The organism is Alteromonas sp. 5NS40-0096 (genome assembly GCF_057544385.1).
In genome coordinates this window covers 922,744-1,038,086 of the sequence record NZ_BAAJLQ010000001.1, presented here as the reverse complement: position 1 = coordinate 1,038,086, position 115,343 = coordinate 922,744, and the positions used below count along the sequence as shown (strand labels likewise).

Here is a 115,343-nt window from a genome sequence, read left to right as displayed (position 1 = left end):
TTAACATGGACGTTAAACTGACTTTTTGCAAGGATTCTCCTGTGTTAAAAAACGCCTTAATAGGTCTATTTTCTTCGTTGTGTTTTATCGGTGCCTCCGAGGCTCAAACCGTTCGTGTGGCAACGTTCAATGTCAGCATGGAAGCGACAAACTATGTCAAAACCAATCCCTCACTCGATACGTTAAAGTCGGTGCTGAGCAATGGTGACAACCAGCAGGTCAAAAACATTGCTGAAATTATCCAGATTGTAAAACCCGACATTGTTCTGTTGAACGAATTTGACTATATCCCTGACCCAAATTTGGGCATCAATGCCTTTGTTAAGCATTATTTAAATGTCAGTCAAAATGGGAATCCGGCAATTGATTACCCTTATTTCTATATTGCTCCAGTCAACACAGGCGTTAGTTCGGGAGTGGATTTAGACAATGATGGCAATGCATCAGGGAAAGGTGCTGATGCCTATGGATTCGGCCTTTATCCCGGGCAATATGGAATGGCAGTGTTGTCTCGCTATCCGATTGATATCCAAAATGTACGCTCATTTCAGCAATTTAAGTGGAAAGACATGCCTAAACCATCGATACCACGCTATGCCGATGGTAAACCTTGGTATTCAAAGGCCGCATGGGACGTGTTTCGCTTAAGCTCAAAATCGCATTGGGATATTCCTGTTATGGTAGATGGCGAAGCAATTCATATTCTTGCAATGCATCCTACGCCGCCAGTTTTCGATGGCGAAGAGGACCGAAACGGCAAGCGAAATCAAGATGAAATCCGTATGTTCGCCGATTACATCGACGGCAATGGTGACGCGTATTTATATGATGACAATGGCAAAACCGGTAACTTACCTGCGAACTCTCGATTCGTGTTAGTGGGCGATTTTAATGCTGCGGATATTGGGCCAAGATACCGTCCCAATGCCATTGAGCTATTAACTAACAGTCCATTGGTCAACAATACCTTGATCCCCTTGAGCCCGGGCGGTGCGCAAAATGACGAAGCTGAATACAGTAATCGCTATACAGCATATTGGGGGGCAAGAGCTGACTACGTACTACCTAGTAAAGTGGGGTTAAAGCCTATTGATGGCGGCGTTTTTTGGCCGGCTAAGGAAGAGGCATTACATCGTTTAGTGGCGACCAGAGCGGATAGCTCTGATCACAGATTGGTGTGGTTGGATTTGGCAATAACGCCACTTGAGCCTTAGTGATACCTCTCGCTCAGCTATCAGGCTGAGCGAGTTGGTTTAGGCGCAGAAATAAGCGGTTACCCAACTGGCTGTTGAGCTCGTCGAAGAAAGCTTCTTTTTCAATGTTGAGTTCGTAAAAAATCACTTTTCGACCCGCTTCGAACTCTGACAAGCGAGCGGTAAAATCTTCTACCTGACTTTGCTTGTTTTCTTCATCTATGTCAGATTGCTTGATCAGTTCTATCGCTTTTGTCTGTAATTTAACGGCTTCATCAAAATTACCAGCTGTGGCATGGGCCGCAGCAAGAGTATCGATAAATGCAATAGTTTCAGCGTACTGAGGATCGTTGACCACGTCGGAAGCCAATTCCACTGCATAGGTTGGCTCAGTCAATGGGTTTTCATCTAAAGTCGCTAAGAACCAAGCCACGTTATTTGTACCTGTGGGGTAGTCGTTTTCTGCGCTATCTTGAAGGACTTTAAGTGCCCTTTGATAAGGTTGGCTACGATTGCTAAAGCCATTGATATAGAAAGAAGCCATTTCAAACTCATTTACCAATGACATGCCCGATTTGTAAGCGGTTTCCAATAGATAGACTGGGCTAGCCGTGGCTTTTTGTTCATGGTCTTTTCTGAAGTACATGACAGCTTGAAAAGCCTGGGCCGGAGCAAACCCATTGTTTGCGAGTGCTTTAATTCCTTTCTCTCCTCGGCTCACGTCTTCCTCATCTGTGCCCAAGCGATATAGAATAATTTGGCTTAGCAACTCGGCATGCATATCGTACCAACTGGCCAGTTTGAGATAATCAAACGTCTTTTGCCAATCCTTGCTTTCCGAGTCTCTGGAGAAGTGCCAAGCTAGAGCGTATTGCGCTTTAAGCCAGCCTTCTTCAGCGAGGCTCTCACAGCTTTCAACGGCATCTACAGCGTCTGGATTGTCCAATGATAAACAGGGAGTTAGTACCTCATTCCACGCGGTCTTATCCACCACCACTTCTTCTTGCTGGTCAGTTTTATTCTCTCTATTGTCGAGCAGATAACTAAAACCCAGGGTCAGAAGCACCATCAATCCAAAGCCCAGAGTAATATTGGCTAATAACCCTCTGTACTTTTTCCATCCAGTAAACTCTTCATTTTCAATATTCGATTCGGCATGGCCAAATGCCCTTAGCATGACTAGGCTTACGTCCTCACGCTCGTAATACTTAATCAAAGTGAGCTCGTTGGCCTTCCAATCTAAATGTTGTGCAAATTTTGCAGTAATGCCTTTTGGAATGAAGGCATTAGTCTCTGCGACGGATTGGTCGCGATAATGTGCAATGAAACTATCGAAGATGGGAAAAAACACTTGTTCTTTAAATGAGAAGCTCGCGCTTTCCAATTCGTGAAGTAAAGCAGACCAGGTGCTGAGATCTTTGCGTTTGAGTGGCGTTTCAATGGTGTCAGTAAAACGTTCAATAAACTGGCGTATCGCGAGTATTTGCGGATCGATAGGCGTTGCCTCAACTGCAGCCTCTTGAGAGGGCGAAGAGGGGAGGGCTTCTTCGACATCAACGGGTAACGCAACTTCATCGGCAATCTGTTCAGTTGATTCTTCTATCGGCTTGTCTACTGGCTCGCCAATTGGCTCGTCAACCGATTCGTCAATTGGCTCGTAATCCATACCCTCGTGATCATAATCAGCGTAGTCTAATGCCCAACGATAGGCTTCATTCAACGCTTGGAAACCTTGTGGATCATCCTCAGGGTGGTGAGACTTCAACGCCACGCTATAAGCGCGTTTTATTGCTCGTTTATCTGTAGTTGGGTCAATGCCCAGTAATGTCCAATATTGATTAGTCAATTAATTACTCTCATACTCTTTGATCACAGCAATAGTTTCCTTTTTGACTTGGTCGATGACGGCAAGGTCTTGGGTGTTCATTGCTTGTTCAAAATTCTTTAGAACGGCGGCTAGAAAATGGCGATGATCACCGAGAAACTCTTCGTACAGTCTTTCGAGTTTGGCGACAATCTGTCGGTTTTCCTCATTTTCTCGAGGGTGAATCTTTAGCGCGGCTAACTTTGCCATGCTGTCAGAGATTTCCTCATCCGTCAGACGGGAATTACCGCTGTTAATTATGGCTTTTTCCGTATGACCATTTTCGCCAACCTTCACGATGACCTCGAGAATACCATTGATATCATAGGTAAATCTAACATCAACAAACTGTTCGCCAGCTTTGGCCTTAGGAACAGGTACGGCGATTTCTCCAAGTTCTACGTTATTTTTCGTTAAACGGCTCTCTCCTTGGTAAACCGTGCAGACAACTTGCGTTTGGTTGTCTTTCAAAGTGTGAAGACGTTCTTCTCGACTAATGGGCACAGTCATATTGCGTTCAATTATTGGCAGAAAGTGTCCACCTTCATGTTGATTTCTGCCAGTCTCTACTGCTATGTCGACACCCAAGGTGTAGGGACACACATCGGTTAACACAATGTCATCAATGGCTTGATCGCGGTTTTTCAGAGCAACTTGCACGCCCGTACCGAGTGCCACGACTTGATCGGGGTCGATATGACTCATTGGCATGAGCCGGAACAATCGAGTCACCTCTGAGCGAATCCACGGCATTCGTGTTGCTCCCCCGACTAAGAATACGTTGTCGAGTTGTTCACTAGAAATACCCGAATCTCGCATCGCACGTTCAATCGGCCCAACGAAGCGTTTAATCAATGGTGCAATTTGCGCTTGAAACTCTGTTCTGCTGAGGGACCATTGAAACGATTTACCGAGTAAATCAATTGAAAATTCGGCTTCGTGTTGGCTGGAGAGTTGGTGCTTTAACTTATCGATATGTTTGGCGAGTTTGCCAAGTTCTGGACTGGATAACTTCTTCAATTTAATGCCAGTGTCGGCGATAAATTTGTCTCGGATTGCCAGCGAAAAGTCCTCTCCGCCAAGATAATTATCGCCCGCTGAGGCCCTCACTTCGACGACATTTTCGAAAATGTCTAAGATAGATATGTCGAGTGTTCCACCACCCATATCGACTACCATGAACATTTGCTCGTCAGATTTGTCCAGCACGCCATACGCGAGTGCTGCTGCAGTGGGTTCGTTGATCAAACGGCTCACTTTCAAGCCGGCCAATTGGCCGGCTTGTTTGGTTGCATTGCGTTGACTGTCACTGAAATAAGCCGGCACGCTAATAATTGCTTCGGTAACACTGTGCCCAAGGAATGCTTCTGCATCTGCTTTTAATTGCTTGAGCAAAAGTGCAGAAAGCTCAATGGCTGAGAATACTTTTTTACCCAGTTTATACTGATAGTTGCTGCCCATCGCCCGTTTAAAGCATGCCGCCGTTTGCTTGGGGTGTGATATCAAGCGATCCTTGGCAATTTGGCCAAACAACAATTCTTTTTGGTTTTCATCGTAGCTGACAACAGACGGTGTAATGACCTGACCCAGTGCATTAGGGATAAGCTCAGATCGTTCGCCGTTAAAATGGCAAACTAAACTATTTGTGGTGCCCAGATCGATTCCGATTACTGACATGGAAAAGTCCTTTTTCATATAGGTAGTGACGAACAACATCGTCGATATGCTGCGATACACCATGGTGTGACTGGCTCGCAAATTGATATACCTATCATATAAAGTCCAGCGTGACAGATAAAGCAGTTTAGGCCAGTGCAGGCTTACTTTGACACAACAAATGAACGTTGAACACTAAAATAGAGGCGAACTAACACCAACTGTTGGGGTCCAAAGAAGACGTTGTGAGCGTGTTAATAAAATGTAGTTCGTCGAAAATTCGAGTTGTTAGACCATAGACTAATCGTATTTTAATTAGATATTTATTATACTCTCAACATAATATACACGGATGTAACTTTTTTTTAACATTGGACGCGTTGGCCTAGCAAATGCTCGTTGTACATGATGTGAGCACCTGTTTTGTGAGTAGTAGCCTATGTTATCTGATAATAAAATACATGTGCGTGAGTTTTCAAAATCCGATTTGGGGCTTGCCCAAGTGGTTTCTGGTGTCAGTCCTAAAGTACTAAGGCGCGTTTTCATCGGTTGGTTGGCATTCGCCTTCGTTGTGTCGTTTATTGTGCTTGGCGCGCCGCAGTTATCTGATGCTTTCGTCGGCATGACATTTGCCGTTCTCGCTTTATTCACGTTTGCTATTTTTGGTCAAAGCCGAATCTCTGAGGGGTGGCCAACCATCATCATGGTTGAGGGCTGTGTCGGCGTAGTGCAAGACCCCCATCAACGTCAATTCATTATGATTCCATGTGAGCTTATTGTGGACACCACTGCTACGAAAACGCGCGAGCAGAGGAAGGTGGTTGAAATTCACGTAGATCAGAGCCGTATTAGTGAAGAAGAAAAGCAAATCATGCAGTCGGCGTTATGGCCACACGCAGACCGTGTTGTCGGCATGGTTCAGTATCGCACCCGCGCTTCTGTGGTAAAAGCGATTAAATCTATCTGTATGCCATCACAATCAATGGCGACGGCTTAGACCGTCAACATACAAGTCAACTCTTTATTCAATCACGCGGCTCACAGAGCCGCGTTTTACGATTTTATAAGCGAGCTTTGCCCGTTTGGTTCGTGGCTCACTCACCATAAATTCTAAAGCATGTACCGCCATTTCCTGTAACGGTTGGTAGACAGTGGTCAAGTTGGGCCACACTATCTGTGCGGTATTAATGTCGTCAAACCCCACGACGGATAAATCATTTGGAACCGTCAAACCTTGCCGATGTGCTTCTGCGATAACAGCAGCTGCCATATCATCATTACTTGCAAATATTGCGGTGGGGCGCGGCTTTGCACTTAACAGGCGCTCTGCTGCCATCAACGCCGATCGATAGCTAAAATCCCCTTCTTGGATGAGTTGGGCATGGTGGTCAATATTGGCTCGTTTTAGGGCTCGCTGGTATCCAGTGCTGCGCTGGTGTGACACTTTTTGCTTCAAGTCACCAGTTATCAAGCCTATGTGCTTATGCCCCATGGAAAGTAGGTGCTTGGTAAGTTCTTCGCTGGCTTTTTCATCATCAATGTGGAGTGAAAGAAACGGGTACGCTTGATCGAAATCTAGGTCGCAACCGATTAAGGCCGTTGGAAGCTTATATGCTTTTGCCACATCTATCACATCAGAAATCTCATGCATAGGTGGCAGGATAATGAGCCCCTGTACGCGAGCACACAACTTTTCCATTTGTGGCGCAAGCGGTTGATTGTGATCCAACTCCTCTATTACCAAGTGCAAACCCAATGAAGAGATTCGCGTCACACACCCGTAAATAAACTGCGATACATAAGCCGAACTCGATTGGAAGCAAACTACACCGATCAGCCCACTGTTACCTGAGGACAACCTTTGGGCTGCAATATTAGGCTGATAGCCAAGCGATTTCATTGCTCGCTCGACATTTTTTTTAGTTTTGGGCTTTACGCTCTCATGATGATTAATGACGCGAGATACTGTCATCATGGACACGCCGGCTTTTTTCGCAACATCCGCGATAGTGACTTTAGATTTCACGATACGACTCACTGATGAAAACATTCACATTAGCACACATCGTGAAGTATGAACTACCAACAAAAAAGCGACTGCTGGCGATGATTGCCGAAACACAGTGGAATTAATGAGACTGGCGATTGTCCCAATAGCATTGAGCAAGGAATGAACGCTAATGACGACTAGGAAACGCGACTTTGTTTTATATGGCGCAGTGTTATTCAGTATTACGATTGTATTACATGAACTCGGCCATGTGGTGGGTGGAAAAATTTGTGAAGCAGGTCAAATCTACATAACGATTTGGCCTGGTGTACAACTGTTTCCTTGGCAAGGGCATGGGGCCAATGTTATCGCCTGGGCGAGTGATGATCTTGCTGCGGTCACATTTTTGCACGCTAGGCAGGCGCTATTTGTGACTTTCCAAATGACGAACAATCCTTTCGATTTAGTGCCACGTGTTTATATCATTGATTCTAATCCCATTAATCCTGAAGCATTGAGCCCAATTGTGACACTGTTGGGTAGCGGCACTACCTATTTAGTGTCGGTATTGTGCTTATTCATACTGTATTTTAAGAAACCGAGTGGTTTGGGCTTCAAAGTCCTGATGTTCGGGGCGTTACTTTATTGGGACCTACTTTTATACTGCGTCATGCCCACTGTGTTTGGCTTACCCCACCTCATTCTGGTAGGAGGGGATACCCCAGAGCCTCTGATAAGCTTGGTACAAATCGGGATAGCGAAACCCATCGCTATAACCATGGTACTGTTATCCGGTGTATTGCAAACCCAAGTACTAATGAGCACAATCAAACCACACAAAGTCAAAGTGTAATGATGGACATCAGTTTGCTACCCCCGGCGATTTTATTGATTTCCCACTAATTGTCGCAAAAAGTCATCATGGTTGGGGATTTGCTCAACCTGCCTTTGAATATTCGATTCAATACTGCTGAGGTAACTGGTTAATTGCGGTAGCGTCATTTCGTCCACCACGCTGTGGTATTGTTTAGGGATTAGGCCTTGGCCAATCATGACTTGTAACCACGAATCAACAAACAACTCTTCGCTGCGTTGGATGAAACGGCCATTTTGTTCAAACAAAGCCAATCGATCTTTCAGTGTATCGGGAATGTCCATGTCTTTACAAAACTGCCAATAGGGTGAATCTTGGCGTGTGGTTTGTTTGTAGTGCAGGATGATGAAATCGCGAATCTGTTCATAATCAATCTTGCCGGACAAGTTGTATTCGTCGATATCAAACTGATTGATACTGTTCGAAGGGAATAGTTTTATCAGTCGCAAGATCCCCTGTTGAATAAGGTGTATTGCAGTGGACTCTAACGGTTCGATAAAGCCACCCGCTAACCCAATACCAATGACGTTTTTATTCCACAGTTGCTGGCGATAGCCAGTTTTGAAACGAATGGGACGAGGCTCAGTTATCCTTTCGCCTTCAACGCTGTTGACCAAAATTGAAGCAGCCTCATCGTCAGACATATGGGCGCTAGAATAGACAATGCCGTTACCCATTCTATTCTGCAAAGGAATTCGCCATTGCCAGCCCGCATGGTGGGCGATTGAGCGCGTATAAGGCGCGGTAGGTCGGGACTTTTCAGTTTGAAGCGCAATCGCGCTGTCATTTATCAGCCATTGAGCATAGTCAATAAACGGCGTATTTAGCGTTTCGCCCAACAGTAAACTGCGAAAGCCAGAGCAATCAATAAAAATATCTCCGTGCACAGCGTTCCCTGCGTCTAATGACACAGATTGAATAAAACCGGAAGTTTGGTCTTGAGTAACGCGGTTTACTTTGCCCTCAAGCCTTTTAACGCCCTGTTGTTCGGATTTTTGTCGCAATAGCGCTGCATATTTGCCAGCATCTAGGTGAAAGGCATAGTTGAGTTTTTGCGGCCCAATAGCAAATTTGTTTGCCAGAGCGGCTTTCGCTTCTATGTTGTAATCGCTGAACTGAGCACTGATGTTGTACTGTTTGCCCTTTGTCCAAAAGTCGTGAAAACCCGCCGCCCAAAAACTCTTTCCCGTTGTGCCAAAGGCATGAAAATACTGACTCTCTGTGGTTCGCCAGTTTTCAAAAAGAATCCCGAGTTTGAAACTACCCGATGTGCATCGAATAAACTCTGTTGGTGAAATACCGAGTAAACCGTTGAAGAATTGAAGGGTAGGGATGGTGGCTTCACCGACGCCAATGGTTCCTATGCTATCGGATTCGATTAATGTTATGTCCAGTGACGGCATTGACTTAGATAGTGCCGCCGCAGTCATCCAGCCAGCCGTGCCACCACCGACAATGACGACCTTATTAATTTTGGGCATAGCAGGTGCTCAGGGTTTGTTTCATTTTGATTAGTTTAGCAATGTTTGACAATGAAGAAATGGCGAAGTACGCACCGTGTAAATAACCCAGTTTTGCCATCTGTGAAAGCTGCTCAGGCGATAATTGGGTGAGCTTTTCTTCGTCGATGGTGTAAAACCCAGTCAGTTTAATGTTTTCTTCTTTACTTTGTTCAAATTCGATATTGAGCGGCACAAGTAAGCCGTGCTCGTGCAAATATTGCGTAAAAGCTTGGGTGATTGATTGTTCTTCCTGTAACCGATTCAAACACTCGGCGATGTTTAGCGTGTAATCGCTGGCCCCACCATGAGAAAGGAAAAGAGGCTCGCCCTCGTGAGACGATATCCTGGGGTCAGATTCATCAATACTCATGACAAAGTGCTCTTGGCCATCTGAAGTAAGTTGCCTGCCAATACTGAATGGCCCTTTTTTCATCAAAGCAGGCAAGTAGGCGTCATGCCATTGACCGCTGGATAAGAATAGATTTTCGTGCTTTTGAAACCCAAATAGTGCCATAGGGTGGAATTGTTGGCTTGCTGCTTCGGCATAAAACACTAGCGGGTAGTCTTGCTGTGCATTTCGCATCTCGCTGAGTGTTATCGACACGCACATTTGATTATCACCAAATTCTGCGCGTTTTTGGGTAATAACATGGAAATTAGCATGTTCGATGTTATTGAGAATTTTAATGTGTTGCATATTCATGGCCCTGATTCGTTAACATATTGAATCGGGAGTGGCGAAGCGCCACTCCCAAACAGGCAATTAGAAGTTGTAGCGAACGCCTAGCGCGTATCTAGCGCTTTGCTCGCCAGCGAAGATGACCATGCTATTACCTCTGGCATGGACTCTTCTGTCCTCTTCCGTCACGTTAATCCCCTCCAAGCTGACAATCAGGTTTTCTGTAACCTCGTAGTTAATACTGATATCTAGCTGTGAATAAGCCTCGGTATAGGCAGGCTCTTGTTGTCCATTGCCCCCTACAGTGCCGCTTAAGAACTCGTCGCGCCAGTTATAGGCAAGTCTAATTTGCAGGCCGTCCTTATCGTAAAATGCCACGAGGTTGGCGGAATCGCTTAGACCTAACAAAGCGAATTGGTCTTCACCGATAGTGCTGTTGTCATAACCGACATCGCCGTCAACCGTTGTATAGTTGGCGTTAAAGCCAAAGCCTGACTCTCCGAAAAGATGCTGCACAGCAAATTCGAAGCCGTCGATGGTGGCGTCTTCACTGTTTACAGGCACGGTTACAGTATGAACGAGAGGGTCGTAAACGCTCGTGTCCCCCAGAAGCTCACCATTTGCAGATAACCAACCTTGCGCAACATAGTAATCTCTGATTTCTTGCGCAGCGTTGCCGTCATTGACGACAGTAGCTTGCGCTTCAGCCAAGCGTGCCCCAGATGCGGGGTTAACCAATTGAGGATAGATGACCCGTTGCTCGACACTTGTACCGATAAAGTTTTCAACATCTTTGGTGTAATAACCAATCGATGCATAACTGCCTTCAGCGTAATAATACTCGAGTGACAAATCGATATTCTTCGACTCGAAGGGGTCGAGGCTTGGGTCACCCGCGGACGCGACACTCGCGTCAAATGTACGTGCTTGGCTACTTCCCGGTACCGCGCCGGCTTGTAAATCATCGTATTCAGGACGAGCTAATGTATGGCTGTAAGAGGCTCTAGCTACGATGTCGTCAGTTAAATCCACTTGGAAGTCAATGTTCGGTAAGAAACTGCTGTAATCACCGGTGCCATTAGCAAATACACCACCATCTTGGGTAAGTATCAGCTCATTTGGGGTGCGCCATTCTTGATCGACATAGTTGGGAATCAAAGAATTAGACGTTACGTCGGTAGACTCATGCCGCACGCCGACTTTCATCTTCGCTGGCATTTCACCGATATCGAACACTAAATTAGCTTGCACGTAAAAGGCTGTTTGCTCCTCTTCTAAGCGCAAATCGTTAGAAAATTCTGGGTTAGTACACAGCGTGCCTGTCGGGCAATTACCAAAAACGTTGCCTGGTAGGCTAGGATTATTGGCGTACAATGATGCTATATCACTGGTAAATTGGTTGAAGTCGACCCATACCATTTGTCCATTGATACCAATGTTATCTGGACCTGGGATATCGACAAGGTCAGCAATGGTAAAGGCACTGTCTGCAAAGTTGCCATCACCGTCACCAGCAGGAGCGTTCCAACCACCACCGGTAGTATGCCCAGTATAACCGAGTCCACCCCAGTCGCCGCCTTGATTGAGACTAAAGGCGGTACGGTTTTCCATCGTTAGACGGGAGGCACCAAAGTCTATGCTCGAGACTAGACCCGAGTCGAAGGTATAGCGACCATTTAACTGAAACTGGTCAATATCCGTCTTCATGTAACCATTTCTGAAACTATTTCCCGACGCGATAATAGCACTGGGATCTAAATCCTCATTGATATTGCCTACCATAACAGGGATATTCTGGGTGAAATCAACTACGGTTGACACGCGGCGGAAAGTGCCGGCGGTAACAATGTTGTTGCTGCCTCTGTGATCTTGAGGTTGAGCTTCAGCACTGGAACTGTGTGCATCAAATGTAATTTCTAGATTCTCTGTGGCTTGCCACTCGACGTTAAATCCAAAGGATTTGTTTTCGTTAGTGGTTCCCCAAGAACCAACACCATAGCCGTAGTCACAGCAGTCGGTGTTATTGAGTACAGCAGGGGACACCACGCCCGCAGCGTCAATTTCGGTAAATTGAGTACCCGCGTAGTTACCGCCACCAAACCAGGCTGAAAGCTCTTGGCGGTTTACATCTTGCTCAAACTCTGAATAGGTGTAGTCGAGGGTTGCTGTTAACGCTTTCGTCGGCGCGAATTGCAATGTGACTTGCGCATTTGTTCTCGTACGGCTGAAATCCTCAAAGACGTACATGAAGTTCTGTGGGGCCGCAAGAATAGCATTTTGGCTACCAACGTCTATCAATGGCGCACCTGCATTGTCCAAGACTTGACCGGTAACTTGGGAGGTATTCCAGCCGGAAGTGACTTGGCCAGATGCGGCGAAGTTATCTCGTGTCGAGCGGCTAGCTACAACGGAGATACCAACGGTATCGTCGGCGAAGGTTTTACTAAAAATACCAGAAATTTCTGGTGTTACACTGTCTCCAGTGCGCACATCATCGTTAATCGCCTTCACGCCAACACTCGCAACAGTGCCTGGATTATTGAGTGGCTTGTGGGTGGTGATATTGATCGTTGCGCCAATGCCGCCCGTTGTCACGTCGGCTCGACCTGTTTTATAAACTTCCACGCCAGTTACTGATTCTGATGCGAGATTAGCAAAGTTGAACGATCGATCCGTGTTGATTGCCGTTGCTGTCAGGTTAGCAGCGGGCATTTGCCTATTGTTTAGCGTAATTAAGTTGAATTGAGGACCCCAACCACGAACGGTGACTCTAGACCCTTCGTTGTTTTGGCGGTCAATTGAGACACCAGTAATACGTTGAAGTGATTCAGCAAGGTTGGTATCTGGGAATTTACCGATATCTTCTGCTGATATGGCATCTACGACACCGTCTGAGCTGCGTTTGATGTCCATTGCTTGAACGAGGCTGCGGCGAATGCCTGATACCTCAATCACTTCATATTCGCTGTCTTGAGCCGAGCTGTCAGTTTCCTGTGCGATAGCGCTAAAACTGATGCCGCTATAAACAGTGGCAATCGTTGCTGCAAGTAATGATGGCCTAAATGGCGTGTGCTTTTTCATTCTACCTTCTCCGGCTATCGTCTGACCAAGAGAGGTTCAGCGATAGTATTAGTTGTATGTGTCCCGTGAGTGTTCTTGTTAACGATTTGTTTCATGTGTATTTGCACATAGCTTATTGTGAAATAAATGTTAACGCTAACAAATTAGCAGATGGGAAATTGCACCTCAACATCATGTCTTTATGATTTTTTATTGCTTGGTTTACGTTTTATGGTTGTCACTTATTTGTTGGTTTTTATTGAGTGAAAGCATAAAAAATTAATTTAATCATGTGCTTATGTGTTTTGTTAGTGCTTGTGGTTAATGTCTGTGATTCATTTGGTGAATGTGACGCTTTATGTAATTTATGGTTAAACGTTAATCAATAAACGTAAATAAAAGTGCAAAAATTCATAAGTGTTTGAGCTTGATGTCAAAGGTAACCTGAGTGGCTCTTCTTAGAGAGCGAGAATACGATGTCGACATTAAACCTACTTAAATCTTTTACTACAGTCGTCGCTGATACTGGCGATTTTGAAGCGATTGCAAAGACGGCTCCAACCGATGCCACAACGAATCCCTCACTGGTATTGAAAGTGGCTCAACTTCCTCACTATGGAACACTGATCGACGAGGCAATAAACAAGGTAAACCGTGATCAGGTATTGATTGAAGACCAAGCGACAATGGCCGCATATTATTTATCAGTACTGGTTGGTGTGCAGTTGACGCAGTTAGTACCGGGGAGGGTGTCGACAGAAATCGATGCGAGGCTATCCTTTGATAAGGAAAAAATGATTGCAGAGGCAAAACGTATCATTGATTGGTACGACACGTTAGGTGTCAAAAAAGAGAGAGTATTGATTAAACTTGCTGCGACCTGGGAGGGTATTCAAGCGGCCAAGGTGTTGGAGCGTGAAGGTATACAGTGCAACCTCACTTTGATATTTAATTTAGCGCAGGCCAGAGCATGTGGTGAAGCTGGGGTTTTTCTTATTTCTCCTTTTGTCGGTCGGATATACGATTGGTATAAAAATCGAGGGTTGGCACCAGAGGCCGGCGCCGATGATTTTGGCGTGGCATCAGTGAAGCAGGTATTTTCCTATTTGAAGCAACATGGGTTTGACACCATAGTGATGGGAGCCAGTTTCCGCAGTATGGAACAAGTCATTGCATTGGCAGGCTGTGACAAACTAACGATTTCTCCAGATATACTGGATGAGATGGCTGAGGCGACCGTTGCCGTCGAACGTCACTTAGTGGCTCCTGAATCTGTGATGCCTAGAGAAAAACCGATGACTGAAGCTGAGTTCAGGTGGGCCTTGAATCTCGATCCTATGGCCAATGAGAAGTTGGCAGAAGGTATTGTTAAGTTTGCCAAAGACCAAGAAACGTTAGAGGCGCTAATACAAAAACGTATCCTTGGGAAATGATGGGGAGAAAAGTAATGGCAAGTATGCACATTGAAAAACTAGCCGAAGCATTTTGGAACCAGGGTTTTTTGGTTATTGAAGACTTTTTTGATGATGATCTTATGTCTCTTTGTCAATCAACCATCATGACCCATTTTGGACAAACCCCGAGCTTTACTCATGACGATGATTTTATTCGCAAATCTCAGGTAGAGGTCGTGCCTTGGTTTCCCCAGCGTGAAGGGGAGGCGCTGTTTGATGAAGTAGAAAACAATCACCAGTTAAAAGCGTTAACGCAAGCTATCTTAGGCGCAGGGTGGGGAAGCCAATACTGCATGGTGATGTTTTCTAAAAAAGGCACAAAAGGTCAAGCATGGCATCAAGACTGCCCGCCAGAAAATCACAATTGGTTTAACTTGAATCGCCTCGTGTATACCATGGATGTAAATGATGAGTTGGGTGGGCAAGTTTATATAAGACCGGGCACACATCGAGGTGGGGCACTAACTCCAGGGCCATTGTTTGAAGACTTTGATGATCAATTGGTATTGCGGCCTAAGCGCGGTACTTTAGTGTTATTGCATGGCCATTGTTGGCACCGAATAGGAGCGATAAAGGGAGACTATCGCGTATCGACTAACTTTAGAGCCGCGCCGCTAGGTGTGGCTGATGACATTACGGATATTTGTGTGTATCGCAACATGCGATATCAATTTTCTACCTCCACTGTGTTGGAAGAGTATTAGCGCGGTATGCGCAACTAAACATGATTGGCACGCCTATACTAAAAAGCCCTGCAGACAATAATTTGCAGGGCTTTTTTATAGTTCAAATTTTTCGCTTTAGTTACGCACTTCGTCAATCGCTCGTTGGAACGCCAGTGAGTCGGCGAATGTAACGATATCTGACTCAAGCTGACCATTTCGAATGCACTCACACGCATGGTCTATTTGGAATTCGAAACCACTGCCGAGCCTATGATCGACAAAATGCAGTTTAGGTTGCTCCAGCTCGTACAATTTGGCTTCTGTTGTGCGCCAAAAATCAGGAATCTCGATTGTCCCCTTAGTACCAATTAGGTAGGCGATATTCGGTAGCTTTGACCGGAACGATGTGTGTAACGACGCTGTTGAATCGGCGTATTGCCATTGCCAAACGACATCATCTTCTACGCCATTGGGGACGCGATGAATTTTTCTGCTAAAGCTTGAGGGTTGCTCTTTGTGAAACAACCAATTAAACGCAATTGGGTAAATCCCCATATCAAATACACAGCCCCCCGCCCAATCTGCGTTATATTCACGGCAATTGGGATCATATTCGATAGGATAGCCAAAATCACAACGCAAATTGACAAGCTCACCAATTTCACCACTTTCAACCCATTGCTTCGCTTGCACAATCGCGGGTAGGAAGTATGTCCACATCGCTTCCATCAAAAACACTTTGTGTTCTTGAGCTAGACCGATGAGGTATTCTAAATCGGCAACACTGGTTGTGATTGGCTTTTCGCACAACACGTGTTTTCCCGCGCGAATTGCCGCGGCTGCCTGCTCGGCGTGAAAAGTATGCGGCGAGGCGATGTAAATTGCATCGATTTGCGGATCATTGTAGAGCGCATCATAGCCCTCATAAGCATTCTCAATACCATACTTTTCAGCAAAGGCATCTGCGTCTTGTTGCTTTCTGGCGGCAATCCCGTGAATGTGGGTATTGCGGCAAAATGCGATGTCCCTGGCGAATGTATGAGTAATGCGGCCTGCTGTCACCACACCCCATTTAACGGTTTTAATCGTCATGTCTTTTCCTTCAGTTGGTTATCACCATAAACCAGTTCTTGTTCAATGTCTTCAAGCGATTTACCTTTTGTCTCAGGTACCATTTTTATCACAAATACCAACCCGATGAGCGCGAAAATGCCATACACGGCGAAGGTAAACGCCGCCCCCAAGTTAGCCAATTCCCAAGGGAATACGAGTTGTACGGTGAAACTGACAATACTGTTAACTACACCGACCACTGAAATTGCCAGGCCACGCAAATGGTTGGGGAAAATTTCTGAGAACATTACCCACATCACAGGGCCAAGAGAGACGGCAAAAGAGGCGACAAATAACAAGATACCAAAGAGTACTAAAAACGCATTCATTGATACTGCTTGTTGGATAATTGCGCCTTGGTTAGCTTGAAATGTCTCCTCGCCGAGTGCCGCTATTACCGCATTTTTAAAATCTACGTCGTTTTGGAAAGTTTGATCAACAAGGCCAATTAGAGGCTGGGAATCAAATGACGACGCCAACGCTGCAATACTGTCTTGGGTAAGCAGATAGGATGCTTGGTTGTATCCGTAGGTGCAAATCGCCATACTGACGATGACCCCTGTTAACCCCGCAATTAGCAAGGGTTTTCTTCCTAATCTATCGATTAGCACCATAGCGACTACGGTAAAGACCACGTTTGTAAGCCCTATCCAGATGGCTTGTGCGAATGCGGCGTTTGTGCCGACACCACTTTGTTCAAAAATACTCGGTGCATAGAAATAAATCACGTTTACGCCGGTTGCCTGTTGCGCGATACCCACTATCAAACCGATAAACAGTGCTTTGCGAACATTAGGTCCGAATATTTCGCCCACTCGCTCTAACACCGGCTTAAGTTTGTCATCTAATGTATCTTTAATTTCTTGGATATGCGCTGACAAAGTGGCTGCTTCGGCGTCGGGATAAAGGCGCTTAAGCACCATTTTTGCGTCGTCCTCTCTGTTTTGTACCACGAGCCAGCGAGGGCTTTTGGGTATCAAAAACAAGCACAGGAAATAAAGCAGAGCAGGAATGATTTCCACACCCAACATCCATCGCCATGTTTGGGTATCTAAGTGGATGTCGGCTACCCAGTCTAGCGATTGTTGGCTTAAATTCAGAATATAGTAGTTGGCAAAGTAAGCTGCGGAGAATCCCACCACAATATTGAGTTGATTTACCGATACCATTTTACCACGACTCTTTGCCGGGCTTATCTCCGCGATGTACATGGGCGCAATCATTAGAGAACAAAAAGCCAAGCCGCCAATAAAACGAGCCACGACTAGCGCATCGTATGTGGGGGCAAACGCGGAGGCTAGGGCACTGACGAGATATAAGGCCGCTATTATCATCAGGGTTGTACGCCGTCCAATTCGGTCACTAATATAACCAGCGGTTAAGGTGGAAATAATAGCACCGAGGGTGGGTGCGGCTACCACGAGCCCCTGATCTAACGGAGATAGTGCAAACTCGGTTGTGATTTGACCAATAGTGCCTGAAACGACAGACGCGTCGAATCCGAAAATAAAACCGCCGAGTGAAACGATAACGGTGTAAAAAATGATTGGGTTAAACTTCATTGACAGCACCTTTGATCCCGATTTTTGTTATTACTACCACCATTTACCTTGCACCCATTTTTGTTCATTGTGAATTTCATTCAGCCATTGCTGTTGTATTTCGGTGTTGGCTTGAACCCTTGAGTCGCCCCAAAAACCCTGAGGACACTCGGGGTCACCCGCGCGCTTATCCTCATCACAACGCCACAATGGCTGGCTTTCCCAATGTGTATTGATGTAAGCCAAAGCTTTGATGACATCTTTATTGTTTTCAATAAACTGGAATACAGGACTATACCATTTATTCCAGATTTCGAAAGCGCTTACATTTTGCTGTCGGTTGTGCGTGATAAAGGCTCGCTTTAAGGCACCAATTCGATATGCTTGGGGCGCAGCTTCGGCAATCATGACAAATTTATTGTGGTCGCGAGCGAATGTAACAAAGGCATCTTGTGCACGCGCAGGCGTATCCACTGGTGCTTGCTCCCACTGGTGAAGATCGCGGTAAAAGACCGAAAGCCCCATCCAGTCGACGATGTCATCACCAGGATACCAAGAGGAAAGGTGTGCAGGGTGTCGGTGGTCATAGTCGTTGACTCGTTGAGCGGCAATGGTAGGGTCCGGCCAGGTAGCTGAATGCCACACATTTAACACGTTCCAAGCACCAGCTGCTCGTATCTTGGTGGCTATTCGAGTGTAGGCTTGTTTGAACGTGTCTTTTTGATAGCAATTCCAAGGGCCATCAAATTCATAACCGATACGCAGGAAGACCGGGCGCGGTGCCATGGCTTTGAGTTGTTCAGCGAGGTAGTCAATCGATTTGTCATATTCACCGTTTGCGATACGTTGGCCATGGTGTACATCATTACAACTATCAAATGCCAAACCGATAGCAAGAGCCGCATCCGGTGCAGAATTTAAGGTGTTATGTATATTGACGTCACCAGAGCCCCAGTTTCCGGTTTCTCGCAAACCGAAAAACGTTTTATTTGGATCGGCCGACTTGATTTGAGTATATAACGTGACACCTTCCAAATCGTCTTGTGGAATGGCATGCTGGTACGCAGCAATGGTATCACTGTCTTGCCCCATAAAAAGTAACGTTTTGCCCTCGGGTACAACGACTTTAGACCCGTCAACTGCAGTTGTCACTACAGTCGTGTTTTTAACGGTACTCGGGGTTTGGAAACACCCGGATAATGTTAACAATAACGTAACACCAATAGTGGGCTTAGAAAGTAAAGATAATGATTTCAACATCGTATTATTCTCTTGTCGCGGTATATTATAGGTAACAGGAAAGTGTTTGCTATAAAAGCCTCGAGAGGCGTTTTACTAAAAATGGCAACCACAAAAAGAAAATAAAATAATTGTGAGAACAACCCAGATTTAAGACGCTTTAATCACGGAAATAGTCACGTAAAAAATTAACATGCAAACAACAAATAACCCAATATTGCCAGGTTTTCATCCCGATCCCTCTATCGTCAGAGTTGGCGAAGATTACTATGTCGCTACATCAACATTTGAGTGGTATCCAGGCGTGTGCATTTATCATTCAAAAGACTTAGTGAATTGGCAGCTCGTGGCTCGGCCTTTGGCAACAACAGCAATGTTAGATATGCGTGGTAATCCGGACTCTTGCGGTGTATGGGCGCCCTGTTTGACAGTGAAAGACAACCGCTTTTTTTTGGCCTTTACCAATACGCGAAGATTCGCAGGGGATTTTAAAGATACGCCCAACTTTTTTACTTCGGCTGACGATATTACGGGGCCATGGCAAGCGCCAATATACGTCAATAGTAGCGGGTTTGATCCCTCATTGTTTCACGATGATGATGGCAAAAGCTACTGGCTGAACATGGTTTGGAATCATCGCCCAGAAGGTGGGCGCAATAACTTTTCTCCCGCGCGCTTTTTTGGCGGGGTGGTGTGTCAAGAGATTGACTTGGAGACAGGCGCGCTGATAGGGGAAAATACGCTGATTTACAAAGGTTCTGAAATTGGATTAACCGAAGGGCCACATATACACAAAAAGAACGGATACTACTACCTCACGTTGGCGGAGGGGGGAACGGGAAAAGATCACGCAGTAACGATAGCGCGTTCAATATCGTTGCTTGGGCAATATGAGACATCGCCTACCCATCACCCCGTTGTCACCAGTGCCAATTCACCAAATACGACTTTGAAACGTGCGGGCCACGGAGATTGGTGTGATACACCCGATGGAAAAACCGTTCTGGTTCACCTTTGTAGCCGACCTTTGCCCTATCGCGGACGCTCGGTCTTGGGTAGAGAAACTGCTCTGCAGTTTTTATCCTGGACCGACGACGATTGGCCATGTTTGTCTCACGGTGGTAATCATCCTCAAGGTCATATCGATATACCCAGCGAACCACAAGCGGCGAACGAGTACGTCGATTTAACTCAGAGCGAACTGCCGGATACTTATCACAGTTTGCGCTATCCGTTACCCAAAGACGTTGCATATCGAGACGAAAACGGTTTCGTGTTGCATGGTCAAGAGAGTTTAGGCAGTTGGTTTGAGCAGTCACTGTTGGCGCGTCGCCAACAAGCTTTCACTTATACCTATGAAACGACACTCGATTTTGCGCCGACATCGTTTCAACAAATGGCGGGATTAACTTGTTATTACAACAGTAAAAAATACTTCTATCTCCATGTTACCTTTGATGAAGATAACGGCCGAGTATTGGATTTATCGATGTGCCTTAACAACTGGCACAGTCAGTACCCGATGACAGCCCCAATTGTGCTACCCGAAAAGGGCACCATTTCATTAAAAGCATCCGTGGTACATGACGCTGTGCGTTTTGCCTATCGCACTGAAGGGCAACCGTGGCAAGAGCTGGGACTGACACTTGACTACAGCGTATTATGTGATGAAGTTGGTGATGGCGGCGCCGATGCCAATTTTACTGGCAGTTTTGTCGGTATTTGTTGTCAAGATCTGACAGGTCAAAAACTACCCGCGGTGTTCTCCTCGGTAAACTATCAAGAAACACTGGATTGATGTGTTTCACAAGGTCCAGAAACAACAGAAATCCTGGGCCTTGTTATGCGAACAACAAAAGCGAACAGCTTGATAAGGGGTTAGTGTAACTGCTCGGTAAGAAATTCGATAAAGGCTCGAGTCTTGGCAGGCATTACCCTTCCACTTGGAATCAACGCGTTAATCGGTGCGCCGTCAGAGGCGAGATCCGGTAATACCTCTACTAGCTCGCCGTTGGTGAGTGGCAGTGTGACAGCTTTGTCATAAATTTGAGCAATACCCATTCCGGCAATGACCGCATCGATAAAAGAACGAGCATCATTAAATACCGCGAGCGGGGAAGGGGTCATTGTTTTTGTTGAGTTGTCAGCTAATTGAAAACGCCAATTTCTGATTTTTCCCGTATGCATGCGATACATTAGCGCGTCGTGGTTGGGTAGATCTTCCAACGCCTGTGGATTGCCTTTTTCTTCAAGATAAGCGGGAGAGGAGCAGAGTATTAGCCTAGTTTTGCCTAATGGTTTGGCGATAAAAGAGCTGTCATCAAGTTCGCCAATGCGTACTAGGATATCCCACTCTCCTTTGATTGCATCTTCAAAGCGGTCGGACAGTGAGACTTCAAGGGTAACTTTCGGGTTCGCCTGAGTAAATTCTCGCAAATGATGAATCAAGTTACGACCGATGCCAATTGGCAGGTTCACTTTCAGTTTGCCCGCAGGTTCCGCTTTTCTCGCATCGAGAATGAGTTTGGCCTCATTAATAGTGTCGATGGCTTTGCGCGCAGCATCATAAAATATCTGGCCTTCTTCCGTCAGCCTTACTGACCGAGTAGTGCGATTAAACAGAGTGAGCCCCATTTCCTGCTCTAGTCTTTTTATGGCTTTACCGGTTCCGGATTTGGTCGAGTTGAGAAACTCGGCCGCGGCAGTGAAGCTGCCTCGGTCGGCCACGGCCAAAAAAACACGAATTTCATTAAGCAGCGCTTGTTGGAACATTATTGTGTCCTTCAGAGATACAATGAGTTTCAATTTAGCATGTTTATCGTTTTAAGGTGAACAACTAATCTTGCCTCATGGTTTGCAGTCGAGCTGATAACCCGTCATTCAAAGGTGAACAGCGAAACCTAATTTACCGAACAAACATGTTCAACATTAATTTGCTATGAGGATTATCCCAATGTCATTACAAGATCAACTTGATGCGTTTAAAGCGCAGTTTAAACAGCAAGCGCCTGCCGCCGCTTTCGACGCATTTGCTCGCTCAACACAAGAGCTAATAGACAGCAATCAGGCCAACAATGCTCTTAAAGTAGGACAAAAAGCGCCCGACTTTTCACTTACCGATGCCAATGGAAACCTTGTTTCTTTGCAAGCGATGTTGGCAAAAGGCCCAGTGGTTGTCTCGTTTTACCGCGGTGTATGGTGCCCGTATTGCAATATCGAGTTACAGGCACTTGAAGCCGCATTACCAGAAATTAATGCTCGCGGTGCCAGCTTGGTAGCAATTTCGATGCAAGGTGCGGCGGACAGTCGCAAGTCACAGCGTGACAATAATCTGAGTTATCCCATTCTCACCGATACTGCAGGTGAAACGGCCCATCGCTTTGGAATTCGTTGGGCCGTACAAGATTATGTTATTGAGTTTAAAAAGATGTTTAACGTTGTATTACCTGACATCCATGGGGATGGTGAATGGAATCTACCTATGCCAGCTCGTTATGTTATCGATACCAATGGTGTGATTGCTTACGCTGAAGTGAACCCCGATTACACTCAGCGTCCTGAACCCAGTGACTTGTATCCTGTGCTGGATAGCTTGAGAGGCTAGGTCCCATTCAACATCGTTCGCGCCAGCATCAAAACTAGAGCTGGCGCTCGATTGCAGTGAAAGCAAATCATTAAATTTACGCTCTAATGAATGAAGGAGTGAAGTATTATGAAAAAACTGATTTTACCATTTATCTTGCTATCAATGGCAAGTGGCCTGAGTTCCGCATTCATGTTGTGGAACAGTAACTATCAGCTCATCTGGGCTGGCTCGTTTTTAGCAACATTTCCGCTGCCATTTTTACTCATGATCCTGTCAGGTGTGCTCGGTTTAGCCAGGACGTCAAGCCGGTTGCCGTTAGTGCAATTGAGCGGCATTCTTGGGGTTATATTGCTCGTTTATAGTGTTGCTACATCAAATGTTCCCTTGCATACCAGTGACTACGTAGCAGCGGGTCTGACGATATATGGCGTCGCATTTGTCCAATGGTACGTTTGGATATATTCCTCTTATGGGCGTCAATCTAGCCAGCAATTGGTAAAAGGGCAAACTCTACCAGAATCCGCGCTAAAAGACCTTGAAGGTAACTCACTTACTACGGCGTCTTTTACTGGTGCCAAAACACTTATCGTATTCTTCAGAGCAAATTGGTGCCCGTTTTGTATGAATCAACTGAAAGAAGTCTTGAAGTTACAAGATGAATTGAAGAGATTGGGTGTAGCGGTAAAATTTATCTCTAACCAAGGCGTATCTCACTCACAGAAATTAGCGAAAAAGTTAGCGCTGCCACCGCATTTTGCGATTCTTCAGGATGATGATTTGCTCACCGCTAAGGCTTTGGGTATTGCTGATATTGGCGGCTCGCCTGCGGGACTTGCAGGGTACCCTGAAGATACGGTTATGGCGACAGTAATAGCACTGAATGAAGCGGGCGAGGTCATATTTGGCGATGAAACCGATAACTACCGAGTTCGCCCTCACCCTGACACTTTTATGGATGTATTTGGCTAATACTTCGGGACAGTCTAACGAAATCGCTAGTTGTTTTAAGCTGCGAGTTAAAAAAAGGGCCTCAGTAGAGGCCCTTTTGCGGTGTGTGCATTGTACGTATTTTCGCGCTTGGTTAGCCGTAAATTACTCGGTTAACCTTGTTTTCGAGTAGCTCCTGTTGACCACTTTGGTGGGCGGGGTTTAGCGCATTGTCACTCGTATATGCAGCTAGCTTCTCTAGCGAAAATTCACCTGACAATACGTCGCGTCCAAATTCCGAACTCCAACCTTTATACCGATTAGCCACAGCTTCAGATAAGAAGTCTTTTTCGATAAGCGTTGCTGCGCGTTTCAGTGCCATAGCCAAGTGGTCCATGCCACCGATATGGCCGTAAAACAAGTCCGCGGGGTCATTGCTTTGGCGACGCAGCTTAGTATCAAAGTTGAAGCCTCCGGTTTTAAACCCACCGGCTTTAATGATGTCGTACATGACCAGTGATAATTCATCTACATTGATAGGGAATTGGTCCGTATCCCAGCCATTTTGAGGGTCGCCTCTGTTGGCGTCGACACTACCGAAAATACCGAGTGAAATAGCAGTTGCAACTTCATGTTGGAACGAGTGGCCTGCCAAAGTCGCGTGATTCACTTCGATGTTTACTGCAAATTCATTCTCTAAACCGTATTGCTTTAAAAAGCCGTAAACGGTAGCGGAATCATAATCATACTGGTGTTTCGTCGGTTCTTGTGGTTTCGGCTCAATCAATAAGGTCCCGTTGAACCCGATTTTATGTTTGTGTTCGACAACCATTTGCATGAAACGACCGAGCTGTTCGCGCTCTTGGCGTAAGTCGGTGTTGAGCAAGGTTTCGTATCCTTCTCGACCGCCCCACAGCACATAGTTTTCTCCACCCAAACGCTTGGTCGCATTCATCGCGTTGAACACTTGGGTTGCACCATAGGCGAACACTTCTGGGTTTGGACTGGTAGCCGCACCGCCCGCATAACGAGGGTTACTGAACAAATTGGCGGTACCCCACAGGAGCTTCACACCGGTTTCTTCCTGTTTTTGCTCGAGCACATCGGTCAGGCGGGCAAAATTCTCCGTATATTCTTTAATGCTATTGCCTTCGGGTGATACGTCTACATCGTGGAAACAGTAATAGGGGACACCCAGCTTCGCAAAAAATTCAAACGCCACATCGGCCTTTTGCACAGCCCGTTCCATGGCATCACCTGGTTGTAGCCAAGGGCGACCAAAAGTACCCTGGCCGAAGACGTCCGCCCCGTCCCAACAGAAGTTGTGCCAGTAGCAAGCCGCAAAACGCAAGTGCTCTTCCATGGTTTTGCCCAAGATTTCCTCTTTGGCATTATAGTGACGAAAAGCGAGTGGGTTTTCAGACGCTTCACCTTCGAATTTTATATTATCGATTGATTCAAAATATTGAGACACGATGACGTTCTCCTGTTCTATTACTGACTGTTTTTTCATTATTGGCGTTAATCTGGTAGCTCACAATTACGTTTTTTGCTTTCCAAATTGTGCAAATTCACGCCTTTTTGATTGTGTTAAAAATGGCGAAGAATGCGCGCTTTAATTGATTGTTCAGTGAGTCCAAACAGCGTGTAAAGCTCGTTAGCTGGAGCGGATTCTCCAAACTGGTCAATACCAAAAACCTCGCCGTCTATGCCCACATACTTGTACCAGCTCTGAGTTGCTCCGGCTTCGATCGCGAATCGCATACGACAGGCATTCGGTAACACCGATTGTTTGTAAGTATCACTTTGCTGATCAAATCGGGAATGACACGGCATCGAGACGACATTGACTCTCAGGCCTCGCTCTGCAGTGATGGCATCGGCGATAGCGACAGCGAGCGATACCTCTGAACCACTTGAGATCAGAATGATATCGGGCACAGTATTCCCACCTTGTAAAAGGTAACCGCCTTTTTCTATGTCACCGATTTGTGAGGCATTGCGGGACAGCGCAGGGAGCCCTTGACGGGACAAACACAAGGCACTGGGGCGCGAATCTTGTTCAATGGCACAGCACCATGCCACCGCGGTCTCTGTGGCGTCGCATGGCCGCCACGTATCTAGGTTGGGCGTTGCTCTTAGGTTCGCAATTTGTTCAATCGGTTGATGGGTTGGGCCATCTTCGCCCAAACCAATACTATCGTGTGTAAACACGTAGATTGCAGGTAGCTTCATCAAAGACGCCATGCGTACGGCGTTACGCGCGTATTCCATGAACATCAGAAACGTTGCTGTGAAACAACGAAAGCCACCATGGGCGAGGGCACCATTGGCAATCGCTGCCATGCCAAACTCTCTGACACCGTAGTGTAAATAGTGCCCGTTTTTCTCGTTACTGCTGTATGCTCTCGCGCTTTTCCACTTGGTTAAGTTTGAAGGGGCAAGGTCTGCTGAGCCTCCGAGCAATTCAGGTAGGTGCGGGACCAAAGCATTTATTGCATTCTCAGATGCCTTGCGGCTAGCAATTTTGCTGTTGTCGCTCGCTACAGTAGCAATAAAATCGGCCTTTATTTCTTGCCAGTTAGCCGGAAGCTCTCCGTTGTTACGGCGCAGTAGTTGCGAAGCAAGCTCAGGAAATTGGTGCTGATAATCAGAAAAACGGGCTTCCCAAGCCTGCTGTTGTGCTATACCTGCTTGCACCGCATTCCAATCGTCAGCGAGGCCATCTGGTAGGGCAAATGGTGTATTTTCGAATGCCAATGAGGCTTTGGTCTTGGCGATTTCTTCAGTGCCCAGTGGTGCGCCGTGGCAGTCATGACTCCCTGCTTTATTTGGCGAGCCCAGCCCAATTGTTGTCTTGCAACAAATCAATGTTGGCTTATTACTGGCTTTGGCTTGTTTGATAGCGTCGTCAATTTGTGAAGGACAATGACCATCAACATCGGGAATGACGTGCCATTGATAGCTTTCGAATCGCCGTTGAGTGTCGTCGGTAAACCAGTCTTGGACATCTCCGTCAATGGAAATGCCGTTGTCATCGTAAAAAACGATGAGTTTGTCGAGTGCCCATGTCCCGGCAAGCGATGCTACCTCATGAGAAATGCCTTCCATTAGACAGCCATCGCCAACAAAGCAATAGGTGTGATGATCGATGATGTCATGGCCCGGACGATTGAACTCGGCACTTAAAATACTCTCTGCGAGGGCGAAACCAACGGCATTGGCCAAACCTTGTCCAAGAGGCCCTGTTGTGGTTTCGACGCCGGGTGTATAGCCCAGTTCTGGATGGCCCGGCGTGTTAGAGTGCAATTGGCGAAATTGTTTTAGATCATCCAATGAGACGGCATACCCTGTTAAGTGCAACAAGCTATACAGCAACATTGAACCGTGACCATTGGAGAGCACAAAGCGATCTCGGTTGATCCAATTGGGGTCGTTTGGATTGTGCTTAAGATGCTGGTGCCAAAGTACCTCAGCAATATCCGCCATACCCATTGGCATGCCTGGATGACCAGAATTTGCAGCTTGTACGGCATCCATACTTAACACGCGAATGGCATTAGCTCGTTGTTGGGGGGAAAATGTTGTCACAATAACCTCTATTGATTTCTTTGATTCGCATCGTTAGCAAAGCGGTTGAACTGGTGGTAGCGAAGCGTGAGCTGTTCATGGCGCGAGCGCTGCACTTGGTGAGTAGCAACGATGTCGGGGATTGGGCACACAGTGTCTACTTTGGCAGTAGGGTTGGCCCCTAACATCGCAATGCGCGCTGCGCCCAGTGCAGGGCCAACCTCGCCGCCTTGATGGTAGGTACAGGTTACGCCTAGCACATCGGTAATCAATTGACGCCAAAATTGACTTTTTGCACCACCGCCAATAATGGCTATTTGTGCCGGGAATACATTGGAGGCGTTGATCACTTTTAACCCGTCGTTTAATGCAAAAGCGACGCCTTCAAGAATCGCGTACGTCATTTCCGCTCTGCTAGTAGATGCCGTTAGCCCGATAAATTCACCACCGAGTTTAGGGTTGTTGTGTGGCGTTCTTTCACCACTCAAATAGGGTAAAAAGAAAGGGGCATTGGTCTCGTCAATTTGGGTCGATGACAATTCCTCAACCAACACGGAAACGTCTCCTTGTGCTGCGATACCCGCGAACCATTGCAGACACGACGCCGCACTGAGGTGTACTGACATCACGTGCCACGTATTGGGTAAGGCATGGCAAAAACTGTGAAGTGCACTTTCAGGGTTAGACATAAAGCGGTCAGTCACCGCAAAGATGACACCGGATGTGCCAAGTGACAGCATTGCATGCCCAGGTTGAGTAATACCACTGCCAATGGCTCCCGCAGCATTGTCACCCGCGCCGCCCATCACAGGTACACTTTGCATACCCCATTGTTGGGCGATAGATGGCAGCAGGTGGCCTGTGATGTCGGGCCCTTCACAAAGTGATGGCATCTGTTCAACGGATAATCCAGTTGCCAACAGCATGGCAGCAGACCAATCTCGTTCGGCAGTGTCCAACCAGCTAGTGCCTGCGGCATCTGACATGTCACTGTAATAGGTGCCTGTCAGTAAAAAGCGCAGGTAGTCTTTGGGCAACAGGACTTTGGCAACCTTGGCGAAAAGGTTCGGTTCATTTTTCGCTACCCATTTGAGTTTTGGGGCGGTAAAACCAGGCATGATGAGGTTACCCGTGATAGTCATCGCATCTGGTACCTCAGCCATCAATTCCTCGCACTCTAGTGCCGACCGCCCGTCATTCCACAGTATTGCAGGCCTTAAGACATTGTTGTGTTCATCAAGTAAAACCGCTCCGTGCATTTGTCCGGCGATGGCGATGGCTTCGATAGATTGACTTACACCTTGTTTTTTAAGGGCTTGCATGCAAGTGTCAAGGGCTTGCCACCAGTCCTTCGGGGCTTGTTCTGACCACAAAGGTTGTGGAGTGGAGACTGTCAGCGAAGCACTGTGAGATGCAATCACGTCGCCAGCTGTGTTACATACAATTGCTTTGACACCGGATGTGCCTAAATCAATACCTAAATATGCCATATGCGTTCTCTCTAAATCGTTGTATGTAGAGTATGGGTGAGGAGAATTCCCGCAATTACGAAAATCATTATTTTTATTTACATTTCTCTTACTCTTGTGGCGAAACCGAAAGATTGCAGTATCCTGAACATACGATAACAATCATAAGAAAACGCCGCGCTCGTTGTTTGCCTAACGTGACACACGCGGTTTGCGTAACTGGTAAAAGATATGTTTGATATTAGACACAGTATTACTTTGCTGTTTAACGCTAATAAGGTTTATGACCGACAAGTGATCGAAGGGATCGGCAATTATCTTCAAGCGACCAAAGTCAATTGGGATGTGTATCTCGAAGAGGATTTTTTAACCCGGCTAGAACGCATTGATGACTGGTCAGGCGACGGCATTATTGCTGATTTTGATGATGTGACGATAAGAACGGCGTTGCAAAATATCGATAAACCGGTGATTGGAGTCGGTGGGTCATATTCAGAAGAGGCAGATTATCCACCTGTCCCGTACGTGGCGACGGATAACGATGCGGTCATTCAAGAAGCCTACAGCCACCTCAAGTCAAAGGGTTTGGAACGATTTGCTTTCTATGGACTGCCTATTGATGAATCTCATCGGTGGGCACAAGAGCGAGAGATTGCGTTACAAAAACATACCGAAAAAGACGGTTACGCCTGCCACGTATATCGCGGCGTGCAAACCACACCGGATACGTGGCAGTACGCGATGAATCGATTGGCCGATTGGGTACAAGGTTTGCCCAAACCAATTGGGATTGTCGCTGTTACGGACAGCCGAGCAAGACACCTATTGCAAGCCTGTGAACAAACTAATATCGCAGTACCTGACAAAGTATCTGTGATTGGTATTGATGACGATGATATTGCGCGATTCCTAAGCCGAGTCGGGTTGAGTTCAGTCACTCAAGGGTGTGTCGAGATGGGATACAAGGCAGCTAAGCTGCTGCACAATCGTTTAACCCGAGAGTCTGAAACACTACCGAGAGTTATGGTGCCTCCTGCTGGGGTGGTATCGAGACAGTCTACCGATTACAAGGCTTTGACGGACCCCCATGTGATTCAAGCGATGCAATTTATACGTCAAAACGCGACTCGGGGAATTAAAGTCGAACAAGTAACTGACTATGTGGGTATTTCACGCTCTAACCTAGAGCAGCGTTTTTTAGAGGAGTGTGGGCACACAGTGCATTTGGCGATTCACAATGAAAAGTTAAATCGCGCTTGTAAATTGCTGACCGATACGGATATGCCGACTAAAGAAGTTGCCTCCCTTTGTGGTTATCCTTCGCTGCAATATATGTATGCCATCTTTAAAAAGCACTTTGAGCAAACGCCAACACAATATCGGCAAGGTCAGGGAGCATAGCCGCTCCCTAGTGAAGTTTTCCGATTAATGACAGCGCATTGCTGCCTAATTCAATATTGGTAGCGGAGCCTTTCACTGCTTTTTTCGTGTCCTCTGCCAATAGGTCAACATTACCTGAGACTAAGTTAAGTTTTTCGCCCACACTGGTCAGCTCATGGTTGATATGGTTTAGGTGAAGAATGACGTCTTCTGATGCTTCCGATACCGATTGGGTGGAGTTGTGCATTGAATTCTCACTGGAGTCCGTTGCAGACATCGCATTGGACATTGAATTATTCAAGCTGGACAATGCGTCACTCACCCTGTGTTGCTTTTCTTCCAAGCGTTTCAAATGGTTATTGATTTGCTCTGAGTTTTCTTTGGTTTTTTGCGCGAGCGCTTTGACTTCATCGGCGACAACAGCGAAACCACGGCCGGCTTCACCTGCACGGGCCGCCTCAATGGCGGCATTCAATGCCAACAAATTGGTTTGCTCAGAAGTGCCAGAAATCTCTACCGCTAAGGTGGAGATGCTTTTAAATTCTGCTAAAAATTCGTCGAGTTGGCTAGTTAAGGTATTACCTGCATGTGAGGCGTCGGAGACTTCCTGTGTCAGGCTTGTTATCTGGCTACAAACTGATGTGAACGCACCAACCATCTCTTCTAGTCGTTGTTTACTTTGTTCTGCTTCATGCACTAACTGCGCATTGGTCTCCAATGTCAGTCTAGCGGTCGCTGCGAGATCTTCGATAAACCCCACCCGTTGTTTTGAAGCAGTATTCACATTTCGAGCATTTTGCGTAATTTGCTCCGTGATAGATTGAATCTCTTGTGATAAGTGATGTTCGGAGGCATTGGATTGTTGCTGAACGTTGGCTGCTGCTTCAGCGTCTGCCTGTTCGATATCACACTTTCTCGCGCTGGCGGCTCCGGAATAGGTCGCAACACAATATGGGACACAATAGGTTAAAAACAATTTGGGCCAAGCTATCGCGCCGCCCAGAAACAATGCATCCCATTGGTTTATCAGGTTTAAAATCGTGCCAACGACAAAGGCGACGATGAAGGCTCGTTTCATTAGCTCTGGTGCGAATGCATAATCAATCCATGAGCTAGATTGGATAGTCCTTGAAGTCATTGCGTGTACCCGTATTGCTGTATTTTATTGATGTTACGTCGAGGCGTGTGAGACTGTTGTCGTTTTGCTATTACCATAGCGCGACTTTTGTATCCTATCCACATAACCTCTTCAATCCATTTTATATTTCCGAATGTTTCGTTTATCAAAGGTCGAATAAACGTCTTAGTTATCTCACGGGAATGCTTATTACAAAACGATACAATTCAAATGGATGGATTTTATTGTAGATACAGTATCATCGTTTATCTAGGTTATTGAACGCGCTAGTGTTGTACTTAAACTCGCTGCAATAACCACAAAAACATAAATCGAAGGAGACTTCTGCGTTTTGCGCGTTGTCAAACAAAAGGATAAAAGATGAAGTACGGTATTTTCGCGACAGCTGTCGCCGCGTTCTCGTTACACAGTGCAGCGACTGCTGCTGATTTTACATTGGGATCAGGCTACCCATTTGTTATTCAAGCCCAAGTTTCTCAAACATTCGAACAAGACAATTCTCGGGTTTATGGAAACTATAAAATAGGTTTGGATGACGGTTTTGCAGTCGGTTATGAAAAAGGGTTTGATAACCATAGCATTGGCATTATGTATGGCGCACTTGGCGCAAGAGATGCTGATAGGGAATGTGAATCAGAAGGCTCGGTAGGAGGCATTATCGCATGTCCTATCATCGCTATATTCGATGACGAAACAACAAATGGATTCGGAGTGACTTATCAATATTGGTTTAACGGTGCATTTCAAGATGGCTGGGGAATCCGCTTAGAAGCGGGCTACGGGAAAACGTCAGACACAGATTTAGAAAGGGCTGATGGCAACATCACGATTTCCTATCAATTTTAATGCCTTGAAAATCTGTTGATTCGGGCCAATGTGGTAAGGTGTGGTTACTCAACATAGCCACGCCCAAATTAGACGACAGTTGAAAAGGACATCACAATGCCGATTGCACAGCTTAATGTAGCGAAAATACGATACTCCCTTGAAGATGAGAGAATGAGCGGGTTCGTGGATAATCTAGAACACATCAATGGCTTGGCTGAATCTATGGACGGATTCATTTGGCGCTTAAAAGACGAAGAAGGTGATGCAACCTCATTTCAAGCGTTTGATGACCCCGATATCATCTCAAATTTGTCTGTCTGGCAGTCCGTTGAGGCGCTAAAACAATTTGTGTTTCATACAGAACACAAGTTTTTCTTGGCGCGAAAAAAAGAATGGTTTGTCCCCATGACAATGCCGAGTTTGGTGTTGTGGCCCATTGAACGCGATGAAACCCCAACCTTAGAACAGGCCGTGGCGCGACTTACCTATCTTAGAGAGCATGGTGACTCTGACTACGCGCATTCATTTCGGTATACTCAAAAGGCATAATGAGTCAGTGATTTAATCGAATCTCGAAATAGGGCGTCGTACTCGACGACAACACATTAAACAAGAGGTAAGAATGGCGAATACACATTCAGCGTTTATTGGACTAATGCAGCGTGCGAGAAACGTGAAACGTTGGCCGTTAATGGCGCAATTTCAAGAAGAAATGCTTTCGACTCACATATACGAGGCCTCTGTTGTCGCTCACATGCTGGGTGTGATCGCTAAAGAAATTTTCAACGAAGACGTCAATCCAGATCGGGTTGCTTCGATGGCTATTTTTCATGAAGGCAGTGAAATTGCAGGCATGAGCGATATTCCAAGCCCCGTCAAGTATCACGACCCCGAAACGACCAAAGCGATCAAAAAGCTAGAGCGTCGCTTTGAATCCATGCTGATCCAAACTCTCCCTGAGGCGCTTCAAGGGCAATATCGCGGTCTCATCGAACAAGATAAAGATGACATTCACGTCAAGTTAGCAAAAGCGGCTGACGTGTTATGTGCCTATTTAAAATGCGACTACGAGTTGAGTAAATCCAATTCAGAGTTCTCAAATGCTATGCATGAAATGGAGCTGCAGCTTGAGAAGTATCGCGCTAACTTCCCAAGTGTTGACTATTTTTGTCAGATTTTCTTAGAAGATGCCAAAGGTACGTTAGACGAGCAAACCAAAGATTTAGACTGGGTGAACAACGCGAATGCCGTGCACCTTGACGAAGGGAAGGGCGAGAGTTAACTAGCGTCGTTACAATGTATAAAACCTATGTTGTTGGATTCGTCATCACCATCACTTAACTTGCCATTCTAGGTGATAAAGCGGAACTTAATACGACTGTCTTTTGTGTACGTCGAGCTGCCACGCGGCCCGACGGTCATTTCACCTATTCGTCATTATTTTCACTTAACACTTTTGCTAGTGCCGAAGTGTATGACTTGGCTGCGTAAAGCTGTACTATGTATGTAAGTTCGCAAATAATATTAAAAGTTATTTCAGCGCAATCTCAGGAAAGGATAGCGAGAGATGGTCCAGTATGATAATAATTATTAAGCGATTCTTAGTGGTCGATTCGTTTAAATTTTAGGCAAAAAAGGAAATAGCCACCCTATGAATATCAAGTTTACTTATTTATTAACTTTTCTAATTATCATATTAGGCATATCTTTTTCTTACTTTAATTTTTTTAATGATTATTTATGGTTAGCAAGAAGCGGAGCTTTGATTGTAGTTGTTGGTATTATATTCGCTGTAGTAGAGTATCATAATCGAGAATTCCAAACCAACATGTTTAAATTCTATACGGATACATTAAAAGACAAAATCGCATACGATACCAAAAATATCGACCAAGATACGCTTAATTCTTGGGTTAAAAAGGCTGAAGCAGAAGAAGACAAGCTCAAAAGTGAATTAGAGAAGTACACTTTGAAACATGAGGCAATTCTTCTAATATTGGGAACATTAATTTGGGGCTTTGGAGATGTGCTAATTAAACTACTTTTTGGTTTATAAATTTATCTAACAAAGCTCTTAAAACGTTTATCACAGCGCGTTAGCTCCGCGTTGAATGTCCGCTCCTTGTTCATTAGCGCCTTTCAACACTAGCTATGGGCGGCAAAGTACGCAAAACAGACCTCCAATTACCCCAGAAAAACTGGTTCAGGAGCGAGTGTTTCAGCATCTGACCTCTTTAAGCCATAAAACCTTAAAAATTCAGCCATAAGTCAGAGAGACGTCAGGTGTTTTGCGTCCTATTTTTTTAAATTAATGAATAATTTAAAGATATTCAAATTGGACAAACCATGAAACAAATTCGTCTTCCAGCTACTTTGCTGTTTTTGATGGTGACGATGAGCAGTAAAAGTCATTGTCAGGACACATCCGCAGCCCTGTTATATCCCTATCTCGGGCAAAAGCCACCAGGGTTAACGCCGCAACCCTTTGCGCTCGGTATTGTAAATACAGAAAAATGGGGCGATTCTGTCGGTTTTTCGCCTGACCTGAACACAATTTACATTAAACGGTGGAGGCATTCTCGCGAAGTTGAGCAACCAGAAAGCCATATTTTCCAGAATGTCGATAACCAATGGCATAAGACTGTGATGCCAGACAATATGGTGAAACCATTCTATTCCCCAGATGGGCAAACCCAATATCACAGGTCGAAGTATAGAGAGCGTATTGCGGATGGCTGGTCTGAATGGAAAAGTCTTGGCCCACAGTTTGAAGAGATTCGTATCATGGGTCTCACTGCATCTGCCAATGGGACTTTGGTGTTTGATGAAAATGCCAGACACAAGGACGGTTATGGTACGCTCTTTTATTCGCGATTGATTGATGGCAAACGCGAAGATCCGCAGCCTTTGCCAAAAGAGATTAATACTGGCAGGTGGAATGCCCATCCCTTTATTGCCCCCGATGAGAGTTACATACTTTGGGATGGCGAGCGAGCCGATGGCTATGGGGAAGCCGACCTATTTATCAGCTTCCGGCACAAAGATGGCTCTTGGAGTGATGCGATCAACTTAGGTAACGCCATCAATACTGAAGTTAGGGAAGGTGGTCCAATGGTATCACCAGACGGAAAATATCTTTTCTTCAATAGAATGGTACCGCGCAGTGATGACAGTGGGAAACAGCAGTCAGATGTATTCTGGGTGTCTACACAAGTTATCGAAGACCTTAAAAACAGACAATAAAAACATCGCAAGGTGAAATTCAACAATTCACCACGTTACGTTACTCGAGAAAAAATCGTTGTCGCGACCGTCTCCATATGACACAAAGCTGCGGTCAGGCTGAAGAAGCCTGACCGCCCAAACATTGTCTCAAGTTGCGACTGGCTATGCAGAGCTGCGATGTACGTAAAGCAGATAATAAACGTCAGCTAATTCGACGAAGTAGGCATACGCATAAATAAATGTATGTCAGTATTTTGCAGCGCAGTCTGACGCAAGCGTATACTCTGCTATCGGTTAAATGTCTTACAAGGCAAAGACCTTTCTCATTGCCGTCCCCATTCCTTTCCACCCATTTCTACCAATCGAGACGCAGCTCGTCGAAAGGAAAAGGCGAGATCATTGGCGGACGAAAATTGAGCCAGTGACACGCCAATTCGGCCGGTCGCCGACCACTCATAATATTCTCCTTCTTTGGTGCGAATCATGGTTGTCGCAAAGGAACTCGAGTTACCCCCTTTCTCACTGACAATCAATTCTCCATCTCCATCATCACTTTCGACGTACGCTTCAAAATCGACAAACAACTCGTCGAGCGGAACTTGTGCCGCCAACACCAAGCGGGTGCGAGATTCATAACACGCGTCAATGAGGGTCACGAACCGTCGCGCTTCGTTGAGGTGATTGGCGTCCAGTTGAGGGACGCGCTCCATGATGATGACCGGAAATCGGCAGCAGAGGGAAATATAATCGGCCGCCCCGAGCGGTTGGTAGCACAACTCGGAAAAGTCAAACCAGGCGCACCTGTGATTCAATCGGGCGACCTTGACATTGCGACCAAAGAGGACAGGAATGATTTCGGCGTTAGTTTCGGATGCAGTGCCCCCAAATATTTCTTCCAACTGCCCCTGTATGTTGTTATTGGTATTCCCAGACACATCTTTGTTTGACCAAAAATAGGATTGACCATCTGATCGAGTTTCGAGTCGATAATCCACACTGGAATCTTCCATGGAAATAATGTCGAACGTGTCTTTCAGCATGTCGATGAATGGCAAAAAGAGGGAACGGTTGATACCACCCTTATACAAGGCATCGGGAGGGCGATTCGAAGTTGCCACCACCACGACATTCCAATCCAATAATAATAAAAACAGGCGTTTCAAAATCATGGCATCGGCAACGTCTGTCACTTGAAATTCATCGAAACAGAGGAGTTGGGCTTCTTGTGCCAATTGTTGCGCGATGATGGGGAGCGCATCATCTCTTGGGTGCTTTTGCTTGTAGACAAAGATTCGATGATGGACGTCTAGCATGAATTCATGAAAGTGAACGCGGCGTTTTGTAATCTTTGCGTGTTTGTGGCTGTTATTTTTACTGCAAGAATCATCATCAGGCACAGTAACCGACGCGTAAAAGAGATCCATTAAAAAGCTCTTGCCGACTCCGACCGGTCCATGAATATAAATACCTAGAGGGGGAGGACCAGAAGACCACAAGTGGAACTTCTTTCGAAGAAAGGATAGGGCGGATGTCAGGGACCGTGCCAGTAATCGAGGACCGCGGCTTGTCCGATCTTCGGTGTGCACGGGTATTGGTGGGAGCGAAGTAAGAGACTCGTGGAGGGCATCGAGTTTTGCCGCCAAAGCGACTTGCTCGTCATCTCGTCGCACCTCGCCTGCATCCACCTTGAGTTCATATGCTGCTGTCACTGGGCCTGTTGGAAGGGAGCGCTGAGCGACGCGTTGTTGTACTGCCATATTGTTCATCACCGTCTTCATCATGTGACTGATGAATTTATTAACATGGTGGTAAAGTACGATAGATTTCCGTTTGGGTATCAAATGAATTTGTAATAGAGACTTAAGTTTCGAAGTTTAATTTGTGTAAGTTCATTATAACCAATTGAATAATATAGCTAAAAATAGCTTTTCATGGCGGCGTGTTCGTTGTCTACACAAAACACGAAACCACTCAAGAACTATGAAATGAACCATGGCACACCTTTTTTATTTTTAACAACAGATTGGCTCACACGTGCCGATACCAAAGTCTACAACCTGTCGAGTGAAAGTCGGCTATTTTCCTTCTATCAATCAACTTTTTCCGAGTGATCAAGTATTGAATACAAGCGCTTCTAAAGATGTACAAACCTAGCTGAATATTACTTTCATTCATACCGACTTGTCTGAGGCCAAGTTTGATTAATCGTATGATGATATTTCGCTCAATGAAAAGTGAGGGGCATGGCGTTCATCGTTTCAAAAAAGCGTAGCGAGATTTTAGTAACCTGTTGCGACAATTTCCCAATCTCAGTAGCTAGCTCCGAACCAACAGGTTTTTCTATAATAAAGTCTCAAGGAGTTTTGGTGAGGGTAAATTTCAAAGCTCAGTCTCCAGAAACCCCAATGAAATTGAGTACTGTGTATTTATTCGGCTCTGACCTTTTTATTCAAAAGGTTAGGTAGGTTTACTCTGTCTAAATAGAATAATGTTTGGTGCGCATGATATTGCGAATTTTTTCTAAAAGGGACTTCGACTCATTAATTTCTCCAATAAATAACGATGTGTAATTACTGAGAATTCTCAGTAACACATATAGAAAAAGTGTTTTTTAACGAGTAAATTATTGTAAATTGATGATATTAAATGCAAATGTGGATATTTGTTGCGTGAAACCAGCTCGGTGTTACTGCTAAGTCTTCACAATAAGATGTTATATACCTATGGACAATAAAGAGTGGAATTCAACTAAAGACGTAATATTAATGCTTACTGAGCTAAAAAATCATAATGAAGAACGTTTCAATGGTTATGTTAAGGATTTACAACTTTTCTATATTGATTGCTGCGAACAAAAATTAGATTTATTACCTCAAGAGTCTTTTAAAATTGCGCTACGAACAGCAGAGTCTTTTATCAATGGAGATGTTACTAACGAGCAAGTTAGCCACCAAAATTGGTATACTGAGGCTGACGTATTTGGAATGGATTATGACGAGCCTCCATTTGATAACAGAGAAATATATGAAAATATTTCTCGTAAGTTAGGATTAAATTTCGACGATGCTCGGGATTATGCTGTTCATTTAGGTTACTTTATAGATTGGTCTAGCTTGTATGCTCAATCTTTTAATGGTCGTATTCCAAAGCAATACAGTGAATTTTTAGATTCTGACATATTAAAAAAGTATATTGTCGAGCCATTTGCGTAAACGGCATATAACAAGCCAATAAAGTGGGACTGTTAAAGCTTGGCTCGGCTCCTCTTCGCTTAACAAGTATAGTCAAAGCATTATCAGCCCCTTATTGGGGGCTCTTGGGTAGTTATGGGAATTGAATTCGAACTAGTGAATCAGACAAAGAAGGAACTCATTTCTTTCTGTCATCTGAATGGAAGCAAGAAAAGAGAATTAGCTGGAGGTTCAGCACAATCTGCTCTTGTCACTTGGTATCTACTTCAAAACCAAGGCGATGAGATCCAGTTCGTGAGTGATTTTGATAGTGATTGGCCATTTTCAGAAGGAAGAAAATGCGACCTCATATCATATAGAGATGTCACTAATGAACTCATTGAAGAACTAGTCTCTCAAGAGATACTAAAAGACATCGGTTATCTATATAGAGACGAAGATGATCCGGACACAGTCTATCTAAGAGATATTGTTAATGTCTGGGGAAAATGAGCATAACAAGGCGCAGCAACGGACCTCCATCCGTTATCCGCAGCGTTATGTGCTACGAAAATGATTAAGTATTTTCAGGTTAAACCAAATTCTGAACCGCCACTCGTTGAAGGTTTGAAACCATTTCGAGCTGTAATTATTTCCGAAGATAGTGTTCTTGTTGATTGGCAGGAAACTATTTGCGATTGGTTGGTAAGTTCAGGTTGTTTGTATATGTCTGCTTGGGGAGTAGATTGCAGCTCATGGGATGATGCGGTAGACAATTCGATTATCAGAAAATTTGGTTCAAAGGAAATACCAGAGAAAGAGCTAGTCATAACCACGTGGCATGACAAAGAGCCTTTGACAGAAGCTTTTTACTTTGCAAAATATAATGCTTCACATCCTGTTGCAAATATCGAGAATACGCTATTAATCCATGTTTCAAAAACAAACAAAGAGCAGGAACTGTTAAATGAATATGCACGCACATAACAAGGCGCTCAAGAGGGACACAAACACGGTACTTCTTCGGAGTTTAGCGCCATGTTTGTGCCCCTTAGCTTAGTGTTATACGCAATTGCAAACCAAGAGGAATGAATGGAATCTCAAATAAGTCAGAAAACAAAAGAAATGGAAATTTTGCCTTTACTATTTAGCTTCAAAGGCAGGATAGGTAGAGTCCAGTTTTCCAAATGGTGGATACCGTTAACGTTAATCACAGTTCCTTTCTACTATATAAACGAACAACTGGCAGGAATAATAACAATACTAATGCTTTGGCCGTTATTCGCTTTAACAACAAAAAGATACCATGACTTCAATAGTTTCGGTTGGTTGGGTGTTCTTCAGTTATTACCTATCATTGGATGGCTTATAGTAGTCGTAGGCTGTAGCTTCACAGTCGGTGATTTTAAAGACAATAAGTATGGAAAATCCATTTACAAATCGTAAATTACGTATAACAAAACGCTCAAGTTCGCACCCGCCGAGTGCGGGCGCTGGGACAAAAACACAGTGCGGCTTCGTCATTTTCGCACTGTGCTTTTGCCCCTTAGCTTAGTGTTATACGTCACTATGAAATATCGTTGCAGCGAATGTAGTTTTATCTTCCCTTGTCGAGAAGCTATTGATGCTTATAAGGAAGGAATTAAACGTGGCTTTTTATGCCCCTCTTGCAAATCAAATATACAAGAGTTGTTCTTTCGAGGAGGCAATACGAGGCTAACTTTCGAATCTGAAGAACATGAGAAATGGTTTACAAAATCAACTATTGAACTCTCACTTCTAGCATTTTTGATAATTTTACTTCGACCAAATCATTGGCTCATATTTGTTCTGTTATTTTGCGTAGTCATGATTCACTTTGCATACTGCAAAAAACGCTTTGGTTTTGTTCCATACCCCAATGTTATTGGTACGGAACGTATGGAGGATTAAACTAGCATGGCGTATAACAAAACGCTCAAGTCGCAACCCGCTGCACGGGCTGCTGGGACAAATATACAATGTAGCTTCGCGATTATCGCATTGTATTTTTGCCCCTTAGCTTAGTGTTAGGTAAACCTGTATATGGAAATTTTGGTTGCTGTAATTAGCTTACTTGTTTTCGGGGTATTCCTCGCTGTAGCGCTATCTAAAGTTCCCGTTTTAGGCAACGCTTTAGATTTCTTTGCAGAATTAGCAAGCGGACCTCGCTTTATATATCTTGCTTGGCCGTTTCTACTATCAACCGCTTACAGAAAAGAGTTAATTCTCGAACATAAAAATAGAATTAAGTGGTTAGCTTGGGTAGAGTATTTACCGCAATTAGTTAAAAAAGATATTGGCGGCTCTAGCAGCACGAGGTGGGATATGCCCCCTGTCTTTATTTATGCTGGTGGGTAAACGCATAACAAACGCATCTTGCAACAGCTATTAAGTGGCTTGGACGGGTTTTGCGTTCGTTCCTCGCTTCAAAACCGCCGTAAATGCGGGAGTTATCTATTTCTAAGGATTGGAGTTGATCATGGATAATGAAGAACTACTAAACGTAAAAGCTAAAATCGAATTTGATAAAATGAGTGCTCATCAAAATGATTTGGATGAGTTTCATAAGCTTGGGTCTAGAGATATTGGTTTTAAAGATGTCCTGCTCTTAATTGCACCATTTGCATTTTTATTAATAGCGAATAGCTTCTTCGAAATAGATTCAGGTCTATTGCAAGTGTTGTGTGTAGTGTTTTTTGCTTCCTCGTTTGTGCAAGGCATGGTTGCTGCGGATAGTAGAAAAACAAATCGTAGAATTGATTTACTACTTCAAATTATTAAACAAGAACGAAGTAAAAACATGTAACAAGCCAATAAAGTAACTGTACTGCTAAAGTTTGGCTCGGTTCCGATTCGCTACACAGTATGGCCAAGTATTTATCAGCCCCTTAATAAGGCGTTATACACTTTTTAGGAAGCACCTGTGAAAAAGTTGAGTTTTCTAATTCTTACTGTGTTGTTACTGTGCGTGCTTGCGTATGGAGCTTATATCGCTCTAATGCCTCGTGTAAAGATTGAAAACCTTTCATTGCAATTTGTTCAGTCTGTGACAGTTGAATTGCCGAATAACACTTTAACATTTGGTCCGTTGAAATCAGGCGACATACAGGTTATTTACTACAGTCTCAATCAAAGTGATGGAACATATAAATATCACGTCAAGTTTGATTCTGACGAAGAGGTATCAGGTGAATGTGGTTATGTAACTTCCAATGATCTTGGTAAAAGTTTTTTCATCACTTTGAGGCCAGATAAAGACGTATCTTGCAATGGTTAGCGTGTATAACAAACGCTTGAGTCGCATCCCACTGCGCGGGCTGCTGGGACAAAAACACAGTGCGGCTTCGTCATTTTCGCATTGTGCTTTTGCCCCTTAGCTTGTTGTTATGGGCACAATTGATGAACCAGAACAGTATTTTACTCTTGCTGCTTTTTTTAATTTTTGGATGCTCACACGAATCTCAAGAATTAACTCCGGAAATGCAAGAGCAAGCCACCGAGACTGTGCTTGCATATTTGGAACATAATAACCTTCCAAATGAAAATCTGAAGATCATCATTTCAGAAAATAGAGACATCGCCGACTTTTCTTACATGTATAGAGGTGGTGGACGCTGCATCAATTTTATCGTTAAGTGTTATGGATTTAACTGCAAAGAGCTTCAATTGTATCCATATGATAGGCATGGAGAAAAGTGCCCATAACAAACGTATTAACACTTGCTGCGCTCGTTAGGGACAAAAACACGTAGGCTCCCTTCGGATCGCTCGGAATTATAGCTTACGTATTTTTGCCCGTTATGTATCTAGGGAGGTTTTGGTGCGGTATCCAGTTTTATGGATGAAATTGTGGAAAAAATTATCCAAGTTTATTAGCTTAGCGATCTCTTTTCCTGTCGCTCTCTTATTTATTTTTAGGTTCTTTAAAAATGATATGAGCTTAGATATAACTTTTGAACATGTCACTATTGCCCAGTTACCGCTATTCTTTCTCGGTATTGTTGCTTTTTCAGTAGCTTTCTCCTTTTTCATCGCATTTATATTTAAATTTGCTGGAGTTGAAGTTAAAGGTGATTATTTGATTGGTAGAAACTATTGGTTTCTTAAAAAGCAAATACCGATTAAATCTATCGAACAGTTTTATCCTTTTAGTAACAATGGTATTGAAGCTATAGTGGCAGATGCTGGATCATACGGTAAAGTCTACATCTCAACCCAAACAGACAAGCTAGATGAGCTTTTAGCATTTTTGGAAACGAATAGTGGTGTAAACGATACATAATAAGTCAATCAATTCGGACGTATAACCGTTGACTGCATTCACTTCGTTCACAATTATAGTCAACTATTATCCGCCGCTTACTAGGGCATTATGCATACTTAGAGTTGTGATGAAAACTTGGATTTTAATAGTATTTTTGTCAATGTCTTTCCATACAATGGCAAAGCAATGTTTAGGCGTTGTTGTTTTTTATTTGCCAGAAACAGAAAGTGATTCAGAGTTGATATCGGATTTTTGGTATTTCTATAACTCCATTTATAAAACGCTTAATACAAGAAATCTTGAAACTGTATTTATTGAAAAATTACCATCAAAAATAAATACTTGCTTGGGGATTGAAGTAACAGTCAAACAAAACAGTTTTGAATCTAAAACTGGTTACGTGTTAATAAGCTCACAGGGTAAAACAAAATATATGTCTGGTGTCGTTACTGACATTGATTTGTTGCAAGAAACAGAAGCATTTTTTAAATAGTACGCCTAACAAACGATAATGGTGATAATTTCCTCTTCAAACCGAACAAGGGTTGAACGTCCGCATTCCAAGTAAATTGATCGCTCATCTCTTCAGCTAACGACTTCTCTTATCAGCATTAATCTACTAACAAAGCCCTAAAATGTGGAAAACGGCTGTATGTTTTGTGCTAACTGCCGGGTCAAGCCAATTTGAAATTAAATGTCTAAGATGAGATATGAATTACTGCGATATCGTTAACGGCTTTAGTGCTTAGTCAAACGCCATTAACGTCTTTGTGAAAAAGGGGGAGCGTTAATCTTCTGTGTTGTTAAGGCGCAAATCGCTGGCCAATTGAGGTCTGCCGAAATAGTAACCCTGACCTATATCGCAACCCAAGTCCGCGAGTAATTGTGCTTGTTGCTCGGTTTCTATCCCCTCAGCGATAACACGGATGGAGAGGGTTTTGCACAAACTGATAATCGCTTCGACAATCTTACAGTCTTTGCGTTCATTGACGACATTGGTGACAAAGGATTTATCAATTTTCACGGAATCGATGTTTAAGTCTTTGATATACGCGAAAGAACTCATACCGGTACCAAAGTCATCAATCGAGGTTTTCACGCCGAGGGCATTGAGCTCTGCCATAAATTGTTTGGTAGCCGCGATGTCAATCATGGTTGCACTTTCTGTCAATTCAAATTCAAGCAATTGGGGAGGGCAATGATGCGCATCGAGCATTTGTTTGATAAAAGGAATAAACGCTTTGTCTAGCATATTATACGGCGATAGGTTCATCGCAATTGGTACACTAATCCCATTTAGATACCAATGGTTTATCTGCTTTATTGCGGCAGCCAAGATGTAGCGTGTAAAGGCGTGCACAATTCCGCTTTGCTCAACCAACTCTATGAATACCGATGGGGCAATTTCTCCCTCAGTTGGATGATGCCAACGGGTAACCGCTTCCACACCAATGACTTGCTGCGTTTTTAAATCGACTTTGGGCTGGTAGTAAAGTTGAAACTCTTCTCTTTGCATGGCCGCGTGTAGTTGGCCTCGCAAGGTAACGCTAAGTTTAGTGATATCGGCCAGAGATGCATCGTATTCTTGAACGCCGAGACGCTGCTTTTTAGCGTGCAGCATTGCGGTATCGGCACAACGCAGTAAAGAGTCAATATCTGTCCCTTGGTTTGGATAACAAACAAGACCAACGCTCGCGCCGATTTCCAATGCTTGGCCACCAATCTTAACGGGCTTTCTGCACGAGTAAAGGACCTCAAAAGCACATTCTCGAGCCACGTCCATTGGTTCTTCAGCAATCCAAATAGCGAACTCGTCACTGCGTAATCGAAATGTTTCACCTTTGTCGCCAACGACTTTACCTAACCTCTCCGCGACCATGGCAAGCAGCGCATCGGCGGTTTCATGGCCTAGTGTGTCGTTTATTTCTTTAAATCGGTCAAGGTCGACATAAAGCAACGATCCATGAGGAATAGACTGCCCCTGCTCAATCTTGGTTTCGATGTATTGTTTGAATGAAACCTGAAGACACGTTTTGTTTTTTAATGACGTGAGCGGGTCGTGCATAGCGAGCTGCTCTAATTCTTCGTTTCGTTTTGCCACGCGTTTACTGATTAAGGCAGATACCAAAATACTCGACCATAAGGTAATCAAAAGCGTGATAAATGCCGTGAACGTGAGAGTAGAAGACGCCGAGTCCAGAATTCGTTCCAATGTTTTGGAGCGCCAGAGTGCAATGACGTTAACACCATCAATATTAGATTGAGTAACGTAAGTGACGTTATTGCGATACTCAACGTAACTGTCTTCGTCCAACGACTGAAGCAGCGCTTCTAACTCAGTTGCAGAGAGCACGAGCGCATTGGCTTTGTGATTGGTTACCGTCCCTTGGTGAAGTTCGTAGAAGCCGAGCAATAGTGGGTTTGCTTCGCTTTGTTTTTGTGAAGAAGTGTGTTGGGAAGACGGGTTTGTAGTGCGGTTAATGACAAGTTGATTGAAATAACCGTCGAGTAGGTTTTTCTCCAAATTTTTGCCGATATCGGTTGCCAATTTATAGGCCACAGTAATAAAAATAACAGCGACAATCACAGCGACAGTAAGCGAAGCAAAAAGTACTCTGCGCCTTACAAAAATGTCAGGATGAAAAGGTGTTTGTGACGTTGTCATGTTCGCATTTGCCGAGAACGGGGCTGTAACCCGAATGCTGTTTTTTCGACAGTATAGGCGAACTAAACCAAGACTTCACTTATGTATATGTTTTATTTTGAAAACTTTGGCTGTCAGATTCGTCCAGTACGGCTTGTGCACATGGCAACTGCAGCGACTGATAACGCAATTCGCCGATAAAAGCGCGAGCGGCGGGACCAAGCCTGTCTCCGTCTTCAAAATTCAAATACATAATTGATTTTCTGACACCCGCCTGCTGTAGGGGAAGCGGTTTGAGTTGCTTGGTTGCCAATTCGTCTCGAATAATGGCGACGGGTAGCCACGCGAACCCAAGGCCCTTACTGATAATGTCAATGGATGTTCTGACATGGCTTACCGTCCAACGCTGTTCTGCGCCCAGCCAACCCATATCGACTTTGTGATCTTTGGAAGAGTCACGCACTACAATTTGTCGCTGTGACTTTAAATCTTCTAGGGTCAATGCGCGCCCCAATTGATGAAGAGGATGAGATGGCGCGGCGACGGCTACGAATTCAATTTCGCATAGGTCTTCACTGAATCCACCAGAAAAGGTAAATGGCGAAATAGCGATGTCGACTTGCCCCGATTTTAATAGCGAATTAGCACCGTTTAATACCGTCTCCATAATTTCGATGCGTAACATCGGATAGGCCTGCGAGACTTTATCCAAGACCTTGTACAACAGCGAGGGTGGGAAGATGATATCAACAGCGATGCGAAGTGATGCCTCCGTTCCAGCACCTAGGCTAGTGGCGACTTCTTCTATTTTGTGGGCTTCTTCGAGTAAAAATGAAGCACGTCGAAGCATGAGTTCACCGGCTTCAGTCAGCTTTACCTTGCGACCTTCATTGGCGAACAAGGATACACCTAAGCTGTCTTCCAACTTTTGTACAGCGTGGTGAATACTCGATTGGCTTTTGTGCACCATTTGTGCTGCTTGGTTAAAGCCTCCGGCTTCTACCACTGCTTTAAACATACGCCATTGTTCAAGGGTCGCTTTTAACATAACAATTCCAACTGACTACCTTTATCACACGTCATAATACGCGTTGCTTATCTCCCATGATAGTGCAAATTACTGTTCTACAGAGAAACAATGGAATATGTAACCATCGTTTTTTTAGAGCGTTTTCGCAATAACGTCGATTGGACAGGTGATGACATACAAATTGGTGTAGCCCATTTTCTCCAACTGTTCTGCTCCCAGTTTCGCTCTTGCACTGCTCGCGCAATAAAGCACGATAGGGAAGTCAGGCGTAGATACTTTTTCAATCACCTGCATTTCGAGCACGCCGCGAGGAATATTGATAGCAGAATCGGCGTGGGTCTGAGCATACTCTTGTGGTTCCCTTACATCGATAACCAGTGCGAGTTGTTCGGCAAGTAGTTGGCGAACCGCTTCGGCATTGATGAGTACGGCATTCGACTTAATGTCAGATAATCGTTGGGGAAGTGATTTGATCATTGCTTTTTCTCTTATTTATATTACCCTTTTCTAATATAATGAAAAATGAATATAAGTCACGCATATTGATTTAATACTTAAGTCTAAATTTCACCCAATGGAGAGGTTGGTTGCTTTAATCTCCTGAAAAATCAATTTATGATGAACGCACAATCAAAAACAAAAAATCTCAATGCTATGAATCCAGCAGACATGCTGTCTCGTGCCGAAGACGCGGAAAAGTATCTTAAAACCATCGCTAACAAGACTCGACTCATGATCTTGTGTTCGCTACTAGAAAATGAATTATCCGTCAGCGACTTGTTGAGCCGTATTGCCGTCACGCAGCCCGTTATCAGCCAGCATCTTGCTTTACTTCGAGAATCTGAGATGGTTGCAACACGCCGTGATGGACAAACCATCTATTATCGCCTCGCTGATGAGCGAGTTGAGCGCACCATAGCTTTGTTGTATGAGTTTTTCTGCAAAGAAGAATAATCGCCAATAGTACTTTTTAGGGTTGTGCGACCGACCCAATCTTCTCTCGCTTCCGCTTGCCGATTTTTTTCGGTAATTTACCTGCCAATCTTTGACAGAGCTTGAATCAATAGATTAGGTTACATAGTAGCCTAATCTCGCGGCATCACACTATCATTGCATAGACCGTGTTAAAGCAAGGGCGCAATTGGAGAGAAACCAATAGAAATTGGTGCTTACGAAGGAATTGAAATGAAGCGTTATCTTTGTCTCGCAATATTAGCCACTGGTCTTTCTGGCTGTGGCATGAATCCAGAATCACAACAACCGAAAACCACACCTGAACCTGTGGTCGAAAACACGACAGCCGGTTTAAGCGTACCGGTGCACTATCGTACCTTAGAAAATGGACTGAAGGTCGTTGTGTCCCCTGATCAGACTGCGCCAATTGTTGCTATCGGGGTTTACTACAACATAGGGTTTAGGATTGAACCACAAGACCGCACAGGTTTTGCCCACTTGTTTGAACACATGATGTTCCAAGGCTCTGAGAATTTGCCCAAAGGGCAATTCGACAAGCTAGTCAACGGTAACGGCGGTATCAGCAATGGCTCGACTCGATTTGATTTTACCAATTACTACGAAATTGTTCCGTCTCATACTTTAGAAACCTTTCTATGGGTGGAGGCGGATCGCATGAAAGGCCTAAATATCACACAGGAAGAGTTGACCAATCAGCAAGGGGTCGTGAAAAACGAAGTAAAAGTGAACGTTCTCAACCGTCCGTATGGCGGTTTCCCTTGGTTGTTCTTACCGCAATACGCGTTTGACAATTGGTATAACGCCCACAATTTTTACGGCGATTTGGAAGACTTAGATGCGGCGTCATTAGAAGATGTGTCGGTGTTCTTTGATCAATATTACGCACCAAACAACGCTGCTTTGGTCATTGTTGGTGATGTCGATGTTAATCAAACATTTGATTGGATAGAACAATATTTTGCTGACATTCCGAAAGGGGAGTTGAAAGCATTACCTGATATCTCCGAGTTACCCCAAACCAAAGAACGCATAGTGAGCCAAGTTGATCCGCTGGCCCCTAAACCTGCTTATGCTGTCGGTTATCGAATGCCAGAAAGAAACTCTCCAGAGTACTATGCAATGGGGTTAATTGACCAAATTCTCTTGCAAGGGGATGACAGCTTATTGCACCAATCTTTAGTTGCAGAAAATGCGGTGACAAGTGGTGTCTGGGGCGGGGTCAACGCGTTAGGTAACATGTTTAATTACAATGGCCCGATATTGTGGAGCGCTGCGATGATTCACGAACCCAATCACAGCTCACAAGACATAACTGCGCTTATCGACGAAAAAATAACTCAGATGCAAAATCAACCTGTTACACCTGAGTTATTGAACCGGGCACGAGTCAAACTGCGTTCTGAACTGTACGATACCATTGAAGGTAATTCAGGGGTGGGTAAGGTTGATCTGTTGGCGTGTTTTGCTTTGTTTGATAACGACCCTGCGAGAATTAATGAAATCGAGGCTGAATTTGCGAAAGTGACACCAGAACTTATTCAGAAAACGGCGCAAACGTTTTTGGTAAAGGAAAACCGCACGGTGTTTAGCTTGTTAACCGCCAATGCTGAGTTGCAACAGGGAGAATAGTCATGAAAAGTACATTAAAACTCATTTCTTTTGCGCTTGGTACGCTAGTGTGCTTTGGGCCGTTGGCAATGGAAAAACCGCCTCAGCCCGGTGAACCAAAAAACTTTGTGTTACCTGAAAAGACCACTTATACACTTGATAATGGTTTGCGTGTGACGTTGGTGCCTTACGGTAAAACGCCGAAAGCTACCGTGGTGTTTAGCAATTTAGCTGGTAACTATGATGAGGGTGAAAAGGCCGGTGTCGCCGATATCACGTATGAACTTGTGACCAAAGGCACGGCAGATTTAAATGCGCAGCAAATTGCAGAACAGGCGGCTTCGATGGGCGGGCAAATCTTTGCCTATTCATCGATGAACAATGGCCAGCTAGAGATCGATGTTCTCAGCGAGTTTGCAGGTGACGCCGTGTCGCTTATCGGTAAACTCGCGACGGCATCGAGCTATACCCAGTCCGAGGTAGACAAAGCCACTGCAAATATGATTCGTTCTATTGAAGTAGCGAAAAGCCAAGCGCAAGGCCAATCGACACAAGCGTTTTACGAGATGATGTATTCATCTCATCCATACTCATTGATTTACCCTTCCATCGAGGTACTCGCAAGCATTACTTCCAACGACGTGAAAGCCTACGCTGATGCCAATTTTGTTGCCAAACGTTCTCATGTCTATGTCGCCGGGGTGTTTGATGAGGAGGCTGTGCGCAAAGCGATTGCTAACGCTTTTTCCACTATGCCAGCAGGAAATGCGTCAAAGCCAGTTATTGCTCCGGAAAGGGTAGGCACTCCGATGTTTGTCTTGATAGACAGAGAAAATGCGCCGCAATCTACAGTGCGCATGGGGCAACGAGTGTTAACGGAAAACGATGAAGAATACATCCCATTGTCAGTGATGAACACGATGTTAGGAGGTATGTTTTCTAGCCGAATTACCACGAACATAAGAGAAACTAAAGGCTATACGTATTCTCCGAGAAGTGCGGTGAATACCTATGTCGACGCATCAGTATGGTATGAAGCGGCAGACATTCAAGCTGAATCGACGGGCGCAGCAATCAATGAGATTGTCAAAGAGATTAAATTGATTCAAACCGAAGCGCCTTCAGAGGAAGAGCTAACCGGGGTAAAAAACTACATGGCAGGCCTTTTTGTGTTGCGTAATTCTTCTCGTGGCGGGGTGGTAAACCAATTGATCAATCTAGAGGTAAATGGTCTACCTGAGTCTCGCTTGACCGAATATTCGACGCTAGTAAGAGCGGTGACTGCTGAACAAATATCAAAAGTCGCGACTAAGTACCTCAGCCTTGATAAAATGTCGTTGGTAGTAGTTGGAGATGAGGCGCAAATGCAGTCTCAGCTCGAAGAAGTACAGGGGTTGCCTGTACTAAAAAGTGAAAATTAAAGAGGATTGTATGTCTGAATTTGAATCGTCGTTGTTAACCATGTCTGCACAGCAACGTGCTGATGCGATGGTCAAGCACATTCTAGAGCAGAAAGAAGTTTGGGTACTCACTGATGACGACGGCTGTGTGATGTTGACAACTGATGATGAAGACGGAGTACCAGTTTGGCCTACGCATAAAATGGCTGAATTATGGGCAACTGATGAATGGGATGCCTGTCGTCCGCTAGCGATTAGTTTAAGAGACTTTCACGAACGTTGGATTAGTGGCCTAACGGCAGACAATCTTTTGGTTATGCTGTGCCCAGTTCCCGGAGAGGATGGGGAAGTGGTATCGCCAGAAGAGTTCGTGCAATTGCTTTCGAAAATGGCTGGATAATGAATCAATTTAGGTGGCTTTAGGCCACCTTTTTTGTTTTGTGTTCTCGGCTGTTTCTAAAATATTGAAACATTTATTAACAAAACCTGTAACCGCTATCTTCTGTTAACACGGTAAGATATTGTTACTCTATAACAACAATACAAGGAAGACGTTATGTCACGTTACCTTCGTGCTTGCGTTGCTACTGGTCTGATAGTAGCAAGTGTATCAGCGACAGCAAAAGAAGGCATGTTCACACCAGAACAGCTCCCAGAAATCGCCGCAGACCTGAAAAAAACAGGTTTGGCGTTGGACCCTTCGACTCTTACTAATCTGACTGGTTTCCCAATGGGCGCAGTCGTCTCTTTGGGCGGCTGTTCAGCGTCATTTGTATCCGAACAAGGTCTAGTGGTCACCAACCACCATTGTGCTCGAGGCTCGGTTCAATACAACAGCACCGCCGAAAACAACTACTTGGCGGATGGATTTTTGGCAACAGCGTATGACCAAGAGCTACCCGCAGCGCCAGGCTCTCGGGTATACGTTACGGTCGAGTTCAATGATGTAACTGATAAAGTCATTGGCGACTTACCCGCATCAATGACGGGGCGCGAGCGCTACGACGCTATTGAGTCACGTCAAAAAGCCTTGATTGCAGAATGTGAAGCTGAACCTGGGTATCGTTGCTCTGTACCTGCGTTTTTTGATGGCATGGAATACAAGCTGATAAAGCAATTAGAAATACGCGATGTTCGCATAGCTTACGCGCCAGCTGATGCGATCGGTAAGTATGGTGGTGATATCGACAATTGGATGTGGCCAAGACACACAGGTGACTTCGCCTTTTATCGAGCATACGTTGGTCCCGACGGCAAACCTGCTGATTTTAGCAAAGACAATATCCCTTACAAACCTGAGCACGTGTTGACCGTTTCAGCCAAAGGGGTAGAGGATGGCGACTTCGTCATGGTGGCAGGCTATCCCGGTTCAACTAATCGCTATGCTAGGCTGAGTGAGGTTGACTATGTATTTAATTGGTTTTACCCAACGTATATCGATGTGGTAACCGAATGGATTGCGACCATCGAACAAGCCGCGCCTAAAGGTAGTGATGCGCGAATTAAGTATGAGTCTTTACTCGCTGGCTTGAATAACTTTTTGAAGAACACTCATGGTCAAGTTGAGGGAGCAGAGCGCGTTGGCTTAGTCGATAGAAGACGCGATCGCGAACAAGCTCTCAGCGACTGGTTAGGACAGAGCGCTTCACGCAGCGAAATGGCTAAGTCTATTAGCGAGTTAGACGTTGTACGAGATAAAATTGCGGCAAATAGTAAGCAAAATTTCTGGTACAACAATATGACTCGAGCTAGCTTGTTGTCTGCGGCACAAACCCTTTACCGCAATGCGGTTGAGCGCGAAAAGCCGGATGCGCAGCGCGAGCCTGGGTTCCAAGAACGTGATCGCTCGCGTCTCGAACAGCGTTTAACGTCAATTGATCGCCGTTTCGACCCGAGTGTAGATGCTGCGGTTTGGAAAATGTTCATGACCCGTTACAACGCAGAAGCAAAGTCGGGCCGTATTGCGGTATTAGATGACTTCTTTGGATTGCGCGGAGGTAAATTACCGGCGGATATCGATAGCAAGCTCGATCGCCTGTATCAAACGACCAAGCTAGATAACGTGGATAACCGGATTGAGCTACTTACGGCAACCAAAGCCGAACTTGAAGCCAGCAATGATCCCTTTATTAAGTTAGCCATTGCGCTGTTTCCGGTTGAGATAGACATCGAAGATAAGGGCAAAACGTTATCCGGTGAGGCCGATGCGTTATTGCCTGAATACATGCGTGCGATTATCGCTTGGCAACAGTCTCAAGGCGTAGTGACATATCCTGATGCGAACAGCACTTTGCGTGTAACGTATGGAACCGTAATGGGTGGTTCACCGAAAGATGGCCTTATCTACGAGCCCTTTACTCGTCTTGAAGGTATTACCGAGAAAGATACTGGAAAAGAACCATTTGATTCGCCCAAATCTCAATTGGCCTTGATTGAAGCAAAAGAATACGGTGATTACGCCTTGTCATCACTGGGTACTGTGCCTGTTAATTTCTTGTCTGATTTAGATACAACAGGTGGAAACTCAGGGTCTGCAACACTTAACAGTAAAGCGGAGCTAGTTGGTTTGTTATTCGATGGTACGATCGAGTCTGTTAACTCAGATTGGGATTTCGACCCTCGTACGACCCGCTCTATTCACGTTGATACGCGTTACATGTTGTGGGTAATGGAAAAAGTCGACGGTGCTGAGAATTTGATCAAAGAAATGAAGATCGCTAAGTAACGACGAATATAACGTTTAAAAGCCGGCAATTTGCCGGCTTTTTTGTATCAAAATCAAGGCGAATTCACGTCGAGAACGTGACTTTCCCCCAACCATTGATCAATACTATAAGGCCAGCAGTAAAAGACATAAACCTGCTTTCTATTGCGCTTTCTCAACTATTCATTGGTACGTTTTTTTGTCCAACTTTCTCCCAAATCAAGATGAGTTTTGTTTTGTTCCTCTAGGAGGCACAGGCGAAATTGGTATGAACCTCAATTTATATGGTCACGACAACAAGTGGTTAATGGTTGATTGTGGTGTGTCCTTTGATGAACCCTTAGTGCCAAGCTATTTGAATGGTTCCAGTGCTTCGGCGCATAAGTTTGATGTAGTGGCACCAGACCCTTCCTTTATTGCAAAACAAAAAGAAAACCTAGTTGGTATTGTCATTACTCATGCCCATGAGGACCATGTTGGGGGATTACCGTATCTGTGGCCGAGATTGAAATGTCCAGTGTACACGACGGCCTTTACTGCTGAAGTGTTGAGACGAAAGTTGGCACAGGTCGGGCTTGATGGCAAAGTGCCGATTATTGAAATCGACCCGCTACAAACTTATCAACTTGGCCCATTTAGTCTTCGCTGGGTTTCCATGACCCACAGTATACCCGAACCATTTGCTTTGGTGATTCAAACCCCTTTGGGGAAAGTGTTACATACTGCCGATTGGAAAATAGACCCCCAGCCCATCACGGGTAAACCTTTTGATGCGAGTTTGTTCAAATCCCTGGCTGAAGAAAATATTCTTGCCTTGGTAGGGGATTCGACCAACGCGAACAAACCCGGATTTTCGATATCTGAAAGAGTATGCCACGACGGTTTAAAGTCGATTATCGCCGCAAAAAATCACAGAGTTATCGTCACTTGCTTTGGCAGCAATATTGCTAGATTGATCTCATTGGCCAAAATTGCGCAGTCCACGGGCCGATACATGGCGCTAATTGGTCGCTCTTTGTTGAATATGTATAGTATTGCGAGACTACAGGGGTTTTGGCCGCAAGACTGTGAAATTATCGATAGTGCACACATTGGTTATTTGCCCAGAGAAGAGGTGTTGTTGGTGGCAACGGGTAGTCAAGGGGAGTCCAGAGCCGCTCTTGGCCGGCTTGCCAATGACACTCATCCTCACCTTGCACTAGATAGCGGTGATGCTGTGATTTTTTCGAGTATTGTCATACCGGGCAATGAACCAGCAGTAAATAGTCTATTGGCAAAATTCAACGCCATGGGTGTTGAGACCGTACTGTCAGAATCAAGCCCATTACCCATTCACGCAAGCGGTCATCCTTGCCAAGATGAACTCAAACTGATGTATCACTGGGTAAAACCTGAGATTGCTATTCCTGTTCACGGTGAAGATGAACATCTTGCTGCCCATGGTCAAATAGCCAAACAAAGCGGGGTGCAAAAACATTATGTCGGTCGAAATGGCGATGTCTATCTTCTTGCCCCAGTCACTGGCATCCGACGCCAATTAATCCCTGTAGGGCGCATACCCATGGATCAATCCTAATCCCTAAGGACAATTGATTTTACTCCGATATAGGAGGATAAAGCGCTTGCACAATATTCTGTGCTCAATCGTTTTATTGACTATACTTTTTGGAGTAAACCATGAAAAAATATATAAAAATTGCAGTTGTGACTGGCATCGGGTTATTATCAACGGCCGTAGTTGCAGAGCAATCCAAGTCGTCGGACGTCGGATTTGTTGATTCAGTATGCAGCGTTTTTCCAACCGCGTGTACTATGTCGACACAGGGCAATGGTGGTGGTAGAGAGATTCCAGACCAGCCGAAGTCTAAAGACAAAAAATGATCGGTAAGTGAATGAATGTAGAAGTAATAGCAGAATCCCCCTTTTTTGCAGCGCTACTTTTTCTAGCAGCGCTGCTTGTCTATGCTATTACGGTCAAAAGGCTGACAGTGTTTTCGTTCGTGCTCTTGGGCTTAACACTTCTTGAAGTCATTCATCTGGGAATAGAGCATTATTTTTGGTACATATACACGTCTTACGCTGACTACTCGATTATCTATTTCTTATGGTATGCGGGGTTTGCGGCAACCGATATTTTGTTTGTGTACTTTTTGGTGCAGATTTCTAGAACGTTGAAGGTGCAACTGGATTGGGTATCAAGTTTTGTTATGTATGTGTACTTGATACTTGGCATAGTGCAAGTCGCGCGTTATTTTGACCGCTTTATATTCGAAACCAACTATTTAGTCACCATGTACACGGATGGAATACCGATAGTCAATATGGTGCTATCGACAGTCGTATTTGGCTTCGTTATTTTTGAAGTAATTCGAAACGCAATTAGGATTCTTAATATTAGGCAGACCAGGGTCGGGTAGCACAATTGGTTGTTCAATATTTTGAAAATATACACTAAGTCTTTTTACTCATCTTTTTTAAAGCGTGAATGGCTTGCGATTCTTGCTTTATCCCTTTGTCTCTGGGTATCTGCGGCGGACGCCGTTCCTGTTGTTAAAAACCCCGCATTCAAAGTGCTTTCTACCAATGATGGCCTGCAGCAGGATCACGTAACGGCACTGCTCATTGATTCCGATGGCTTTTTGTGGATTGGTTCACAAGGAGGTCTCGACCGCTGGGATGGCCATCGTATTGCTCCAGTTAAAGGCGAAAATGTCCCCTTTGAAGATGAAGCGATAGAGGCCTTACTGGAAGACAGTAACGGCAATATATGGGTGAGCTCTTATCTGAGTGGTGTTACGAGAATAGATCGAAAAACATCTACGTATCACGCCGTTGCACAATTACCCTATCGCCATTCATCAGATTGGAACCAAAGCGCCCGTAATTTCTTTGAGTATCAAGACAGTATCATCATGTCTTTTTACGAAGACGTGGTGCGTTATTATCCAAAATCAAATAGTTATGAAAAGCTGTATTCATTGACAGAAGAACAGCTAGAGAGAGTCGAAAGTATTCGGTTCGCAGTTGCTCATAAAGAGGTATTGTTGGTTGGTAGCACGCATGGTCTTACGGCTGTCAATTTATCGACAGGAGAAATTCAATATATTGAGTTTCTAGACGGTATGCCAGCAGATAAAGACAGCAATAACGTCAAGCAACTTCTCATTGACGAATTTGGGTACCTTTGGATTGGAACCGTCAGAGGTCTATATCGTACTGAATTTGAAGACATCGTTAATGCTAGTTGGCAACAGTCGATCACGGTTTCCAGCCAAGCAATGCTCAAAGACAGGAATATTTGGAGTATCGCCAATGCTTATCAAGGCAAGTTTTACTTTGGTACTGAAGAGGGCTTGTATCAAATTTCTTTACTGGATAATGAGCAATGGACCGAAATTCACCTGTTAGAACCTGGAGCGGGGCCAGTTGCTTTATCGAGAGCTGATACTTTTTCCGTTGTTATTGATGAAAGTGAGAACCTTTGGTTTGGCAGTTATTACGGCGGCGCCCACTTTTGGTCGCCTCAAACGCTGAATTTCTCTCATATACAAAATTCCCGCTGGGATGAAGATAAGCCTCTCAGTGATAACTCAATTTGGTCTTTCCATCAACGCAATGAGAGAGAGCTGTGGGTGGCGACAGAGAATGGTCTAACGCTTTATGACCTCGATACTGGAGCAAGTGAGTTTTATCTTCAAGAGAACAGCCGCTATTTATACAAGGAAAAAGCAACGATCAGCAAAATGGTGCCTTTGGATGATAAGTACTTGTATTTGGAAACCTACGAAAGCAACGTCATTTTGTTCGATATGGATTCCAAACAAACATTGATACCTGAAGTTGTTACCCCAGGTTACGAATCGGTATTTGATTCGTGGACAATTGGTATCGGCGTTGATGATGAAGGCCGTTTGTATTTTATAGGCGATGAGTTTCTCCGATACGACTTTACCACTAAATCTATTGAAGCAATCACGCTACCTGAAGACGTACATGTCGACTTTGCATTGGGCTTTCTTGGTCAAGAGCCAGCGCTTAACAACCGAATGTTGCTCTCTACCTATGGAGCATTGTACGCCATAGATACGGATACCTTAGAGGTCGAAAAAGTCTCCGCTGCCATAGGCAACTTGAGCTCTAAAAATGCAGCCGTGTCTGATTGGGTGGTTAGCAATGGTATTTTGTGGTTAGCGTCGCCAGGGCTTGGGCTTACTGGGTTGGACGTAAATACTTTTGAGCAACGTTACTTTATTGATAAATCAAACTTGCTTATCTCCAATATATTGTATGGTTTGAATCTAGATGAAAACGGCAATATCTGGTTCAGTTCACACAGTGGTATTCACGTGTTTTCGCCCGAAAGAAAGGCCGTTAAACACTATCGCTATGGAACGGATTTGGGCGTATCCGAATTTAACGAAAACGCCAGTGCCAAGTTAAGTGATGGACGAATCGTCTATGGCTCAACGCTTGGTATGGTGATTTTCAACCCCGAAGAGCTTTCTAAACAATGGCTAGGTGTCACCGCGGTTACCAAGCCTATGGTTATCACCAATGTATCGCTTGAATCCCGGCAACTACCCAATACCTTGAATAACGCATCACAACGTCATTACACGTTGAATCACGATGACTACGGCCTGACGATTGAATTTTCTCCAATGCTTATCGATATATCTGAACAAACGGTGTTCCGATATTCTCTAAGTCGCAACGGCGAAGTTGTCAGCCAAGCTGAAACCAAAGATCCCAAGGTCAATTTTGGACTATTGAGCGCCGGCGAATATCGATTTGAGGTTGTACCCTCTACCCAAAGCGTCAAATACACAATATTGCCGGCCTATATCACGATAGAAAAGCCGTATCCTCCGCTGCAATCACCTATCGCCTATGCCGCATACGGCCTAGTGATTGTAGGCTTAGTGGTTGCCTATTTTTGGTTGCGTCATACCCAATTGTTAAATCTCGAGAATGCACAGCGACAGGTGAAAGTATTTGGTGACGCGTTTAAACAGACTCGTGATTGGGTAATCATTATTGATATTGACCGTCGACCTTTGGCGTCAAATGAAGCGTTTGACCTTGCATTTGGTATCAACGGTAACGACCCGCTCAATACACAGATTCAGCGTTTAATAAGTCGTTCGCCGCGTCTAGAAAGACAACTTTTTAGTCATCTTCACGGTTTGAAAGGCGGCGATTTTTGGAAAGATGAGGACACAGTCACGACCTTGTCTGGCCAAGAAAGAGACGTATTGATTTCAATATCGGCGATAGGGGAGACCGGCCATTTACCCATGCATTATTTGGTCATCTTTTCCGATATCACTGAACAAAAAAATGCAGAGCGCAAGCTTATCAAGATTGCCAACTACGACGCGTTAACAGGTTTGGTTAATCGCAGTCTACTATTGGACCGCCTTGAGCATGCTATTCAAAATGCGCGAATTCACGATACCAAACTCGCAGTGTTGTTTGTCGACCTCGATAGGTTCAAAGGCGTCAATGATTCGCTTGGCCATGATTATGGTGACAAATTACTTCGTGTCGTAGCTAACCGCATGACGAATATGGTGTCTGGCAACGATACCGTGGCGCGTTTAGGTGGAGATGAGTTTGTTATCATAATCGAAGAAGTCCCGTCCCCAGAAACCCTTGGGTCTTTCCTCAAAAGTTTGATTGAATCCATAGAAACACCGGTGGCCTTAGGTAAAGATGTGGTAAGTGTGTCTTGTAGTATTGGCGTAGCCTACTACCCAGATGATGCTGAGAGCCCAGCTGAACTGATCAAGCAGGCGGATGTGGCGATGTATTCGGCCAAAAAGGATACGGTGACGGCGTTTGCGTATTTTACGGCCGAAATGAACACGCAAGCCAAAGCGCGCTTACACATGGAAAATATCGTGAAAAAAGCGTACACCGACAACGAATTCATTAACCATTATCAGCCGATTATCAATGCGGCGACGGGAAATATGGATGGCGTAGAACTTTTGCTTCGCCACGGCGCAGACAACCCACTTTCACCCGTTCAATTTATCCCTATTTTGGAAGAGTTGCGCTACATCATTGACGTTACCCATATGTCTATTGGTCGCACGATAGAGGATTTGGCTAAATGGTACCAAGATGGTTTTAAGGGGTATGTCTCTATTAATTTGTCAGCGTTACATTTTAAAGAAGGACTCGACATTGAAGGAATCCAAGACGCCTTGGTCCAAGCCAACTTGCCTGTAAGCGCGTTGCGATTTGAATTGACCGAGAGTGTGTTGATAGATAACCCGACGAAAGTGTCAGCCCAAATCTTGGAAATGAATCAAGCGGGGTTCTGGCTGGCATTGGACGATTTCGGTACGGGGTATTCTTCACTGTCGTATTTGAAGCGATACTCACTACAAGTGCTGAAAATCGATAAGTCATTCGTTGACGACATGACTAACTCCAAGCGAGCAGAAGCCCTGTTGTCCACTACGATTAATCTTGCAGCCAGTTTGAATATGTCAGCGATTGCCGAAGGGGTAGAAACGGCGCAGCAGGCCGAACATTTGATTGAGTTGGGCTGTCACCTCCACCAAGGCTATTATTACGCTAAACCCATGACCGCGACAGATATCGCAATGGCACTTCCCAAAAAGTGGAATTAGTCTTTTGTGCACTTGTTCCACCATTTTTTACCTAATTGATTGAAATTCAGTCGATTTCTTGCGGTATAGCCTTGTTTTTACTACTGTTATTCACATCACACTACTAAAGTTGTATCTATAAGAAAATTTAATTGTTCAAGGTTGACGGGCGTTGGCGGCTAGATCCCGGTGATATCAGCGCACTAGCTATTGCCATTTGATCAAATTGTCTAGATATTATGTAGGTGTGAACATATTGTTAAAATAATGACGACAAACGTCGCAACATGGTGAAGCTTCTATGCCTCTAGATTCCTCTGTACCCGATACACAACAAATGATTAAGTCTCCGCTAGCCATGCTTTACGATTGGGAAAAAAATAGGCCCAATCAGGAATACCTTATTCAACCGATCAATGGCCAATACCACGCCTACACGTGGTCAGAGGTGGCCAATCAAGCGCGAAAAGTGGCAGCTCGCCTGTTAGACATGGGGTTAGCGCCTGGTAGTCGCATTGCTACCTTGTCCAAAAATACCGCGGAATGGTTTATTACCGATTTAGGTATCATGATGGCGGGTATGGTGTCGGTACCAATTTTCTCAACGGCCGGTAAAGACACGATTCAGTACGTGTTAGAGCACGCTGAAGTCAAACTGATTTTTATTGGAAAACTCGACGATACAGAAAACCAAGCTAACGCGGTACCAGACAGTGTTATGACAGTCGCTTTTCCGTACCCCGGTATTCCGGCACAACAACAATGGGCAGAGTTTTTGGATATTGCACCACTCGAAGGCGAGCCGATTCCTGACATGGATAGTATGATGACCATCATCTATACGTCGGGAAGTACGGGCAAACCAAAAGGCGTGGTACATACCTATCGAACCATTTGTTGGGCAGCTCAGAACTCGAGAAAAGCGCTATCGGTCAACGACACCGACCGCATTATGAGTTACTTACCGTTAGCGCATATTACAGAACGCGTGTTAGTCGAATTGGCGAGCTTTTACACTGGCGTAAAAATTTCATTTGTTGAATCCTTGGATACGTTTGTTCGCGACGTGCAAAATCTCCAACCGACACTGTTCATTTCAGTGCCGCGTCTTTGGGTCAAATTCCAGATGGGTGTACTGGCAAAAATGCCACAGAAAAAGCTCGACAAGCTTTTGCGTATTCCGATTCTCAATAAAATTGTGGCAAGAAAAATTCGCGCTGGCTTGGGGTTAGATAAGGCTAGGTTGTGGGCGAGTGGTTCGGCACCATTGGCTCCAGCGGTTATTGAGTGGTTCCACAAAATCGGCGTTGATATCTCTGAAGGGTGGGGAATGACTGAGAACAGTGCCTATGGTACGGGTAGTGTGCCATTCAGGACGGATAAAATTGGATGTATCGGAAGCGCCTATGATGGTGTGGATATCCGTTTGTCAGAGGAAGGCGAAATTCAAGTTAAAGCGCCTTGCAATATGATTGAGTATTACATGGAGCCTGAGAAAACCGCAGAAGTTTTCACTGAGGACGGTTACTTAAGAACAGGTGATAAAGGCAAAATTGATGACGAGGGCTACATCAAGATCACGGGACGATTGAAGGACATCTTCAAAACGTCAAAAGGTAAATATGTTGTGCCTGCGCCAATTGAAGCGGATTTCATGGAAAATCCAATTGTTGAGCAAGTCTGTGTAACAGGTACCAATCTGCCTCAGCCTATTGCATTACTTGTCTTATCTGAAGAGGCGAAAAAAGCCCCTGCCGATGAGATAGACGCAAGCTTGCTGTCTACTTTTGAGAAGATCAACGCTGGATTAGAAAGCCATATGGTGATGGATCGAGTCGTGGTAATGTCCTCAGAATGGACTATCGACAATGATTTGTTGACACCAACACTAAAAGTGAAGCGACATGTGTTGGAGGAGCGTTTCCAAGAATTGATTCAAACAGGATACAAAGAAAAGCTCGTCAGAGTGGATATTTAATAAAAAAGCCGGCTGTTCGCCGGCTTTTTTATCTGTGATTTTCTAGTTAACCCGGATAGCGGGCGCTTAGGCCACTGTATATCCCATCGGCATAACTTGGGTCATTGATATCTAGCGTATTGAGTACTTCAACAAGGTGCTCATTGTCTTCTTGTCCACCCCATACTTTGATGTAGCTGCCGTCTTTGTAGCCATTGTCCTGACGGAAGAAGTTGAGTACATTTTTACCAACGTACTGACGATACAACTCATTGCTGTCCATTTCACATTGCACCACAATATGCATAAACAAAGGTACGCTAAAGCGTTTCGCCGCGCATAAACCTGCCATGAGTTCTAGGTTATCTAACAGTGACATCTCGTCAGGCGCATAGCTTGTGCCATCAAACGTTACACTGAGTGCATCAGACGCTAATTCACCAGTAATCTCTTTCGCTGATGCTTCAATGTCACCGTTGAATTCAATCAGTATATGGGATAAAGCGAAATGCCAAATATCCACCAACTCCATTTGCAATTGGGGGAGGTCTTTTTCTTGCGCTTTCCACCACTTCCAACCGTGGTGTTCTATTGCTTCAACAGACTCAACCATAGCAGCACGCAAGTAGCCATACCCAGCAGTTAGCCATTGTGGGTTCACTTTTGTATTCATTTTATCCTGTAGTCCAAGCATATTGGCTAATTGAGTTTGTGTAAGCATGTGTTTTCCTATTAGTCACCAATGGATATTGTAACTTTGCCATCAAAGATACGAAAGCCCCAAAATGGCGCATTTTGCGCTGAGCATTGCACCACAAGTCGACCATGAAAATTGAAGACTTGTAATCGAATTTAGTTAAGTTGTTGATATTTATAGTTATAATAGTTGGCACTGAAGCTGCAATACTGTTTTGTGTTATCTGAGCTGTTAAACGATTTTACAGCGGCTGGTGCCAGGCAACGCCAGTTTTCGCTTCGTTTGATTAGCCCGTAACCTTACCCATACAGGTTTTTCGTGTCCTGAGGCCTGTATGGGTTTTTTTAATTAAAACATCTGCTTGCATGGGCGATGTAATACCGTAACATGATGGTGGAATGTTAATAATTACGCCACGCCATTGATCACTTTATATCCTTCAAACAAACTTGAACACCTGAGCGTCTTACTCGACGCGGTTTTGGCTCAACAGCCGGTCGGTATCTTTGAACCTGACATTATCTTGGTAGAAAGTCCGGGTATGCAGCATTGGGTGAGTATGCAGCTTGCTCAGCAGCGCAAAATAGCGATGAATCTGTCTTTTCCTTTGCCTGTTAGGTTTATGTGGAATACTGCGCGATTGGTATTGGGCGAGGATGTCGTACCACAACAATCACCTTATCGGCGAGAGGTGCTAGTTTGGCGAATTGAGAAGGTGTTAGATTCTTCTGGGTTTCAAGCGACTCGAGCGTTTGAGTTATTGCGTCGTTATTGGCAAGGGATAGACCAACCCGAAGGTCAAAAGGTACAACGTTTACAGCTTTCTACGGCCCTAGCTGATGTTTACGAACAATACTTGCTCTATCGCCCTGAATGGCTCGCTTTGTGGGAAGCGGGTCAAGTTGTCAGTGAACTTGATGAATTAGAGTGTTGGCAGGCTGAGATTTGGCGCGAGCTTGTCAATGAATTTCCATTGCACCCAGCTCGATTGCACCAACTTGCGATCGAAGAGCTAAACCAAGGTGACAAAGCCCATTTATTGCCTAAACGTATTATTGTATTTGCCATCAATACCATGGCGCCACAGTTAATACAGTTTCTCAATGCGTTAGCGCAGCACACGCAAATTCATCTTTTCCATTTGAATCCAAGTGTGAATTATTGGGGCGATGTCCAAACCGATAAGGCCAGAGCAAAAGCTTTGCGTGAAGCAGGCATTTCTCGATGGATGGAAAAGCAACAAGACAATCCGCTGTTAGGCAATTTAGGTCAACAAGGGCGTGATCTGTTTAACCTGCTCACCGAATTGGACACCTTTGAAATCAGCGCTTTTGATACCGACTTGCCCCAAGACACTGAGTCATTGGGCAATGAACTAGCGGCAATACAGCGAGATATCTTGCAAGGCCAATACCCGAGCCCCGTCGAAGCTTCGGTTGAACGATCGAATGTCGTTGTGGCAAAAGGGCATACTGCACTGCGTGAAATTCAAGGCTTACACGATTACTTAATCGAAATCATGAGCCAAAACCCAGATATTCAACCACAGGATGTGGTGGTAATGTGCCCTGCGATTGAAGACTATGCCCCTGTTATCGATGCGGTGTTTCAACGAGTAGGTACACCTATACTACAGAGCAGTGATATGCGGCTGCCGTGTTCTATTGCCGACCGAACCCCTCTCGATTCCGAACCCATGATAGCCGCTTTTGTCAGCTTACTTTCCCTACCTGATAGTCGCTTCGAAGTCAGTAAGATCATCGATTACCTGCGTTTACCTGGTCTACAGAGCAAGTTTGGTTTGCAAGATGATGATCTAGAAAACATTACCTACTGGTTAAATAAAGCCAACGTGCATTGGGGATTAAATGGCCGCCATAAATCTGCGGTGACAAAAGGTGCCAGCACGCAAGACATACACAGTTGGTTTTGGGGGTTGCAGCGTTTGCTTGTCGGCATGGCCTGTGCAGATGAAGCTCAGATTGTCGGTGATGTACTGACATTGCCCGATGTTGAAGGCAATCAAGTGTATGTTCTTGGTCAACTCATTGATTTAATCGAACGTTTGGGTAGCTATGCCAGTGAATTGGACCAACCGCGCAGTGCGGCTCAGTGGCACGAGTACTTACTGGGTATGCGCGACGAATGTTTTGAGCCGACTTCTGAAAATCAGTACGCGTGGGATGCAATTTCGAAAGCGACGTCAGATTTGGCGATGCATATTGACGAAGCGACCTATGAACAACCACTTGGTTTGCGACAAATACGAGAGGTTTTAACACGCCGTTTCTCAATGCCAGATGCGGGTAACAATTTTATGACAGGGCAGGTTACCTTTTGCTCGATGTTACCCATGCGCAGTATCCCTTTTAAAGTCGTAGCGGTACTAGGGCTAAATGATGGTGAGTTCCCAAGGCAATCGACGCCATTGAGCATTGATTTAATGGCACAAATGCCAAGAAAGCTGGGAGACCGTTCACGGCGCTTAGAAGACCGTTACTTGTTTCTAGAAGCCTTGATTTCTGCTCGACGTTGTTTGTATTTAAGTTATCAAGCGAATAGTGCGAAAGACAATACCGAACGCCAAGCCAGCTTGGTGCTTCAGGAATTAGAAGCCCTGATGCAGGAGGGCTACCAATGGCCCAACCAAGCGTACCAACGCCAACTGGCATTGCATCCATTCAGCCGTGACGCTTATATGGGTGATCTGGCAAGCTTTAATAAAGGGTGGTTCAAACTGGCTAACCATCTACTTAGCCCCGAGAGTCGTGCTGCCATGTCCTCCGTGAGGTTGGAGGAGCCGGTTTTAGCTCCGAGTTACACGGCATCGGCGGTTGGGCGCGCACTGGCAAACCCCCTTGCGTTTTTCGCCAAAACGCAATTGGGTATCGACTTAGATTTCTCAGAGGAAGAGTTACAAGATAACGAGCCTTTTGTTGCTGATAATTTAAGCCGATATCAGGTGCTTGATGCGTTGGTTAGCCATCCTGAACAATGGTCGACAGAAATATCTCACGCTTTAATGGCAGGGCAACTCCCCGACACACCCTTGACACCAAAAGTGTTAGAAGCGTGGCAAAACGCCGCTGGGGACCTATTGAGTGAGGGCGAGTTTGATACACTCAACCACCAACGAGTTGTGTGGCAAGGTGATAAGCTCGCGTTTGAAACTGATGTTTATGCCCACGAGTCGACCAACCGAACGGTGCATGTAGGCAGTCAAGGCGCTAAGCGAATGATCGAGCAATGGCTATCACATTTGATTTGCTGTGCCGCAAATGACGCCGTTGGGGGTAAAGCCTTTGAGTGTTATTACCCCAAGTGGAAGCAAGGGGTCCACGAGTTGCGAAAAGTCAGTGTTGCACCCATGTCGCGAGAAGAGGCAGTTTCTCAATTAGCAAATGTTGAACAAGCATTGATTGCGGCCAGTGAACAACCTCGTCTTTTTTATGCCGACATTGGCCTTCAACTAGTCAAAACCGGTGAAAAGCTAGAAGGAGATTGGTTGTCGGAACCTGCTTTTACCAGTATGTGGCGTAATGCGGTAGCTGAAAAAGCCCAAACAGACCCTTACTGGCAGTGGTTTTTCGCTAATCCACCTGCGCTAGAACCTTCGGCTGTGAACGAGTTTGTCGGCTTGTATGGACCTGTGGCTAAGCAGTTAAAGGATAGAAAACAATGACAGTGAAAACATTGGATGTTGTTGCGCTGCCACTTCAAGGTCGGCACTTAATAGAAGCGAGCGCTGGTACGGGTAAGACCTTCAACATCACGCGCTTATACTTGCGTTTGCTGCTGGAAAAGGCATTGACCGTTCAACAAATTTTGGTCATGACATTTACCAATGCGGCTACGCAAGAAATTCGAGGCCGAATTGCGCAGTCTTTGCGAGAAGCCCAAGGCATATGGCAAAAATTAGCCAAGGGTGAAAACATTGATGATCTCGATGTGTTTTACCGCGATCTTTATCAGCGTTGCCCTGGAGAGCAACACCTAGCACTTATCGAAGCGGCATTGCTCGAACTTGATGATGCCTCGGTATTTACCATTCATGGGTTTTGTAACCGCGTACTTAGTTTATTGTCTTTTAGTACCGGGGCGCCAATGAATTTGTCCCTTGCCACTGAAACCTCTGACTTGTATGAGCAGGCGGCGATGGACTGGGTACGTTTACAAAGCCATGATGACAATGCCTATTTACATCTTTGTGAAATGGGGTGGCATGACCCTCTGGTATTGCTCAATACCTTTGGCGCAGCGATACGCAGTGGTATTACGCCGACGGTGCTCAACGAGGACGATATCAGCGCTGATAGCCAGTCGGCGATGGCGTTGCTAGAACAACATTATCTGCCACTGAAACAGCAAATTGTCGATAGTTTGTTCGTTCACAAAACAATGCTGTTCGATGTATTAGTTAACCCGCAAAAAGGCACCAAAAGAGACGAGCGCGAGAGCGAGTGGAACCAGTTAGTTGCGTGGTTGGAATGCGCTCAATTGACCATGCCTCCCAAAGCAGTAGGCATGTTTATTAACGGTAATCGCTATCGCGGTAACACTGAAATCAAAACCATTTTCGAACCGCTTAAAACGTTAAAAAGTGCCATTGAAAATGAGGTGAAAAGCCATGACGAGATGACGGCGAAACGCAAGCAAATGCTTCCGGCGCTTGAGCTTGTCAAACAGGGTGTCGAGTTTATTCGCGATCATGTGGCGGCGCATAAGCAACAGCTTGGCGTATTGGATTTTGATGATTTGATAGCTCAATTGCACGAAAAATTGCAGAGCGATGACGGCAGTTTAACTAACCAACTCCGACAACTTTATCCAGTGGCGATGGTTGATGAGTTTCAAGATACTGACAAAGCGCAATACGAAATTTTAGCGGCACTTTATCCTCCTTCGCGCAGTAAACATGTATTGTTAATGATTGGCGACCCTAAGCAGGCGATTTACGGATTCAGGGGAGGGGATATTTTCACGTATCTGACCGCCGGTCGGCAGGCTCAATATCACTGGGTAATGGATACGAATTGGCGTTCAGTGGATACGATGGTCAACGCGTACAATCGGCTCTTTTTTGGAGCACCATTGGACGCAGTGTCGGCAGACACTTTTGGCTACGGGATTGGTTATGAGCCCGTCAACTCAACGCCTCACGCCAAAGCGGCGCAAACGCCTTTAATGGATGAAGCGTCAAACCGAAGCGCTTTGACCTACTTAGTTTTTGAGCCACAAGACGATAAACCGACGAAAGAGTCGCTTCAACAAGCTTTGTGTAAGGGGTTATGCGATGAAATAACAAGGCTGTTAAACGATGCGACAATAGGCACAAGAGCAGTAATACCCTCTGATATCGCGATCTTAGTACGCAGTGGTGGTGAAGCTAATATTGTAAAACGGGCGCTCAAGGAAGTCGGCTTAGATGCGGTGTTTTTTAGCGACAAAGGCAGTCTGTTTGCATCGGCACAAGCCCTTGATGTATTGCGGGTGCTCAATGGCATTTGGCATGGTTCAGATGTGCGAAAAGTCGCCAGTGCACTGCGCTCGCCGTTGTTCGGCTACAGCCACGAACAGCTGGTAGATATGCTGCATTTCGACAACGACGAAATGTGGGAAATGACCCTTGCTAAATTGCAATCGTTGCGGGCAATCTGGACCGAGCAAGGGGTAATGAGTTTGTTGATGTATTTGCTCCAGACTCACTACGTGGCGAACGAAAGCGATCCCGAACGGGCATTAACTAACTATCTACATTTGGCTGAAGTGCTGCAGCATTCGAGCAACGGCTTTCCTCAACCCGAGCAGCTCATTGTTTGGTTGAACAAACAAATTAGTCGGCCTGACTCGGCAGATACCTTGGTGCAACGTTTAGAAAGCGATGCACAACTGATTCAGATTATTACGCAGCATGGCTCTAAAGGCTTGGAATATCCCATTGTTTTCGTGCCATTTGCTTCAGACTATCGCGATCCCGCAAGAGCAGGGCAAGCCCTGGATACGGTTTGCCGTTTTTACGATGCCAGTGAGCAGAGTATTGTATTGCAGCTTGGTAATAGCCACCATGCCGTCAACGAAATGCAAGCGCAAGGCGATGCAGAAGCCATGCGTCTGTTATACGTTGCGGTAACCCGAGCGGCTCACCGATGCTATTTGGGGGTGGCACCGTTTAAACAATACGAGCGCTCTTCTGTTGCAATGGCAGTGGGATTAAAGGGAAGGAGCTGGCGTGAAGCGATAGACGAAGTAGTAACGGAACAACCTGATGCCACGGCCTATTTGGATGTAGCTGATATCGAATCGAAAGCACTTGATGATTGCACTGAAGTACTGGATAAATTGATTCACCGGCAAGGTGAAGTCGATATTGACAACGACTGGCGATTGTATTCGTTTTCCGCGTTGGCGAGACACACGGCTTCGATTAAACAGGATGTACGAGACGAAGAATACACCCCAACCACAATTGTTGTCGAAAATGAGGGCGAAGAGACACAGTTTCGATTCGAATTTGAAAAAGGCGCAAATGCAGGGAATTTGCTTCATGATATGCTAGAACACACGGACTTTAGCCAGCCTAACTGGGAGGTTGATGGACAAGGTGCAATGTTGCGGTTTGGAATGGACGACGATGATAAAAATGCACTATTCGCATGGCTTGACGAAACACTCGATACGCCGATGAAACTTGAACATAGCGCAGAAGTTCGATTAGCAGATTTAACTGCCAATCAGGTGTTAAAGGAAGCGGAATTCTATTTTCCTATGCGCAATACCTTGTGGGGGAAAGTGGCGAATCTTTTACAGCAACACCGCAGAGATCTCAGTGAATTCGCAAAACCGCTGACGGTGCCTTGGCTGGACCACGGTCGCTTGAAAGGAATGATGCATGGCTTCATTGATTTGATTTTCGAGCACAATGGTAAGTACTACGTCGCTGATTATAAATCAACGCATCTTGGCTCCAAGTTCTCCGACTATTCGATGACCAATCTGATTCACAACAATCAGGCGCATTTATACGATCTACAGTATTTGATATATGCTCTGGCGCTTCACCGCTTTTTGCGAGCCAAAATGGCAGACTACCAACCTGAATTGCACTTTGGTGGTATCGCTTATCTTTATTTGCGCGGTATGTCACCCATTAACACTGCTAATGAAGGCGTGTTTTTTACGCCTATTGCTCCCGAGCTGTTAACGGCAATGGATCAGTTGTTTGATGATGAGGATATTCCGGCATGAGTTGGTCAACTTGGCAGCATTGTCGACAGCAATTATCCGGCGTAGAAGCTATCGACTATTATTTTGCAAGAGAATTTACTGGGCAAGTGGTGTTGGCAGATGAAGCGCGAAAACAGCTTTGGTTTGAGTGTTTAGTTGTACTTTCATATCTACAAAGACAAGGGCATACGTGCCTTGATGTGACACAAATTGCTAACTCACACTTGTTCGTTGATGAAACGGCTGACCAATCGGGTTTAACTATGCCAACCGCTGAGCTTATCGAGTCGGTGCTCATGCAGGGAATGGCCAGTTTACCGCGGCATTCAGGATTGGTATACGAATCGCCCCGGTTGTTTACGGAGCGTTATTGGCGTTTTGAACAAGATATTGCCACATCGCTGCTCAACAGAGCGACGACACAGGGGCTCAGTGCTGCCCAGACATCAGCCGTCAAAGCAATTTGGCCACAGATGTTTGACTGTTCTGCGGCGTCAACCGCAGATTGGCAACAAGTCGCGACGGCCTTAAGTTTGGTACAAGGTTTAAGTATCATAAATGGCGGGCCCGGTACGGGTAAAACCTACACAGTTACCCGTATTTTGCTTGCTCAAATTTGTGCGTTGGGCACAGAGATCAAGATTCAATTGGCAGCGCCCACAGGCAAGGCTGCACAGCGTATGACAGAATCCATCCAAGGGGCGCTCTCACAGTTTGAGGCATCAAACTTGATATCACCCTTGTTGAGCAGTGTGCCCACAGAAGCGCAAACTCTGCATCGATTGTTAGGCATACCGCGCCACGGTATTCATACCAAAGCCAATGCGTCTCAGCCGTTGCCCTGCGATCTACTGATTGTTGATGAAGCGTCAATGATTGATACCGCGATGTTAACCCGGCTACTCAGAGGATTACGGCCAGAGGCCAAACTCATTCTGCTTGGTGATGCCGACCAACTGCCTTCTGTCGAGTCGGGGAGTATTTTGGCTGATATTGTCGAAGGAGATGGGCATCGTTACAGCGACTTGGCTCGTGATACGCTGGCGTCACTATGCCCACATTTGCCCGCGATAGACGATGACAGTCGTGGCAGAGAGCGCTTATTCCACACAACGCTGCAAAAAAGTCGACGATTCAGTGGCCAGTTAGGCCAAGCGGCCACTGCAATTAAGCGAGGCGACATTGACGCGCTGAGAATGGCGAGTGACATCGCTATAGGGGCCAGCAGTGTTGCGCCATCTGAAGGGGTGGTATATCAAACAGTAGCACCGGATAACGAATATATTCGGGCCGCGGCACGCACGTGGTTTAGTGGCGTCAGCTCGGCAACGAGCCCACAACAGGCCCTTTCATTGTTGTCTGAGCGCCGGTGGTTGGCTGCTACGCGTCGTGGCATCACGGGAGTGGAATCGCTCAATAACCTTGTTGAAGCTAGCCTTGGCGTCAGTCCAACGGCGGCAGGGCATTACCCAGGTCGCCCCATCATGGTGACGGAAAACTTCTACCCGCAGCGTTTATTCAACGGTGATATTGGTATTGTTTGGCCGGATGAGCAGGGCAAGTTGACTGCATGGTTTGAACAAGGGGATGGACAATTACGCGCAGTTAGCTTGTCCAGATTGCCTCGCGTTGAGACGGTATTTGCGATGACAGTACACAAATCGCAGGGCTCTGAATTCGGTCATGTGTTGCTGTTTTTACCCGTTGCTCCCAGTCATTCTCAGCGACAGCTTTGTACTCGAGAACTGTTGTATACAGGGCTGACGCGAGCCAAGAAAGGCTGTGTTCTGGTTGGGGAAAACAGCGAATTGTCTCACATGCTAAGTCGTCGAGTCGAACGTCAGACAGGATTGACCCAAAGGTTGTTACAGGGACTTACCGCCGAACCTTCATAAACGATAAGTCCGTTATATGCTAACCAGCGGGGCTCGTGGTAACGCTCGTCGCATCAATAAAGCACGCTACCCATGCGTGTTGTTGTTCCTGGGGCGTATTTAGCCACAACAGCATCATAGGTCGAGTTGTACGAATGGCATTGTCACTGGCATCGAGAAACGTATTCAGTGGTGCGGGATTATCCCCGATCACAGTTAGGTGTTGCAGCCCGCTATAATCGGTCCATCCCAATATTTCCCCCGTTGGTAAAAAACGAAACGGCTGGTTTTTTAACGCGTTGTTGAAGGTGATGTTTGCACCAAAGACGGGTTTGGAAGAAAAAGCGAGCGAGGCATCGTAATCGGCGGTGAGTAAAATAGGGTTATTTAACACCGTTACCGGATGAGAGCATTGGGTAATGCCATGAATCAATATCGCCTGCAACCCCGCACTCAGTTCAATATTTTCTTGTTCCGTTATGGCGTTTGGAATACCGATTGTCAGAGCTGATGCGTTTTCCATTACCTCGGGCAAAGGCTGCATAGGAGGCGTTAAAAATGGTAACTCATGAAGACCGGCCAAGCTGGTGAGCGTATCGTTGACTTCTGTGCCTTCGCAAAACACTGGCCCGTCAAAGTTGTACGCGCGCAAAAAGATGATTTGTAGTGGTATATCGACGTTTCGCCCAACAGCGGGAAGTGCTGTCGCGAGATGACTGAGCAAGATAATGCCAAATTCACAATCTTGATGGCTCGCGTCATATATTTTTTGCGCCACATCAAAAATGCAGTGTTGCTGCAGACTATCCTCGATGACGAGAAGTTGGCGGCAGTTTTCAATTTTCCCATCAGTGACAAGTCCACTCGTCAGACGCTGATCGAGTGTAACATCTGCGGTTAGCGCTGAATGTGGCATAGTGTCGTTCTCAAATTACTGATACTCTTGGAGAAACATCTAGTGGCACGTGTTGGTAACCGTGCATAGATTGCGTCATTAGGTTGGGTTAGCATAGAGTATTCAGGTTTAGCTGACGTTGACGCAGATCAAGCGACTATCGAACTATCGTGACTGAGCAGGGTTTGACCCACAGGGAGACAGAATGAAAAGGTTGTTAGCACTCGTATTGATGCTTTGTGCATCAATCACCGTTCGCGCAGATGCGCTACCTACCATCGAGGTGTTTACTGATGGTATGGATAAGAAGCAAGGCTTCTTTACGTTTTATTATGATGGCGAAAATGACGGTATCTATTTACAAGTAGACCAGCTGAACAGTCCCTTCATCTTTCAAACGAGTTTACCTCGTGGAGTAGGCTCTAATGATATTGGCCTAGACCGCGGGCAACTCGGCTCAACACGCTTGGTTCAATTTGAGCGTTTTGGCAACAAGATTTTGTTGAAGCACCTGAATACAGAGTTCCGTGCAGTTACTGACAACACGGCAGAGCAGGCCAGTATTAATGAAGCATTTGCCGATTCCGTTATCGCGGGTTTTACCGCCAAGGCGCAAACAGGTAATCGTATCTTGATTGAATATACAGATTACTTGCTCACCGATGTTCATGGTATTTCTAATCGCCTAGAGCGCGGTAAACAAGGCAGTTTCCAAGCGGATCCAAAGCGCAGTGGTATCTATTTACCTCGTTCGAAAGCTTTTGAATTTAATACCGAATTAGAAGCTTTGATTACCTTTGCGGGCAGAAAACCGGGTAATTTTGTTCAGCAGGTAACGCCGTCACCCGACAGTTTAAGCGTGCATTTACATCATTCATTTATCGCGTTGCCAGATGATGGCTATCAACCCCGCGCGTTTCACCCGTATTCGGGGTTTTGGAAACATCGCTTTTTTGACTATGCCACGCCTATCGCCGACGCCATGGAACAAAAATACATCGTTAGACATAGGTTGAGTAAGCGAGACCCCAGCGCCGAGATTAGCGAAGCTGTCGAACCGATTGTCTATTATCTTGACCCAGGCATTCCTGAACCTGTTATGTCCGCATTGAAAGAGGGGGCGCTTTGGTGGAATCAAGCGTTTGAAGCGGCCGGTTACAAAGATGCGTTTCAAGTTGAAATACTGCCAGAAGATGCCGACCCTATGGATATTCGCTACAACGTGATTCAGTGGGTGCATCGCGCTACACGCGGTTGGTCTTACGGTTCGTCAGTGGTCGACCCGCGTACCGGAGAGCTGTTGAAAGGTCACGTCACATTGGGGTCATTGCGAGTTCGCCAAGATTATTTGATCGCATTGGGCCTAACGAGTCCGTTTGAAGACGAAGCGGCATCCACTCAGCCACAACAAGAAATGGCGTTGGCGAGAATTCGTCAGTTGTCTGCTCACGAAGTCGGTCATACCCTCGGTATCGCCCACAATTTTGCGGCGAGTGAAAATGGCAGGGCGTCGGTGATGGATTATCCTCATCCGAAAGTTTCTCTCAAGCGCGGAAAAATTGTTTTAGATGACGCTTACGACGATAAGATTGGCGAGTGGGACAAATATGTGGTGGCATACGGGTATCAAGACTTCACCGATGCCAACGCAGAAAGTGAAGGCCTAGCGGCGTTGGTGGCGCAGGCCCAAGCAAAAGGGTTCAAGTACAAATCCGACCCAGATACGCGATCGGCACGACACGCCTCGAGCGACGGTCATTTGTGGGACAACGGGGCTGACCCGATACAAGCATTCGAAGAAATGGCAGCCGTGCGTAAAGTCGCGCTAGATAACCTTGGGATCAATACCATAGAAACCGGGGCGAATTTATCGTCGATTGAAGCGGCTTTGGTGCCTATTTATTTACTCCATCGATACCAAATCGATGCGCTGGCGAAACAGGTCGGTGGCGTCAACTACCAGTATGAAGTGAAGCGCGACGGCGTGAAACCCGAGGGTGTGTCTATCGTTGACCCGAGAACGCAAAAACAAGCCGTGAAATTGCTGGTTGATGCATCTGGGGCTGAGTTCCTCCGGTTACCCGACTCGTTGTTAGGGCTTATTCCGCCCAATGCATACGGAGAAGATATCACCCGGGAGTATTTTACCAGCCGCACGGGTAGAGTATTTGACCCCGTCTCTGCAGCTGAAGCGGCAGCAGGCTATAGTCTTGCCAACTTACTTCATCCTGAGCGCTTGAATCGACTTGCTTGGCAGAGCAAACAAAACCGCCAAGTCCCTTCGGTTTCTCAGGTTGTAAAGCGCATTTTAGAGCAACACTGGTACAACAGCAGTGCCGACTATGGATTGCAATCACGTTTACAATTGGTAGCGCTGAACGCCATTATGACGGCGGTTATCAGTGATAAGGTGGCCCCTGAAGTGAAGCTTGCATTGCAAGCAGAGTTGTTGGCATTTGAGGGCTGGTTGAAACAAAACAGCAAGCAGCCAACCCATCGCGTGTTGCTAAATCACATGGCGCGATACTGGGAAACAGGTGCTTGGCCAGGCTTGTTTAGTGTAGTGCCACTACCGCCAGGTTCACCTATCTAGGTCGGTGATACATAGCGTTTAAAAAAGGGGCTTTGGCCCCTTTTTTGTATTTCTTGGTAGTAGTCCAATGCGCCCTAAGTGATGTCAAAGTAATTGGTAAAACACTTGTAGAGTTGAGTACCACTTAGCACCGACGCCGAAGGGAAATGTAGCATCGGAATCAAATCGCACGGTGCTGTTAGAGTATGCACCGCTTTGTCGTTATCCAAATCGTCGATGTTAAGTACTCTTGCCAATACTTCACCTTGAGCGACAACATCACCCGGTTTTACGCAGTACTCCACCATACCACCAAAATCCGTATACAGGGTTTTGTAGTCTTCTAGCATCACACCCACTCTGCGCATGTTTTCGGGCACTAGATGGCTATCAATCACCACGTCTTTGGCGGTCAGGTAGGTTAAAATACTCTGTGCATCAACTTCACCTTCAGTGAAGTCAATAACTTCTTGGCTGCCCATTTCCAACGTAAATGCTTCTACACCAAAGTCGACATCGCGATGGAACTTATTGGATAATGCGTCTTGTAACGTCCACCATGGGCAAAATGTCGCTTCGTCCAGCGCACCAGCGAAAGTATTGGGAATGAAAATACAATGCGGGATGTTAAACAACGCCGCTGATGCTCGGGCGTATGAAGGGATGTATAGGTGTCTTGTCGAAACAGGACCATTGTGCAAATCCAAAACAAAATCGGCATCAACCGCCAATTGTTGCAGTTTTAGATTTAATTGTTGAGCCAAACCTAATCCCCATGGCGTCGACAATTTTTGTTCGATTGCGTGGTTGAGGTGTTGTCTGAAACGTTGCTTGATACTATCAATACACTCTTCAGGCGTGACTTGTTCGGCAAACTGCATAACCAGGTCGTGATCGTAGAAATATCCTCGATTCCAGTTGGTCCCATTGACCGGGTCGAAACGGCCTAATGTGTATTCACCAGCTTTGATATTCGTGCCCACGGGATTGCAGTTAGGTACTAAAGTGATTTCACCGCGAATAGGCAGTTGTTTAAGCAACTGTAATAAGTGATAGATAACGACATTACCTTGAACTTCTGCGCCGTGAATAGAGCTTTGTATGTAGATTTTTGGGCCTGGGGCATCGCCTTTAATGGTGTAGATAGGCACGTTCATATTCCGGCCTGACGCGTTTTGTGCTACCACCATGTGGCGTTTTGTTATTGTTGTCATTATTACTTACCTAGCGTCGATGGAGTACCGCAAACAGGGCACCCTTTTTGTCGTTTAACTTTAAATGTCTGCCATTGATGCGTGATCGCATCAAACAGTTGCAATGATCCGGTAGGTGCATGGCCGATATCGCCCAATATCTTAACGGCGAGTAACGCTTGTTGGGTACCAATTGCGGTCACCACAGGGCCTAAAATCCCGTTCTCACTGCACGATAAATCCATAGGTGGAATTAAGTGGCTCAAGCATTGGTAGCAAGGGGCATCTGCCTTGGGGTGCCAAACAAACAGCTGACCTTCTAAGCGAATTGCGGCGCCACTTACCAGTGGTGTCGCTAATTCTACGCATAGACGGTTGATTTGTTCCCGTGAGTCCATATTATCAGTACAATCAAGTACAACATCAACGGTAGCGATTTGATGTTTTAATTCTTCGTCGCTCAAACGATTTGGCAACACGGAGATATTACATTCGCTATTTCGTTGGCTGAGAGCTTGCTTGGCGGCATCGACTTTTTTGCGCCCAACATCTGACTCATTGAATAAGATTTGACGGGGCAGATTGTGCAATTCAACAATGTCGTCATCAACAAGTATAAGGTTACCTAAACCACTGCTACACAGTGACAATGCGCTAGCGCAGCCAAGACCGCCGACCCCTAAGACCAGTGCTGACCCGTTTAGCAAACGTTCTTGACCCTCAAGGTCAATTTGGGGCAAAACAATTTGTCGGTTGTAGCGCATAGCTTGTGCATGTGACAGGGTAGAAGGCATCGTATGAAAAACTCGTCCGCGTTTTGGTAATGTTTATGCTTGGAATATTTGGGCTAAAAAAGCGAATTCAAAGGTGTAAAAGTCACACCACTACAAAGGATATCATATGACAACTGAAGCTCACGCACTAAATATCGCGGTGCTAACCATTTCCGATACGCGAACGCTTGAACAAGATAGCTCAGGCCAATATTTGGTTGATGCGTTAGCGGAAGCTGGCCATACGCTTGCCGCCCGTGATTTGGTTAAAGACGATATTTACCAACAACGTGCCGTAGTTTCCCAATGGATTGCTGATAAAAATATCCAAGCGATTTTGGTAACCGGTGGTACAGGGTTCACTCATCGCGACTCTACTCCAGAGGCGTTGAGCGTACTCTTTGATAAAACCGTAGACGGATTTGGTGAACTGTTTCGACAGCTGAGTTACGAGGAAATTGGCACATCAACAATTCAGTCTCGCGCCATTGCAGGTTTTGCCAACAAAACCGTTATCTTTTGCTTGCCAGGTTCAACCGGTGCCTGTCGAACGGCTTGGAACGGGATTATCTGTTCACAACTTGATTCCACCTTTAGACCGTGTAATTTCGTTACACACCTAGTGGATTAAAGGTTATGGAGTTTAGTCATCTCAATCAGCAAGGCGAAGCCAATATGGTGGATGTCAGCGAAAAAGCAGTCACAACTCGCGAGGCAACTGCCCACGGTTTTATTGAAATGCAAGCGGTCACGCTGGACAAAATTCAAAACCAAGCGATGGCAAAAGGCGATGTATTCGCCGTTGCCCGCATTGCTGGTATTCAAGCAGCAAAAAAATGTGCTGATCTCATTCCTCTTTGTCATCCACTCGCCTTGTCTAAAGTCGACGTTGATTTTGTCGTCGACGAACCGCAACAGCGAATCGAGGTACGTTGCTTTTGTAAACTCGCTGGGAAAACTGGCGTAGAGATGGAAGCACTAACCGGTGCCAGTGTGGCGTTACTCACTTTGTTTGACATGTGCAAAGCGCTGGACCCCGCTATGACGATGACGGGCATTCGAGTGCTCGAGAAAAAAGGGGGTAAGACTGGGCACTGGCAGGCAACGGACGCGCAATCATGATTACGGTGAAGTTTTTCGCGCAAGTACGAGAGCTGGTTGGCACTGACAGCGCAAGCATACCCGCCGACGGGGTGGCGACCATCGCCGATGTCAGCGCCGCGCTTTGCCAGATTTTTCCTAATTGGAAAACCATTAGTGCAGACCCGATGTTGATGGCATGTAACCAGGATATCGTTGACGCAGAACACCCAGTTAAGGCAGGTGATGAAATTGCTTTCTTCCCGCCAGTCACGGGTGGATAAAATGGCCTTTATTGATATAACCGAAGCGGCGTTTTGCCAACAATCGCTTTACGATAGATTGCATCACGATGGCCATGGCGCTGGCGCCATTGTCACTTTCACTGGGTTGGTCAGAGATTTCAATCACAATGGGCAGATTGACGGCATCGAACTTGAACATTACCCAGGTATGGCTGAAGCTATTTTTCAGCGCTTACTCAACGAAGCGATAGCCAGATTTGATTTACTCAATGCTGGCGCGGTTCACAGGGTAGGGCGACTACAAAATTTTGAACCGATTGTTTGGGTCGGCACAGCGGCTTCTCACCGCAAAGCCGCATTTGATGCTGCGAACTTCATTATGGACTCTCTCAAAAAAGACGTGCCGATTTGGAAAAAAGAATGGGCCCAGGGGAAAAGTGAATGGGTTGCAGTAAAGGCGTCAGATCAAGCAGCGGCAAAGCGCTGGCAATCGGAGTAATTGTCTGGGCTGAACTTGTACGTAATGGCTTAGCCGCTATTCTTCCTTTGTGCAGTGCCCGGCCCGTGAGTCAATCAGCCTGAGTTCGATAAAGCGCGCGTCGCAATAACGTTTCACATTACAGCCCGTCCATTTGGCAATGCCGCTTAGATTACCCGAGAGTAGCGGTGTTGCAGTGCACTTGAGTAGGCGTCGAATGCCATCGCAATCACTCGAGTCACTAGCCTTGCATGGGGTAAAATGGTGAGTTGTTGGTCATCAAAGGTAACCAGACCGTCTTGAACAAAAGGCCGCAAACTCTCTAATGCGTCACCAAAGTAATCGGCGAATAAAATATCAAACTGTTTCTCAATCTCTGAAAAATCCACATGCATATTGCACATTAACGCCATGATGACACTGCGGCGGATAACATCGTCCGTGTCTAGGTGGTAGCCTTTTTCGGTAATATCACCATGTGCATCGATTTTGGCATAATACGCTTTCAACGTTTTTGGGTTTTGGCCATAGGCGTTGTCGATGGCGCTTATTGATGAGACACCCAACCCAAGTAAATCAAGATCGCCTCTTGTTGTATAGCCTTGGAAATTTCGGTGAAGTTCGCCCTTTTGTAATGCAACGGCTAGCTCGTCGGATGGTTTGGCAAAATGATCAATGCCAATCATTACATAATCAGCTTCTGATAGCCGCTTGGCCGCGAGTTTAATCAGCGCTAGCTTAGTATCAGGGGAAGGCAACCAGTCATCTTTGATTTTTCGCTGAGCGGCAAATCTGCTAGGCAAATGGGCATAGCTGAACAATGAAATCCGGTCTGGTTGCATTGCTATGACAGCACTTAGCGTGGTGCGGAATGTTCTTTCAGTTTGATGGGGTAAACCGTAAATCAAATCTAAATTTATCGACTGGAACCCCACTTCTCTTGCGTGTTGGACAAGGTTTGCTATGTCTTTGGTACTTTGTACGCGATTAATTGCCTCTTGTACTTGAAAATCAATGTCCTGAACACCGAAGCTCAATCGGTTGTACCCAAGAACCGCGAGGTGGGTTAACGCGTCTGTGTCCAAAGTTCGGGGATCTGCCTCTATGCTCCATGTGGCGTTATCATCAATCTCAAAGTAACGGCGTAGCATTGACACTAGGCGTGTCTGTTGGTCATCGGTTAGAAAGGTAGGAGTCCCCCCGCCAAGGTGAATTTGGCAAACGCGATAATGAGAAAAAGCAGGTTGGCGAAATGCCATTTCACGTTCAAGGTAATCGAGATAAGTATCGGCTTTTTCTTGATCACGGGTCACAATTTTGTTGCAGCCACAGTAGTAACAAGGGCTCTTGCAAAAAGGGATGTGAAGGTAAAGCGAGAGTTCATCGCTTGAACTGTCATGAGACGCTGTTTCGAGCAACCCATTTGCAATATCTGTGTTGAATGATAATGCCGTAGGGTAAGAGGTGTATCTCGGCCCATTAATGTTGTATTTCTCAACGATGGTTTTGCTAAAAAGCGACTCAATCATATTTGACATGCTTGCTGTGTTTCCCATAAAACGGCACGTGCAAAAACACATGGTGTGAAAATTCAGCTCAGCATTATATTGGGGGGCGATGCCCCCAATATTGAACAAGATCAATAAAACTTAAAATTGGTGATGTATCGTGATACCAAATTGCCTCGGCAAGCCCGGATGAGACATGATCTTGCCGGTTTGAACAGGCACGTCAAAGCCATTTCTCGCCGTATAGTTTTCATCAAACAGGTTTTTCACCCACATGGTTAATTGTGTGTCCCATTGCGCTAATGCCAATGACAATTGAGCGTTCACTAGTTGATAGCTCCCAACATGTTTTAATGGGTCATTGGTATCGTCGAGAAATACATCGCCGGTGTATTGGTAATCAGAACTCAGAGTAAAGGCGTGGTCGAATAATGGAAAGTGATATTGCCATCGAACCGACGCGGTAGTCTGCGGTTCAAAACCAACTCGGTCTCCTGCACGAGAACAAAACGGCGCGTCAGGCTGTGATCTGCCTGGGTCGTCAATGCCCGTGTGCCAAGTGTAGGCAACCCAGCACGTGCCTTGTTCAAACGTATCGAAAGTGGCAAGGTTACGTGCAAAGGCAAAGTTAAATTGCACATTCGCGGTGGCCAGCCAGGTTAACTCGGCTTCCAAGCCTTTGGTTTCAATGTTGCCTGCATTTTGCAAGTTGAAACCGGTCCCGGTGAAGGTTGTGGCTTGATAGTCATCAACCGTACCCGCATAGGCCGCAAGGTTGAGCCGCAAGTCATATTCCGGCCAGTCTTTTTTCAATCCGATTTCCCATGTGGTTGCCGTCTCTGCTTGAAACACGGGGTCTAAAAGCGGTGATATCCGGTCGGTATTGATGCCACCAGATTTAAATCCCGTCGCAAAAGCCGCGTACATCAATGTATTTTCTTGTGGTTCGTACGACAGCCTTACAGATGTAGTAACCTGGTTATCTTCAAGGGTTTCATCCAATGCTGGGCGAGGTAAAACACTTGCTGTGCCGAGTAGAAAATAACCCCAGCCATCGCGTTGAAATGGTGCCAGCGCCTGTAACGACGAGGGCATAATTGGCACACCTTGACTCAGGTTTGATGCGATTTGCTCTAGGGCACCTGCGGTAGCGATAACATTTGGCCATTGCGCTGGGTCAGACGTTAAGCCATTAATCGTCGGGCCGAGTTCATCATAGCGCCCGTTGAGTGTCTTACTTTCATCGGTATAGCGAAGCCCGAGGGAAAGACGCCAGTGCGCAGTAAGCGCTTGATCGAGATGAGCAAAAAGCGCATAGCTGTCTTGCTGTTGGACTGCAGTGTGAGCAAACTGTGTATCCGCTACAGTCGCGCGTCCTGCAGGCGCAATCAGTCCCCCGGTAAGTGAACTCAGCGCCGAGATCCCGTCGAGTAGCGGTTGAAGCTGGCTAGTGCCTGCATCGAAAAATGCAGGAAACTGTTCAAGTGTTGTCAGTGAAAAATCCAGTGCTAGGTCTTGTTCGAAATAAAACATCCCCAGCAGCGCTGACGTATTGTCACTGCGATATTGCAACCGGATTTCTTGTGAGATGGCGTCTTGTTTGGCGACATTTTTGGTACGTAGCAATGCAACATCTGAGAAATCGGAATCGATGTCATCTTCACTGTCGAACTCGCGTACACCTGTTAGTGACGTTAACTGCCAAGATGAATTAAGTTGCCAGTCAAATTGTAACGACACACCTTTGTCTTTCATGCTAGAACGAGGTAACTGGTTCAACGCGGTAATACCGTCATAAAACTCATCTCGTGTAAACACATTGCCGTTGAAAGGCGGTAAAGACAATAGCGTATCAGTACCAAATTGATTGGGCACATCGAGTGCTTGGCGATTGTCCTGCCACGTAAGTGCGGCACAACATACTTCATCCAATTCGGCATAATCCGCAATCAGGTGGAAAGTCATCGTATCGGTTGGTGTGTACAATGCTTGCAGTTTGACGCCTGAACGGTCTCTATCGTTGAGTGTGTTGTCACCAAAATGGATATCATCGATAAGGCCATCCCGAGTTGTAGAAAAACCGCCAACTCTTACAGCTAATTCGTCTTCTACAATTGAAAATGAACTCGCGGCAGAAAACGCGCGTAAATTGTTGTTGCCCACCGTAAGGCGGGCAAAGCCATTGTGATCGTCATGACTGGGTTTGGTGGAGTGCATGACGACAGCACCTGAAGGCGTGTTTTTACCAAACAGTGTACCTTGTGGGCCCCGTAGTATTTCAATGCTAGTAATATCAAACAGATCATTGATGACGCTGGTTTGTCTAGCGCGGTAGATACCGTCTACGTACAACCCCACAGATGATTCAAAACCATAGTTTTGGGAAGACGTACCAATGCCGCGAATGGCAAAACTGGTATTGGCAGCACTTTGCGCTTGGTATCCACTAAAACTCGGCGCGTATCCTTGCATATCGAATAAATCGAAACTGATGGTTTGGTTGAGCCAGTCTCCACTGAGCGCAGTAACTGCAACCGGTACGTCTTGTTGATTTTGCAGGCGCTTTTGTGCCGTAACTTCAATAACCTCTAATGATGAGGGAGATTCATTTGCATAGCTATTTGCACTCATTCCATTGAGTACAGCAACAACAGCTACAGTTACTATCCTTGTCGTGAAAGGCAATGTCTTGATAAACATGAATTCACTTTCCTCCGACTAATGGTGCCTCGTTGAATCTGGAGGCGATGAAAGTGACACACTATATCAAGGGAAGTATTAAAGCGATATGAAAAGCTAGCCCAAAAATAAAACTTAACATTATGATATATAAGTATTTATTTTGGGCTAAATTTTGTTCATTGTGCGGGTTGGCTGGGCTTTAAGGCGGCTTCTCGTACCTCTTGAGATTTGAACAGCAGCGCGAGTCTACGGCACAGCACGTAGAAAACTGGGGTAAACAGCAATCCAAAAAAGAGTACACCGAGCATACCACTAAAAACAGCAATACCCAGGGCTTGCCGCATTTCTGCGCCAGCACCTTCGGCCAGCACGAGTGGCAATACACCTAAAATAAAGGCGAATGAAGTCATCAGAATAGGCCGCAGTCGCAAGACTGCCGCTCGAATAGCGGCATCGTAAATGTTCAGGCCTTCGTCTTCTTGTTGACGTGCAAATTCGACGATAAGAATGGCGTTTTTACTTGCCAAACCGACAAGGACTACCAAGCCCACCTGAGTCAATATGTTGTTGTCTAATCCGGCGATATTGACGCCAGTAATGGCTGACAATAAGCACATTGGAACAATCAGCACGACGGCAAGAGGCATAGTCCAGCTCTCGTACTGGGCGACTAGTAATAGGAAGACGAACACCACGGCTAGCACAAAAGCAATGATACCAGTGTTGCCTGCTTGTTTTTGTTGATAGGCAAGTTCAGTCCACTCAAATCCAACGCCGGCAGGGAGAATTTGCTGTGCTAAGGCTTCCATTTTGGCCAACGCCTCGCCAGATGAGTATCCGGGGGCGGCTTCACCTGATAAATCTGCTGCCGCGAATAAGTTGTACCGCGGTACACGGGATGGCCCTGAACGGTACTCAAATGTAGCAACAGAGCTCAACGGCACCATGTCGCCATTGCGATTTTTCACTCGTAAGCGGCCGATATCATCGGGTTCCATGCGGTAGGGGGCATCCGCTTGGGCCGTAACCCGGAAGGTTCTGCCGAGCATATTGAAATCGTTGACAAACGATGAACCGAGATAAATCTCTAACGTAGAGAACACATCGGGGACGGATACGCCCAATTGCTCCACTCTTTCGCGGTCGATATCAATATAAAGTTGTGGGGTATTTGTCTCAAAAAAGCTGAAAACACTGGTGGTCTCCGGTGCTTGATTTGCGGCGCCGGCAAGTTGCCACATTGCACCTTCTAATGCGGGCAAGCCGATACCGCCCTTGTCTTGTAGCATCATTTTGAAACCACTACCATTGCCAACTCCTCGCACTGAGGGTGGTTTGATCACCACGACGAAAGCTTCTTTGATACCCGCTACCGCGCCCCAAGACTGGTTGTAAATGTCATTGAAACTAATGCCTTTTGCATTGCGTTGCTCGAAGGGCTCTAAGGTTGTGAAAACGACACCTGCGTTTGTGCTGTTGGTAAAGGTCGCACCATTGAAACCTGTGAAGGCAACAGAGTTGGCCACGCCGTCTATTTTCAAAAGGTTGCTGGTTAATTGTTTGGTGACTTCATCAGTTCGGCTGATTGACGCGCCCGATGGCAGTTGGTACGCCACAATCAAGTAACCTTGGTCTTGCTCTGGGATAAAACCTTGAGGAACCCGAGTAAATTGCCATACCGTTACCATCATCAATCCGATATACAGAACCATAATAGCTGGTCCTATTTTTACAAGCTTACAGACAACCTTGCCGTAGGCAGAGGCGAGGGCGTCAACGACCCTATTAAAGCCTCGGAAAAATAAGTCGATTGGATTTTTTGTTTGTTCGGAGTGGTCGGCCCGTTCGTGTCCGTGAAACAGCAAATTGCCCAAGGCGGGACTGAGGATCAAGGAAACAGCAACCGAAATAACGGTTGCCACTGCGATCGTTACCCCAAATTGTTGGAAAAACTGCCCTGAAATACCGCCGATAAACGCCGACGGTAAAAATACGGCAACCAAGACTAACCCCATTCCTACCAAAGCACCGCCTACCTCCTTCATGGTCTCTTGGGCCGCTTTGTAAGAAGACATCCCCTCGCTCATTAAACGTTCCATGTTCTCAACGACAACGATGGCATCGTCCACGACAATACCGATTGCCAGCACCAAACCAAACAAAGATAAATTATTGAGAGAAAAGCCAAGAGCACTCATAACGGCGAATGTTCCCACCAAGGAAACGGGAATTGCGATAATCGGAATGAGTGCCGCTCGCCAGTTTTGTAAGAACAAGATGATGACCAGTACCACTAACACTACAGCTTCGTAAATGGTCTTTTTCACTTCATCTATAGACTGACTGATAAACTCGGTTGGGTTATAGGCACTAGTCCATTCTAAGTCTTCAGGGAAGAAAGCCCCCAAGCGTTCCATTGTGGCAAAGATGGTGTCGGCAGTTTCTAACGCGTTCGACCCTGGGCGCTGAAATATCGGCATGGCGACAGCTTGATTTTCACCGAGGTAGCCGCGGGTGATATAACTCTCTGCGCCGAGTTCCACTCTACCCACATCTTTGAGCCGTACAACGCGACCGTTCTCATTCTTAATCACAATATCTTCAAATTCTGAAGGTTCGGTCAATCGGCCTTGCGTTTGAACGCCAATCTCAAAGGCCGTTTGCCCCTGAGGTACAGGCGATTGATTGAGCGTGCCACTGGCCACTTGTACGTTTTGCCCTTGCAGTGCACTGACCACCTCTGCCGCGGTCATTTCGAGTGAAGCGATCAGAGCTGGATCTAGCCAAACCCGCATAGAGTAGCGACTAGCACCAAACAGCTGCACGTCGCCAACGCCGTCAATACGTGTCAGTTCATCGAGGATTTGCAAAGAGGCATAGTTAGCGATGTAGGTTTGGTCATAAGTGCCATTGGGAGAATACAAATTGATAACCAACATCAAATCTGGCGAATTCTTTTGTGTGACCACCCCTAATCGCCGAACAGGTTCAGGGAGCCGAGGTTGAGCAATGGATACTCGATTTTGTACTAACACCTGCGCCGTATCTAAATCAGTCCCAAGTTCAAAGGTCACGGTAATGGTGACTCTTCCGTCGGATGTCGATTGCGAAGACATATACAACATACCTTCGACACCGTTGATTTCTTGTTCTAGCGGTGTCGCTACGGTTTTCGATGCAATCTCGGCATTGGCGCCGGGGTAGGTCGCGACAACTTGAACTGTAGGTGGCGCAATTTGGGGGTATTGTTCAATGGGTAACGTGAAGTAAGCTACAGCGCCGATGATCATCGTGATAATTGAAATGACGGTAGCGAATTTCGGCCGGTCTATGAAGAAAAGAGAAAAATTCATACGTCACCTATTGTGCTTCGGGATATTGTGCACTGATGTCTACCGATTGGGGCGATACCACCATTCCAGGACGCGCTCTTAGCAAACCATTTACCACGATGGTATCTGTTGCTGTTAATCCACTCTCAATCACCCTCAAGGTTTTATTATGTAGTTTACCCAGCACCACTGGGCGAGGCTGCAAACGGTTTTCCTCGTCGATGACATAAACGAATTTCATGGTTTGATTTGTACCAATGATATTGTCAGGTACTAATATCGCATCGACATTTGCTCGGGATAACAATTGCATACGACCAAACAAGCCAGGTAACAAAAAGCCTTCTTTATTTTCCAAAATGGCCCGCCCTTGAATCGTTCCCGTGCTCTGGTCTACGCGATTATCGACAAAATCCATTACACCGGGGTGCACATAGTCTTCTTCATCTTGCAGTTTCACCCTTACAGGGTTGGCCACTTCTCTTGACGATTCCCGTTGTTTAGATTGGGCGTAACGGGAGTATCGCAAGTACTCTTGTTGACCCGCTTCGAAGTAGAAGTGAATTGGATCGATAGAGACAACAGTTGTCAGTAATGTGGCGCTACCCGCACTGCCGTTAACTAAATTGCCAGTATTGACAAAGTCTCGACCCACACGGCCAGTGATGGGGGATTTTACTTCGGTAAACTCAAGGTCTAATTTCGCTTGATTCAGCTCTGAACGAGCCAGCTCGAAGTTGTTCACTCTTTGGTCTAACTGCTCTTGTGACAAGGAGTTGCGTTGGCGTAAATCCTTACCTCTGTCTAACTCTTTTTGAGCGAGGGCAAAACGGGATTCAGCCGCGTCTAACGCAATTTTAAAGGGCCTTTGATCAATGATAAACAAGGTGGTTCCTTCCTGGACTAATTGACCCTCTTGAAAATTAACTTGTTCAAGGTAGCCACTCACCCTTGCTCGGATTTCCACTTCATGAACCGCGCCAAAACGGCCCGAATACTCATCCCATTCGGTTATCGTACGTGCGATAGGTGTGCTGACGTCTACTTGTGGAGCTTGGGGCTGACTGGCTTGAGGTGGGGCGTCGGAACAGGCAGTGATCATGACAGTGGTGCACAAGCAAATTAAAAGAAGTTTATTCACGGTGTTATCTCGCAGGCAAAGGCATTTAGACAGTGTAGTCTACGCTAGACATTAACACATGATTTCTTTGAAAATTTTGAAAAAAAACTGGGTTCGAAATGTCGCTGTTCAAACCCATAATATTACTATCGATAGTGCATTTGTCCGTAAAGTGTGGGTAAGATGCGCAAGCACTCCAATCTTAAGGCGCGATGGAAAACGATACATTCTGCAAGGTGATGTCATGAACGAAGCTAGTGTTATTCAACAACTCAATGACATTCTGCAAGAAGACGAAGATCGTATGTCGATGCTTAACGTTGTGGCCTCGCAATTCATCCCTGAAAGTTATATTGCCGCAGGCTTTGTCCGAAATATGGTGTGGGACTATTGCCATCAAAACAGCGTCTCTACGCCGCTTGCTGATATTGATGTGATTTACTTCGATGCCGGCAATGTCGAAAGTGAGGCCGACCTCAGATATCAAGCGGCACTGGAAAAAGCCATGCCCAACGTCAATTGGCAAGTGAAGAATCAAGCGAGAATGCACGTGCGAAATGGCCATCCTCCCTATTTGGATATTGTCGATGCTATGCGGTTTTGGCCCGAGATGGAAACGGCCGTTGCCGTGCGCTTAACCCCCACCGGTATGAAGTGGTGCAGTGGCTTTGGTTTAGCGAGATTGTTTGCCCAAACGGTAACGCACAATCCTGCAAGGCCAATGGCGTTGTTTGAACAGCGGCTAAAGAACAAAAATTGGCAACAACGGTGGCCCAACTTACGTGTGGTCTTTGATGAAAAACAAGGCAGATAAATGAAATTACAGAACGATTTTTCTCAATTGTGTTTTGAATTGCTACAAATCGTTGGCCCGGTGACTTACAAGCGTATGTTTGGTGGGGTAGGTTTTTTTCTTGATGGGTGCATGTTTGCCTTAATTGCTGACAACACCCTCTATTTCAAAGTCGATGACTCAACACAATCCTTGTTTGTGGAAGAAGGGTTGAGCCCTTTCACTTATGTTCGAAAAGGTAAGTCTATCGCATTGCGTTACTATGAAGCACCTGAGGTTGTGTTTGAGGACGCTAATGGAATGAGACATTGGGGCAATATTGCGTACTCTGCCGCCAGGCACGCGATGTTAAAAAAGGAAGCGTGAGTATAACGAAGCGTTGGGTTATTTAATAACCAGAAACATAGATTTGTTGAATCTACCCTTATTCAAATTATCAATTAAACTTATGCCTCGCAATTCTCTACCATCGTTAACATAATGCTAACAAAAGAGGTTACGATGGCTGAGATTTATTTAGTCAGACACGGCCAAGCGTCGTTCGGCGCGGAAAATTACGACAAACTCAGTGAGCTTGGGTTCAAGCAAGCCGTGTTACTCGGCGAGTATTGGAAGCGTCGAGACATGAGCTTCGATGCTATATACATGGGGGACATGGTTCGTCATCGCGAAACCGCCGAAGGCATTCTCCAAGGGCTTGATGTGACGCAAAACATCAGTATCCACCCAGGTTTAAATGAATTTGATTTTGCTAATGTGGCAGAAGTCTTCCTCAAACAACACCCTGAAGCTATGGTTCCCGAAGGCGCACCGCGAAGCGCGTTTTATCGCTTGCTCAAACAAGCGATGACGGCCTGGTCTCAAGCGTCTTTACCCGAGAGTGAACTGGCCGAAACGTGGCAGGCGTTTCAAAAGCGCGTGTTGGACTCACTTACCGATATGTACGGTTCAGGAAATAAACGCATCTTGGTTGTTAGCTCTGGTGGGGCGATCGCTAGCCTTATTGCGCATGTGATGTCTACTGGGCCACAAGGTGTCATCAATCTCAATCTACAAACTCGCAATGCCAGCATTAGTCAAATACTAGTAGGTAAGCAATCTGCCAGCTTATCGACATTTAACCACGTGCCTCATCTAGACGTACCGGGGCAGCCTGATCTCATTACCTACAGTTAACGGTGAGGATAAACAATGAATTTTGAATACAGTGAAAAAACTCAAGGATTGATCGACAAGCTCGAGCGCTTTATGCAGGAAGAGGTATATCCCATTGAGAAGGCCTACATTGAACAAGTAGAGGGCAGTCCAAACCGTTGGCAAACACCGGTAATGATGGAAGCGTTGAAAACCAAGGCGAAAGAAGCGGGTCTTTGGAACCTATTCTTACCCGAAGAATACTTACCTTATGGCGCTGGTCTATCGAACCTAGAGTACGCACCTTTGTGTGAGATTATGGGCCGAATTCCATTCAGTGCAGAAATTTTTAACTGCAGCGCGCCTGACACTGGCAACATGGAAGTGTTAGCAAAATACGGCAGCGAAGCTCACAAGAAAGCGTGGTTGGAGCCTCTGTTACACGGCGAGATACGCTCAGCATTTGCGATGACAGAGCCTGCAGTCGCGTCTAGTGATGCAACCAACATTGAAACGGCAATTGTCAGAGATGGTGATGAATATGTCATCAATGGTCGAAAGTGGTACACCAGTGGTGCGATGAATGAAAACTGCCAAATAATGGTAGTGATGGGTAAAACAGATTTTGACGCACCAAGGCATCAACAGCAGTCTCAGATTCTCGTACCAATGAATACACCGGGTGTCACCATCGTTCGTGCTATGTCTGCGATGGGCTATTACGATGAGCCAGTCGGTCACGCAGAAGTACTGTTCGAAGACGTACGCGTGCCAGCGGAAAATCTTTTAGTCGGAGAGGGTAAAGGGTTTGAAATTGCACAAGGTCGATTAGGGCCGGGCCGTATTCATCACTGTATGAGATTGATTGGTTGTGCACAACGAGCGTTAGATCTCGCTTGTGAGCGAGTAGAGTCGAGAATTGCATTTGGTCAACCGTTGAGCAAACAACAAAGTGTCCGCGAGAGCATCGCAACCATGTACTGCAAGATTGAGCAAGCTCGATTACTCACGCTAAAAGCCGCTGACAAAATGGATAAATTTGGCAACAAGATATCTCGTGATTTGATTGCTGCGATTAAAATCGTCGCGCCCCAAATGGCCTGCGAAGTGATTGACGAAACGATTCAGATGCATGGCGCAGCTGGTACTAGTCAGGACTTTACGCTTTCCGCCATGTTAGCTTACGCAAGAACCGTGAGGTTGGCTGATGGCCCAGATCAAGTGCACATGATGCAATTGGGCAGAAATTTGATCAGTGATACCAATGCTAAACGTTCGATGAAGTAGCGAGACATCAATGAGTGTAACAACGTTAGATTTAACGGTTTTAAATGCTTACCTTGCGGCGCATTGTCCTGAAGTCGGCCAGGTAACCGAGGCCGAAAAGTTCAGCGGCGGCCAGTCGAACCCGACTTTTAAGTTGACCACCGATAACGGCGTGTTTGTTTTGCGTCGTCAGCCGCCTGGAAACTTACTGAAGTCCGCCCACGCTGTGGATAGAGAATACCGAGTGATTCGTGCACTGGCCAATACTGATGTCCCCGTACCCAAGGCTTACCATTTGTGTGAAGACGTCAGCATACTTGGCAGCATGTTTTACATTATGGAATGCGTGGAAGGGGATATCTACTGGAATTCAGCCTTGCCTGAAGTAGCTTCAAAGGCCCGACGGCACGCTATGTACGATGAAATGAATCGCGTGCTTGCCGCATTGCACAGCGTTGATGTTGCAGAGGTGGAGTTGTCCGATTATGGCAAACCTGGCAATTATTTCGAGCGTCAGCTGTCCCGTTGGACCAAGCAATACCGCGCGTCAGAAACCGAATATGTCGAAGACCTTGAACATTTGATTGATTACTTAGAACGCCACCTACCTGAAGATGATGGTTTGGTGTCACTGGTACACGGTGATTTTAGGCTCGACAACATGATGTTCAAACGCACCCAAGATGACACCGCCGAAGTCGTGGCGATATTGGACTGGGAGCTGTCAACGCTAGGCCATCCGTACGCAGATCTCGCTTATCAGTGTATGCAGCTGCGTTTGCCCGCAGACCTCGCTCATGCATCTGGCCTCGGAGGCTTGGACAGAGAGGCTCTAGGTGTACACAGTGAGGAAGACTACGTGCGCTTGTATTGCGAAAGACGGGGCATTGAATCAATAGATAACTGGACGTTTTACATTGCATTTAGCTTCTTCCGATTAGCAGCGATTTTGCAAGGTGTAGTGAAGCGTTCATTAGACGGCAATGCATCCAATGCAAAAGCCGCCGCGTTGGCGCAGATGGTTAAGCCACTTGCTGCTCTCGCTGCCCAAAGTATTAAATGACAGAATTAAAAACTAAGGAATTCGAATATGAAAGCCATTGTGTGTCATGAATTTGCACCGGTAGAACAACTCCGTTTTGAAGACGTGCCAGACCCAGTGATTAAACCGGGTCACGTTGTGATCGATGTCGAAGCCGCTGGTGTTAATTTTCCAGATGGATTGTTGGTTCAAGGTTTGTATCAAATGCAGCCACCGTTTCCTTTTATACCGGGAAATGAAGTAGCTGGAACAATAGCCGAAGTCGCTGATGACGTGCCGTTTTTGAAGCCAGGCATGCGTGTAATCGGCCTGGGTACCTTAGGCGGCTATGCGGAAAAAGCGCTGATTCCGGCCATGCAGGTAATGCCACTTCCCAATGAAATTCCAAGTGATGAAGCTGCTGCGCTCGTCACCGCTCACGCGACTGCCCATCATGCTTTGAAGCAACGTGCTAAGTTACAGCCGGGTGAAACCTTAGTTGTGACGGGAGCCGCTGGTGGCACTGGCTTAGCGGCTGTACAGATTGGCAAGATAATGGGCGCAAAGGTCATCGCGGTTTGTTCAACGGAAGAAAAATTGGCATTAGCAAAAGAAAATGGTGCTGATGTACTGATTAACTATACCGAGCAAGACTTAAAAGAAGCGTTGAAAGAGGCCACTAACGGGAAAGGTGCCGATGTGGTTTACGAATGTGTCGGTGGTGATACTTTCCATACCTGTAGCCGTTCAATGGCATGGGAAGGACGCTTGTTAGTCGTGGGTTTTGCAGGTGGTGAAATCCCCAAATTCCCAGTAAACCTGTCTTTGGTTAAAGGCTATTCTGTGGTTGGCGTGTTCTGGGGCTCATTTACACAGCATGACCCTAAAACCTTCCAAGCAAACATGCAGGAACTCGTTAAGTGGTATGTTGAAGGTAAAGTAAAAGTCGTGGTTGACGAAGCTAAACCGTTAAATGACGCGAGTGCCGCTTTATCCAAAGTGTTAAATCGTGAAGTTAAAGGTAAAATGGTACTAACCACAAAGTAACATGATGGGGCTGGCCGAGTGTCCAGCCCCGATCGGTTCAGCGCTATTGATTGTTGTGTCGTGCGCGATTAGCATGAGATCAAGTAAGAAAACAAGAACAACGCTGTGCTCTCTTTCGATATACAACTTTCGTCTCTTCTGCTGCAGTCATTCAAGTTTGGTATTGCCACCATGGGCATGGCCATTCTCCCCAAACAGTCGCGATTTTTTGGCGTACACATTTTTTTGTTATTGGTGGTACTTTCCTCCATTTTTAACATCATTGAGAATACCCAGCTACGTGATGTTGTCGCGTTGATCACACCCATTTTTGTGATTGGCTTTGCCCCCGCTTTTTATATTTGCGCCAAATTCTTGATCAACGGGCATCAAAACAAACGTATTCTCATACATTTTTTGCCTATGTTAATGGCGCTGCCCTTTGCGCATTTTGTGCAGGAAATCATCGCTATTGGCACGGTTATCCGTGCTGTCTATACGGTTCTCACTATCCTTATGATTTTGCGTGCAAATGAAAAACTGGCGTATTGGCGGTCGGACGTTGCCGATGTATCTCTGACCTGGTTTGCCTGGCTTGTAGGGCTATCTACCGTTATCAATGCTCTGGATCTACTGCGTTTGAACTATCAAATTGAACTGGGCATGCAACTCAACATGGGGTTGCACATTACTACGTCGATATGCTCTACGGTATTGCTGGCTGGTATGATTGTCGTGTTGAATCGCGAGAGCAACGCGCTAAACAGTATAAACGAACAACCCGAACCAGAATCGCCCACGAAACAGGACACAGAAAGTGATTTTCAAGCGATTTTCGACAATATAGATGGTGCGGTTAAAGACAATGAATGGTTTTGTCAGCCACGCCTTACCCTTGCCGATTTAGGGCAGAAAACTGGCTGGCAGACTCGTGATATTTCTAGAGCCATTAATATCGTACATGGTGATTCGTTTAATGATTACATTAACCAATTGCGGGTAGAAAAAGTGAAGTCGCTTCTCCAAACATCTAAGACTCGTTCATTACTTGACATTGGTTTAGCAGCGGGTTTTAGTTCTAAGGCGTCATTTAACACGGTATTCAAAAAACATATGAATGCGACACCGGGGCAGTATCGCAAATCCTTGAGTTCAGAATCATGATTTTGAACGTTTAAAATCATGATGTTACGCGATTATAAAGGCATTTGGAGCTGAAATAACACTCTCAACTACGGGAGTGTATATTGTGAATCTGTCTAGAATAATCGTCTTTTTATCACTATTGGTAGGGTTGCTTTTTGCCCATTGGGTGATAGCACGCGACCAGCCTAATCGTTTAGATAATGAACTTCGAAAAGCCCAATGGCAGCGAGACTTGTCTGATTTTCAACATGGCTTGGAATCTCGTCATATCGACTTGTACAACAAGGTTGATGTGGATACGTTTCAGGCAGCGCTTCAAGATATCCTCACCGCTCAACCGTTTCCCACTGACTGGCAGATAGCATTGCGTTTGATGCGATTAACGCGCAAGATTGGTGATGGCCATACCGCCATCTCAATTCGCGATTGGGATATTGAGCGTTACCCACTTAAATTTGAAAAGGTGAGTGGACAATGGCGTGTCACTGAGGTGTCGAAAGCCAACACAGAATTGCTGAGAGCAACACTGATCAGTATTGATGGCATAGCCGTCCAAAGCATAGAAGATGCGTTGTCTGATGTCGTTCAATTCGTTGAAAATCGCCATTCACAAGTCGTGCGAATTGGCACCTACATGCGAATCGCAGAGGTACTCCATGGCCTAGGGATTACCAATTTCAGAAACACCGCCCAATTTGAATTTCTAACTGAAACAGGCAAAGCTATTTCACTGCCTCTTCAGGCGCTATCTGAGTCTGATTTTGAACAACTCGATTCAATAAAAATAGAACGAACCTTTCCGCTAATTGCCAAGCCAAGACAGGCCGAATTTGATTTCTTGTGGTTCACCCAGATTGAGGGAACCACGACAACTTATATTCATTTTTCTGGCTATCCGTCTTACGAGGATATGACAAAGTTTGTCGAAGAACTCGTGGTATCTATGACTAAAAATCAAAGCTCAGATGTCATTATCGATATGCGTGAAAATGGTGGTGGCGATCTCTATGTAGGTTTGATTTTGGCTCACGGACTTAACCTAGTAGACGGTATTGACTGGCTACACGGCGTCAACGTACTGACTGGTGCCAATACTTTCTCTGCTGGGGCAAGCAATGCCGCACTGTTTCGAGAGTTGTTAAACGCTCGTATTGTAGGTATGCCAACAGGCTCTAACCCCACCGGTTATCAGGATATGGACGAATTTAGCTTGCACCATTCGAAACTTCGAGTGACGTATTCAAAACGCCTATTTCGCTTACAAGAAACGCCGACGGAAGGCGTGATCCCCGACGTACTAGTAATGCCGAAATGGAGCGATTATCAACAAGGTATAGACGCAGCAATTAATGAGATTTTGATGCAGTAGCGCGCCTTAAAATACGCTTAAATTCGCCAGTTTTCTGAGGTCAAAATATGTTTAAAAAGAGTATCGCTATCACCTTGGTTACCGCCCTTGTTGCGGTGGGGTATTTCTACAAAGACATTGATAAAACGTTAAATGTCGCGACAGGCTATGCCGCTAAACAGCTGTGTTCAGGCTATTACAACAGTGGCTATTCCTTTGAGCAGATAATGGCAGAAGTGCTATTACCCATTGATCCGGCTTTTGCCTATGTCAGTTATTCTCTTGACGAGCAAACACAGACGTTACATACCAGTGTTTTGGGACTTGCTGCGCGAGAAGCTAGGCATCGCGAGGGCATGGGCTGTACATTGTTGGGGCAGGGACAGTCTCAGTTGTTGGGAGAGATCAGATCGCACAGTGTTGTCCCAACAGACAAAGCTGCGCCTTGGCCGCGGGGCAACTTGCCTCCCGAGCGTCTAGAAGGGGTTAACTACGCAGGCCTCGACAGTGCAATAGCACAAGCTTTTTCAGAAAATCAGAGTTCGGGACTCAAACAAACCAAAGCGGTTGTTGTAATACACAAAGGTAAACTGATCGCAGAACAGTACGTGGCGCCTCTAGCGCAGAATGTGCCGAGTTTAAGCAACTCCATGGCCAAAAGCGTAACTACGCTATTGGTCGGCACGTTACAGATGCGAAGCCTTGTTGATATTCATGCACCTCTTACTTTTCCTGAATGGCAAAATGATGAACGACGTTCAATAACGCTAGACCACTTGATGAGAATGAGCAGTGGCTTGGCGTTTGATGAGTCTTATGGCTTAAACACCGACGTGACTGACATGTTGGCGAATAAAGCGAATACCGCTCGTTTTGCGCTGAACATGCCTTTGGCGCACCCTGTTGACACCCATTGGGCCTACTCTAGTGGCACGACAAATATCATTGCACAAGCGATGTTTGACGCCATCGGCGGCGATCTACAAAACAAATATGACTACCTGAATCAAGCATTATTGGGCCCAATGGGAGTGAGTAATGCGCTGATGGAGTTAGACGGCAGTAACACTTTTGTGGGGTCTTCCTATTTTTACGCCACCGCCAGAGATTGGGCAAAGTTTGGCCAATTGATGTTGCAAAATGGAGTGTGGGAAGGGCAGCGCTTATTACCACAAAACTGGGTGTCTTATAGCACCACGCCGACACCAACGGCGAAGAATCGAGAGTATGGCGCACAATTTTGGCTGAATTCCGCACCTGTAAACCAACAATGGTCTCCGCCGTGGCCCGATGTACCGAATGATGCTTACTTTATGAGTGGGTATCAGGGGCAATATGTTGTGGTTGTGCCATCAGAGGACTTAGTTGTGGTGAGGCTGGGCTTTACCCATCCGGGTACGAACAGCGGCATGAATGAACTCGTGTCGGGGATTATCGCGTCGTTGAAGAGACAGTGAAAAGGCGAAAATAGCCCAAAACTTGAAGCCGTTACGCAGCAGTGAAACGGCTTAGCCTATAACAATCAATCACCTGTACTCACCTATGACTTCAATTGAGCCAACAATATTGTTGTTAAGTTCTTCAAGGTCATCTGCTGGTATCCACCATTCTGTGTGGCTGCTTGCGCCCACACATTTGATAGGGTAGTTGTCCATAAACGATTTTTTAACTTCAAACTTGGTGACATAACCGGCACCAAAATCGCTAATATTCCATTGTGTTAAATCAATCGCATATTGTTCATTGGTAACGGGATAAAAGATTGGCTGTTCGGGCAAGCGGGGCGGCCAATATTTGAACCCACTTTCTGCGACTAAATCCAACTCCTTCTGACCTGTTGGCCGATAACAAGTTACAGTTTCCATTTTTGTTCTCACATTTTTGATAGTTCTTCGATGTCGATATTACAGGGCAGCTAACCTCTTATCAAAAGGGCAGCAATTATTAGTAGTACCTTTGCAGTCCTCTAGATTGACCAACGTCAATGAGAGTGCCTTGTTCACCAGAAATGGACCATGAGTCATAGAAATTTACGATCGAAGTCGAAATGACCCAGTTGGGCTGCAAAAGAGGGGAGACGTTGAATTCCACTAGGCGCTGCTCACAATACTGCAAAAGAGTACTGGCCAGGGGATGGCTATGTCAGTCTGTGTTGTGTGCTTTGCAATTATCGCTTAGCAATAATGGTTTTAGGCAGCTTTTTCATCATGATAGCGTTTGGCTCGATGTCTTGTGCAATTTTGTCAGCGTTGACTTTGTCACCATTGCACGTGCCATTGAAGCTAAGAAGCGCACCCACAGAAGCGGCGTTGCGTTTCACTTTTTTGACGTAAGCTTGATTGATCGAAGAGTTTGCGTTGCACTGCGCTCGGCTTTCAGCATTTTCAGAAGCAAAGCTGACAGGGCTGGAAACGATGGCTAAAAGTCCCATCGCTGGAATAACTTTTTTGGCTACTACTTTCAACACGGCTTTATTCTCTTCTTATTTAACATCGGCCATCTTGCGATGGCGTCAGTCAGTTTTGTTTGCCTATTCATTACACGACAAAAGCAGGAAGGTTGAAAGTAGGAGGGCTATACCTAGGTATTAAAAAATATACGGTATGGGAGGCATCTTATAAGTGGAGTACAAAGGAGAGCCGTTATTTGCTCGCCTTTGTACGTTTGGCTCGAATCTACCAAGCCGTTACGCCACCATCCACAGCGATGGTTTGGCCATTCATAAAGCTATTACCGGGTGATAGCATCAGTAGCATGGTATTCACTATCTCTTGAGGGCTTCCTAGGCGTTTCATCGGCGATCCCTGTGCTAATTGGGCTTGGGCTTCTGGCGTATTATAGCCATCCACATTTAGGATGTTGGTTGGGCTATAGAACGGACAAATGGCATTAACGCGTACATTTTTGCGCCCATATTCGATGGCAGCAGTGCGAGTAACGCCACTAACAGCGTGCTTTGCCGCAGCATAGGCGCCGCCTTTTGGCGCACCACCGAGGCCTGCCAGAGAACTGACATTTAAAATATGGCCTTGTCCTTGTTTCAACATCACTGGTAATTGGTACTTCATGCCAAACATAACGCCTTTGACGTTAACTCCCATTTGCAAATCAATAATGTCTTCAGTCATTTCATGTATTGGCGCGGGTTGGTGGGCGATTCCGGCATTGTTTATCGCAATTGTCAAGCTTCCGTATGTCGACATGGCTGCTTCAACCAACTGTTGAGATACGCTCTCTTGTGCAATGTTTCCTGCAACAGATGTCACCTTGATACCCGCCGCTTTGAGTTCGTTTTCAATTGCTGTCAGTCCGTCTTGGTTGATATCTGAGATGACGAGATTACAGCCTCTGTTGCCTAGGCCATGAGCGAGGAGTTTACCAAATCCACTGGCGGCACCGGTGATAATGGCCGTTTCTTTTGAAAAGTCGAGTAATGCGTCCATGTTTGTCCTTAATTTTTGTTGATAAAGGTGATGAGGTGCTGTGCGAGTTCTTCGCCTTTGTCTTCTTGCAGAAAGTGACCGGCATTTTCTATCACAACGTGTTCTTGACCTTCACAGCCTGGAATGAGGGATTGCATGAGCTTGTCACCACCAGCGGTGACAGGATCACTGTCACTGAATGCCGTCATAAATGGCTTTTCGAATTGACGAAGTTTCGACCAGGCAGCTCGGTTGTTTTCTGTCTGCGGATCAGAAGGTGTCGCGGGCACTAATAGCGGAAACACTCTTGCCCCGGCTTTGTATTTTTCTTCGGGAAAAGGCGCGTTATAGGCGGCTAGCGTCTCTGCATCTAGTTCACTTGTTGTTGCTCCTTTCACAATACCCGAGGGCGGGAAAATCTCTACCTCTTGGGAAAATCGGCGCCAATTTAAAAACGCGTCAGAAGGGGGATGCTCTCCCGTAGGGAGGCCAGTATTGGCCGCCATAACATGGCTGAAACGTTGTGGCATATCGGCGACCAACCTCAGCCCTAATATGCCTCCCCAATCTTGGCAGAATAGGGCGACCGATTCAGGCGCAACTTGCTTAAACCAATCGCCAAGCCAGATAAGATGGCGGGCATAGGTATAGTCCTCTTGTGCCACAGGTTTATCGGAACGGCCAAAGCCAATTAAATCGGGTGCTAACACACGAAAGCCCGCCGATACCAAAGGCGGTATCATCTTACGGTATAGATAACTCCATGTTGGCTCACCATGAAGCAGTAAAATGGTTGTCCCATTTACATCACCCTCATCAATATAGGCCATTCTCAATGAACGACTCATAGTATCCGTGACATCGACATACTTAGGTGTGTACGGGAAATCTTTGATATCTGAAAAAGCGGATTCAGGTGTTCTGAGGCTATCCATTGGTTGCTCCGTCATCAGTGTTTTTGTTGTTAACATTTTGTTTACTTTCTACAACAAAAACAGAGGGTCAAAAGTTTGTCAAATTAAGCCACGCGCGGTTTGGATAAGAATTTGTCGTTGTTTCAATAAGGTAAACGACTCCCGAGTATTATTGATATTTTTAATAAATTAATATAACACCAATAAACTTGGATGATTGGTGGTCGTAACCTAACATCGCTAAGTAACAGAAGATCAAGCATGAAATAGGAATGAGTATGGCTGAGCAGGTTTCTGATGTTGTAAGTTATGACGTGCAGCAAGGTATGGCTGTGATAACCATGAGCAATGCGCCAGTAAATGCATTGTCTCAAGCGGTTCGCGTAGGGTTAATTGCAGGGATGGACAAAGCGTTGCAAGACGACAACGTACACGCGGTTGTTATTACGTCTTCTCTGGCACTATTTTCAGGCGGTGCGGATATCTCTGAGTTCTCATCTGGCAATATGTCGCCAATGCTTCCCGATGTACTCGAAAAAATTGAACAGTCTTCTAAGCCGGTTTTCGCTGTGTTGCCTGGGCCAGCGTTTGGTGGCGGCTTAGAGGTGGCTTTATCTTGTCACCACAGGATTACCTTTGCGGGTAACAAAGTCGGTTTGCCGGAAGTTAACTTGGGAATCCTGCCAGGAGCGGGCGGTACGCAAAGGTTGCCACGCTTAGCTGATGTCACTACAGCCGTGACAATGATATCTTCAGGTAAGCCCACCGGTGTTGAAAAGCTACCGGGTGTATTTGATTTGGTATTGCCTTCTGCTGACGGCGCACAAGAACAAATTGCTGCATATGTCGCAAAAACATTGAGTTCAGCTCAGCCAATCAAGCGTACGTGTGATGTTGATTTGGCACTGACAGACGAAGTACAAGCCGTGTTGGCTGGGGCAAAAGCACAGGTGGCGAAGGCGGCGAGAGGCTTCTTTGCGCCGGCTAAATGTATTGACGCTGTTGAAGCTGCCTATACCTTGTCATTCAATGACGGTCTCAAGCGCGAAGGCGAGCTGTTTATGGAGTGTATGGGAACACCACAAGCCCGTGCGCAACAACATTTCTTCTTCGCAGAGCGCGCAGCGGGGCATGTAGCTGACTATAACAAAGACACTCCAGTACGAGATATCAAAAAGGTTGCTGTCATTGGCGCGGGTACCATGGGTGGTGGTATTGCAATGAACTTCGCTAATGCTGGTATTCCTGTTGTGATGTTAGAGCTAAAAGCCGAAGCTCTTGAAAAGGGCTTGGGTATTATTCGTAAAAATTACGAAAATACGGCCAAAAAAGGGCGGTTGACCGCCGAGCAAGTTGAACAGCGCATGGCCTTGTTAACAGGCACAACGCAATATGAAGATTTAGCCGATGTGGATTTGGTTATCGAAGCCGTTTTCGAAAAAATGTCGGTCAAAAAAGAAGTGTTCAGCGCACTGGATAAAGTGTGTAAGCCAGGCGCTATTCTCGCTTCAAATACCTCAACGCTAGATATTGATGAGATAGCAACAGCGACTTCTCGTCCGTCTGACGTGATCGGATTACACTTCTTCTCCCCAGCCAATGTGATGAAACTGTTGGAAGTTGTCAAAACAAAAGACACCGCACCTGACGTCATAAAAACTTGCATGAAAATGGCTAAATCCATTCGCAAGGTGGCAGTGCTTGTTGGGGTGTGCTTCGGCTTCGTCGGTAATCGAATGATTGAGACGTATGGACGGGAGTCAAACCGTCTAATCCTAGAAGGGGTATCTCCCGAGCGAATCGATAAACTGATTTACGACTTCGGCATGCCAATGGGGCCTTTCACCATGGGCGATATGGCAGGGCTAGACATCGGCTATTACGTGAGAGAGTCGCGTCGTGAGTTCATTGAGCACGATCCAAGTTATTGCGTCGTGGCAAACCGCTTAGTAGAACAAGGGCGTGTCGGTCTAAAAGTGGGCAAAGGCGCTTACTTATACGAAGCGGGCAGCCGAAAGCCAATTCCAGATCCTGAAGTGATGGAAATCGCTCGCCAAGAAGCCGAACGCCTCGGTATTGAGCAACGAGAAGTATCAGATGAAGAAATCATCGTTAGATGTATCTACCCGCTGATCAATGAAGGTGCTGAGATTCTAGCAGAAGGTGTCGCGGCTAAAAGTAGCGATATCGACGTAATCTATGTTTATGGTTATGGCTTCCCGGTTTATCGCGGTGGCCCTATGCAATACGCTGATGAAATCGGTGTAAAGAACATTCACGATAAACTTTGCTACTACCGCGATCTATTAGGGGACTACGGCAAAATGTGGCTGAATCCATCACCTCTATTAACCGAAATCGCCCAGAACAATGGCAAATTTTCGACTTATAAAAAAGGAGCTTAACGATGAAAGATGCAGTAATTGTTAGTACCGCAAGAACACCAATTGGCCGTGCTTACAAGGGCGCGTTAAACGATTTGTCAGCCCCTTCTCTTGGTGGGCATGCCATCAGCCACGCTGTTGCAAGAGCCGGCATAGAAGCTGATGCTGTTGATGATGTGATTATGGGTTGTGCATTAACTCAAGGCAGTGGCGGCATGAATATTGGCCGTTTAGCAGGGCTGGCAGGAGGCCTACCGGTTTCTGTTGCGGGTATGACGCTAGACCGTCAATGTAGCTCTGGTATGTATGCCATTGCCACCGCTGCAAACACCATTGCAACGGGCCAAGCGAACATTATGGTTGCGGGCGGGTTGGACTCAATCTCGCTGGTACAAAACAAAAACATGAATATGTACCGCGCAGTGGATAAAGCCTTAGTCGCTAAGCATAAAGACATTTACATGCCGATGCTGCAAACCGCCGAAGTGGTTGCGAGCCGTTACAAGATAAGCCGTGAAGTGCAAGACGAATACGGCTATCAGAGCCAAATGAGAACGGCCCAAGCACAAGCTGAGGGTCGTTTCGACGACGAGATTGTCGCCATTACTGCTGACAAAGTGGTTTTCGACAAAGCCACTGGTGAGACGAGTTCACAAACCGTTACTTTGTCAAAAGACGAAGGTAACCGCCCAGAAACAACACTTGAGGGCCTGCAATCGTTGAACCCTGTGATCGAGGGTGGCTGTATTACTGCTGGGAATGCGAGTCAGTTATCGGATGGTGCATCAGCTAGCGTATTAATGGAAGGTAGTCTAGCGGCGTCGTCTGGTGCAACACCACTCGGGTTGTTCAGAGGGATTGCTGTCGCGGGTTGTGAGCCTGACGAAATGGGGATTGGGCCAATTTACGCGATTCCAAAACTACTGAAGCAACACGGGTTAACCATGGACGATATCGGTTTGTGGGAACTAAATGAAGCCTTTGCCGTACAAGTCTTGTATTGCCGAGATAAGTTGGGCATCCCCGATGAGTTGCTCAACGTCAACGGTGGTGCAATTAGCATTGGTCATCCTTACGGTATGAGTGGTGCGAGAATGGTTGGTCATTCACTAATTGAAGGAAAACGCCGTGGTGCCAAGTACGTTGTGTGCACCATGTGTATTGGCGGCGGAATGGGCGCTGCTGGTTTATTTGAAGTTTTATAAAGATATTGAGGCATCAACATGCAAAATTACAAAGCACCGTTGCGCGACGCGCAATTTGTTACAAGTGAATTACTGGGTTTTGATGAGCACTACCAAAACTTGGGTTTTGACGAAGTCACACCTGATCTTGTTTCTGCTATTTACAGTGAAGCTGGCAAATTTGCCGAAAACATCTTAGCGCCGATCAATGCGTCAGGCGATGAAGAGGGTTGTAAATGGGAAGATGGTGTTGTCACTACCCCTGCTGGTTTCAAAGAGGCGTATCATCAATACGTTGAAGGTGGCTGGCCATCGATGGCGCACCCTGAAGAGTTTGGTGGGCAAGCCTTGCCATATTCTCTAGCAACGGTAATGGCTGAATGGTTCTCTGGTGCAAACCACTCATGGGCTATGTATCCAGGCCTTAGCCAAGGTTGTATGGAAACCATCAAGTCGCACGGTACTGCTGAGCAGAAAGAAACCTATTTGCACAAGCTTATTGAGGGCAGCTGGACAGGTACTATGTGCTTGACTGAACCGCATTGTGGTTCAGACCTTGGCATGCTTAAGTGTAAAGCTGAGCCACAAGACGATGGCACTTATCAATTGTCGGGGACGAAAATTTTCATCTCGGCAGGTGAACACGATATGTCGGAAAATATTGTTCATATCGTGTTAGCCCGCTTGCCAGGCGCGCCCGAGGGCACCAAAGGTATTTCGCTATTTATCGTTCCTAAGTTCCTAGTCAACAGTGACGGCGAAGCTGGCGATCGCAACGGCGTAACGTGTGGTTCTATCGAACACAAGATGGGTATCAAAGCCAGTGCAACTTGTGTGATGAATTTCGACGGCGCGACAGGTTACCTAATCGGTGAGCCGAACCGTGGATTGAATTGCATGTTCACCTTTATGAACGTTGCTCGCATTGGTACAGGCGTTGAGGGCTTGTCTGCTTCAGAAGCCGCTTTCCAAGGGGCGTTAGGCTATGCAACTGAGCGATTGCAGTTCCGTTCGCTAACAGGCCGTAAGAACCAAGAAGGGCCTGCGGATCCAATTATCGTGCATCCTGATGTGCGTAGAATGTTGTTAACTCAAAAAGCATTCGCTGAGGGCAACCGCGCGTTGGCTACCTACTGCATGCAATTGGTAGACGTGACACTTTACGGTAAAGATGCTGAAACTAAGCAAGTAGCAGACGCCAAATTGGCATTTTTGACGCCAATTGTAAAAGCCTTTTTGACAGAAACTGCACAAGAAACCACGAGCTATGGCATGCAAGTATACGGCGGTCATGGTTACATCAAAGAGTGGGGCATGGAACAGCTAGCTCGTGATACTCGTATTTGTACGATGTACGAAGGTACGACTGGTATCCAAGCTATTGACTTGCTAGCGCGTAAAGTATTGGGCTCTAACGGAGAATTGTTGAAAACATTTGTTCAAGAAGTCCGTGAGTATTGCGCAAGTGTTCGTTCTCAGTCGCAGTTCAATGCATGGACAAATGCACTTGAATCTCACTTAGACGAGTGGGGGCAGTTAACCATGGATATCGGTAAAGCCGCAGCGTCAAATCCAGATGAACTGGGCGCAGCTTCGGTCGATTACTTGATGTATTCTGGTTATGTGACTGTGGGTTACTTCTGGTTGAAGATGGCCGTAACGGCACAGCAAAAACTGGATGAGGGATCAGATGAAAAAGATTTCTATCAAGCTAAATTGCTGACTGCAGGTTTCTACTTCGACCGCTTGCTGACGCGAACTCGCTCTCTTGTTTCGGCAATTGGCTCAGGTGCTGATAACTTGATGTCTATGACTGAAGATATGTTTAGAGCGTAAATACACGTTAGTCAAAAAAAGGCGAAACTGAGTTTCGCCTTTTTTGTTTTTCAATTGTAATTGGGGAAGCACAGTGCAAGAGCGCAGTATTGATGTTCAGGGTAAATCGATATTTTTTGTAGAGCAGGGCGAGTATTCGCAAGGGGAACCGACGATTGTCATGCTTCACGGTTTTCCTGAAAGCCATATGACGTGGCAAGACTGTTTGGACTATCTCGATGATAACTTGCATGTAGTGGTGCCAGATTTGCCCGGATATGGCCAGTCAGCACCGCTCGCAGAAGCAACAGACTATAAAATTGAGAAGCTCATCGGCAGAATAGCGGCGTTTCTCTCTCAAGTTTCGCCGAACAAAGCGGTGGTGTTAGTCGCCCATGATTGGGGAGGGGCCATCGCTTGGCCACTTGCGGCTTTTTATCCTCATTTGGTTGAAAAACTCGTTATTGTTAATGCGGTTCACCCTTCCACGTTTACCAGAGAAATGATTGAGAACCCCAAACAAAGGGAAAAGTCGGCGTATATACACACCCTAATAGGGCGTGATGCAGAACATCTACTGGTTGATAACGACTGCCACTATTTAGTGGAGACTGTGTCGAAATGCATTGTACCTGTGCCAGATTCGCTATTGCAGGCCTATAAGGCAAATTGGACAACTTCGACTACCTTATCGGCGATGCTCGAATATTACCGTCAAATGCCGCAACTGTTTCCACAATCTTCGTTGCATCGCGATGATGAAGAAACAAGAGCAGAGTTAGCGAAAATCAAAATTCCCAATATACGAATTGAAATGCCAACGCTTGTGCTCTGGGGACTGAATGATGAAGCATTTGAACCTGGTGTTGTTGATGGAATAGAAGAGTACGTGAAAGATGTAGAACTAATCGTTGAGCCCAATGCAACGCATTGGTTGCCCCGTGAGTTTCCGCAATGGGTATCTCAGCAAATTGAGCGCTGGCTAGACAGCGAATAGATTACCATTCTCGAAATGGAGTGGCATAAACAAGTGCGGCTCCCGAAGGAGCCGCGAGCAGGGAATCCCTGCCACCATGTTGAAATCAGACATGGCTTACATGAAACGGGATTAGATGCGACCCGCTAGTTCTTGCGCGATAGGGCTTGCAGCGTGGCCGTTAGCTTCAATCCAAGACTGAAGTGTTTGACCGTCTTGCTCCGCAAGCGCCAAGTCAGCTTTACGCATTTTTTTAACCAATAGTGTACCTACATCAACTGAATCATTTTTGATTGCTGTGCGAATTAGGCTGTCACCATTACAAGAAATACCGGTGTAGTAGTTGTGAAGCTTCATGTTGAAGTCGTTTTGTACGCGGCGCAGTTTTTTGCGTAGTTCACCTTTATCGTTTGCTTCAACGATAGTACAGATATTAGCAAGAGCCTCTTCAACGCTGGCTTGAGCAGGCATTGCGAAAGCAGAAGAAGCGATAGCGATAGCAAGTGTAGTCTTAACAATTTTCAACATGGTTAAATCCTTACGAGTCATTAAATTTAATAAAAAAGTGTGTGCTAGAGAGGCGTTTTTTGATGCCCCCCTGAATCTGGCGCGCATTAAATAGCAAAACCGTATTGAAGAAAATACGTACACTTATACAAGGGTATGGGAAATGATACTTTTTTGTTGAGGAATAAGAAAAGGCGGCTTAACGCCGCCTTTAATGCAGAGTTTCCTCTGCGACCATGTTGACTGGCTCACCATGGTTAGGGTGAATTCTGTTTTACATTCTATCAGCGAGTACTGCCGCTAGAGGAGAACCTTCAAGTCCTTGCTCTGCAACCCAAGCTTGTAGCGTTTTGCCATCTTGCTCAGGTTCAGCTAGCGCCGTTTTTGGCATTTTTTTAACTAAAAGTGTACCTGCTTCGACAGCGTTGTTTAGCATTGCTGTTCTGATTAAACTGTTGCCACTACATGAAATTCCAGAATAGTAGTCTTTTAGCTTCATGCTGTAATCAGACTGGACGCGTTTCATCTTTTTACGCAACTCACCTTTGTCGTCTGCCTGAACGATTGTACAAATATTAGCAAGCGCTTCGTTAACGTCAGCGTGGGCTGTTTGAGTGAAAGCCAAAGACGCCGTGGCGATTACTAGCGAAGTTTTAACGATTTTCAACATGGTTAAGTCCTCGGTTAGATGTTGTGTTCGTGTTGTTGAGTTCATTAAACCCCAGACATGCAGAACGGGAAATCCCGTCACTAATACACAGGTATTCTGAATAATACGTAAAGGTTGTTAGCGTATGTTACAAATCGTTCGATTTTTAATCTGTTGATATTGTTGGAAAAATAAACAGGTTGTAAAGATTAAGTAGATAATCGATTGAATATCTATTCAATAAAAATGCATGGCAAAACTGACCAAAGCCTTATCGGTCTTGCGCTAAAGGCAATTCGATGTAGTGTAGAGTGCTACATATTGCGAAATTTTTGTGCGAGGAAATCCACGAGGGTTCTCACTCGTTTTGACAAGTGTTTACGATGCGGATAGATGGCATAAACACCATATTCAATGGCTTCCATTTTTTCAAAAAGCGGGATCACCGTGCCATCAATGACGTGTTTAGACATAACATAATAGGGGCACATACTGATTCCCAACCCCGAAGCGACCATCTTGATCATAGAGGCAGGGGAATTGGCTTGGAAATTACCGTGGACTTCGACACTAAAAGGTTTGCCATTGTCGATAAATGGCCAATGACGTCCAAATCTCGCATTGCCATCGATAAGACAGTTGTGTTGCGTTAAATCGTTTGGATGCTCGGGCACACCGTGTTTAGCGAGATATTCGGGTGATGCACACACGGTCATACGCATTTTGGTTAATCGTTTGGCGATCATTGATGAGTCGGTGAGTTGCCCGATGCGAATGGATAAATCAAATCCTTCCTCAACCAGTGATACTCGTCGATTTGTTAAATTGAGTTCAACCTCGATATCGGGGTAAAGGCCCTGAAATTCTGCTAATTGCGGTACTAAATGATATTCACCGAATGCTGTGGGCGCGGTGATTCTAATCTTCCCCGTGGGAGCGAGATGAATATCTTTAACTGAGGACTCGACTTCTTCAAACAATGATAGTACGTCTTGGCAGCGCTCATAATAGGCTTTGCCTGTCTGATTTAATGTAACTTTTCTAGTCGTACGGTCAAAAAGTTGCACATTCAAGTCATCCTCTAATGCTTTCACATATTTGCTCACCGTTTGCACGGCGATGCCTGTTTCTGCTGCAGCCTTGGTGAAGCTGTTTAGCCTCGCCACCGTAGAAAACACCTTCATCATTTCTATCTTGTCCATGACCTGTTTCTCACTATTTCGACATTATCCATGATATGTGGATTATTATTCCATAATCAATCTATTTATCTTTGTTTCGCATGAGACTAAATTTTGTTCATTGATTCTGAAATGTTGTTTATACCGATGAGGAAATGAAAATGAAACTTTATGATCTAGAACTATCCGGACACGCTCACCGTGCAAGACTGTTTGCCAGTTTACTGGGATTAGATGTGCAGCTTGTACCTGTTGACTTACTCAATGGCGCACATAAAACAGAGGCATATTTGGCAAAAAATCCTTTTGGTCAGGTTCCCGTTTTAGAAGATGGCGATGTGTTGGTAACCGACTCAAACGCGATTTTAGTGTATTTAGCCAAAGCGTACGACACGTCCGGTACTTGGTTGCCACAAGATGCAAATGGTCAAGCGCAGGTTCAAGTGTGGCTATCTAAGGCCGCCAATGAGCTGGCACACAGCATGGCCGCTGCGCGACTTGTCACAGTGTTCGGCTCATCTCATGACCATGCCGTTGTACTGTCTAAATCGACCGATTTACTCAATATCATGCAGGGGCATTTGGCCAACAACACTTGGTTTGTTGGCGATAACCCAACGATTGCTGATGTGGCTTTATATTCTTACACGGCCCATGCACCTGAAGGTGGAGTGGATTTACGAGATTTCCCCAACGTTATCGCTTGGCTTGAACGAGTAGAGTCGCTACCTGGCTTCGTCGCCATGCCCCAAACCCAAACTGAGGCCAAAAAAGCCTTGGGTTAACTATTAGGTGGCGTGATCTCGCGCCACTTTCGTTTTAACTCATTCAACGATGTCGAGGTTAATATGATTCGCTCACTACTATCGCTCATAAGTCAGTTTAAGACTAAGCATGGGATAAGTGCCAAATCCAGTGCATTCATTCATTTAGAATGTGGGACGACACAATCATTTGATATTGGATTTTGGCCTGTCGAGTTACACGGCATATTGGATGAGCAAGTGCGTCATTGCCGTAAGTGCACTGCAAAAGCATAAGTGGAGACCAAGACGATGAAGAAAATTGCAGACGTTTTTCACGAGGGCGAGCTAGCACTTCAACGCCAAGCCGGTGTTGCAGAGCATGTGGCGTCTTATGCACCACATATGATTCGAGATTTTATGCCTGACCAGCATCGCGAGTTCTTTGAGTCTTTGCCTTTGTTGTTCTTGGGGCATGCGGACCAAGAGGGCCAGTTGTGGGCGTCGGTGCTAGCAGGTCCAGTCGGCTTCGTTCAGTCGCCGTCTTCACGTGAATTACAGATTCAAACTACACCGCTTGATGGTGACCCTTTACAGCTGGCGTTGGCGCAGTTTAATAACACTGAACACGCACTGGATGTCGGCATTCTCGGGTTACAGTTGGAAACCCGCAGGCGAAACCGCATGAACGGCAAAATTCGCAGTGTCAGCCAATCCGCTTTTTCTGTTGAGGTGGGCCAGTCATTTGGCAATTGCCCTCAATATATTCAAACCCGCACCTTGCTGCCGAAAGCGACATCGAAACAGAGTGGTAGCGTAAATAAGTTCACGCAATTAAGTGATGATTTGCGCGGGTTTATCGCCCGCGCCGATACATTCTTTGTTGCCAGTAGTGTTGCACCTACTGCTGACAATACTCGGCCTGCTAATGGCGTCGATGTCTCTCATCGAGGCGGCAAACCCGGTTTTGTTCATATTGATGGCACACAACGTTTATTGATTCCTGATTATATGGGAAACAATATGTTTAATACGCTTGGCAATATTTCAGTGAACCCTAAAGTGGGTTTACTGTTTGTCGATTTTGACAGCGGTGATATTCACCAATTGAGCGGCAAAGCAAAAGTACATTTTGATGACAAGCCATCGGATTTTGAAGGGGCTGAGAGATACTGGGAGTTCGTTTTAGAGCAAGGACAAACGATTACAGAGGCTTTACCTTTCGAATTTAACTTTGAGTCGTACTCTCCCAATACCCTAATGACGGGCACCTGGGATGAGGCAAAAGCTCGGCAACAAAAGGGTTTGAAGCGCAATGAATGGCAACCGGTAACAGTTTCGAAAAAAGTCGCGGAAAGCCGCGGTATTACCTCTTTCTATTTCGATGTTGCGGGGCAACTCCCTCAGTTTAAAGCGGGTCAGTTTATAAAAGTGAAACTCGAGGTAAACGGCAAAGTAGTAACGCGTCATTACAGTGTATCTAGTAGCCCGAAAGACGAATTCTTTAGAATCAGTGTTAAACGCGATGGAGAGGTGTCATCTTGGCTTCACGATAACGTCCACGTCGGAGATTCCCTGCGTATTCAGTGGCCACAAGGACAGTTTGTACTGGAGTCGATAGCACAACCGATCGTGCTCTTGTCAGCGGGTGTTGGGGTTACACCTATGATTTCAATGTTTAGAGAAATCTTGAAAGAGGCACTGCGTACGAGAACCAAAGCCGACGTTTACATGTTCAATACCTTTAGGCACGCCAGTGACATAGCATTTAAAGCTGAAATTGAAGAGGCGATAGAGGAAAACCAAGGTTACTCCAATGCCAAAGTACATTGGATGCTTACGCAACCTGAAGCTGATGCGGTAATCGGTCGCGATTATTCTGGGACAGGGCGCTTGAGCGCTGAAGTATTGCAAAGCGTACTGCCGATTGGACGCTATCAGTTCTTTTTATGTGGACCGAGTGAGTTTATGCAGGAAACCTACAATCTACTGATGGCTTTGGGTGTACAAGATGACGATATCAAGGCAGAAGCATTTGGACCGGGTTCGTTAAAAAGGCAAAAAGCGACTGGACCAGTAGAAACTGCGCCTGAGCCCGCTGCAGAATCCGCAATTATCCAGTTCAATCGAAGTCACGTTGAGCAAAGCTGGCAGAAAGACGACGGTACCTTGTTGGAGTTTGCCGAATCCCACGGCATACAACCGGAATTTGGCTGTAGGGGAGGCAGTTGTGGCTCATGCAAAGTAAAGGTGACAAAGGGAGAAGTTGTACACAACAACGCTGAATTCCCTTTAGAGAGCGATGAAGCCTTGCTGTGTTGTGCGATGCCAAAATCAGTTGCTGGAGAAATCCCGATTATTCAAATTGATGCGTAGGGCGAGCAATAAAAAAGGCGGCTCAAAGAGCCGCCTCAATGCAGAGTTCCCTCTGCGACCATGTTGAATCTGTCACCATGGTAGGTTGATCTTCCCTCCAACCGTTTGCTTACATACGGTCAGCTAGAACTGCTGCTACAGCGTTGCTTTCCAAGCCTTGCTCAGAAACCCATGCCGTTAGTGTTTTGCCATCTTGCTCTGGCTGAGACAGTGCAGACTTAGGCATTTTCTTTACAAGTAGTGTGCCTGTTTCAACAGCGTTGTTGAGCATTGCCGTGCGGATAAGGCTGTTTCCGCCGCAAGAAATACCAGAGTAGTAATCTTTAAGCTTCAAGCGATAGTCAGACTGAACACGCTTCATTTTTTTACGTAGTTCACCTTTGTCATCCGCTTGGACAATAGTACAAATGTTTGCTAGTGCTTCGTTTACATCAGCCTGCGCTGCAGAAGTGAAACCCAAAGAAGCAGTAGCGATAATTAGAGACGTTTTTACAATTTTCAACATGGTATTTTCCTCAAATGCTTTGTGAGAAGTTTTTCAAATGGTCGAGTGCTATTTAAGAGGAAATTGCCTGAGTGAAAAATAATCAGGCCAATACTATGGTATTTTTTTGTATACGTGTCTAGTGCGTTCAGTTTTGATTGTTTTTCATTCATCGTATTGAAAGTATTGCGAAAATTTTGTCAATTTTGATGTCTGTTCTTTGACAGTGCTGTACGTGAAATAACCTGATTTTTTGTACAAAAAGTATTTTGTTTTTCAATTTTGGAGGCGATTAATTGAGGAATAGACAATACGATTCATTGCGGTATTGGGATATTTCGCAAGATTTTTCAAAAAATTCGCAATGATAGACAATCAACTTTTCGACTATCGAGCCAAAATGTACCCTCAAAACAGCAGCAATGAGAAAAACCATGAATCGAAAAGTAGCGTTGGTAACGGGATCGAATCAAGGAATCGGTTTGGCGACAGTGGCTTTGTTATTAGCCCAAAATGTAGACGTCATTTTAACGTCGAGAAACATTAGTAAAGGTAATACCGCAGCGTCGACTTTACCGGCGTCAAAACATTTACATGTTCATCAGTTGGATGTAAACGACGCTAGCAGTGTTAAACATCTCTATGGGTATGTTGAGGCCACTTTCGGAAAACTCGACATTCTTGTAAACAATGCCGGTGTCAATTATGACACGTGGCAACGTGTCACTAATGCTAACATTGATGAGGTTCAAGATACCTTTTCTACCAACGTTTTTGGTGCCTGGAGAATGGCAAAAGTCTTTCTACCTTTACTCAAAAAAAGCGGTAGTGGCAGTATTGTTAATGTGTCGAGTGGCGGCGGCGCACTCAGTGCACAAAATGGCGGTACGCCGGGTTACAGTTTGTCTAAACTTGCGATGAACGGGCTGACGATGCAACTTGCATCATCGTTACGAGAAGACAAGATAGCAGTGAATAGTGTATGTCCTGGTTGGGTGCGAACACAAATGGGAGGAATGGGTGCCGATCGTAGCCCAACCGAAGGAGCAGATACTGTAGTTTGGGCGGCTTTAAATGAAGAAGGCGGCTCATTGAGCCGCCTAATTGCAGAGTTCCCTCTGCGACCATGTTGAATCGTCACCATGGTAGGTAGAACGTCCCTCGTCTTTCCTTTTACATTCTGTCGGCTAGGACAGAAGCGATAGGGTTTGAATCTAAACCTTGTTCAGACACCCAAGCGGTCAATGTTTTGCCGTCTTTTTCCGGCTCTGAAAGTGCAGATTTTGGCATTTTCTTAACAAGCAATGTGCCGGTTTCTACTGCATTATTTAACATGGCGGTACGAATTAGGCTTTGGCCTCCGCAAGTGATACCTGAATAGTAGTCTTTCAGCTTCATGCGGTAATCTGATTGAACACGCTTCATTTTTTTACGTAGTTCGCCTTTGTCGTCTGCTTTTACGATTGTGCATATGTTTGCCAACGCTTCGTTGATATCTGCTTGCGCAGTTGTGCTAAAGCCCAAAGAAGCGGTCGCGATAATGAGTGAAGTTTTTACAATTTTCAACATGGTAAATTCCTCTATTGCTTTGTCAGAAGTTTTCGTATGGTCGAGTTAGATTTAAGTAGAAAATGTCTGTTCGAAAAATAACCATGCAAATACGGGCGTATAGAAAACAATACGTAATGACGATAGGGATTTGGTGAATTTATATATATTTCAAAAGCTTGAATGAGTATCTGTTGTTTTTGTTAGGCTGAAAAATGTACAGTTATCGGTGAGATAATTGCCATTGTCGTAGCAATGGCTAGGATCCAATACGCCTTAACAAGCAACGCTTGCGGTAAATTGAGTGCAATAAAGTGAAGGAACGTTTGGTGGTTTTGAACGTTTTTACGTATGAGGCGCATCAGGCTAATGGCGAAAAAACACGTAAAGATAGAAACAATCGCTAAATAAACAATGCCGACTTTTGGGTCGGACAACATTAATGCCAGTAACAGCGAGAGAGCTGTGCACAATAGCCAACCTATACAAAATGGTAAACCTCCTCGTGTACACAAGCGCAATACTTTAACTGTTGTCGTCAGTTCAATGGTCGTTAGCCGTTGGGAAAGGCGTCGACATTGGCGCAATAGTGCGGTAGCGAGAACTTGCCCAATTAAATAAAGACAAATTAATGAAAGCAGGTAGACGGTAGTGTTTGAAATTTGCCATTGTTCGATTTTGATGAGACCTGCCAGCGCAATTGGCGCGAAGAAGTAAAGTCGACATAGCAATAAAAACTGTCTTTCTTTAAATGGTAATTTGCCGCTAAAGGCATAATGCAGCCATCGTTTTTCATCGTCACTAAACATCACAGTCGCAGCGAGGTGATTCAATACCGATATTGCGAGTAAGCAGCTAATGCCGACGGCAAAACCGATAGACAAAGGTGCAGAGGAATAGACTAGGTAGCCAGGTAGAGGGGCGACTAACAAAATCAGTGGGGTAACTAAGAAACCCAAACCCACGAGTAAACGATAAAGTGCTACTTTTTCGCTTTTAAAGCGGGCGAACTTCCGCCTAAATAGTGTTTGAAAAATCGACACGGATGCTTTACTCGAGAAAAGCCGATTCAAAGATAGCGCGTTTGCTATCGGTCAGAGCATGATCAACAACGATCATCATTTTGTTATGACCAAGAATTTGCGTCCAAAAATAGTCTGTACTGTCGCTATCCAATCCATTGAAAGGCTCGTCTAGTAGCAATAGATCATGGTTTGTGCAAAAAGCCAATAGAAGCTGAATCTTTTTCTTATTGCCCGTTGATAGATTTCCGTAGGCAATATGGCAGTAGTCTCGAAACTGCACATCATCAATGCCACGATTGAGTTTATCTAAGTCTAATGTCTTGTGCTTACACAGTAGGGCAATGACCTCGGACGGGGTAAATACATCGGGTATGGCAACAGAATCGCTAGCAATCGCAACGGTAGGAGAGTGGGAAGACCGAAAATGGATAGTGCCACTTGAGGGCTGTTCCAAACCAGCGATAAGGCGAAGCAGCGTAGATTTGCCAATGCCATTTTTGCCCTCTAACAATGTTTTGGGCGCGTTAAAAGAGAGGTTCGCATTGAGTTTTACCTCATTGTCGTAACAGTGTTTGACTTGCTCAATAACGATGGAATCTATCACGGCAGTCCATTAACGAGTGATCTTGATCATCGGATAAGTCTACCTGACTTTTGGATACGAACAATGGGAAAAAGTGAGGGGCTAAAAAAGGGAAGGCGGCTCAATGAGCCGCCTCGATGCAGAGTTCCCTCTGCGACCATGTTGAATCTGTCACCATGGTAGGTTGTTTGTCCCTGTGTCAGCTATTACATGCGCTCTGCAAGTACTGCTGCTACTGGATTGCCGTCTAGGCCTTGCTCAGATACCCAAGCGGTAAGTGTTTTGCCGTCCTGCTCTGGCTTAGCAAGCTCAGATTTAGGCATTTTTTTAACCAGCAATGTGCCTGTTTCTACTGATTCGTTTAGCATTGCTGTGCGAATGAGCGAGTTGCCACCACAGCTAATGCCTGAGTAATAATCTTTCAGCTTCAATCGGTAGTCAGCTTGTACGCGCTTCATTTTCTTACGTAGTTCGCCTTTGTCGTCAGCCTGAACGATAGTACAAATGTTCGCTAATGCTTCGTTAACGTTAGCTTGCGCTGCAGAAGTGAAACCCAAAGAAGCCGTAGCGATGATTAGAGATGTTTTTACAATTTTCAACATGGTCAATTCCTCAAAATTCGTGGAGTTGTTTATCAAATGGTCGAGTGCTATTTAAAACGAATTTGTGTGTGTGAAAAATAATCAGGTTGATACATGGGTATTTCAAATAATACGTAAACGTGTTGTTGGCATAACCGAAGAGAAGGTGGCCTGATTCATCGTGTTAATTTGCCTATAAACGTTTGCGGTGGCAC

The 115,343-nt window shown here is 45.7% G+C and carries 95 protein-coding genes and 1 pseudogene; 57 read left to right on the top strand and 39 right to left on the bottom strand.

Translation table 11 applies throughout. The annotated features are described in order from the left end of the window. Nucleotides 1–41 precede the first annotated feature (41 nt). Nucleotides 42–1,214 (top strand): endonuclease/exonuclease/phosphatase family protein, encoded by a 1,173-nt coding sequence (locus AC27G9_RS04730; protein WP_487071539.1) that lies wholly within the window; start codon nucleotides 42–44, stop codon nucleotides 1,212–1,214. Nucleotides 1,215–1,227: 13 nt separating this feature from the next. Here the strand turns inward: AC27G9_RS04730 and AC27G9_RS04725 are convergent, their stop codons facing one another. Both AC27G9_RS04725 and AC27G9_RS04720 read right to left on the bottom strand, forming a co-directional pair. Further along, nucleotides 1,228–3,039, bottom strand: a complete 1,812-nt coding sequence (locus tag AC27G9_RS04725) for a hypothetical protein (protein WP_487071537.1) — start codon at nucleotides 3,037–3,039, stop codon at nucleotides 1,228–1,230. Continuing rightward, nucleotides 3,040–4,734, bottom strand: a complete 1,695-nt coding sequence (locus AC27G9_RS04720) for an Hsp70 family protein (protein WP_487071535.1) — start codon at nucleotides 4,732–4,734, stop codon at nucleotides 3,040–3,042. Nucleotides 4,735–5,152: 418 nt separating this feature from the next. Here AC27G9_RS04720 and AC27G9_RS04715 point away from each other — a divergent pair, with 418 nt between their 5' ends. Then, nucleotides 5,153–5,710 (top strand): hypothetical protein, encoded by a 558-nt coding sequence (locus AC27G9_RS04715; RefSeq protein WP_487071533.1) that lies wholly within the window; start codon nucleotides 5,153–5,155, stop codon nucleotides 5,708–5,710. 24 nt (nucleotides 5,711–5,734) lie between these two features. Here the strand turns inward: AC27G9_RS04715 and AC27G9_RS04710 are convergent, their stop codons facing one another. Beyond that, on the bottom strand, nucleotides 5,735–6,739 hold the full coding sequence (locus tag AC27G9_RS04710) for a LacI family DNA-binding transcriptional regulator (RefSeq protein ID WP_487071531.1): 1,005 nt from the start codon (nucleotides 6,737–6,739) through the stop codon (nucleotides 5,735–5,737). A 154-nt stretch (nucleotides 6,740–6,893) separates the two neighbouring features. Between AC27G9_RS04710 and AC27G9_RS04705 the strand changes: the two genes are divergently transcribed. Continuing rightward, complete coding sequence (locus tag AC27G9_RS04705) at nucleotides 6,894–7,556, top strand: hypothetical protein (RefSeq protein WP_487071529.1); 663 nt, start codon at nucleotides 6,894–6,896, stop codon at nucleotides 7,554–7,556. Between the two features lie 32 nt (nucleotides 7,557–7,588). Here the strand turns inward: AC27G9_RS04705 and AC27G9_RS04700 are convergent, their stop codons facing one another. The 3 genes from AC27G9_RS04700 to AC27G9_RS04690 all read right to left on the bottom strand — a co-directional run bounded on the left by AC27G9_RS04700 (nucleotide 7,589) and on the right by AC27G9_RS04690 (nucleotide 12,839). Next, nucleotides 7,589–9,058, bottom strand: a complete 1,470-nt coding sequence (locus AC27G9_RS04700) for a tryptophan halogenase family protein (RefSeq protein WP_487071527.1) — start codon at nucleotides 9,056–9,058, stop codon at nucleotides 7,589–7,591. Beyond that, complete coding sequence (locus AC27G9_RS04695) at nucleotides 9,045–9,776, bottom strand: SapC family protein (RefSeq protein WP_487071525.1); 732 nt, start codon at nucleotides 9,774–9,776, stop codon at nucleotides 9,045–9,047. The genes AC27G9_RS04700 and AC27G9_RS04695 overlap by 14 nt, the downstream gene beginning before the upstream one ends. A 66-nt stretch (nucleotides 9,777–9,842) precedes the next feature. Next, nucleotides 9,843–12,839, bottom strand: a complete 2,997-nt coding sequence (locus AC27G9_RS04690) for a TonB-dependent receptor (protein WP_487071523.1) — start codon at nucleotides 12,837–12,839, stop codon at nucleotides 9,843–9,845. Nucleotides 12,840–13,294: 455 nt separating this feature from the next. Here AC27G9_RS04690 and tal point away from each other — a divergent pair, with 455 nt between their 5' ends. Next, on the top strand, nucleotides 13,295–14,251 hold the full coding sequence (gene tal / locus AC27G9_RS04685; RefSeq protein ID WP_487071521.1) for a transaldolase: 957 nt from the start codon (nucleotides 13,295–13,297) through the stop codon (nucleotides 14,249–14,251). 14 nt (nucleotides 14,252–14,265) lie between these two features. Next, a complete protein-coding gene (locus AC27G9_RS04680) occupies nucleotides 14,266–14,976 on the top strand; it encodes a phytanoyl-CoA dioxygenase family protein (protein ID WP_487071519.1) in 711 nt (236 codons plus the stop codon). Between the two features lie 96 nt (nucleotides 14,977–15,072). Here AC27G9_RS04680 and AC27G9_RS04675 read toward each other — a convergent pair whose 3' ends face one another. Genes AC27G9_RS04675 through AC27G9_RS04665 form a run of 3 tightly spaced genes read right to left on the bottom strand, consistent with a single transcriptional unit; the run spans nucleotide 15,073 to nucleotide 18,851 of the window. After that, nucleotides 15,073–16,029, bottom strand: a complete 957-nt coding sequence (locus tag AC27G9_RS04675; RefSeq protein ID WP_487071517.1) for a Gfo/Idh/MocA family protein — start codon at nucleotides 16,027–16,029, stop codon at nucleotides 15,073–15,075. Continuing rightward, complete coding sequence (locus tag AC27G9_RS04670) at nucleotides 16,026–17,612, bottom strand: sugar porter family MFS transporter (RefSeq protein WP_487071515.1); 1,587 nt, start codon at nucleotides 17,610–17,612, stop codon at nucleotides 16,026–16,028. Before AC27G9_RS04670 ends, AC27G9_RS04675 begins: the two co-directional genes overlap by 4 nt. 33 nt (nucleotides 17,613–17,645) lie before the next feature. Further along, on the bottom strand, nucleotides 17,646–18,851 hold the full coding sequence (locus AC27G9_RS04665; RefSeq protein WP_487071513.1) for a glycoside hydrolase family 26 protein: 1,206 nt from the start codon (nucleotides 18,849–18,851) through the stop codon (nucleotides 17,646–17,648). A 172-nt stretch (nucleotides 18,852–19,023) separates the two neighbouring features. Between AC27G9_RS04665 and AC27G9_RS04660 the strand changes: the two genes are divergently transcribed. Continuing rightward, complete coding sequence (locus AC27G9_RS04660; protein ID WP_487071511.1) at nucleotides 19,024–20,628, top strand: glycoside hydrolase family 43 protein; 1,605 nt, start codon at nucleotides 19,024–19,026, stop codon at nucleotides 20,626–20,628. 80 nt (nucleotides 20,629–20,708) lie between these two features. Here AC27G9_RS04660 and AC27G9_RS04655 read toward each other — a convergent pair whose 3' ends face one another. Continuing rightward, on the bottom strand, nucleotides 20,709–21,602 hold the full coding sequence (locus tag AC27G9_RS04655; protein ID WP_487071509.1) for a LysR family transcriptional regulator: 894 nt from the start codon (nucleotides 21,600–21,602) through the stop codon (nucleotides 20,709–20,711). Nucleotides 21,603–21,783: 181 nt separating this feature from the next. On the opposite strand from AC27G9_RS04655, the gene AC27G9_RS04650 reads away from it, so the two are divergent. Further along, nucleotides 21,784–22,434, top strand: a complete 651-nt coding sequence (locus tag AC27G9_RS04650) for a peroxiredoxin-like family protein (RefSeq protein ID WP_487071507.1) — start codon at nucleotides 21,784–21,786, stop codon at nucleotides 22,432–22,434. A 108-nt stretch (nucleotides 22,435–22,542) separates the two neighbouring features. Further along, a complete protein-coding gene (locus AC27G9_RS04645; RefSeq protein WP_487071505.1) occupies nucleotides 22,543–23,385 on the top strand; it encodes a peroxiredoxin family protein in 843 nt (280 codons plus the stop codon). Nucleotides 23,386–23,497: 112 nt separating this feature from the next. Here AC27G9_RS04645 and xylA read toward each other — a convergent pair whose 3' ends face one another. From xylA to xylB, 3 genes are all read right to left on the bottom strand, one after another. Further along, entirely contained in the window at nucleotides 23,498–24,817 is a 1,320-nt protein-coding gene (gene xylA, locus AC27G9_RS04640; protein ID WP_487071503.1) for a xylose isomerase, read from the bottom strand. A 116-nt stretch (nucleotides 24,818–24,933) separates the two neighbouring features. Then, nucleotides 24,934–26,934 carry a transketolase gene (gene tkt, locus AC27G9_RS04635; protein ID WP_487071501.1) on the bottom strand — a complete coding sequence of 667 codons (2,001 nt, stop codon included), beginning with the start codon at nucleotides 26,932–26,934 and terminating at the stop codon, nucleotides 24,934–24,936. A gap of 8 nt (nucleotides 26,935–26,942) precedes the next feature. Then, nucleotides 26,943–28,403, bottom strand: a complete 1,461-nt coding sequence (gene xylB / locus AC27G9_RS04630) for a xylulokinase (RefSeq protein WP_487071499.1) — start codon at nucleotides 28,401–28,403, stop codon at nucleotides 26,943–26,945. A gap of 210 nt (nucleotides 28,404–28,613) precedes the next feature. Between xylB and AC27G9_RS04625 the strand changes: the two genes are divergently transcribed. Then, nucleotides 28,614–29,783, top strand: coding sequence for a XylR family transcriptional regulator (locus AC27G9_RS04625; protein WP_487071497.1), 1,170 nt, complete (start codon nucleotides 28,614–28,616; stop codon nucleotides 29,781–29,783). A 7-nt stretch (nucleotides 29,784–29,790) separates the two neighbouring features. On the opposite strand, the gene AC27G9_RS04620 is transcribed toward AC27G9_RS04625, so the two are convergent. Both AC27G9_RS04620 and nrtS read right to left on the bottom strand, forming a co-directional pair. Continuing rightward, nucleotides 29,791–30,567, bottom strand: coding sequence for a methyl-accepting chemotaxis protein (locus AC27G9_RS04620; RefSeq protein ID WP_487072059.1), 777 nt, complete (start codon nucleotides 30,565–30,567; stop codon nucleotides 29,791–29,793). Between the two features lie 141 nt (nucleotides 30,568–30,708). Next, nucleotides 30,709–30,840: pseudogene (gene nrtS, locus AC27G9_RS04615) on the bottom strand (nitrate/nitrite transporter NrtS); the annotation flags it as partial. A gap of 420 nt (nucleotides 30,841–31,260) precedes the next feature. Between nrtS and AC27G9_RS04610 the strand changes: the two are divergent. From AC27G9_RS04610 to AC27G9_RS04590, 5 genes are all read left to right on the top strand, one after another. Continuing rightward, nucleotides 31,261–31,746, top strand: a complete 486-nt coding sequence (locus tag AC27G9_RS04610; RefSeq protein ID WP_487071495.1) for a hypothetical protein — start codon at nucleotides 31,261–31,263, stop codon at nucleotides 31,744–31,746. Between the two features lie 96 nt (nucleotides 31,747–31,842). Then, nucleotides 31,843–32,277 (top strand): DUF3291 domain-containing protein, encoded by a 435-nt coding sequence (locus AC27G9_RS04605; protein ID WP_487071493.1) that lies wholly within the window; start codon nucleotides 31,843–31,845, stop codon nucleotides 32,275–32,277. A gap of 73 nt (nucleotides 32,278–32,350) precedes the next feature. Then, the gene (gene yfbR, locus AC27G9_RS04600; protein ID WP_487071491.1) at nucleotides 32,351–33,010 is read left to right on the top strand and encodes a 5'-deoxynucleotidase; all 660 of its coding nucleotides are present in this window, start codon (nucleotides 32,351–32,353) and stop codon (nucleotides 33,008–33,010) included. 369 nt (nucleotides 33,011–33,379) lie between these two features. Next, on the top strand, nucleotides 33,380–33,784 hold the full coding sequence (locus tag AC27G9_RS04595; RefSeq protein ID WP_487071489.1) for a hypothetical protein: 405 nt from the start codon (nucleotides 33,380–33,382) through the stop codon (nucleotides 33,782–33,784). Nucleotides 33,785–34,074: 290 nt separating this feature from the next. Continuing rightward, nucleotides 34,075–34,971, top strand: coding sequence for a hypothetical protein (locus AC27G9_RS04590; protein ID WP_487071487.1), 897 nt, complete (start codon nucleotides 34,075–34,077; stop codon nucleotides 34,969–34,971). A gap of 305 nt (nucleotides 34,972–35,276) precedes the next feature. On the opposite strand, the gene zapE is transcribed toward AC27G9_RS04590, so the two are convergent. Further along, the gene (zapE, locus tag AC27G9_RS04585; protein ID WP_487071485.1) at nucleotides 35,277–36,710 is read right to left on the bottom strand and encodes a cell division protein ZapE; all 1,434 of its coding nucleotides are present in this window, start codon (nucleotides 36,708–36,710) and stop codon (nucleotides 35,277–35,279) included. A 966-nt stretch (nucleotides 36,711–37,676) separates the two neighbouring features. Between zapE and AC27G9_RS04580 the strand changes: the two genes are divergently transcribed. The 9 genes from AC27G9_RS04580 (at nucleotide 37,677) to AC27G9_RS04540 (ending at nucleotide 42,901) form a co-directional block, all read left to right on the top strand. Then, a complete protein-coding gene (locus AC27G9_RS04580) occupies nucleotides 37,677–38,165 on the top strand; it encodes a hypothetical protein (protein ID WP_487071483.1) in 489 nt (162 codons plus the stop codon). Nucleotides 38,166–38,279: 114 nt separating this feature from the next. Continuing rightward, the gene (locus tag AC27G9_RS04575; RefSeq protein ID WP_487071481.1) at nucleotides 38,280–38,636 is read left to right on the top strand and encodes a hypothetical protein; all 357 of its coding nucleotides are present in this window, start codon (nucleotides 38,280–38,282) and stop codon (nucleotides 38,634–38,636) included. Nucleotides 38,637–38,696: 60 nt separating this feature from the next. Next, nucleotides 38,697–39,110, top strand: a complete 414-nt coding sequence (locus tag AC27G9_RS04570) for a DUF7684 family protein (RefSeq protein ID WP_487071479.1) — start codon at nucleotides 38,697–38,699, stop codon at nucleotides 39,108–39,110. Between the two features lie 105 nt (nucleotides 39,111–39,215). After that, nucleotides 39,216–39,569, top strand: coding sequence for a DUF805 domain-containing protein (locus AC27G9_RS04565; protein ID WP_487071477.1), 354 nt, complete (start codon nucleotides 39,216–39,218; stop codon nucleotides 39,567–39,569). Between the two features lie 618 nt (nucleotides 39,570–40,187). Beyond that, the gene (locus tag AC27G9_RS04560) at nucleotides 40,188–40,502 is read left to right on the top strand and encodes a hypothetical protein (protein WP_487071475.1); all 315 of its coding nucleotides are present in this window, start codon (nucleotides 40,188–40,190) and stop codon (nucleotides 40,500–40,502) included. 121 nt (nucleotides 40,503–40,623) lie between these two features. Beyond that, nucleotides 40,624–40,950, top strand: coding sequence for a hypothetical protein (locus AC27G9_RS04555; protein WP_487071473.1), 327 nt, complete (start codon nucleotides 40,624–40,626; stop codon nucleotides 40,948–40,950). A gap of 117 nt (nucleotides 40,951–41,067) precedes the next feature. Further along, nucleotides 41,068–41,421: a hypothetical protein gene (locus AC27G9_RS04550; protein ID WP_487071471.1), complete on the top strand. Its 354-nt coding sequence runs from the start codon at nucleotides 41,068–41,070 to the stop codon at nucleotides 41,419–41,421. A 543-nt stretch (nucleotides 41,422–41,964) separates the two neighbouring features. Continuing rightward, nucleotides 41,965–42,426: a hypothetical protein gene (locus tag AC27G9_RS04545; protein ID WP_487071469.1), complete on the top strand. Its 462-nt coding sequence runs from the start codon at nucleotides 41,965–41,967 to the stop codon at nucleotides 42,424–42,426. A 109-nt stretch (nucleotides 42,427–42,535) separates the two neighbouring features. Further along, a complete protein-coding gene (locus tag AC27G9_RS04540) occupies nucleotides 42,536–42,901 on the top strand; it encodes a hypothetical protein (RefSeq protein WP_487071467.1) in 366 nt (121 codons plus the stop codon). Between the two features lie 294 nt (nucleotides 42,902–43,195). Here the strand turns inward: AC27G9_RS04540 and AC27G9_RS04535 are convergent, their stop codons facing one another. From AC27G9_RS04535 to AC27G9_RS04525, 3 genes are all read right to left on the bottom strand, one after another. Further along, on the bottom strand, nucleotides 43,196–45,073 hold the full coding sequence (locus AC27G9_RS04535; protein WP_487071465.1) for a putative bifunctional diguanylate cyclase/phosphodiesterase: 1,878 nt from the start codon (nucleotides 45,071–45,073) through the stop codon (nucleotides 43,196–43,198). Nucleotides 45,074–45,152: 79 nt separating this feature from the next. Beyond that, nucleotides 45,153–46,100, bottom strand: a complete 948-nt coding sequence (locus AC27G9_RS04530; protein WP_487071463.1) for a LysR family transcriptional regulator — start codon at nucleotides 46,098–46,100, stop codon at nucleotides 45,153–45,155. A gap of 114 nt (nucleotides 46,101–46,214) precedes the next feature. Beyond that, complete coding sequence (locus AC27G9_RS04525) at nucleotides 46,215–46,559, bottom strand: rhodanese-like domain-containing protein (RefSeq protein ID WP_487071461.1); 345 nt, start codon at nucleotides 46,557–46,559, stop codon at nucleotides 46,215–46,217. Nucleotides 46,560–46,736: 177 nt separating this feature from the next. Between AC27G9_RS04525 and AC27G9_RS04520 the strand changes: the two genes are divergently transcribed. The 10 genes from AC27G9_RS04520 to AC27G9_RS04475 all read left to right on the top strand — a co-directional run bounded on the left by AC27G9_RS04520 (nucleotide 46,737) and on the right by AC27G9_RS04475 (nucleotide 61,370). Further along, nucleotides 46,737–47,036 carry a metalloregulator ArsR/SmtB family transcription factor gene (locus AC27G9_RS04520; protein WP_487072057.1) on the top strand — a complete coding sequence of 100 codons (300 nt, stop codon included), beginning with the start codon at nucleotides 46,737–46,739 and terminating at the stop codon, nucleotides 47,034–47,036. A gap of 231 nt (nucleotides 47,037–47,267) precedes the next feature. After that, a complete protein-coding gene (locus AC27G9_RS04515) occupies nucleotides 47,268–48,686 on the top strand; it encodes an insulinase family protein (protein ID WP_487071459.1) in 1,419 nt (472 codons plus the stop codon). A gap of 2 nt (nucleotides 48,687–48,688) precedes the next feature. Next, nucleotides 48,689–50,086 (top strand): M16 family metallopeptidase, encoded by a 1,398-nt coding sequence (locus AC27G9_RS04510; protein ID WP_487071457.1) that lies wholly within the window; start codon nucleotides 48,689–48,691, stop codon nucleotides 50,084–50,086. A gap of 10 nt (nucleotides 50,087–50,096) precedes the next feature. Beyond that, nucleotides 50,097–50,465, top strand: coding sequence for a DUF2750 domain-containing protein (locus AC27G9_RS04505; protein ID WP_487071455.1), 369 nt, complete (start codon nucleotides 50,097–50,099; stop codon nucleotides 50,463–50,465). A gap of 156 nt (nucleotides 50,466–50,621) precedes the next feature. After that, nucleotides 50,622–52,790, top strand: coding sequence for a S46 family peptidase (locus tag AC27G9_RS04500; protein WP_487071453.1), 2,169 nt, complete (start codon nucleotides 50,622–50,624; stop codon nucleotides 52,788–52,790). Between the two features lie 247 nt (nucleotides 52,791–53,037). Further along, nucleotides 53,038–54,345 (top strand): ribonuclease J, encoded by a 1,308-nt coding sequence (locus tag AC27G9_RS04495; protein ID WP_487071451.1) that lies wholly within the window; start codon nucleotides 53,038–53,040, stop codon nucleotides 54,343–54,345. Between the two features lie 101 nt (nucleotides 54,346–54,446). Next, nucleotides 54,447–54,650 (top strand): hypothetical protein, encoded by a 204-nt coding sequence (locus tag AC27G9_RS04490; RefSeq protein WP_487071449.1) that lies wholly within the window; start codon nucleotides 54,447–54,449, stop codon nucleotides 54,648–54,650. An 11-nt stretch (nucleotides 54,651–54,661) separates the two neighbouring features. Further along, complete coding sequence (locus tag AC27G9_RS04485; RefSeq protein ID WP_487071447.1) at nucleotides 54,662–55,186, top strand: hypothetical protein; 525 nt, start codon at nucleotides 54,662–54,664, stop codon at nucleotides 55,184–55,186. A gap of 21 nt (nucleotides 55,187–55,207) precedes the next feature. After that, entirely contained in the window at nucleotides 55,208–59,413 is a 4,206-nt protein-coding gene (locus AC27G9_RS04480; RefSeq protein ID WP_487071445.1) for an EAL domain-containing protein, read from the top strand. 280 nt (nucleotides 59,414–59,693) lie between these two features. Further along, nucleotides 59,694–61,370, top strand: a complete 1,677-nt coding sequence (locus AC27G9_RS04475) for an AMP-binding protein (protein ID WP_487071443.1) — start codon at nucleotides 59,694–59,696, stop codon at nucleotides 61,368–61,370. Nucleotides 61,371–61,416: 46 nt separating this feature from the next. Here the strand turns inward: AC27G9_RS04475 and AC27G9_RS04470 are convergent, their stop codons facing one another. Next, complete coding sequence (locus AC27G9_RS04470; protein WP_487071441.1) at nucleotides 61,417–62,070, bottom strand: dUTP diphosphatase; 654 nt, start codon at nucleotides 62,068–62,070, stop codon at nucleotides 61,417–61,419. 397 nt (nucleotides 62,071–62,467) lie between these two features. On the opposite strand from AC27G9_RS04470, the gene recC reads away from it, so the two are divergent. Genes recC through recD form a run of 3 tightly spaced genes read left to right on the top strand, consistent with a single transcriptional unit; the run spans nucleotide 62,468 to nucleotide 71,165 of the window. Next, nucleotides 62,468–65,728, top strand: a complete 3,261-nt coding sequence (gene recC / locus AC27G9_RS04465; protein ID WP_487071439.1) for an exodeoxyribonuclease V subunit gamma — start codon at nucleotides 62,468–62,470, stop codon at nucleotides 65,726–65,728. Next, nucleotides 65,725–69,291 (top strand): exodeoxyribonuclease V subunit beta, encoded by a 3,567-nt coding sequence (gene recB, locus AC27G9_RS04460; RefSeq protein WP_487071437.1) that lies wholly within the window; start codon nucleotides 65,725–65,727, stop codon nucleotides 69,289–69,291. Before recC ends, recB begins: the two co-directional genes overlap by 4 nt. Further along, a complete protein-coding gene (recD, locus tag AC27G9_RS04455; RefSeq protein ID WP_487071435.1) occupies nucleotides 69,288–71,165 on the top strand; it encodes an exodeoxyribonuclease V subunit alpha in 1,878 nt (625 codons plus the stop codon). The genes recB and recD overlap by 4 nt, the downstream gene beginning before the upstream one ends. Before the next feature lie 19 nt (nucleotides 71,166–71,184). On the opposite strand, the gene AC27G9_RS04450 is transcribed toward recD, so the two are convergent. After that, the gene (locus tag AC27G9_RS04450) at nucleotides 71,185–72,060 is read right to left on the bottom strand and encodes a hypothetical protein (RefSeq protein WP_487071433.1); all 876 of its coding nucleotides are present in this window, start codon (nucleotides 72,058–72,060) and stop codon (nucleotides 71,185–71,187) included. Nucleotides 72,061–72,244: 184 nt separating this feature from the next. Here AC27G9_RS04450 and AC27G9_RS04445 point away from each other — a divergent pair, with 184 nt between their 5' ends. Beyond that, the gene (locus AC27G9_RS04445; RefSeq protein ID WP_487071431.1) at nucleotides 72,245–74,632 is read left to right on the top strand and encodes a zinc-dependent metalloprotease; all 2,388 of its coding nucleotides are present in this window, start codon (nucleotides 72,245–72,247) and stop codon (nucleotides 74,630–74,632) included. Nucleotides 74,633–74,706: 74 nt separating this feature from the next. On the opposite strand, the gene AC27G9_RS04440 is transcribed toward AC27G9_RS04445, so the two are convergent. Together AC27G9_RS04440 and AC27G9_RS04435 are read right to left on the bottom strand one after the other, a co-directional pair. Continuing rightward, nucleotides 74,707–75,828 carry a peptidase M14 gene (locus AC27G9_RS04440; protein WP_487072055.1) on the bottom strand — a complete coding sequence of 374 codons (1,122 nt, stop codon included), beginning with the start codon at nucleotides 75,826–75,828 and terminating at the stop codon, nucleotides 74,707–74,709. Beyond that, the gene (locus AC27G9_RS04435; RefSeq protein ID WP_487071429.1) at nucleotides 75,828–76,598 is read right to left on the bottom strand and encodes a HesA/MoeB/ThiF family protein; all 771 of its coding nucleotides are present in this window, start codon (nucleotides 76,596–76,598) and stop codon (nucleotides 75,828–75,830) included. Before AC27G9_RS04435 ends, AC27G9_RS04440 begins: the two co-directional genes overlap by 1 nt. A gap of 106 nt (nucleotides 76,599–76,704) precedes the next feature. Between AC27G9_RS04435 and moaB the strand changes: the two genes are divergently transcribed. Genes moaB through AC27G9_RS04415 form a run of 4 tightly spaced genes read left to right on the top strand, consistent with a single transcriptional unit; the run spans nucleotide 76,705 to nucleotide 78,401 of the window. Continuing rightward, entirely contained in the window at nucleotides 76,705–77,208 is a 504-nt protein-coding gene (moaB, locus tag AC27G9_RS04430; RefSeq protein ID WP_487071427.1) for a molybdenum cofactor biosynthesis protein B, read from the top strand. Nucleotides 77,209–77,213: 5 nt separating this feature from the next. Then, nucleotides 77,214–77,699 carry a cyclic pyranopterin monophosphate synthase MoaC gene (moaC, locus tag AC27G9_RS04425; protein ID WP_487071425.1) on the top strand — a complete coding sequence of 162 codons (486 nt, stop codon included), beginning with the start codon at nucleotides 77,214–77,216 and terminating at the stop codon, nucleotides 77,697–77,699. After that, a complete protein-coding gene (gene moaD, locus AC27G9_RS04420) occupies nucleotides 77,696–77,941 on the top strand; it encodes a molybdopterin converting factor subunit 1 (protein ID WP_487071423.1) in 246 nt (81 codons plus the stop codon). Before moaC ends, moaD begins: the two co-directional genes overlap by 4 nt. Nucleotide 77,942: 1 nt before the next feature. Next, nucleotides 77,943–78,401 carry a molybdenum cofactor biosynthesis protein MoaE gene (locus AC27G9_RS04415; protein WP_487071421.1) on the top strand — a complete coding sequence of 153 codons (459 nt, stop codon included), beginning with the start codon at nucleotides 77,943–77,945 and terminating at the stop codon, nucleotides 78,399–78,401. Nucleotides 78,402–78,547: 146 nt separating this feature from the next. Here AC27G9_RS04415 and hemN read toward each other — a convergent pair whose 3' ends face one another. The 4 genes from hemN to AC27G9_RS04395 all read right to left on the bottom strand — a co-directional run bounded on the left by hemN (nucleotide 78,548) and on the right by AC27G9_RS04395 (nucleotide 87,043). Then, nucleotides 78,548–79,918: an oxygen-independent coproporphyrinogen III oxidase gene (gene hemN / locus AC27G9_RS04410; RefSeq protein ID WP_487071419.1), complete on the bottom strand. Its 1,371-nt coding sequence runs from the start codon at nucleotides 79,916–79,918 to the stop codon at nucleotides 78,548–78,550. 111 nt (nucleotides 79,919–80,029) lie between these two features. After that, a complete protein-coding gene (locus AC27G9_RS04405; protein ID WP_487071417.1) occupies nucleotides 80,030–82,588 on the bottom strand; it encodes a TonB-dependent receptor in 2,559 nt (852 codons plus the stop codon). A gap of 158 nt (nucleotides 82,589–82,746) precedes the next feature. Beyond that, complete coding sequence (locus AC27G9_RS04400) at nucleotides 82,747–85,923, bottom strand: efflux RND transporter permease subunit (protein WP_487071415.1); 3,177 nt, start codon at nucleotides 85,921–85,923, stop codon at nucleotides 82,747–82,749. Between the two features lie 7 nt (nucleotides 85,924–85,930). After that, the gene (locus AC27G9_RS04395; protein ID WP_487071413.1) at nucleotides 85,931–87,043 is read right to left on the bottom strand and encodes an efflux RND transporter periplasmic adaptor subunit; all 1,113 of its coding nucleotides are present in this window, start codon (nucleotides 87,041–87,043) and stop codon (nucleotides 85,931–85,933) included. A 223-nt stretch (nucleotides 87,044–87,266) separates the two neighbouring features. Here AC27G9_RS04395 and AC27G9_RS04390 point away from each other — a divergent pair, with 223 nt between their 5' ends. The 9 genes from AC27G9_RS04390 to AC27G9_RS04350 all read left to right on the top strand — a co-directional run bounded on the left by AC27G9_RS04390 (nucleotide 87,267) and on the right by AC27G9_RS04350 (nucleotide 96,213). Then, nucleotides 87,267–87,836, top strand: a complete 570-nt coding sequence (locus AC27G9_RS04390) for a nucleotidyltransferase family protein (RefSeq protein ID WP_487071411.1) — start codon at nucleotides 87,267–87,269, stop codon at nucleotides 87,834–87,836. After that, a complete protein-coding gene (locus tag AC27G9_RS04385) occupies nucleotides 87,837–88,181 on the top strand; it encodes a TfoX/Sxy family protein (RefSeq protein WP_487071409.1) in 345 nt (114 codons plus the stop codon). A 135-nt stretch (nucleotides 88,182–88,316) separates the two neighbouring features. After that, a complete protein-coding gene (locus tag AC27G9_RS04380) occupies nucleotides 88,317–88,991 on the top strand; it encodes a histidine phosphatase family protein (protein WP_487071407.1) in 675 nt (224 codons plus the stop codon). 15 nt (nucleotides 88,992–89,006) lie between these two features. Further along, complete coding sequence (locus AC27G9_RS04375; protein ID WP_487071405.1) at nucleotides 89,007–90,236, top strand: acyl-CoA dehydrogenase family protein; 1,230 nt, start codon at nucleotides 89,007–89,009, stop codon at nucleotides 90,234–90,236. 10 nt (nucleotides 90,237–90,246) lie between these two features. Then, complete coding sequence (locus AC27G9_RS04370; protein WP_487071403.1) at nucleotides 90,247–91,278, top strand: phosphotransferase family protein; 1,032 nt, start codon at nucleotides 90,247–90,249, stop codon at nucleotides 91,276–91,278. Nucleotides 91,279–91,305: 27 nt separating this feature from the next. Further along, nucleotides 91,306–92,283, top strand: a complete 978-nt coding sequence (locus AC27G9_RS04365; RefSeq protein WP_487071401.1) for an NADPH:quinone oxidoreductase family protein — start codon at nucleotides 91,306–91,308, stop codon at nucleotides 92,281–92,283. A 105-nt stretch (nucleotides 92,284–92,388) separates the two neighbouring features. Next, nucleotides 92,389–93,426: a helix-turn-helix domain-containing protein gene (locus AC27G9_RS04360; protein ID WP_487071399.1), complete on the top strand. Its 1,038-nt coding sequence runs from the start codon at nucleotides 92,389–92,391 to the stop codon at nucleotides 93,424–93,426. A gap of 85 nt (nucleotides 93,427–93,511) precedes the next feature. Continuing rightward, complete coding sequence (locus AC27G9_RS04355; RefSeq protein ID WP_487071397.1) at nucleotides 93,512–94,777, top strand: S41 family peptidase; 1,266 nt, start codon at nucleotides 93,512–93,514, stop codon at nucleotides 94,775–94,777. Nucleotides 94,778–94,824: 47 nt separating this feature from the next. Beyond that, on the top strand, nucleotides 94,825–96,213 hold the full coding sequence (locus tag AC27G9_RS04350; RefSeq protein WP_487071395.1) for a serine hydrolase domain-containing protein: 1,389 nt from the start codon (nucleotides 94,825–94,827) through the stop codon (nucleotides 96,211–96,213). Between the two features lie 69 nt (nucleotides 96,214–96,282). Here AC27G9_RS04350 and AC27G9_RS04345 read toward each other — a convergent pair whose 3' ends face one another. The 4 genes from AC27G9_RS04345 to AC27G9_RS04330 form a co-directional block, all read right to left on the bottom strand. Continuing rightward, the gene (locus tag AC27G9_RS04345; protein WP_487071393.1) at nucleotides 96,283–96,621 is read right to left on the bottom strand and encodes a hypothetical protein; all 339 of its coding nucleotides are present in this window, start codon (nucleotides 96,619–96,621) and stop codon (nucleotides 96,283–96,285) included. Nucleotides 96,622–96,923: 302 nt separating this feature from the next. Further along, nucleotides 96,924–97,223 carry a hypothetical protein gene (locus AC27G9_RS04340; protein WP_487071391.1) on the bottom strand — a complete coding sequence of 100 codons (300 nt, stop codon included), beginning with the start codon at nucleotides 97,221–97,223 and terminating at the stop codon, nucleotides 96,924–96,926. Between the two features lie 208 nt (nucleotides 97,224–97,431). Then, nucleotides 97,432–98,199 carry an SDR family NAD(P)-dependent oxidoreductase gene (locus tag AC27G9_RS04335; RefSeq protein WP_487071389.1) on the bottom strand — a complete coding sequence of 256 codons (768 nt, stop codon included), beginning with the start codon at nucleotides 98,197–98,199 and terminating at the stop codon, nucleotides 97,432–97,434. A gap of 8 nt (nucleotides 98,200–98,207) precedes the next feature. Then, the gene (locus AC27G9_RS04330; protein WP_487072053.1) at nucleotides 98,208–99,113 is read right to left on the bottom strand and encodes a haloalkane dehalogenase; all 906 of its coding nucleotides are present in this window, start codon (nucleotides 99,111–99,113) and stop codon (nucleotides 98,208–98,210) included. Nucleotides 99,114–99,370: 257 nt separating this feature from the next. On the opposite strand from AC27G9_RS04330, the gene AC27G9_RS04325 reads away from it, so the two are divergent. The 4 genes from AC27G9_RS04325 (at nucleotide 99,371) to AC27G9_RS04310 (ending at nucleotide 105,472) form a co-directional block, all read left to right on the top strand. Further along, a complete protein-coding gene (locus tag AC27G9_RS04325; protein ID WP_487071387.1) occupies nucleotides 99,371–101,497 on the top strand; it encodes a 3-hydroxyacyl-CoA dehydrogenase NAD-binding domain-containing protein in 2,127 nt (708 codons plus the stop codon). 2 nt (nucleotides 101,498–101,499) lie between these two features. Then, nucleotides 101,500–102,681 carry an acetyl-CoA C-acyltransferase gene (locus tag AC27G9_RS04320; protein ID WP_487071385.1) on the top strand — a complete coding sequence of 394 codons (1,182 nt, stop codon included), beginning with the start codon at nucleotides 101,500–101,502 and terminating at the stop codon, nucleotides 102,679–102,681. A gap of 18 nt (nucleotides 102,682–102,699) precedes the next feature. Beyond that, nucleotides 102,700–104,496 carry an acyl-CoA dehydrogenase C-terminal domain-containing protein gene (locus AC27G9_RS04315; protein WP_487071383.1) on the top strand — a complete coding sequence of 599 codons (1,797 nt, stop codon included), beginning with the start codon at nucleotides 102,700–102,702 and terminating at the stop codon, nucleotides 104,494–104,496. A gap of 73 nt (nucleotides 104,497–104,569) precedes the next feature. Continuing rightward, nucleotides 104,570–105,472 (top strand): alpha/beta fold hydrolase, encoded by a 903-nt coding sequence (locus tag AC27G9_RS04310; RefSeq protein WP_487071381.1) that lies wholly within the window; start codon nucleotides 104,570–104,572, stop codon nucleotides 105,470–105,472. A gap of 111 nt (nucleotides 105,473–105,583) precedes the next feature. Here AC27G9_RS04310 and AC27G9_RS04305 read toward each other — a convergent pair whose 3' ends face one another. The 3 genes from AC27G9_RS04305 to AC27G9_RS04295 all read right to left on the bottom strand — a co-directional run bounded on the left by AC27G9_RS04305 (nucleotide 105,584) and on the right by AC27G9_RS04295 (nucleotide 107,809). After that, entirely contained in the window at nucleotides 105,584–105,979 is a 396-nt protein-coding gene (locus tag AC27G9_RS04305; RefSeq protein WP_487071379.1) for a DUF3718 domain-containing protein, read from the bottom strand. Nucleotides 105,980–106,232: 253 nt separating this feature from the next. Next, nucleotides 106,233–106,628, bottom strand: a complete 396-nt coding sequence (locus AC27G9_RS04300; RefSeq protein ID WP_487071377.1) for a DUF3718 domain-containing protein — start codon at nucleotides 106,626–106,628, stop codon at nucleotides 106,233–106,235. A gap of 293 nt (nucleotides 106,629–106,921) precedes the next feature. Beyond that, nucleotides 106,922–107,809, bottom strand: coding sequence for a LysR family transcriptional regulator (locus AC27G9_RS04295; protein ID WP_487071375.1), 888 nt, complete (start codon nucleotides 107,807–107,809; stop codon nucleotides 106,922–106,924). A 140-nt stretch (nucleotides 107,810–107,949) separates the two neighbouring features. On the opposite strand from AC27G9_RS04295, the gene AC27G9_RS04290 reads away from it, so the two are divergent. Both AC27G9_RS04290 and AC27G9_RS04285 read left to right on the top strand, forming a co-directional pair. Next, on the top strand, nucleotides 107,950–108,573 hold the full coding sequence (locus AC27G9_RS04290; RefSeq protein WP_487071373.1) for a glutathione S-transferase family protein: 624 nt from the start codon (nucleotides 107,950–107,952) through the stop codon (nucleotides 108,571–108,573). A gap of 270 nt (nucleotides 108,574–108,843) precedes the next feature. Then, nucleotides 108,844–110,907, top strand: a complete 2,064-nt coding sequence (locus AC27G9_RS04285; RefSeq protein WP_487071371.1) for a 2Fe-2S iron-sulfur cluster-binding protein — start codon at nucleotides 108,844–108,846, stop codon at nucleotides 110,905–110,907. A 109-nt stretch (nucleotides 110,908–111,016) separates the two neighbouring features. On the opposite strand, the gene AC27G9_RS04280 is transcribed toward AC27G9_RS04285, so the two are convergent. Then, entirely contained in the window at nucleotides 111,017–111,412 is a 396-nt protein-coding gene (locus tag AC27G9_RS04280; RefSeq protein ID WP_487071369.1) for a DUF3718 domain-containing protein, read from the bottom strand. Between the two features lie 413 nt (nucleotides 111,413–111,825). Here AC27G9_RS04280 and AC27G9_RS04275 point away from each other — a divergent pair, with 413 nt between their 5' ends. Next, entirely contained in the window at nucleotides 111,826–112,524 is a 699-nt protein-coding gene (locus tag AC27G9_RS04275; RefSeq protein ID WP_487071367.1) for an SDR family NAD(P)-dependent oxidoreductase, read from the top strand. 40 nt (nucleotides 112,525–112,564) lie between these two features. On the opposite strand, the gene AC27G9_RS04270 is transcribed toward AC27G9_RS04275, so the two are convergent. From AC27G9_RS04270 to AC27G9_RS04255, 4 genes are all read right to left on the bottom strand, one after another. Further along, nucleotides 112,565–112,960, bottom strand: coding sequence for a DUF3718 domain-containing protein (locus AC27G9_RS04270; protein ID WP_487071365.1), 396 nt, complete (start codon nucleotides 112,958–112,960; stop codon nucleotides 112,565–112,567). A 182-nt stretch (nucleotides 112,961–113,142) separates the two neighbouring features. Then, nucleotides 113,143–113,982 carry a hypothetical protein gene (locus AC27G9_RS04265; protein ID WP_487071363.1) on the bottom strand — a complete coding sequence of 280 codons (840 nt, stop codon included), beginning with the start codon at nucleotides 113,980–113,982 and terminating at the stop codon, nucleotides 113,143–113,145. A 7-nt stretch (nucleotides 113,983–113,989) separates the two neighbouring features. After that, on the bottom strand, nucleotides 113,990–114,568 hold the full coding sequence (locus AC27G9_RS04260) for an ABC transporter ATP-binding protein (protein WP_487071361.1): 579 nt from the start codon (nucleotides 114,566–114,568) through the stop codon (nucleotides 113,990–113,992). Nucleotides 114,569–114,753: 185 nt separating this feature from the next. Next, a complete protein-coding gene (locus tag AC27G9_RS04255; protein WP_487071359.1) occupies nucleotides 114,754–115,149 on the bottom strand; it encodes a DUF3718 domain-containing protein in 396 nt (131 codons plus the stop codon). Between the last annotated feature and the right edge of the window lie 194 nt (nucleotides 115,150–115,343).

Coding starts and splice junctions, on each gene's coding strand:
- AC27G9_RS04720 (WP_487071535.1), bottom strand. CDS start 4,734: ATGTCAGTAATCGGAATCGATCTGGGCACCACAAATAGTTTAGTTTGC.
- AC27G9_RS04715 (WP_487071533.1), top strand. CDS start 5,153: ATGTTATCTGATAATAAAATACATGTGCGTGAGTTTTCAAAATCCGAT.
- AC27G9_RS04705 (WP_487071529.1), top strand. CDS start 6,894: ATGACGACTAGGAAACGCGACTTTGTTTTATATGGCGCAGTGTTATTC.
- AC27G9_RS04700 (WP_487071527.1), bottom strand. CDS start 9,058: ATGCCCAAAATTAATAAGGTCGTCATTGTCGGTGGTGGCACGGCTGGC.
- AC27G9_RS04695 (WP_487071525.1), bottom strand. CDS start 9,776: ATGCAACACATTAAAATTCTCAATAACATCGAACATGCTAATTTCCAT.
- AC27G9_RS04690 (WP_487071523.1), bottom strand. CDS start 12,839: ATGAAAAAGCACACGCCATTTAGGCCATCATTACTTGCAGCAACGATT.
- tal (WP_487071521.1), top strand. CDS start 13,295: ATGTCGACATTAAACCTACTTAAATCTTTTACTACAGTCGTCGCTGAT.
- AC27G9_RS04680 (WP_487071519.1), top strand. CDS start 14,266: ATGGCAAGTATGCACATTGAAAAACTAGCCGAAGCATTTTGGAACCAG.
- AC27G9_RS04675 (WP_487071517.1), bottom strand. CDS start 16,029: ATGACGATTAAAACCGTTAAATGGGGTGTGGTGACAGCAGGCCGCATT.
- AC27G9_RS04670 (WP_487071515.1), bottom strand. CDS start 17,612: ATGAAGTTTAACCCAATCATTTTTTACACCGTTATCGTTTCACTCGGC.
- AC27G9_RS04665 (WP_487071513.1), bottom strand. CDS start 18,851: ATGTTGAAATCATTATCTTTACTTTCTAAGCCCACTATTGGTGTTACG.
- AC27G9_RS04660 (WP_487071511.1), top strand. CDS start 19,024: ATGCAAACAACAAATAACCCAATATTGCCAGGTTTTCATCCCGATCCC.
- AC27G9_RS04655 (WP_487071509.1), bottom strand. CDS start 21,602: ATGTTCCAACAAGCGCTGCTTAATGAAATTCGTGTTTTTTTGGCCGTG.
- AC27G9_RS04650 (WP_487071507.1), top strand. CDS start 21,784: ATGTCATTACAAGATCAACTTGATGCGTTTAAAGCGCAGTTTAAACAG.
- AC27G9_RS04645 (WP_487071505.1), top strand. CDS start 22,543: ATGAAAAAACTGATTTTACCATTTATCTTGCTATCAATGGCAAGTGGC.
- xylB (WP_487071499.1), bottom strand. CDS start 28,403: ATGGCATATTTAGGTATTGATTTAGGCACATCCGGTGTCAAAGCAATT.
- AC27G9_RS04625 (WP_487071497.1), top strand. CDS start 28,614: ATGTTTGATATTAGACACAGTATTACTTTGCTGTTTAACGCTAATAAG.
- AC27G9_RS04610 (WP_487071495.1), top strand. CDS start 31,261: ATGAAGTACGGTATTTTCGCGACAGCTGTCGCCGCGTTCTCGTTACAC.
- AC27G9_RS04605 (WP_487071493.1), top strand. CDS start 31,843: ATGCCGATTGCACAGCTTAATGTAGCGAAAATACGATACTCCCTTGAA.
- yfbR (WP_487071491.1), top strand. CDS start 32,351: ATGGCGAATACACATTCAGCGTTTATTGGACTAATGCAGCGTGCGAGA.
- AC27G9_RS04595 (WP_487071489.1), top strand. CDS start 33,380: ATGAATATCAAGTTTACTTATTTATTAACTTTTCTAATTATCATATTA.
- AC27G9_RS04590 (WP_487071487.1), top strand. CDS start 34,075: ATGAAACAAATTCGTCTTCCAGCTACTTTGCTGTTTTTGATGGTGACG.
- zapE (WP_487071485.1), bottom strand. CDS start 36,710: ATGGCAGTACAACAACGCGTCGCTCAGCGCTCCCTTCCAACAGGCCCA.
- AC27G9_RS04580 (WP_487071483.1), top strand. CDS start 37,677: ATGGACAATAAAGAGTGGAATTCAACTAAAGACGTAATATTAATGCTT.
- AC27G9_RS04575 (WP_487071481.1), top strand. CDS start 38,280: ATGGGAATTGAATTCGAACTAGTGAATCAGACAAAGAAGGAACTCATT.
- AC27G9_RS04570 (WP_487071479.1), top strand. CDS start 38,697: ATGATTAAGTATTTTCAGGTTAAACCAAATTCTGAACCGCCACTCGTT.
- AC27G9_RS04565 (WP_487071477.1), top strand. CDS start 39,216: ATGGAATCTCAAATAAGTCAGAAAACAAAAGAAATGGAAATTTTGCCT.
- AC27G9_RS04560 (WP_487071475.1), top strand. CDS start 40,188: ATGGAAATTTTGGTTGCTGTAATTAGCTTACTTGTTTTCGGGGTATTC.
- AC27G9_RS04555 (WP_487071473.1), top strand. CDS start 40,624: ATGGATAATGAAGAACTACTAAACGTAAAAGCTAAAATCGAATTTGAT.
- AC27G9_RS04540 (WP_487071467.1), top strand. CDS start 42,536: ATGAAAACTTGGATTTTAATAGTATTTTTGTCAATGTCTTTCCATACA.
- AC27G9_RS04535 (WP_487071465.1), bottom strand. CDS start 45,073: ATGACAACGTCACAAACACCTTTTCATCCTGACATTTTTGTAAGGCGC.
- AC27G9_RS04530 (WP_487071463.1), bottom strand. CDS start 46,100: ATGTTAAAAGCGACCCTTGAACAATGGCGTATGTTTAAAGCAGTGGTA.
- AC27G9_RS04525 (WP_487071461.1), bottom strand. CDS start 46,559: ATGATCAAATCACTTCCCCAACGATTATCTGACATTAAGTCGAATGCC.
- AC27G9_RS04520 (WP_487072057.1), top strand. CDS start 46,737: ATGAATCCAGCAGACATGCTGTCTCGTGCCGAAGACGCGGAAAAGTAT.
- AC27G9_RS04515 (WP_487071459.1), top strand. CDS start 47,268: ATGAAGCGTTATCTTTGTCTCGCAATATTAGCCACTGGTCTTTCTGGC.
- AC27G9_RS04510 (WP_487071457.1), top strand. CDS start 48,689: ATGAAAAGTACATTAAAACTCATTTCTTTTGCGCTTGGTACGCTAGTG.
- AC27G9_RS04505 (WP_487071455.1), top strand. CDS start 50,097: ATGTCTGAATTTGAATCGTCGTTGTTAACCATGTCTGCACAGCAACGT.
- AC27G9_RS04500 (WP_487071453.1), top strand. CDS start 50,622: ATGTCACGTTACCTTCGTGCTTGCGTTGCTACTGGTCTGATAGTAGCA.
- AC27G9_RS04495 (WP_487071451.1), top strand. CDS start 53,038: ATGAACCTCAATTTATATGGTCACGACAACAAGTGGTTAATGGTTGAT.
- AC27G9_RS04490 (WP_487071449.1), top strand. CDS start 54,447: ATGAAAAAATATATAAAAATTGCAGTTGTGACTGGCATCGGGTTATTA.
- AC27G9_RS04485 (WP_487071447.1), top strand. CDS start 54,662: ATGAATGTAGAAGTAATAGCAGAATCCCCCTTTTTTGCAGCGCTACTT.
- AC27G9_RS04475 (WP_487071443.1), top strand. CDS start 59,694: ATGCCTCTAGATTCCTCTGTACCCGATACACAACAAATGATTAAGTCT.
- AC27G9_RS04470 (WP_487071441.1), bottom strand. CDS start 62,070: ATGCTTACACAAACTCAATTAGCCAATATGCTTGGACTACAGGATAAA.
- recB (WP_487071437.1), top strand. CDS start 65,725: ATGACAGTGAAAACATTGGATGTTGTTGCGCTGCCACTTCAAGGTCGG.
- recD (WP_487071435.1), top strand. CDS start 69,288: ATGAGTTGGTCAACTTGGCAGCATTGTCGACAGCAATTATCCGGCGTA.
- AC27G9_RS04450 (WP_487071433.1), bottom strand. CDS start 72,060: ATGCCACATTCAGCGCTAACCGCAGATGTTACACTCGATCAGCGTCTG.
- AC27G9_RS04445 (WP_487071431.1), top strand. CDS start 72,245: ATGAAAAGGTTGTTAGCACTCGTATTGATGCTTTGTGCATCAATCACC.
- AC27G9_RS04435 (WP_487071429.1), bottom strand. CDS start 76,598: ATGCCTTCTACCCTGTCACATGCACAAGCTATGCGCTACAACCGACAA.
- moaB (WP_487071427.1), top strand. CDS start 76,705: ATGACAACTGAAGCTCACGCACTAAATATCGCGGTGCTAACCATTTCC.
- moaC (WP_487071425.1), top strand. CDS start 77,214: ATGGAGTTTAGTCATCTCAATCAGCAAGGCGAAGCCAATATGGTGGAT.
- moaD (WP_487071423.1), top strand. CDS start 77,696: ATGATTACGGTGAAGTTTTTCGCGCAAGTACGAGAGCTGGTTGGCACT.
- AC27G9_RS04415 (WP_487071421.1), top strand. CDS start 77,943: ATGGCCTTTATTGATATAACCGAAGCGGCGTTTTGCCAACAATCGCTT.
- hemN (WP_487071419.1), bottom strand. CDS start 79,918: ATGTCAAATATGATTGAGTCGCTTTTTAGCAAAACCATCGTTGAGAAA.
- AC27G9_RS04405 (WP_487071417.1), bottom strand. CDS start 82,588: ATGTTTATCAAGACATTGCCTTTCACGACAAGGATAGTAACTGTAGCT.
- AC27G9_RS04400 (WP_487071415.1), bottom strand. CDS start 85,923: ATGAATTTTTCTCTTTTCTTCATAGACCGGCCGAAATTCGCTACCGTC.
- AC27G9_RS04390 (WP_487071411.1), top strand. CDS start 87,267: ATGAACGAAGCTAGTGTTATTCAACAACTCAATGACATTCTGCAAGAA.
- AC27G9_RS04385 (WP_487071409.1), top strand. CDS start 87,837: ATGAAATTACAGAACGATTTTTCTCAATTGTGTTTTGAATTGCTACAA.
- AC27G9_RS04380 (WP_487071407.1), top strand. CDS start 88,317: ATGGCTGAGATTTATTTAGTCAGACACGGCCAAGCGTCGTTCGGCGCG.
- AC27G9_RS04375 (WP_487071405.1), top strand. CDS start 89,007: ATGAATTTTGAATACAGTGAAAAAACTCAAGGATTGATCGACAAGCTC.
- AC27G9_RS04370 (WP_487071403.1), top strand. CDS start 90,247: ATGAGTGTAACAACGTTAGATTTAACGGTTTTAAATGCTTACCTTGCG.
- AC27G9_RS04365 (WP_487071401.1), top strand. CDS start 91,306: ATGAAAGCCATTGTGTGTCATGAATTTGCACCGGTAGAACAACTCCGT.
- AC27G9_RS04350 (WP_487071395.1), top strand. CDS start 94,825: ATGTTTAAAAAGAGTATCGCTATCACCTTGGTTACCGCCCTTGTTGCG.
- AC27G9_RS04345 (WP_487071393.1), bottom strand. CDS start 96,621: ATGGAAACTGTAACTTGTTATCGGCCAACAGGTCAGAAGGAGTTGGAT.
- AC27G9_RS04335 (WP_487071389.1), bottom strand. CDS start 98,199: ATGGACGCATTACTCGACTTTTCAAAAGAAACGGCCATTATCACCGGT.
- AC27G9_RS04330 (WP_487072053.1), bottom strand. CDS start 99,113: ATGGATAGCCTCAGAACACCTGAATCCGCTTTTTCAGATATCAAAGAT.
- AC27G9_RS04325 (WP_487071387.1), top strand. CDS start 99,371: ATGGCTGAGCAGGTTTCTGATGTTGTAAGTTATGACGTGCAGCAAGGT.
- AC27G9_RS04320 (WP_487071385.1), top strand. CDS start 101,500: ATGAAAGATGCAGTAATTGTTAGTACCGCAAGAACACCAATTGGCCGT.
- AC27G9_RS04315 (WP_487071383.1), top strand. CDS start 102,700: ATGCAAAATTACAAAGCACCGTTGCGCGACGCGCAATTTGTTACAAGT.
- AC27G9_RS04305 (WP_487071379.1), bottom strand. CDS start 105,979: ATGTTGAAAATTGTTAAGACTACACTTGCTATCGCTATCGCTTCTTCT.
- AC27G9_RS04300 (WP_487071377.1), bottom strand. CDS start 106,628: ATGTTGAAAATCGTTAAAACTTCGCTAGTAATCGCCACGGCGTCTTTG.
- AC27G9_RS04295 (WP_487071375.1), bottom strand. CDS start 107,809: ATGGACAAGATAGAAATGATGAAGGTGTTTTCTACGGTGGCGAGGCTA.
- AC27G9_RS04290 (WP_487071373.1), top strand. CDS start 107,950: ATGAAACTTTATGATCTAGAACTATCCGGACACGCTCACCGTGCAAGA.
- AC27G9_RS04285 (WP_487071371.1), top strand. CDS start 108,844: ATGAAGAAAATTGCAGACGTTTTTCACGAGGGCGAGCTAGCACTTCAA.
- AC27G9_RS04280 (WP_487071369.1), bottom strand. CDS start 111,412: ATGTTGAAAATTGTAAAAACGTCTCTAATTATCGCTACTGCTTCTTTG.
- AC27G9_RS04275 (WP_487071367.1), top strand. CDS start 111,826: ATGAATCGAAAAGTAGCGTTGGTAACGGGATCGAATCAAGGAATCGGT.
- AC27G9_RS04270 (WP_487071365.1), bottom strand. CDS start 112,960: ATGTTGAAAATTGTAAAAACTTCACTCATTATCGCGACCGCTTCTTTG.
- AC27G9_RS04255 (WP_487071359.1), bottom strand. CDS start 115,149: ATGTTGAAAATTGTAAAAACATCTCTAATCATCGCTACGGCTTCTTTG.